The organism is Streptomyces sp. NPDC002669 (assembly GCF_042889165.1).
Taxonomy (GTDB): domain Bacteria; phylum Actinomycetota; class Actinomycetes; order Streptomycetales; family Streptomycetaceae; genus Streptomyces.
In genome coordinates this window covers 284,485-374,446 of record NZ_JBIAQQ010000006.1, presented here as the reverse complement: position 1 = coordinate 374,446, position 89,962 = coordinate 284,485, and the positions used below count along the sequence as shown (strand labels likewise).

The following is an 89,962-nucleotide window of genomic DNA, read 5'->3' as shown; positions in this document are numbered from 1 at the left end:
CCCCCCCCCCCCCCCCCCCCCCCCCCCCCCCCCCCCCCCCCCCCCCCCCCCCCCCCCCCCCCCCCCCCCCCCCCCCCCCCCCCCCCCCCCCCGACTGCTTGCGCCGTATCGTTGTCCCGGTACGCCGCATCCCCCGACCACGGTCCGATGCAGTCCGACGCAGAGAGGCGCCGCGCAATGGTGCAGATCAAGACCCCCGAGCAGATCGCGAAGATGCGCGAGGCAGGGCTGGTGGTCGCTGCCATTCACGCGGCCACCCGTGAGGCGGCGGTGCCCGGCGCCACCACGCGCGACCTGGACCAGGTCGCCCGCAAGGTGATCGCCGACCACGGCGCCAAGTCGAACTTCCTCGGATACGGCGGTTTCCCCGCGACGATCTGCACCTCGGTCAACGAGGTCGTCGTCCACGGCATCCCGGACGACAAGACCGTCCTCAAGGACGGCGACATCATCTCCATCGACGCCGGAGCCATCGTCGACGGCTGGCACGGCGACGCCGCGTACACCGCCTTCGTCGGCACCGGTCACGCCCCGGAACTGGTCGAGCTGTCCCGGGTCACCGAGGAATCGATGTGGGCCGGCATCGCCGCGATGAAGGTGAACAACCGGCTCGTGGACATCTCCAGGGCGATCGAGACCTACATCCACCGCCAGCCCCGCCCCGCCACCGGCAAGTACGGGATCATCGAGGACTACGGCGGCCACGGCATCGGCACCGAGATGCACATGGACCCGCACCTGCTGAACTACGTCGCCCGCAAGCGCGGCAAGGGCATCAAGCTGGTCCCCGGCGTCTGCCTGGCCATCGAGCCGATGGTCTCGCTGGGCACGGCGCGGACCGAGGTGCTTCAGGACGACTGGACCGTCATCACGACGGACGGCACCTGGTCCTCCCACTGGGAGCACTCGATCGCCCTCACCGAGCAGGGCCCCCTGGTCCTGACCGCCCCCGACTGCGGCCGGGCGAAGCTGGCGCAGTACGGCATCGAGGCGGCCCCGGACCCGCTCGGCTGAGCCGCGGCCCGGTCCGGTACCGGTACCGGCGGTGGGGCCCGCGGGGAACGTGTGGGCCGAGGGGCCGACGGGGGCCGCGGGGTGGATTTGACCCGCTTGCGAAGGTCTAAGGATCTCCTCGGCTGGGCAAACTTGACGGATTCGTCTTTTGAGGTCCGCTGACGTAGACTGACTCGTCGGCTCTCGTGCATCAGTGTGTCCACATTCCACATGCGATGACGGAAGTCGATCAAGGTAGCCGATTCGAAAGGCGAAGCGTGGCCAAGAAGCAAGGTGCCATCGAAATTGAGGGCACCGTGATCGAGTCCCTCCCGAACGCCATGTTCAAGGTGGAACTCCAGAACGGTCACAAGGTCCTCGCGCACATCAGCGGCAAGATGCGGATGCACTACATCCGAATCCTTCCGGATGACCGGGTCGTCGTGGAGCTCTCCCCGTACGACCTGACGCGTGGCCGGATCGTCTACCGCTACAAGTAGATCTTGCCTGCACCCGCCTCGGCGCGGTGATGGCACTGACCCGGAGAACCTGACATCCCATGAAGGTCAAGCCGAGCGTCAAGAAGATCTGCGACAAGTGCAAGGTGATCCGCCGTCACGGCCGGGTCATGGTCATCTGCGACAACCTGCGCCACAAGCAGCGCCAGGGCTGACGCACGACCCCCTGCATCTCGCAGCACTTCGCGCGACGCACGTAACACCGTACATACGCAGAGTCCGTCCAAGCTTCGGCTGACGACACCTCCGGCGGGGGCCGGGGACCCGGACGTACCACCTCTCCCAGGAGGGGTCGGCGGCCGGGAGCGGCACTGCGGAAGACCCCCGAAATGACAACTGGAGCCATTGCATGGCACGCGTTTCAGGTGTTGACATCCCGCGCGAAAAGCGTGTGGAAGTCGCCCTCACCTACGTCTTCGGCATCGGGCGCACCCGGTCCAAGGAGATCCTCGCCGCCACCGACGTGAACCCGAACACCCGCGTTCGCGACCTGGCCGAAGAGGACCTGGTCAAGATCCGCGAGTACGTGGACGCCAACCTCCGCACCGAGGGTGACCTCCGCCGCGAGATCCAGGCCGACATCCGCCGCAAGGTCGAGATCGGCTGCTACCAGGGTCTGCGTCACCGCCGTGGCCTGCCGGTCCACGGTCAGCGCACCAGCACGAACGCTCGTACCCGCAAGGGCCCGCGTCGCGCGATCGCCGGTAAGAAGAAGCCGGGCAAGAAGTAGTCCTCAGCGGACGCACTGCGGACGTCCGGACCACCGGAACCCGCAGCAACCAGCGGTCTTCGCTGTAGGACCGATCACCTCCCCTCTCCATCTGGAGTCAAGACATGCCCCCCAAGGGTCGTCAGGGCGCTACCAAGAAGGTGCGTCGCAAGGAAAAGAAGAACGTCGCTCACGGCCACGCGCACATCAAGAGCACGTTCAACAACACCATCGTCTCGATCACGGACCCCTCGGGCAACGTGATCTCCTGGGCCTCCGCCGGCCACGTCGGCTTCAAGGGCTCGCGCAAGTCCACCCCCTTCGCCGCGCAGATGGCCGCCGAGTCGGCCGCCCGCCGCGCGCAGGAGCACGGCATGCGCAAGGTTGACGTCTTCGTGAAGGGTCCGGGCTCCGGCCGCGAGACCGCGATCCGTTCGCTCCAGGCCACCGGCCTGGAGGTCGGCTCGATCCAGGACGTCACCCCGACGCCGCACAACGGCTGCCGTCCGCCGAAGCGTCGTCGCGTCTGATCCGTCACGGTCGGTGACGACCGTGCGTCAGTGACGCGGATCCGGGCGGTATGTCCCTTCCGGGGGCATGCCGCCCGTATCCTTGTTTCATCTGTCGGGCATCAAATAGTGGGTGCCCACGACTGAAGGATCTCCACATGCTTATCGCTCAGCGTCCGTCGCTGACCGAAGAGGTCGTCGACGAGTTCCGCTCCCGGTTCGTCATCGAGCCGCTGGAGCCGGGCTTCGGCTACACCCTCGGCAACTCGCTCCGCCGCACGCTCCTCTCCTCGATCCCCGGTGCCGCCGTCACCAGCATCCGGATCGACGGTGTCCTGCACGAGTTCACCACCGTGCCGGGCGTCAAGGAGGACGTCACCGACCTCATCCTCAACATCAAGCAGCTGGTCGTCTCCTCGGAGCACGACGAGCCGGTCGTGATGTACCTGCGCAAGCAGGGCCCCGGCCTGGTCACCGCTGCCGACATCGCCCCGCCGGCCGGTGTCGAGGTCCACAACCCGGACCTGGTCCTGGCCACGCTCAACGGCAAGGGCAAGCTGGAGATGGAGCTGACCGTCGAGCGCGGTCGCGGCTACGTCTCCGCCGTCCAGAACAAGCAGGTGGGCCAGGAGATCGGCCGCATTCCGGTCGACTCCATCTACTCGCCGGTGCTCAAGGTCACCTACAAGGTCGAGGCGACCCGTGTCGAGCAGCGCACCGACTTCGACAAGCTGATCGTCGACGTCGAGACCAAGCAGGCCATGCGTCCGCGCGACGCCATGGCCTCGGCCGGCAAGACCCTGGTCGAGCTGTTCGGCCTGGCGCGCGAGCTCAACATCGACGCCGAGGGCATCGACATGGGCCCGTCCCCGACGGACGCCGCGCTCGCCGCCGACCTGGCGCTGCCGATCGAGGAGCTGGAGCTCACGGTCCGCTCCTACAACTGCCTCAAGCGCGAGGGCATCCACTCCGTGGGTGAGCTCGTCGCCCGCTCCGAGGCCGACCTGCTCGACATCCGCAACTTCGGTGCGAAGTCGATCGACGAGGTCAAGGCGAAGCTGGCCGGCATGGGCCTGGCGCTCAAGGACAGCCCGCCCGGATTCGACCCGACCGCCGCCGCCGACGCCTTCGGCGCCGACGACGACGCGGACGCCGGTTTCGTCGAGACCGAGCAGTACTGATTCGCCTCCGGCCGGGGTGCCCTTCCTGGTGAGGGGCGCCCCGGACCGGAGTGAGGCTCTGTCCTCGACCGCCGGACGGGCTCGATCTTCCGCTGATGACGGATTTCGAGTGCGACCGGCGGACTTCTGATCTTCCGGGTGGCGACCGCCGTCCGGGAACTGACACCGGTACCTGATACGGCCGGTGCAGCACACAAGGAGAAACACCATGCCGAAGCCCGCCAAGGGTGCTCGTCTGGGCGGCAGCGCCGCGCACGAGAAGCTTCTTCTCAACAACCTCGCGAAGTCGCTGTTCGAGCACGGCCGCATCACCACGACCGAGGCCAAGGCCCGCCGCCTGCGTCCGGTCGCCGAGCGCTTCATCACCAAGGCGAAGAAGGGCGACATCCACAACCGTCGCCTGGTGCTGCAGTCGATCACGGACAAGGGCGTCGTCCACACGCTCTTCACCGAGATCGCCCCGCGGTACGAGAACCGCCCCGGTGGTTACACCCGCATCACCAAGATCGGCAACCGTCGTGGCGACAACGCCCCGATGGCCGTCATCGAGCTGGTCGAGGCGCTGACCGTGGCGCAGCAGGCCACCGGTGAGGCCGAGGCCGCCACCAAGCGTGCGGTCAAGGAGGACGCCCTCAAGAAGGACGCCGCCGAGACCGAGGCCGTCGAGGACGCCAAGCCGGCCGACGCCGACGCCGAGTCCAAGGACGCCTGAGCGTTCTGAGACCGCAGGACGGGCCCGCATCACCCTTCGGGGCGGTGCGGGCCCGTTCCGTATGCACCTGATGTACCTGCACGCACCGGTAGTAAAGGACCCTGGGGTGAGTGACGAAGTGGAGCCCGGCTCCGTGCGGCTGCGGCTGGACCTGGCGTACGACGGCAAGGACTTCTCGGGCTGGGCCAAGCAGACCGGGCGGCGGACCGTCCAGGGGGAGATCGAGGACGCGCTGCGGACCGTGACCCGGTCGGGGCGGACGTACGACCTGACGGTCGCCGGGCGTACCGACGCCGGGGTGCACGCCCGGGGGCAGGTCGCCCACGTCGACCTGCCGGCCGAGGTGTGGGAGGAGCACGGGGACAAGCTGCTGCGGCGGATGGCCGGGCGGATGGCGCCCGATGTGCGGATCTGGCGGATCGCTCCGGCGGCCGACGGGTTCAACGCCCGTTTCTCGGCGCTGTGGCGGCGGTACGCGTACCGGGTCTGCGACCGCCCCGGCGGGGTGGACCCCCTGCTGCGGGGGCATGTGCTGTGGCACGACCGGCCGTTGGACGTCGACGCGATGAACGCGGCCGCCGCCCGGATGACGGGGGAGCACGACTTCGCCGCGTACTGCAAGAAGCGCGAGGGTGCGACGACCATCCGCACGCTGCAGAAGCTGAGTTGGGTGCGGGACGGGGCGAGCGGCATCCTGACGGCGACGGTCCAGGCCGACGCGTTCTGCCACAACATGGTCCGGGCGCTGATCGGCGCGGCGCTCTTCGTCGGTGACGGGCGCCGCCCGGCCGAGTGGCCCGCGCAGGTCCTCGCGGCCGGGGTGCGGGACCCCGGGGTGCACGTGGTGCGCCCGCACGGGCTGACGCTGGAGGAAGTCGCCTACCCCGCCGACGAGTTGCTGGCCGAACGGGCCGTGCAGGCGCGCAATGTGCGCACCCTGCCCGGGGCGGGCTGCTGCTGAGCGGGGGTCAGGTCCGTTGCGGTCCGGGTGGGTTCACCGGGGCCGGGGGCTCGTCCGGGGCAACGGCGGCCGCGCCGCGGGTCCTTCGCCACCGCCAGGCCCGTACCAGCCGGACCGCCAGGTAGAGGGCCACCAGGGCGGCCGCCGTACCGCGGACCGGGCGGACCTCCGGGGGTGACCAGCCGAGCACGGCGGCGGCGGTGAACAGCAGCAGGCCCAGCACGCGCAGCAGCCACCAGCCCGCCCCGCGCGGTTCCCGGGAGCCGGGGGGTGCCGGATGGGCGCCGTCCGGCGTGATCAGCGTGGAGCGCACCCCGGCCAGCAGGCCGCGGCGGGCGAGGACCCGGGCGCCGGGGAGGGTGCCGAGGACCTCGGGGCGGTCGCCGAAGCCCGGCGGGAGCGGGGGCAGGGACAGCGCGGCCAGCAGGTCCGCCTGGTGGCGGGGCGGGTCGCCGGTGGAGCGCAGTACGTGCGCCAGCGGGCGGGGGTCGTCGAGGGCGAAGGCGTGGGAGAGGGCCTCGGCCGTGGCGGTGACCGCGGTGTGGTCGGGGGCCGGGGCGGCGGCGTCCCACTCGTGGGCGGCCAGGGGGCGGCCCTTGAGGAACAGGGTGAATCCGCAGCGCTCGGGCGTGCGGCGCAGCACCAGCGTGGGCCACTTCTCGCCGGTGGTGAAGTTGTCGGCCGCCGTGGTCAGCGGGTCCTCGGTTGACAGCAGCGAGCGCTTGGCGGGCCGGGCGTCGGCGACGGCCTCGACGTAGGTGTGGGTGTCGGTGGCCGGCGCGGTGCGCAGCGAGACGCCGCAGACCAGCGCCGCCTGGGCCACGTCCGCCGGGCGGGCCGCGGCGATCGCGACCGCGCAGGGCGCCCCCGGTGCCCACTCGGGGGCGGGGCCGGGGGCGGCGGCGGAGGGGGCGGGGCGGCCGAAGAACGGGGTCCGCGCCGCCAGGTGCACCCGGACGCCGGAGCGGGTGTCCAGGAACTCCTGGCGCGGGTCGTCGCCCAGGTACGCCCAGGGGTACCTGGTCGCGCGGGCGCCGATGGAGCGGAAGGCTTCGAGCGCCTCCTCCCAGCGCTCCGCGCGCAGCAGCATCAGGACGAGGCAGTTGCGGAAACCGGCCGCCTCCGGGCTGCCCGGCCCGTACGCGGCGGAGAGGTCCAGGGCGCGGGCGACCGCGGCGTCGACGCGGTGCGCGTGCGGGTCGGGTCCTTCGTCCGGCGCCCCGGACGACAGGACCGCGTACTCCAGCGCCGCGAACAGCGGCAGCGCGTGCAGCTTCGAGCCGGGCGGGGCGGTGTCGGCGGCGCCCTCGGCGAAGCCGAACATCTCCTCGTGCGAGCCGTGCCACTTCGCGCACAGGTACTGCAGGGCCGCGGCGTGGCACCCGTAGTGGTGCGGGTCGCGGGCCATGACCTGGGCCCAGTAGTCGTCGAAGACCGGGCGGGGGGCCTGGCTGCCCACCGCGTGGGTCAGGGCGATGCGCCACGGCACGGGGTCGGCGGGGTTGAGCTCCGCGGCCCGGCCGATCACCGGGACGGCGTCCTCCAGGAGCGCGAAGAAGGCCCGGAACTGATCGCGCGAGACCTGGTCGGCGCGGTCCGCGGTGCGGATCTCCCACGCCCGGTCGATCCGCAGGGCCGCGTCGACCAGGGCCGCGTCCGGGTCGTCGGGGAGTTCGGCCTGCCAGGCGTCCAGCCAGCCGGGGTTGTGCAGGGCGGCCGAGGAGAGGCGGGAGACGTAGCCGTCCCTCAGCTCCCACTGGGCGTGCTCCCGGGTCGCGGCGAGCAGGGTGCGGGCGGGGCCGTGGTCGCCCCGGGCGGCCGAGGTCAGGGCGGCGCGCAGCGCGGGGTCCGGGGCGTCGACGACGACCGCCTCGTCCGGCGGCAGGTCGGCGCCGACGGCGGCGCTGTGGCGCAGTACGCGGGGGAGGGTGAGGAGGAACGGAAGGCGCACGTGGGTTCCCGGTCGCGTCAGCCGGTGGCCGCGGTCGCCGCCGCCGACGCCTGGAGCTCGCCGCGGTGGTGGATCTGGCGGAACGTGAAGTTCGTCAGGTCGTTGCCGGTGGTGTAGACGTTCTTGTCGGCGGTGGTGACGCTCTTGCCGTTGGTGAACCCGCTGATGGCGAAGTAGGCGTAACGGCCGTAGGAGTTGGCGGTGCGGCGGCAGACGGAGCCGGCCGGGCAGAAGGCGGGCACTCCCGCGCCGCTCAGGGTGGCGATGCTGCCGGACGCCTGCCGGGCCGCCTTCTTGGCCCGTGCCTCCGTCTCGAAGACCGCGATCCCGATGGTGGCGGCGACGCCGTCCTTGCTGTACGTCGCCCGGATCACCTGCTGGCAGCCGTTGTTCACGAGGATCGAGCCGAGTGCGCCCTTGGTGGTGGCGGCGCAGTTCTTGGTCTGCTGGGTCGCGCCCTTGACGTAGCCGCGGTCGCCCATCGTCAGTTTCTTGCCGGGGAAGAAGGAGTCGGCGGTGATCGGCGCCCGGTCCTTCTTCCCGCTGGATATGTAGTCCTTCGGGTTCGGCGGGGGCGGTGGCGCCACCGAGGAGAAGGACGGTTCGGGTTCGGCGGTCTCGGTCGGCAGGTCGGACGGCGCGGGCAGTTCGCTCGCGTGCTTGCCGGACCCGGCGGAGCGGTTGTTCTCGTCGGTCGAGATCACCGCCGTGGCCACGATCGCGCCGACCGCCGCGGTGGCGAGGACCCCGCCGCCGATCAGCAGCCACTTCTTGCGTCGGTTGCGTGCGGCCGAGGCGTCGGCCAGTGCTGCCCAGTCAGGGGTCTGTGCGTCCCCGGGCCCCCAGGAGGGCCCCCCATGCCCAAAGCTCATGCGGCGAATCCTAATGTGCCCCCCGGTCACGGCGGCGAACGGAGCGTAAACCGGTTGGGCACGGCTTCGCGGGCCGTGACAATGCTCTGCATGGGACATCTCGAAGCAGGCCACCTTGAGTACTACCTACCGGATGGGCGGGTACTGCTCGGTGATGCCTCGTTCAGGGTGGCGGACGGGGCGGTGGTCGCCCTCGTGGGGGCCAACGGCGCCGGGAAGACGACCCTGCTGCGGCTGCTCTCCGGGGAGATCCAGCCGCACGGCGGCACCGTCTCGGTGAGCGGCGGGCTCGGGGTGATGCCGCAGTTCGTGGGCTCGGTGCGGGACGAGCGCACGGTCCGGGACCTGCTGGTCTCCGTCTCCCAGCCCCGCATCCGGGAGGCGGCCCTGGCGGTCGACCGGGCCGAGGAGCTGATCCTCACGGTCGACGACGAGGCCGCGCAGATGAAGTACGCGCAGGCCCTGAGCGACTGGGCGGAGGCCCGCGGGTACGAGGCCGAGACCGTCTGGGACATGTGCACCACGGCCGCGCTCGGCGTCCCGTACGAGAAGGCGCAGTGGCGCGAGGTGCGCACCCTGTCCGGCGGTGAGCAGAAGCGGCTGGTGCTGGAGGCGCTGCTGCGCGGGCCCGACGAGGTGCTGCTGCTCGACGAGCCGGACAACTACCTCGACGTGCCCGGCAAGCGGTGGCTGGAGGAGCGGCTGAAGGAGACCCGCAAGACGGTCCTGTTCGTCTCCCACGACCGCGAGCTGCTGGCCCGCGCCGCCGAGAAGATCGTCAGCGTGGAGCCCAGTCCGGCGGGCAGCGACGTATGGGTGCACGGTGGCGGCTTCGACACGTACCACCAGGCGCGCAAGGACCGGTTCGCCCGGTTCGAGGAGCTGCTGCGGCGCTGGGAGGAGGAGCACGCCCGGCTGAAGGCGCTGGTCCTCCGGCTCCGGCAGCAGGCGGCGAACAGCCCCGACATGGCGTCCCGCTACCGGGCGATGCAGACCCGCTTCAAGAAGTTCGAGGACGCGGGCCCGCCGCCGGAGCCGCCGCGCGAGCAGGACATCAGGATGCGGCTGCGCGGCGGCCGGACCGGGGTGCGGGCGGTGACCTGCGAGAACCTTGAGCTGACCGGGCTGATGAAGCCGTTCGACCTGGAGGTCTTCTACGGGGAACGGGTCGCCGTCCTCGGTTCGAACGGCTCCGGAAAGTCGCACTTCCTGCGTCTCCTGGCGGGCGAGCCGGTGGCGCACACGGGGCGGTGGAAGCTCGGGGCGCGGGTCGTGCCGGGACACTTCGCGCAGACCCACGCCCACCCGGAGCTGCTGGGGCACACGCTCGTCGAGATCCTGTGGACCGAGCATGCCAGGGACCGCGGCGCCGCGATGTCCGTGCTGCGCCGCTACGAGCTGGAGCGGCAGGGCGACCAGCCCTTCGAGAAGCTGTCCGGCGGTCAGCAGGCCCGTTTCCAGATCCTGCTCCTGGAGCTGGCCGGCACGACCGCGCTGCTGCTCGACGAGCCCACGGACAACCTCGACCTGGAGTCGGCCGAGGCGCTCCAGGACGGGCTGGAGGCGTACGAGGGGACGGTGCTGGCCGTCACGCACGACCGCTGGTTCGCGAAGTCCTTCGACCGCTATCTGGTCTTCGGCTCCGACGGGGTCGTGCGCGAGACGCGGGAGCCGGTGTGGGACGAGCGCCGGGTGGAGCGGGCGCGGTAGGGCTCCCGGGAGCGGCGGGGCCGGGGCGGGCGGCGGAGGCGGCCGGCCCCGGCCCCGCGTTTTGACCCGCCCGGGGCGGGGCGGGTAATGTCGACTGCTGTTATGCATATGGGCTACGTGTTCTCACACCGGGAGCCCTTGCGTAAGTTCTCTGGAGCAGTTACCAGTGGCTCGCATACGGGCAGCGTCCCGGCACTGTGAGCCCCAGCTGCATGATCGCTTCAGAGGTGTCGTGTGTATGGACCCCATCCACTGAAGAAGCGAAGGCTACGAAGTGCGTACGTACAGCCCCAAGCCCGGCGATGTCACTCGCCAGTGGCACATCATCGACGCTCAGGACATCGTCCTGGGTCGTCTGGCCACCACGGCTGCGAACCTTCTCCGCGGTAAGCACAAGGCGATCTACGCCCCCCACATGGACATGGGCGACTTCGTCATCATCATCAACGCCGACAAGGTTCACCTGTCCGGCAACAAGAAGACCCAGAAGATGGCGTACCGCCACTCCGGGTTCCCGGGTGGTCTGCGCTCCGTCCGTTACGACGAGCTGCTCGCCAAGAGCCCCGAGAAGGCCGTCGAGAAGGCCATCAAGGGCATGATCCCCAAGAACAGCCTGGGCCGCCAGATGCTCTCGAAGCTCAAGGTCTACGCGGGCGACCAGCACCCGCACGCTGCTCAGCAGCCGGTCCCGTTCGAGATCACCCAGGTCGCGCAGTAGTTCCGGCCTCCCCCTAAGACCAAAAGAAAGATCTGAGGAGAATCGTGGCCGAGACCACTGTTGAGAACCCCGTCGAGGGCACCGAGGGCGAAGAGGTCTTCGCCGAGGTCACCACCTTCGAGTCCGAGGTTCCCGTCGAGGGCGAGTACACCAGCGAGTCGCTGGCGTCCCGCTTCGGCGACCCGCAGCCCGCCGCCGGCCTTGGCCGTCGGAAGAACGCCATCGCCCGCGTCCGGATCGTTCCGGGCACCGGCAAGTGGAAGATCAACGGTCGCACCCTTGAGGACTACTTCCCCAACAAGGTGCACCAGCAGGAAGTCAACGAGCCCTTCAAGGTGCTCGAGCTCGACAACCGCTACGACGTCATCGCCCGCATCTCGGGTGGCGGCGTCTCGGGTCAGGCCGGTGCCCTGCGCCTCGGCGTGGCCCGTGCGCTGAACGAGGCCGACGTGGACAACAACCGTCCCACGCTGAAGAAGGCCGGCTTCCTCTCCCGCGACGACCGTGCGGTCGAGCGCAAGAAGGCCGGTCTCAAGAAGGCCCGTAAGGCCCCGCAGTACAGCAAGCGCTAAACCGCCTGCTCATCTGCTTTACGCGCACGCCCCGGCGGCACACCTCGTGCTGCCGGGGCGTTCGTTTATCGACACCTCCGGGCGTATAACGGCATAAGACGTTCATAGTCTTGTTTGCGTGACGTTGTGTTGCTCGGCGTTCGATGCGCGGTGTTGTGCGCATTGTGTCGTTGTGTTGCATTGCTTTGGTCGGTTTGGTTTGCGGTTTCGGAGCATCTTCGGAGGACACCAGTGGGACGACTCTTCGGCACGGACGGCGTGCGCGGTGTCGCCAATGCGGATCTGACGGCGGAGCTGGCGCTCGGCCTCTCGGTGGCCGCGGCGCACGTGCTCACCGAGGGGAGCGCCGCCGACGGCGCCCGGCCGACGGCCGTGGTGGGCCGTGACCCACGGGCCTCCGGGGAATTCCTGGAGGCCGCGATCGTGGCCGGCCTCGCCAGCGCGGGCGTGGACGTCCTGCGGGTCGGTGTGCTGCCCACCCCCGCGGTGGCGTACCTCACCGGCGCGCTGGGGGCCGACCTCGGCGTGATGCTCTCGGCGAGCCACAACTCCATGCCGGACAACGGTGTCAAGTTCATCGCCCGCGGCGGTCACAAGCTCTCCGACGAGCTGGAGGACCGGATCGAGTCGCTCTACGAGCAGCACCGCACCGGTGAGCCGTGGGAGCGCCCGACCGGTGCCGGTGTGGGGCGCGTCACCGAGTACACGGAGGGCTTCGACCGTTACGTGGCCCACCTCGTCGCGGTCCTGCCGAACCGGCTCGACGGGCTGAAGGTGGTGCTCGACGAGGCGCACGGGGCCGCCGCCCGCGTCTCGCCGGAGGCATTCGCCCGGGCCGGCGCCGAGGTGATCACGATCGGGGCCGACCCGACCGGCCTGAACATCAACGACGGCTGCGGTTCCACCCATCTGGAGCCGCTGAAGGCCGCCGTCGTCGAGCACGGCGCCGACTTCGGCATCGCGCACGACGGCGACGCCGACCGCTGCCTGGCGGTGGACGCCTCCGGTGAGGAGGTCGACGGCGACCAGATCCTCTCCGTCCTGGCCCTCGCCATGCGCGAGGCCGGGCAGCTGCGCAAGGACACCGTGGTCGGCACGGTCATGTCCAACCTCGGCTTCAAGATCGCGATGGAGCGGGAGGGCATCCGGCTCGTCCAGACCGCCGTCGGCGACCGCTACGTGCTGGAGTCGATGAAGGCCGAGGGCTACGCGCTGGGCGGCGAGCAGTCCGGCCACGTCATCGTCCTGGACCACGCCACGACCGGCGACGGCACGCTGACCGGCCTGCTGCTGGCGGCCCGGGTCGCCGCCACCGGCCGTACGCTCGCCGACCTGGCCGGGGTCATGCAGCGGCTGCCGCAGCTGCTGATCAACGTCCCCGACGTGGACAAGTCCCGGGTCGGGACCTCCCCGGAGATCGCCGAGGCCGTCGCCGAGGCCGAGCGCGAGCTGGGCTCCACCGGGCGCGTGCTGCTGCGCCAGTCGGGCACCGAGCCGCTGGTGCGGGTCATGGTCGAGGCGGCCGACATCGAGCAGGCGCGGGCCGTCGCCGAGCGGCTCGCCGACGTGGTGAAGTGCGCGCTCGGCTGACCGCCGCCGCACGGACCGGGGCCGTCCCGCGATTCCCGACCGCCGGGGGATCGCGGGACGGCCTTTTCCGTTCGCGGCCTTCCGCCCCGGCGGTCTTCCGCCCCCGGCGGCCGGTTCCTCAGGGGCGGTCGCCGGTCCTCTTCCGGTCCCGGTCGCCGGACGGGCCCGTCCGGCGGTGGCGGGCCGCCCACAGGGTCCGCTGGACCAGCAGCGTCAGGGTGCCCGCGACCACGATCCCGCCGAGGTTGGCCATCAGCTGGGCCGAGGAGCCCCACATCTGGCCGTAGTCGCTGTAGCTGAACGCCACCGCCGCGTTGGCCGCCGCCGGCACGGTCGTCACCGAGATGGCGACCCCGATCAGCGCCCCGGACTTCGCCGAGGTGAGCGAGAGCGTCCCGGCGATCCCGGCCAGGAACGCCACCACGAACGACATCGCGTCCGGCTTCCAGATGAACGCCGTGTTGGGACGCTCCCCCTCGATCATCGAGCGGGCGAACAGCCCGAAGGAGTCCATCAGCCAGGCGAACCCGGCCGTCAGCACCATCGCGACGGCGAAGCCGCCGACCAGCGCGTACAGGGACCGCAGCGCCGGCCGGGGCGCGCGTTGCACCAGGGCGGTGGAGATCCCGGCCAGCGGGCCGAACTCCGGGCCGACCGCCATCGCGCCCACGATCAGGATCGCGTTGTCGAGCATCACACCGCAGGCGGCGAGCATCGTCGCGACCGCGAGGAACGCCACGTACGTGACGCTGAACGTCGACTCCTCGTGGGTCGCCTCCGTCAGCTCCTCCCACAGCACCGCGTCCGCGCCCTCGCCCGGGGCGGCCTCCTCGGCCCGGTCGGCGTGCGCGGAGAGCGTCAGGTCCATGTTCTCGACGGTGATCGAACCGGACTCGTCGATGCCCAGCCCGCGCAGCGCGGAGATCAGCCCGTCGCCCGCCTCACGGGCCACGTCGCACAGGACCAGGTCGCCGACGGGGTCGCGGGCGGCCCCCGTCATCACCACGAGGTGCGTCGTGCCGACGGTGTTCTCCACCAGGCGGAGCACCTCGTCCGTGCGGCCGGAGGGGACGATCAGACGCAGATGCAGCACGCGGGCGCTCCCGGGGGCGAGGACGGCGGGAAGAGAGCGGGGGAAGGGGCTCAGAGCTTGCGCAGGGACAGCCGCTGGACCTTGTGGTCCGGGCCCTTGCGCAGCACCAGGGTGGCACGGCCCCGGGTGGGTGCGACGTTCTCCACCAGGTTCGGCTTGTTGATGGTCCGCCACATCGTCGCCGCGTACTCCATGGCCTCCTCCTCGGAGACCTGGGTGTACTTGCGGAAGTACGAGGACGGGTCCTGGAACGCGGTGTCGCGCAGCTTGCGGAAGCGGTTGAGGTACCAGGTCTCGATGTCCTCGGTGCGCGCGTCCACGTACACGCTGAAGTCGAAGTAGTCGGCGAGCCCGACCCTGGTCCGGCCGTCCTTGCCGGGCAGCGCGGGCTGGAGGACGTTGAGCCCCTCGACGATCAGGATGTCGGGGCGGCGCACGCTGAGCCGCTCGTCCGGGACGATGTCGTAGATCAGGTGCGAGTAGACGGGCGCCGTCACCTCGTCCTTGCCGGCCTTGATGTCGGCGACGAAACGGGTCAGGGCCCGCCGGTCGTACGACTCGGGGAAGCCCTTGCGGGACATCAGGCCGCGGGCCCGCAGCTCCTTCATCGACAGCAGGAAGCCGTCGGTGGTCACCAGCTCGACGCGCGGGTGCTCGGGCCAGCGGGCCAGCAGTGCCTGGAGGATGCGCGCGGTGGTGGACTTGCCGACCGCGACGCTGCCCGCGACGCCTATGACGAACGGGGTGCCGCGCTGCTCGCCGTGGCCGTTCCCGGCGTCCCCGAGGAAGGTGTTCAGCGCGCCGCGCAGGCCCGAGGTGGCCTGGACGTAGAGGTTGAGGAGACGGGAGAGCGGCAGGTAGACGTCCCGTACCTCGTCGAGGTCGATGACGTCCCCGAGGCCGCGCAGCCGCTCGACCTCGTCGGCGCTCAGCGGCAGCGGGGTCTTGTCGCGCAGGGCGCTCCATTCGGCGCGGGACAGATCGACGTACGGCGTCGCCGCGGGCTCGGCGCGTCGGTGGGTGCTCCGTGGCGGCGAAGTGATCACGGGTTCATTCTCGCGGGAGTTCGAACGGAGTGGGGGGTGGGTTCGGTCACGTGGGGTACGGGCCGGCCCTACGGCCGGTCCACCTTTTCGAGCACGCAGAGGACCCCGCTGTCGGGGTCGCCGACGTAGCTCCACAGGACGGGGGAGTCGCGGGTGCCCCTGGCCTCCAGGAAGCCGCTGACGTCCTGGCCGGCGTACCCGGGGACGAAGTCGAGGGTGACCTCGGTCGCGCCGTCCCCGTACGAGCCGTCGTCGGAGTCCCACGCCCCGGTGCCGCTCATCCTGGACGGGAGGTCGAAGCCGGAACCGATGTCTCCGTCGAAGTCCGAGTAGTCGCCGCAGACCTCCGTGGTGCTGAAGGTGCCGTCCGCGGCGAGGACGAGGACCCCGCCGCGGTCGTCCTGCCAGGTGCCCGTCAGCTCGCTCGCGGTCAGTGCGAGCGGGGACCCGTCCGGCGGCGGGACCGCGGTCGTGACGCGCAGGACGAGGAGCAGGGTGACCAGGACCAGAGGGGCGAGGAGCACGAGAAGCCCCCCGATGGACAGTCCCAGCAGGATGCCGCCCCAGACCGGCATCCGGAGTCGCGGAGGGGGCGGTACGGGCCAGGGGCCCTGCGGCGGACGTCCCGACGGTGCCGCCGGTTCTCCGGTGCCGGACATGTGCTCCACCCCCGATGCTCGGCCGGCGGGCGTCCGTGACGGCCGTCGGCGACGCAATGATGCACCCGGGGGCACCGGCCGCCGACGGCGGGGTGGGCGTCGCGTCCCGTCCCCTCGCGACGGGCCGGAGTCCGCGCCCCGCGGCGGAATTCCCGGATTCGTCGACGATCTCCCCAGGAGCCCGTCGGCGGCAAATGCCGGGGCGGCCGGGGACAAGAGCGAGAATTCGCCGAATGCGCGAGATGCCCCGAGGCGTCCGGATGCCGGTGGGAGGCGTGCGGCCGGACCACGTCCTCCGGGGCGGCGTGACCATTGCGCGGGATGGGGAAGGAACTCCTTCCCAGGGCGGGCGGGGCGTGTTTCCGGTGTCCGGAGGGGGTGAGGCACGGCCGCTCCCAGTTGTCCGGAAACAGGCTCCCCGCGCGATGGTGCCGCAGTGAAGGGTGTGAAGGCGAGCGTCGAACGGACGCCCTGGTAAGCCAATCATTTGTTCGCTTCGATGACCCTCTGGGGGACATATGCGCACCGAAATGATTCTCACCAACGATGCCACCGACCTGGACCTGGACCTGGACCTCCGCATCGCCGAGGCCCCCGACCAGACCCAGCAGATCGGCGGCGGCACCTACACCTCTCCGAGCAGCTACGCGATCGGCACCCGCTGTCCCATCTGCTGCATCTGACGCGGCGGCCGGGCATCCGGTCGGCATGACCCGGTCAGGGGTCTCCCGTCCGGGCCGGGTCCGGCACGATCCGAGCGAGAGGCCCTGAGCGGAACGGGGGGGGGGGGGGGGGGGGGCCCCCCCCCCCCCCCCCCCCCCCCCCCCCCCCCACGCCCCGGATCACGTCCTGGGCGGCAACGCCCTGAGGGCCAGCGCCCAGCCCAGCCGGGCCTCGCCCGACTCCGCGGAACGGCCGGTGAGTTCGGCGATCCGGCCGATGCGGTTGAGGACGGTGTTGCGGTGGCAGTAGAGCTGCTCGGCGGCCCGCGCCGCCGAGCAGCCGCTGTCGAGCCAGACCCGGAGCGTGCCGAGCAGCGTGTCGCGTTCGGCCGCCGTGTCCAGGACGGCGCCCAGGTACGTGGTGACGATGCGCCCGGCGATCTCCGGGCGGTCGACGAGGAGGATCTCCGCCAGCCGGTCGTCGAACGCCGCCGCCCCGCCGCTCCCGGCAGGAAGGGTGCGCAGGGCCTGTTCGGCCAGGCGCAGGGCCCGGCCCGCGCGGGCGAGCCGGGCGAACTCCGGCGACACTCCCGCGGTGGCGCCGGTGTGCTCGCGCAGCAGGTCGAGCAGTACGTCGTACTCCTCCGCGGCCAGCCGCACGATCCCCTCGTACCGGCCCGATCTCGGCCGCCAGAAGGACCAGATGCCGTGGCTCTCCAGGGCGGCCCCGGGGTTGGGCGCCGCCGCCGGGTCCTGGGCCGCCGCGACGACCACGTACCGGTCCCGGACCGGCACCCCGAGCGCGGCGGAGGCCGCCGAGGCGACCGCCGGGTCGTCCCCGCGCCCGTCGAGCAGGGCCTCGAAGAGGGCGGCGCGGCGGGTGTCCTGACGGCCCTGCATCTCCAGCCGGGTCAGCCGGTACGACTCCGCCATCGCCAGCGAGTAGCGGTCGATGGTCTCCCACAGGGCGCCCGCCACGTCCAGCTCGGTGTCCCGGCCGGCCGCCGCCGCGGCGGCCACGACGCCCCCGGCCCCCTCGGCGTCCTCCGGCCGTCCGGCCCGCGCCGCCCGCAGGTGCTCGGCCATCACCTGCCACATCACCCGGCCCCCGCGCCGGTACGCCTGGAGCACGGTGTCCAGCGGCACGTCCTGCTCCGCGCGCCGCCGCCCCGTCTCGCGCGCCGCGTGTTCGAAGTCCTCCCGGCCGGGAGGCAGTCCGCCGAAGTCCTCCAGGGCCCGTCGCAGGTTGTCGCGGCAGATCTCCCACAGGTCGTCCCGGCTGACGGGCGTGCCCGACGCGTAGGTGCCGCTGTGTGCGTGGATGTCGGCGACGACCCGCCGGGTCAGGTCGTCGATCCCCGGCAGCAGCGCGGCGGCCAGGGCGCGGCGCAGCTCGTCGTCGGCGCCGTACCGGCCGTCGGCGCGGGGGTCGCGGGCTCCGGTTTCGTCCAGCATGCGGGAAGGCTAGCGCCGTCCCCGTCAGGGTGCTGTTAGGCGGTTGCCTTGCCGTGCGCGCCCCCGGGGGGCCACTGCCCAGGTGGACCGGGCACACGGTGGGCACCTGCACATTGTGCCGGGCGGGGCGGCGGCCGATTCTGAGATCAGCAACCGTGCAGCCCCCGTGTTCCCGCCACCTGGAGCTCCTCATGTCCCTCAGCGTCGCCGCCGTACTCGGCGCATCGGTCCACCGGCACCCCGACCGCGTCGCCGTGGTCGATTCCGGCACCCGGGTCACCTACCGGGAGCTGTGGGCCGGGGTGCTGGAGCGCGCGGGCGCGCTGCGGGCGGCCGGGGTGCGGCCCGGGGACCGGGTGGCGGTGCTGCTGCCCAACACGGCGGACTTCCTGTACGCGTACTACGGGGCGCTCGCCGCCGGGGCCGCGGTCGTACCGGTGCACGGGCTGCTGGTGGCCGAGGAGGTGGCGTACGTGCTGCGGCACAGCGGCTGCGTCCTGCTGATCGGCGGCGGCGCGCTGTGGCCGGTGGCCGAGGAGGGGGCGCGGGCCGCGGGGGTGCGGGCCGTGCGCGGCGTCCCGGAAGGCGGTGCCCCGCTGGCCGAACCGGAGCCCGCCGCGCCGCGGGACGTCGCCGTGATCCTCTACACGAGCGGCACGACCGGGCGGCCGAAGGGGGCCCTGCTCACCCACCGCAACATCGTGACGAACGCGTCGGTGGTCGCCGACGACCTGCTGGAACTGAACCCCGACGACGTGGTCCTGGGCTGTCTGCCGCTGTTCCACAGCTACGGGCAGACCTGTGCGATGAACGCGACGCTGCGGGCGGGGGCCGCGCTCGTGCTCATGCCGCGCTTCACCGGCGCGGGCGCCCTGGAGCTGCTGGCCACCGAGGGCGTGAGCGTCTTCATGGGCGTGCCGACGATGTACCACGCGCTCGTCGAGGCCGCCGCGGGGCGGGCCGGCGCGGCGCCCCGGCCCGTCCTGCGCGCGGCCGTCTCGGGCGGCGCCGCGCTCCCCGTGGCCGTGCTCGAACGCTTCGAGGAGACCTTCGCGACCCAGGTCCTGGAGGGCTACGGGCTGACCGAGACCTCCCCCGTCGCCACCTTCAACCAGCCCCGGACCGGCCGGCGCCCCGGCACGGTGGGGCATCCGGTCCGGGGCGTGGAGGTCGGTGTCGCGGACGCGGCGGCGGAGGACACCGTGGTGCTGCTGCCGGACGGGGAGGTCGGCGAGGTGGTGGTGCGCGGCCACAACGTCTTCGCGGGGTACCTCGACGACCCGGTGGCGACGGCCGCCGCGGTGGTCGACGGCTGGTTCCGCACCGGGGACCTGGGGGTGCGGGACGAGGACGGTTTCCTGAGCATCGTCGACCGGAAGAAGGACCTGATCATCCGGGGCGGCTTCAACGTCTACCCGCGCGAGGTCGAGGAGGTGCTCGTGCGCCATCCGGCGGTCCTGGAGGTCGCCGTGATCGGGGTGCCGGACGAGGCCCGCGGCGAGGAGATCTGCGCGGTCGTCGTGGTGCGCCCGGACGCGGGCGGGGTGACGGAGCAGGAGGTGATCGCCTGGTCCCGGGAGCGGCTCGGACGGCACAAGTACCCGCGGATCGTGCGGTTCGCCGAGGCGTTGCCGCTCGGCCCGACCGGGAAGGTGCTCAAGAGGGCGCTGACAGCCGCCGTCTCCTCCTGATCCCCGCACCACGCCACCCCGCACCGCACCGCAGAAGGGCCGAAGCCATCCATGACCGCCGCACCCCCTCCCGATCACGAGTCGTCGCCGCAGGTGGAAACGGTCCACGGAACCGTGCGCGGAACGCTGGAGCAGGGCGTCCACGTCTTCCGCGGCATCCCGTACGCGGCCGCGCCGGTCGGCGCCCGCCGTTTCCGGGCGCCGGAGCCGCCCGAGCCCTGGGAGGGCGTGCGGGAGGCGGTGGCGTTCGGGCCGACCGCGCCCAAACGGCCGTACTCCCCGCCGCTGGACCGGCTGCTGCCCGATCCCGAGGTGCCGGGCGACGGCTGCCTCAACCTCAACGTCTGGACCCCGGCCCCGGACCGCACCGGGCTGCCCGTCCTCGTCTGGATCCACGGCGGTTCGCTGCTGCACGGCTCGTCGGCCGTGTCGCTGTACGACGGGGCGGCGTTCGCCCGTGACGGCGTGGTCCTCGTGTCGGTCAACTACCGGCTGGGGGTCGAGGGGTTCGGGGTGTTCCCGGACGCGCCCGCCAACCGGGGGCTGCTCGACCAGCTCGCGGCGCTGGCCTGGGTGCGGGACAACATCGCGGCGTTCGGCGGCGATCCGGACCTCGTCACGGTGTGCGGCGAGTCGGCGGGGGCCGTCGGCATCGCCGCCCTGCTGGCCGCCCCGCGGGCGAGGGGCCTGTTCCGGCGTGGGGTGCTGCAGAGCGGGGCGCCGAACGCCCTGCGGCCGGAGGACGCCCGCCGCACGACGGAGCTGGTCGCGAAGCGGCTCGGGGTCCCTGCGACGGCCGCGGCGCTGGCCGCGGTGGACCCGGTCGGGCTGCTCGACGCCCAGAGCGCGGTGACGGCCGGCGGTTCCCCGCTGACCGGCGGGAACTCGTTCCAGATCGTGGTGGACGGCGATCTGCTGCCCCGCGACCCGATGGAGGCGCTGCTGGACGGCGCGGCGGACGACGTCGATCTGCTGATGGGCTCGAACAGCGAGGAGTACCGGCTCTGGTTCGTGCCGAGCGGTCTCACGGAGCGGCTGTCCCGGATCGGGCTGCGGATGGCCCTGCTGAAGTTCGGGGTGCCGCGTGCCACGGAGCGGGCCTACCGCGCGAACCGGCCCGGTGCCACCCCGGGCGAGCTGCTGGGCGCGCTGGCCACCGACCTGCTGCTGCGGGTCCCGCTGAACCGGCTGGCCGACGCCCGGACCGGCGCCCCGGGGAGCACCCACCTCTACGAGTTCGGCTGGCCGTCGCCGGTGCTGCGGCTCGGCGCCTGTCACGCGCTGGAGATCGGCTTCGTCTTCGACACCCTGGACCGGCCCGACGCGGTCGCCCTGGCCGGGGCGGACGCCCCGCAGGAGCTGGCGGACGCGATGCACGCGGCGTGGGTGCGGTTCGCGGCCTGCGGCGATCCCGGCTGGCCGGGCTGGGACGCCACCCGCCCGGTGATGGGGTTCGGCCCCGGCGCGCCCGCCGTGGTGCACGCCCCGCGCGACGAGGAGCTGCGCGGCTGGGCGCCGTACCGGCAGGGGGCCTGACGGACGGCGCGGGCGGCCCCCGGCCCGTGGTCCTTCCGGGCCCGTGGGCCGGGGGTCCTCCGGGCCGTCAGCCCTTGTTCTGCGCCGCCCAGAACTCGTCGAACGTGAGCAGCCCGTCGCCGTTGGCGTCGTGCGAGTTGATGACGGCCTGGGCCACCGTCTCGGTGACGTAGGGGTCGCCGAGCTGAGCCATCACGCTCTTGTACTCGGCGGCCGAGATCAGCCCGTCGTTGTTCAGATCGAACCGCTGGAATGCCGTGCGCGCCGACTCGATGTCCGCCACAGTTCCGCCCCTTCGTAATGCCTGGTCATTGCCCGACCCATTGCCTGACTGACGGAGGTCAGATTAACGGGCGCGGCGCCCGGCGGTCGCGTCCGGCCCGGTATCCGGCCCCGCCGCCCGGTCCGGGCGCGGCGGTCCGGTCCGGGCTGCGCTGCCGGCGAAGGGGCCCGGCCGTCAGCGGAAGACGCCGGTGTGGCCGAGGGAGTAGCGTCCGGGCTGCGGGTAGACGGCCAGTCCGTGCGGGCCGCTGCCGACCGGGATGCGGGCGAGCTGCTTGCCGGTGGCGGTGTCGATCGCGTACACCTCGGCGTCGTAGCGTCCGCTCAGCCAGAGGACCTTGCCGTCCGCCGAGACCCCGCCCATGTCGGGGCTGCCGCCGCCGGGCAGGCGCCACTTCTTCGACAGCTCGCGCCGCCCGAAGTCGAAGACGGAGATGGTGCCCTCGCCGCGGTTGGAGATGTACATCTCCTTGGAGTCGCGGCTGACGTAGAGCCCGTGGGTGCCCCGGCCGGTGCGCAGCAGCTTCGGGGTGGTGAAGTTCTTCCCGTCCAGCACCCAGATCCCGTCGGCGATCATGTCCGCGATGTAGAAGGTCCCGCCGTCGGGCGACAGCTTCACGTCCTGCGGCATCGCGCCCTCCAGCGGCAGCTTCTGCTGTTCGACGACCTTCATCGCCGCGGTGTCGACCTTGAGGAGTTCGCCGGAGAACTCGCAGGAGACGATGAAGTACCGGCCGTCGGTGGAGAAGTCGGCGTGGTTGACGCCCGCGCAGTCGACCGGGACGGTCTTGACGGTCTTCATGGTGTGGGCGTCGCGGAAGACCAGTTCGCGGTCCATCGAGGCCATCACCACGGCGTACTTGCCGTCCGGGGTGAAGTAGAGGTTGTACGGGTCGGAGACGGGCACCGTGGGGCCGGTCTTCCCGGTGGCCGGGTCGATGGCGGTGAGGCTGTCGCCGATGTCGTTGTTGACCCAGAGGGTCTTCAGGTCCCAGGACGGGACGACGTGCTGCGGCTGGCGGCCGACCTCGATCGTCTTGATCACCTTGTACGTCGCCGGGTCGATCACGGACACGGTGTCGGAGTTGGTGTTGGGGACGTACACCCGGGACGGGAAGTCCTTGACGACGGGCGAGAGCCGGCCCGGCCGGTCGGCCGCGTAGACGTCCTTGGCGTCGAGCACCGGGGGCATCCCGGCGAGCCCCGGCGCCACGGGCGGGACGGCGCTCCTCGACGCGGTGGGCGGGGCGGCGGCCTCGCTGCCGACGGCCTGGACGTTCGACTTTCCGGCCGGTGCGCCGCAGCCGGAGAGTACGGCCAGCAGGACGCCCCCGAGCAGGGCCGTGGTGTGCTTGGTGGAGGGAAGCATCAGGTCAACAGCTCCGTGGTCGTCACCGCGCGCAGTCGGCGGCGGTCGATTTCGGTGAGGAGGAGGGGCAGCGCGGCGACCGTGTCCGCGTAGCCGAAGTGCAGGCTCACCACCGATCCGTTGCGGATCTCCCCGGCCACCTTGCGGGTCACGGCCGCGGCGCCGGGAGAGGTGAAGTCGAGGGAGTCCACGTCGTACGAGAGCACGTGCGGATAGCCCGCCCGGGCGGCCAGCCGCCGGACGAGCGGGGTGGCGTCCCGGGCGCGCGAGGGCCGGAACCAGGTGCCGATGGAACCGGTGAGCCGGCGCAGCCGCCGGGCGCATTCGTCGATCTCCGCGTACGCCTCGGCCTCGCCCATCGAGGAGATGTCGGTGTGGTGCTGGGTGTGGTTGCCGAGTTCGTGGCCGCCGTCGAGGATGCGGCGGGCCAGGTCGGGGTGCTCGTCCAGCCAGCTGCCGACGGCGAGGACGGTGACCCGGGCACGGGCCCGTTCGGCCTGGGCGAGCAGGGTGCGGGCGATGGCGGGGTCGCCCTGGCCGTGGAAGGTGAGGGCGACGCGGGCACGGTCGCGGGGGCCGTGGTCGATCTGCGCCGGCTGCCCGGGGAAGCGGCGCGGGCCCGGCGCGGGGCCCGGGGAGGCGGGGCGGGCGGCGGTGCGCGGGTTCTTCGGGCTCGTCCCGTCGGTGACGGCTCGGGCCGGGGTGCCGGCGGGGAGGGTTCCGGCGGGGGTGCCGGCGCCGCCGCGGCCCGAGCATCCGGTGGCGAGGGCGCCGGCGAGGACGGTCCCCGCTCCCGCGCGCAGGGCGCCGCGGCGGTGCACCGGGATGTCGGAGGCGTTCATGGACAGACACACTAGGCACCAAATGCGACAAATATAACAATAAAGGCATAGGGATGCGGCGAATGAATCATTCGCCAGATCCCATAGGTATTCACGCTTTTGTAGGCAAGTGACCCATCACACCTGCGATTCAACCGAAAGATGCCCCACTAAGCGGCGACATGCCCTTTTTGCACTTTTGGCGGAGAGGTCGCCCGTCTGCCATAGTCGGTGACACGACCTCACCGACCCGAGCCAGGTCGTCACAAGCGGCCGTGAACACACCCCCCATTTCACGGCCCCCACACAGAAGCCCCCGAAGCGCCCCACCACGGCGGACCGGGGGCTTCTGCGTGCCCGGGGCCCTCCGCACGTCCGAGCCGCCCCGGGAGGGGTCAGCGGTCGGAGATCCGCATCTCGAACCAGGTGGTCTTGCCGCGCGGCAGCAGGTCCACACCCCAGCGGTCGGAGAGCTTGTCGACGAGGAAGAGGCCCCGCCCGCTGATGTCCATCTCCTGGACCGGCATCAGACAGGGCAGCCCGCGCGAGGGGTCGCGCACCTCGACCCTGATCCAGCCGCGACGGCGCAGCATCCGCAGCCCGAAGACCCGGGCGCCGGTGTGCCGCACGGCGTTGCCCACGAGCTCCGAGACGAGCAGTACGGCGTACTCGGCGATCTGCGGGGAGAGCATCCACTGGCGCAGCACCACGCACGAGGTGAGCCGGCGCGCGGTGGCCGCGGACTCCGGGCGCGAGGGGAGCCGGACCTCTCCCTCCGTCGGATTCCCGAACAACTCCAGTGCCTTGAACGCCTGTTCGTCCTCGATCGTCGGCATCCACCGTGCCGCCGTCGAACCGCTGTGCGGTCGCGGCTGTTCCACACCCTCCAGGCCCGCCATGGACACCATCATGACCTCAACGCGGGCGCCCCGGGGCCGTTCCGGAGGAATCCGCGCCCCCGGTTGCAACGTTCCACATGGCTCGAACGTCATATGCCAGGGGCATGAAACACCCGGCTGCACCCATGCTGACCTGCACGGATACCGGGCCCGGACGGGGGTGGCGGGTCTTGCGAAAAGCCGGGCCCCGAGGTGTCACCGGAACCCGGCCGATCCGCCCGCACGGATGAACCCGCGTTGTTCTGTACCCAACTGGCGTTCGGTCAGAGGAACTTGGCCTTGCCCGGGCCCTCTTCCACGAAGCTGCGCATTCCGCGCTCGCGGTCCTCGGTGGCGAACAGTCCGGCGAACCAGTTCCGCTCGATCGTGAGCCCGGTGTCGATGTCCGTCTCCAGCCCGGCGTCGACGGACTCCTTGGCGGCGCGCAGCGCGAGCGCCGGGCCCTTCGCCAGCTTGGCGGCCCAGGCGTACGCCTGCTCGTACACCTCGGCGGCGGGCACCACGCGGTCCACCAGACCGATCGTCAGCGCCTCCTCGGCCTTGACGTGACGGCCGGTGAAGATCAGGTCCTTGGCCCTGGAGGGGCCGATCAGCCGGGCGAGGCGCTGGGTACCGCCCGCGCCGGGGATGAGGCCGAGCAGGATCTCCGGCTGGCCCAGCTTGGCGTTGTCGGCGGCGATCCGGAAGTCGGCGCAGAGGGCCAGCTCGCAGCCGCCGCCCAGGGCGTAACCGGTGACGGCGGCGACGACGGGCTTGGGGATGCGGGCCACGGCGGTGAAGGAGTCCTGGAGCGCCTTGGACCGCACGACCATCGCCGTGTGGTCCATCGCCTGCATCTCCTTGATGTCCGCGCCGGCCGCGAACACCTTCTCGCCGCCGTAGATGACCACGGCGCGCACGTCGTCGCGGCGGGTCGCCTCCTCGGCGAGTTCGCGCAGCCGGTCCTGGGTGGCCACGTCCAGGGCGTTCATGGGCGGACGGTCCAGGCGGATCGTGCCGACGCCGTCGAGTACTTCGAGATTCGCTGTCATGGGAGGCAGATTAGACGGACCGGGAACGGCCGAGCGGGCCCGGTGGCGTGGATCACGGCACCGGGCCCGCTCGGCCTCGCGTACGGGAGGGGGACTACTTGGTCCACTCCGCCCAGCTCATGTTCCAGCCGTTGAGACCGTTCTCCGGCTGGATCGTCTTGTCCTTCGAGTTCTTCACGATCACGACGTCGCCGATGAGCGAGTTGTCGAAGAACCAGGCGGCCGGGGTCTTCTTGCTCCAGGCGCCGCGCACGTCCTGCAGACCGACGCAGCCGTGGCTGGTGTTGGTCGAGCCGAAGATGCTGGGGTCGCCCCAGTAGTTGCCGTGCAGGAAGGTGCCCGAGTTGGACAGGCGCATCGCGTGCGGCACGTCCTTGATGTCGTACTCGCCGCCGAAGCCGACGGTGTCACCGTTCATCCGGGTCACCTTGAGCTTCTCGCTGATGACCATCTGGCCGTTGTACGTGGTGGTGGCCGGGGCGCCCGCGGAGATCGGGATGTCCTTGATCTCGCTGTCGTCGCGGACGACCTTCATCCGGTGCGTGCTCGCGTCGACGGTGCTGATCTGCTTGCGGCCGATGGTGAAGGAGATCGTCTTGGCCTGCTTGCCGTACACGCCCGGCCGGCCCTCGACGCCGTCGAGGTTGAGCTTCACGGTCACCTTGGTGCCCGAGGCCCAGTAGTTCTCGGGACGGAAGTCGAGGCGGTCGTTGCCGAACCAGTGGCCCTCGATGTCCACGGACGGCTCGGCCGTCACCTTGATGGCCTTCTCGACGGCCTCGGGGTCGGTGATGCCCCGGGTGAAGTGGATCGAGACGGGCATCCCGACGCCGACCGTGGAGCCGTCCTCCGGGGTGTACTGCCCGATGAAGGTGTTCTGCGGGACCAGCGTGGTGAAGCTGGTGTCCTTCGCCGACTCACGGCCCTTGGAGTCCTCGGCGATGGCGTGGACCTTGTACTTGGTCGCCGCGGCCAGGTGCTGGTCGGGCGTCCAGCTCGCGCCGTCGGCCGCGATCTTGCCCTCGACCTCGGCACCCTTGGGGTCGGAGACCTTGACCGTGGTCAGCTTCCCCTGCTCGGCCGAGACCTTCAGCACCCCGCTGGTCGCGACGGAGTCGGCGCCGTCCTTGGGCGCGACGCTCACCACGGCCTGCGAGGCCGAGGTGTCCTCGGCCTTCCCCCCGCCCTTGCCACCCTTGCCGGCGTCGTCTCCCCCGCCGCACGCCGTCACCATCATCAGCATCGCGCCCAGCACCAGAGCCAGCGGTCCGGTGGCTCCTCGCCTGCCCCGTCTGCCGTTCGCCCCGGCCGATGTCCCCGATATCGGCTGCCCGTTCAATGTGGTCGTCTCCCCTCACACGGCCTGGCCCCGCCATGGCCCCGGGAGCCCTGAGGCTCCCTCCCCCGCGCGCTGCATATGCACGCTCAGCGAAAGATAATCACACCGGACATGTGGAAATGACCCCCTGGATGTCACCATTCAGTCCCAAGTTCACCAGGGGGCGGAAAAGGGGGCCGAGCAGGGGCGGAGCCGGGCGGGGGACGGAAGCCGGCAGGGGCTCCCGGGACGGGCCGGGGAGAGGCCGGGGACGGGGCCGGGGCGTGCGGGGGGCTCCCGGGACGGGGACGGTCTTCAGCGCAGGGCGGAGCCCGCCCTCCAGTGGGCCCAGTCCAGGTTCCAGCCGCCGAGGCCGTTGTCCGGCGCGACCTGTTTGTCCGCGGAGTTGACGACCTCGACCACGTCGCCGATGAGGGTCCGGTCGAAGAACCGGCCGGCCGGGGTGTCGTCGCCGCCGCCCTTCACGTCGAGCAGCCCCACACAGCCGTGGCTGACGTTGTCCGAGCCGAACACGTCCTCGTCCGACCAGTAGTTGCCGTGCAGGAAGGTGCCGGAATCGGTGAGCCGGAGGGCGTGCGGGACGTCCGCGATGTCGTACTCGCCGCCGAAGCCGACCGTGCGGCCGTCCATCCGGGTCACCTCGTTCATCTCGCTGACCACCATCTTCCCGTTGTACGTGGCCGTCCCGGGCGAACCCGCCGTGATCGGGAAGGTGGTGACGGTCCGGCCGTCGCGGCGCACCTCCATGGTGTGCGCGGCCGCGTCGACCACGGACGTCTGGGAGCGGCCCACCTCGAAGGCGATCGTCTTGTCCTGGGAGCCGTACACGTGCGGCGCGCCCTCCACGTCGCGCAGCCCCACCACGACGGTGACCTCGGTGCCCGGCTTCCAGTACTCCTGGGGGCGGAAGTCGAGGCGGTCGGCGCCGAACCAGTGCCCCACCACCTCGACCGGCGGGTCGGACGTCACCCGGATCGCCCGCTGCACGGCCGCGCGGTCGGTGATCGGGCGGTTGAAGTCGAACGAGACGATCATGCCGGTGCCGACCGTGGCGCGGTTCTCCGGCTTGAAGTAGCCGATGAAGCGGTGTGCGGGCACCGCCGTGGTGAAGGTGGTGTGGCGGGCCGTGCGGTTGCCCGAGTCGTCCACCGCCACCGCGTCGACGCTGTACTTGGCGGCGAGCCCGAGCCGGGCCGCCCCCTTCCCCGGTTTCCAGGACCGGCCGTCGTCCGCGATCCGGCCCGGGACCTCCCGGCGCTGCGCGTCCTCGATCCGGGTGACCCGGACGCTCTGCAGCCGCCCGTCCGGAACCCTCACCTCCACCCGGTCGTCCGGGCCGACGTCCTTCGCCCGGTCCTCCGGGGTGATCAGGATCGCCTCCTGCGGCGGGCGGGCCTTCCCGCTGAAGATCGATCCGACCCCGGAACAGCCGGTCAGCACGGCCAGTACGGCCAGTACGGCGAGCAGTCCCGCCCGGGCCGGTCCGGTGGCCGAGCCCGCCACCGTCCTCTTCGCTCTCTTCGCTACGTGTTTCACGTCCCCCCAAACGACCGGGACCGGCCGGGGAAACGTGGGGTACGGCCTCCCGGGTGCACGGGCGGCGGGACACGCCGTGCCGGAAGCCGGGCCGGGGTCAGCCGAGGATGCCCCGGTCGTAGCCGACCGCGACGGCGGCGGCCCGGTCCTTGGCGCCCAGCTTGGCGAAGATGTGCGTGAGGTGGGTCTTCACGGTGGCCTCGCTGATGAACAGTTCGGCGGCGATCTCCCGGTTCGAGGTGCCCCGGGCGACCAGTTCGAGCACCTCGCGCTCGCGGCCGGAGAGCGATTCGCCGCCCGGGGGCGCCGGGGTGCGAACCCGTGAGACGAGCCGGGTCGCGACGGCGGGCGAGAGCACGGTACGGCCGTCGGCGGCGGCGCGGACGGCGGTGAACAGCTCGTCGCGGGGCGCGTCCTTGAGGAGGTAGCCGGTGGCTCCGGCCTCGATCGCGGGCAGGGTGTCGGTGTCGGTGTCGTACGTGGTGAGGACGAGCACCCGGGACCGGGCGCCGCGGGCGGTCAGCTCGGTGATGGCGGCGACCCCGCCGCCGCCCGGCATCCGCAGGTCCATCAGGACGACGTCGGGATCGAGCCGGGCCACCAGCTCGACCCCCTCCACCCCGTTCGACGCCTCCCCCAGCACCTCGAAGCCCGGGGCCGAGTCGAACATGCCGCGCAGACCGTCCCGTACGACGGGATGGTCATCGACGACGACGAGCGTGATCACGTGTGCGGTCTCCTCCGGCATGGCAGGCCAACCGTACTGGTCATCGGTGGCCCGGGACCAGGGCCTTCGTCCGGTCCGGGCCGGTCCGGGCGGTTCTAGAGGGGAACCCGGACGCTGACCGCGGTGCCGTGCCCCGGTTCGCTCTCCACCTCGACGGTGCCCGCGACGCGTTCGGCGCGGGCCCGCATGCCGCCGAGGCCGAATCCGCCCGCGCCCCGGTACGGCGGCAGGGAGTCCGGGACGAAGCCGCGGCCGTCGTCCCGGACGTCCAGGGTGAGTTCGTCGCCCATGAAGGACAGCGTGACGCCGACCCGGGACGCCCCGGCGTGGCGGCCGGTGTTGGCGAGGGCCTCCTGCGCGATCCGGAGCAGGGTGGCGGCCATCTCGTCGTGGACCGGCTCGACGGTGCCGGTGACGGTGAACCCGGCCCGTACGGCGTGGTGTTCCGCCCAGTCGGTGACGGTCTTCTCCAGGGCGCCGGCCAGGTCGTCGTGTTCCAGTGCGACGGGGACCAGGTTATGGACGGAGCGGCGGGCCTCGCCGAGGCTGTGCCGGGCGAGGTCGGCGGCGCGGTCGAGGTGCTGCCGGGCCAGTGCCGGGTCGCTGTCGCCGACCGAGGTCACCACCTGGAGCTGGGCGATGATGCCGATCAGCCCCTGGGCGAGGGTGTCGTGGATCTCGGCGGCGAGCCGGCGGCGCTCGTCGGCGACGCCCGCCTCGCGTGCCTGGAGCAGGAGTTGGGCGTGCAGCCCGGCGTTCTCCGCCAGGGCCTGTTCGAGGCGGGCGTTGGCCGACTCCAGTTCGGCGATGGTGTCGGTCTGGGCGCGGGCGTGGTCGGCCTCGTGGTCGCCGATCTTGGCGAAGACCATGGTGAGGGTTCCGTGCAGGGCGAACAGGACGCCGAAGGCGACCCAGTTCATGAGGGAGGCCGGCGGCAGTTCGCCGCCGCTCTGCGAGCCCGCCATGATCGCGGCGACGGCCAGCAGCCCGGGGCGGAAGGCACGTGGCGGAAGCAGCCGGCCCGCGTCGAAGTAGCCGAGGACGGCGTACATCGAGAAGAACGGGTTGCACCAGGTCAGCCCGAGGGCGAGCAGGGTGCGGACGACGAAGTAGCACTGGGCCGCCCGCGATCTCGGGGGGCGGGACCGGCGGGCCCTCCCCCACCAGAGCTGGAGGACGAGCGCGCACGGGACCAGTGCCGCGGCGGCGTACACCTTCGGGCGGGACATGATGAGTTCGGCGGTGACGACGGAGACGGCGCTGCCCAGGCCGAGCAGGCCGTACGGCCCGTAGGCGAAGAACCGTTCCCACCACTGCTCGGCGGTCGTCGTGCCGCCCCCGGCCGCCCCCTTCCCGCCCGTCCGGCCCGTCGCGTCCCCCACCGTGTCCCCTGTGTTCATGGCGGCAGTGTCCCCGAGCGGGCCCCTTCCGGTCAGCCCCGCGGCGGTCTCACTCCCACCGGAACAGACGGGTCGCGAGCAGCGTCACCAGGCCCGTCCACAGCACCATCGCGCCGAGGGACGTCCAGTCGGGCCAGCCGCCGGCCATCGCCCGGTCCAGCGCCTGGGAGGCCGCCCCGAGCGGGGTGAGCTGGACGATGTGCCGGAGGGTGTCGGGCATGGACTGCACCGGGATCCAGACCCCGGCGGTGAACATCATCGCGAGGTAGACGATCGAGCTGATCGCGGTGGACGCCTTGACGGTCCGGGTGAGGGCGCAGAGCAGCGAGCCGAGGGCGAGGACGCTCGCCGTCGCCAGCAGCAGCGCCAGGACGTAGCCGAGGGGCTGTCCGGGCAGGCGTACGCCGAAGGCGATCCGGCCGACGCCCATGGCCAGTGCGGCGGAGCCGAGCGACGCGGCGCCGTGCAGGGCGATCTGCGCGGTGAGCAGCGCGGACGGGCGTACCGGCGTGGTGGACATCCGGCGCAGGATGCCGCGTTCGCGGTAGCCGGTGAGGACCGGCGGCATCGCCTGGAGCCCGGCCATGATCATGCCGAGCAGCACCGCCACCGGTACGTACAGGTCGATGACCCGGCGTCCGCCGAGCGCTTCGTCGGGGTCCCGGAAGGACGGGATCAGGCCGAGGATCGTCAGCAGGACGGTCGGGAAGACGAGGATCCAGAACAGGTTGCCGGGTTCGCGGAGGAAGAGCCGCGTCTCGGCCCCGAGGACCGCCCTGCGCGCGGAGGCGGGTGCGGGCATCGGGGCGGATGCCGGTGCGGGCGTGGTTCCGGCCGGGTTCGCCGTGGTCATCTCAGGCCGCCTGTTCTGTGAGGTCGAGGAAGGCGTCGTCCAGCGTGGCCTCGGAGACGCGGAGCTGGTGTGCGGTGATGCCGCGGCGGGCCAGCAGCGAGATCACCGCGTTGACCGTCTCGTCGGTGCCGTCGATGGTGACCCGCCCGTCCTTCCGCGTCACGCGGACCGCGCCGGGCAGCGGGGTCAGTTCGGCGTCGGCGAGCGGCCGGGAGGGGGTGAAGGCGATGACGGTGGCACCGGCCGCCCGGCGGATCAGGCCGGACGGGGTGTCGAGGGCGGCGACCCGGCCCTTGTCGATCACGGCGATCCGGTCGCAGAGCCGGTTGGCCTCCTCCATGAAGTGCGTGACCAGGAGGACGGTGACACCGCTGTCGCGCACGTCCTCGATCAGCTTCCAGGTGTCCCGGCGGGCCCGCGGGTCCAGGCCGGTGGTCAGTTCGTCCAGGACCACCACCCGGGGGTTGCCGATCAGGGCGAGCGCGATGGACAGCCGCTGCTTCTGGCCGCCGGACAGCGCGGCGAACCGGGTGCCGTACGTGGTGTGCAGCCCGAGCCGCTCGGCGAGTTCGTGCCGGTCGGCGGGGTCCGGGTGGAAGGCGCTGTACAGCTCCAGCGCCTCGGCCACGGTGATCTTGGGCTGCAGCTCGCTCTCCTGGAGCTGGGCGCCGAGCAGCCGGGTGACCCGGTCGTGGTCGGCGACGGGGTCGAGCCCGGCCACCCGGACCGTTCCCCCGTCGGGGACCCGCAGTCCCTCGACGCATTCGACGGTGGTGGTCTTGCCGGCTCCGTTGGGCCCGAGGATGCCGAAGATCTCGCCCTCCTCGACGGTGAAGCTCACCCCGTCGACCACCCGGCGCCCGCCGTACGCCTTGTGCACCCCGTCCACTTCGATGATTGCCATGCCCCCGAGAATCGCGGCGCGGGGACCGGCGCACCATCGGCCATCACGCTCGAAGCGGCATCAGCCGATCGGTTGATACGGGGTACGACCAGGGAGGTTCCGGAGCCCCGGCGTTTTCGGCGGCCGGAAAACCACATGAGCGATGTCAGGGGCGAACCGTAGGCTCGCCTGTGATGCCCGAGAAAAACGTAGAGCCCGAGAAGCGGTCCGCCACCCGTACCCTGCTGCGGCTGTGGCCGTACGTGAAGCCGGTGCGCGTCCGCCTGTTCAGCGCCGCCGTGGTGGCGATCGTCGCTTCCTGCATCGGCCTGGTGATCCCGCTCGTACTGAAGTGGATCGTCGACGGCCCGGTGGCGGACCGCGATCCCGGGGGCGTCTGGCTCGGCGCGCTGTACCTGCTGTTGCTGGGCCTCGCGGAGGCCGGGCTCTTCGGGGTGCGCCGGTGGCTGGTGGCCCGTCCGCTGGCCGGGGTGGAGGCGACCATGCGCGCCGATCTGTACCGGCGTCTGCAACGGCTGCCGATCGCCTTCCACGACCGCTGGGCGTCGGGGCAGTTGCTCTCGCGCGGTACGACGGACCTGATGCTGCTGCGCCTGTTCCTGGCGTTCCCGCTGACCTTCCTCCTGGTCAACGGGACGACGATCCTGGTCGGTTTCGTCATCCTGCTGAGCCAGCAGTGGACGCTGGGGCTGGTGCTGCTCGTCCCGGTGGTGCCGCTGGTGTTCCTCTGCTCGCTCTTCCAGACGAAGTACGGGGCCGTGGCGCGCAGGGCGCAGGACCAGGTCGGTGATCTGACGACGGTGGTCGAGGAGAGCGTGCTCGGCATCCGCATCATCAAGGGCTTCGGCCGGCACCGCAGCCAGGCGCTCGCCTTCCGCACCCTGTCGGAGCGGCTGCGCGCCACGGAGCTGGGCAAGGCCCGTCTCCTGGCGGGCATCTGGGCCAGCATGACCATGATTCCCGAGCTGGCCATCGGCGCGGCGCTGGTCCTCGGCACGGTCCAGGTCGCGGACGGCGGGCTCTCCGCGGGCACCCTGGTCGCCTTCCTCTCCACGGCGCTCGCCCTGCGCTGGCCGATCGAGTCGATCGGCTTCCTGCTGGCGATGAGTCAGGAGTCGGCGACGGCGACCGAGCGGTACTTCGAGGTGATGGACGCGACCGAGGAGGACGGGACGGGCACGCCGGACGCCTCCTCCCGGCCGGACGTCCCGGACCGGGGCGAAACGGTCGGCGAACTGGTCTTCGAAGGGGTGGAGTTCCGCTATCCCGACGCGGATGCCGATGCCGCGCCCGTGCTGGCCCGGATCGATCTGCGGGTCCGGCCCGGCGAGACGATGGCGCTGGTGGGGGCCACGGGTTCGGGCAAGACGACCCTGACCGCCCTGGTGCCCCGGCTGCACGAGGTCACGGCGGGCCGCATCCTGCTGGACGGTACGGACATCACCGCCCTGCCCCGCGAACGGCTGCGCGAGCTGGTGTCGGTGGCCTTCGAGGAGCCGACGCTCTTCTCGGCGAGCGTCGGGGAGAACGTCCTGATGGGCGCCGAGGGTGCCGGGGAGGACGAGTTGCACCGGGCCCTGTCGGTGGCCCAGGCCGATTTCGTCCACGACCTGCCCGAGGGCACCGACACCCAGGTCGGCGAGCAGGGGCTCAGCCTCTCCGGCGGGCAGCGCCAGCGGCTCGCGCTGGCCCGTGCCGTGGTCGGCCGGCCGCGGTTCCTGGTGCTCGACGACCCGCTCTCCGCGCTGGACGTGCACACGGAGGCGCTGGTGGAGGCCGCCCTGCGCCGGGTGCTGGCCCGGACCACGGCGATCGTGGTGGCGCACCGGCCCTCCACGGTGATGCTCGCGGACCGGGTGGCGCTGCTGTCGCGGGGCCGGATCGCCGCCGTCGGCACGCATCAGGAACTGCTGCGCGACAACGCGGAGTACGCCTGGCTGATGTCGGGCGCCGACACCGCACCGGGAACCGGCGCCCCCGCACCCGAAGCCCCCACTCCCGCCTCCACCGCCGTCGAGAAGGGCAGCACCCGATGACCACCACGACGACGGGGCGCACCGACCGGCCCGTGCCCGACGAGCCCGAGGAACTGTCCCCCACGGACGACGGGGACCTGTTCGACCGGGATGACCTGCCCACCCCGCCGGGGGCGACCCGGGCCCTGCTGGGGTCGCTGCTGCGGCCGTTCAGGGCGCGGGTGGCGGTGGCCGCGCTGTTGCTGCTGGTCCAGCAGGCCGCGATCCAGGCGGGTCCGCTGCTCGTGGCGTACGCCATCGACCGGGGCGTGCCCGCCTTCCGGAACGAGGAGTACGGGCCGCTGATCGCGGTGGCCGTCGGGTACGCGCTGTGCTCGGTGACGGCCGGGGCCATGGAGTACACGTTCATCCGGACCTCCGCCCGGGTCAACCAGGACGTGCTGCTCGATCTGCGCGGGCGCATCTTCCGCCACTCGCAGGCGCTGAGCGTGGACTTCCACGAGCGCTACACCTCTGGCCGGCTGATCTCCCGTTCCACGACGGACGTGGAATCGCTGCGCGAGCTGCTCGACGAGGGGCTCCAGGAGCTCGTCATGATCGTCCTGTCCTTCGTCTCGATCTCGCTGACGCTGCTCTGGCTGGACCTCGGTCTCGGCGCGGTCGCGGTGCTGTCCTTCGTGCCCCTGTACCTGCTGGTGCGGATCTTCCAGCGGCGGGCCGGGAAGCTGTACACGGAGCGGTCGACGGCTGTCGCCGCGGTCATCGTGAAGTTCGCGGAGACGATGAACGGCATCCGCCCCGTCCGGGCGTTCCGCCGCGAGAGCGCCAACGACGCGCACTTCGAGAAGCTCAACGAGACGCACCAGTGGGCCAACGGCAGCGCGATGCTGGAGATGGCGCGCTACGTCGTCGGCTCCCGGCTGGTCGCCAACACGGCGGTCGCCGGGATCGTGCTGTGGGGCGCGTACCGGGTGGCGTCGGGCACCCTGGCGCTCGGTGTGCTGGCCGCGGCCGTGCTCTATCTGCGCCGGCTGTACGACCCGATCGACCGGCTCGGGATGTTCCTCAACTCCTACCAGTCGGCCGCGGCCTCGCTGGAGAAGATCGCGGGTCTGCTGGCCCAGACCCCGTCCGTCCCCGAGGCCGCCGAGCCGCGCGAGCTGCCCGCCCTCCCGGGCGAGCACCCGGGCCGCGAGGTCGTCTTCGACGGGGTGAGCTTCGCCTACCGCACGGGCGGCGAGGTGCTGCCCCGCTTCGACCTGAAGATCCCGGCCGGTCAGACGGTGGCCGTGGTCGGTTCGACGGGGGCGGGCAAGTCGACGCTCGCCAAGCTGCTGGCCCGTTTCTACGACCCGACCGAGGGCCGGGTGCTGCTGGACGGGACGGACCTGCGGGACCTGGCCGTGCCCGAGCTGCGCCGGGGCGTGGTGATGGTGACGCAGGAGGCGTTCCTGTTCTCCGGGACGGTCGCCGAGAACATCGCGATCGGCAGCCCGGACGCGACCCGCGAGGAGATCGAGCGGGCCGCCAGGGCGATCGGCGCGCACGACTTCATCGCGGGACTGCCCGAGGGGTACGACACGGACGTGCGCAAGAGGGGCGGCCGGATCTCGGCCGGTCAGCGCCAGCTGGTCGCGTTCGCCCGCGCCCTGCTCGCGAACCCGGCCGTGCTGATCCTCGACGAGGCGACGAGTTCCCTGGACGTCCCCGGCGAACGCGCGGTGCAACGGGCCATGGACACGGTGCTGCACGGCCGTACCGCGGTGGTGATCGCCCACCGCCTGTCGACCGTGGAGATCGCGGACCGGGTCCTGGTGATGGAGCACGGCCGCATCGTGGAGGACGGCACTCCCGCCGCCCTCGTCGCCGGCACCGGCCGCTTCGCGGGACTGCACCGGGCGTGGCGGGAGAGCCTGAGCTGAGCGCGGGCCGCGCCACACGGCATCCGGCGGTGGTGGCAGGGTACGGGCGGCCCGTAGGGTCGCCCGTATGACAAAACCAGTGATCCGCGCGGTCGAGGCGGACGACACCGCCTGGGACGACCCGTCCGAGGAGAAACTGCACGACCTGCTGGCCGACATGAGCCTCGGCTGCCGGTTCGTCATCGTGGACCGGCTCGACCTGGAGCCCGAGGGCCAGCACTACATACAGGTGTACCTGGAGGACGACCTGAGCTATCAGGTGGAGTACCGCGAGGGAGGGCCGGAGCGGCACTTCCAGGCGTGGATGCCCCGGGACCGGGGGGACTTCTCGGTGGAGCCGGTGGCCAAGGTGGTTCAGGACTGGGCCGCCGGACGGCCCGGCTGGCGTGAGGCCCTCCACTGGCTCCCGTGATCGCCCGAGCAGTCGTCCGCCCGCGACCACCCCCTCGCGCCCCCGCAGCCGTAGGCTGAATTCCGTGCGCGAGGGACAGGGGGCCGCGGTGGCCGGGACGACGTTGGCCGAGGTGATGGCCGAGCTGGCCGGGCTGGAGGACCCGAAGGTCCGTGCGGTGAACGAGAGGCACGGGGACGACCACGGGGTGAACCTCGGCAGGCTGCGTGCGCTCGCGAAGCGGCTGAGGACGCAGCAGGAGCTCGCCCGGCAGCTCTGGGCGACGGACGACACCGCGGCCGGGCTGCTGGCGGTCCTGGTCTGCCGCCCGAAGGAGTTCGGGCGGGACGAGCTGGACGCCATGGTGCGCGAGGCACGTGCCCCCAAGGTGCACGACTGGTTCGTGAACTACGTGGTGAAGAAGAGCCCGTACGCCGAGGAGCTGCGCCTGTCCTGGTCCGCCGATCCGGATCCGGTGGTCGCGAGTGCCGGGTGGGCGCTGACCACCGAGCGCGTGGCGAAGAAGCCCGAGGGCCTCGACCTGGGCGGGCTGCTCGACACCGTCGAGGCGGAGATGAAGGACGCCCCGGACCGCCTGCAGTGGGCGATGAACCACTGCCTGGCGCGGATCGGGATCGACCACGCCGAGTACCGCGCCCGCGCGATCGACATCGGTGAGCGGCTGGAAGTGCTCAAGGACTACCCGACTCCCCCGGGCTGCACGTCCCCGTTCGCACCCGTCTGGATCGCCGAGCTGGTGCGCCGGAAGCAGGGCTGAGGCGGAGCGGGAACGGGGCGGGAGCGGAGCCGCGGCAGAGCGCGGGAGCAGCACCGGTCCGGTGGACGGCCGGACGCCGCCCACCGGACCGTCTCCCGCGGACGGCCGCCCCCCGGCGGTCGTCCACGAGGCGGGAGCGCCCGGCCCGTCCGCCGGGGGGCCTCATCGGTCACGCGTCCCAGGCGACCGGGAGGCTCTTCACCCCGTAGATGTCCGCGGCCTCCGGACGCAGCGGGACCTCCTCCGGCGGTACGGCCAGGCGCAGCGTGGGGAAGCGGTCGAGCAGGGCGGGGAACGCGACCCGCAGTTCGACGCGGGCCAGTTGCTGTCCCAGGCACTGGTGGATGCCGTGGCCGAAGGCGAGGTGTCCGCCGTCCTGCCTGCCCAGGTCGAGCACGTGGGGGTCGGCGAAGCGCCCGGGGTCGCGGTTGGCGGTGTTGTACGACAGGATCACCGGCGAACCGGCCTCGATGAGCTGCCCGCCCACCTCGACGTCCTCCAGCGCCGTCCTCATGAACGTCTTGGCGACGGCGAGGTACCGCAGCAGCTCCTCCACGGCCCGGTCGGTGAGTCCGGGATCGGCGCGCAGCGCGGCCAGTTGCCCGGGGTGGCGCAGCAGCGCGAAGGTGCCGAGGGCCAGCATGTTCGCGGTGGTGTCGAGCCCGGCCGCCAGCAGGATCAGGGCCATCCCGCGCAGTTCCTCATCGGTGAGGTCGCTGTCGGTGAGGTCGCTGAGCACGTCGTCGGTGGGGTTCGCGCGCTTGGCCGCCACCAGTTCCGCGAGGTAGTGCTGGGTCGAGGTGTAGGCCGCGATCATCTCCTCGTCGCTCGTCTCCCCGTCCATGAACGAGCGGACCTGCTCCTGGAAGGAGTCCCGGTCCTCGTACGGCACCCCCAGCAGTTCGCAGATCACGACGGCGGGGATGGGGTTGGCGAACGCCGTCACCAGGTCCGTCGGCGGCCCGGCCTCCGCCATGGCGTCCAGGTGCTCGGCGGTGATCTGCTCGATGCGTTCGGTCAGCAGCCGCATCCGCCGCACGGTGAACTTGCCCATCAGCGGCTTGCGGTAGCGGCTGTGCCGGGGTTCGTCCATGAGGAGGAACTCGCCGGGCGGCGCCGGGGGCGCCTCGATGTCCCCGTAGTCGATGGTCGGGTGGACCATCAGCTCCTTGCGCGAGCTGAACCGCTGGTCGGCAAGGACCGCCCTGACCTGGTCGTACCCGGTCACCAGCCAGCCGGGCCGCCCGCCGGGGAAGGTGTAGCGGCTGATCGGACCGTGCCCCTGGGCCTCGATCAGCTCCGTCGGCGGGTCGAAGGGGCAGCCGGGCCGACGCGCCGCCGGCATCGTCGCGACGGTGTGCAGTGACTCGCTCATGACCGTTCCCCCATCTCGCGATATTACGCGTTTTACGATGCCTGAAAGCTACGGCGCACCCAGAAGGGCTGTCAATTACGAGAAACAAATTTTCGCAGGTCAGCAGCTAGAAATTGATGCAATGACGCTGACCCCAAACGCAATATCGCGTTGCAATGAATGACGGCAAAGGCAATACTGACGGCATGCCAGGAGGACGGTTGACCCAGCAGGACCGCCAGCGCATCGCGGCCGGAATCGCCGATGGACTCTCCTACGCCGAGATCGCGAGACGGCTCGACCGGCCGACCTCGACGATCAGCCGGGAGATCGGACGCAACGGCGGCCCCCACGACTACCGGCCCCAGCAGGCGCAGCGGGCGACGGCCCGCCGGGCCCGGCGCGGCACCCCGAAGCCCCCGCGCGCGGACGGGCCGCCGGAGGGCGGCGGGGCGGAAGAGGAGATCGTCGAGATGGCGGTCCGGGCGGGGCTGCCGAGGATCACGGCGCGCGTGCACCTGGACCTGTTGCGGTCCGAGGACGGCAGACGCACCGCGGCCGAGCTGACCCGCAGGCTGAAGGTCAGCCCCGCCTCCGTCTCCGTGGCCGTGAACTACCTCGTCCGGCACGGCTACGTCCGGCGCGAGCGCGATCCGCAGCGGCGCCGCGACGTCTATGTGATCGACGACGATGCCTGGTACCGCTCCGTCGTGCTCAGCGCACGGCAGACGCTGGAGACGGCGCGGGCCGCACTGGCCTCGGCGGAGGAGGCCGGACCCGACGACCTCGTGGGGCGGCGGACGGCCCGGACGGGGGCGTTCCTGGAGCGGATCGGCCTGGACCTGCTGGAGTCGGCCGACCGCTGGCGCACCCTTCTGACCCGAGGAGCCCCGACGGACCGATTCGATTCACGGTGACGGCTTCCGAATCTCCACCGGGTCCGGTTCCGGTGCCGGCCCGGCGGGATGTTCCGCCGCGCGGCGGGGCAGCAGCAGTGGGGTCGCCAGCAGGAGCACCCCGGCCAGGCCGATGGCCGTACGCGGGCCGAGCAGGCCGCCCAGCACGCCCCAGAGGGCCGTCAGGAGCGCGGTCGAGCCCTTGGTCGTCACCGCCCAGGCGGTCAGGGTGCGGGTGACCCGGTCGGTCGCGGTGCGCCGGAGGCGGCAGGTGGACTGGACGGGGTTGAAGACCCCGCAGCAGAGGATGAGCCCGAACTCGACGCCGATGACCAGCAGCAGCCCCCCGGTGCCCGGTCCCAGGAGAACCAGGCCGACGGGCCAGATCGCGCGCAGCGCCCCGCTCCCGACCAGGACCCGGTGCTGCCCGAACCGGGTGACGAGCGGCCGGGCCAGTTGCGATCCGAGCAGTCCGCCGAGTGCGGGCGCGGCGAAGGCGAGGCCGTACTGCCACGGCGCGAACCCGAGCCGACCGAGCATCAGGACGGCCAGCAGCGGCTGAGTGGCCATCACCAGGCCGTTGAACAGGGCGGTGTTGAAGAACAACGGGCGCAGCGTCGCGTCGGCGAGGATGTACCGCCACCCGTCGAGCAGGTCCCCGGCCCGCATCCGCGCGGCCTGCCGGTGTTCGGGCCGCGGCTCGTCCCCGCCCGCCGCGCGGATGCCCAGGGCCGAGAGCAGGTGGCTGACCGCGTCGGCCACCACCGTCACCACCGGCCCCAGGAGCCCGATCGCCGCGCCGCCGAGCGGCGGCCCGATGATCGTGGGCGTCCAGGACGTGGCCTCGAAGCGGGCGTTCGCGACGAGCAGGTCCTCGGCCGGCAGCAGGGTCTTCAGGTACGCGCCGGAGGCGGCGCGGAAGGTGATGTCGGCCGCCGCGACGACGACCGAGACCAGCAGGAGCTGGAGGAAGGTGAGCACGCCGAGCGCGAACGCGGCGGGAATCGTCAGCAGCGCCGCGAACCGCACCAGGTCCGTCGCGATCAGCACCTGCCGCTTGCGGCGGAACTCCACCCACGGGCCGAGCGGCACCGCCACGGCCGCCCCCACCGCCGCCCCCGCGGAGGAGAGCGCGGCGACCTCCGCCGGTCCGGCGTGCAGCACCTGGACGGCGATCAGCGGGAACGCGCCGAAGGCGAGCCACGTGCCGAGCGCGCTGGTCCCGTACGCTCCCCAGAGCCATCCGAACCGCCGCCCCAGCCGGTGTCCGCTCCCCATGCCCGATGCCCCTCGCTGCTCGCCCGTACAACCGGTCCGCGACCGGAAGCATCAAAGCGAGGGCCCCGGTCCGGGATCAAACAACTGAAAGGCCGCCGGGCCACAACCAATGGTTGCGTCATTAGGGTGTCGGCATGGACATCGAAGCCGTCCGGACCTTCGTCGCCGCCGCCGAGGCGGGGCAGTTCCAGGAGGCCGCCGCCGAGCTGGCCATCACCCAGCAGGCCGTCTCCAAGCGCATCGCCGCGCTGGAGCGCGATCTCGGGGTGCGGCTGTTCACCCGCACCCCGCGCGGCTCCGGGCTCACCATCGACGGGCAGGCGTTCCTGCCCCACGCGCGCGAGCTGCTGCGCACCGCCGAACGCGCGGTCGCGTCCGTGGGCACCGGCCGCCGTCCGCTGCGCGTCGACGTGATCAATTCACGCGGCGCGGCGACGGGCCTGATGCGCGACTTCCACCGCGCCCGGCCCGAGATCGAGCTCGACGTGGTGATGCTGTTCGACATCGGGACGGCCGTCGCCGCCGTCCGCTCCGGCACGATCGACGCGTCCTTCCGCGCCGTCGCCGCGCCCGGCCGGCCCCTGCCCGAGGACATCGAGTCGGTCCGGGTGCTCGACGAGCCGCTCCAGCTCCTCACCGGCCCGGACCACGCGCTGGCGGGCGCCCGGTCGGTGACCGTCGAGCAGCTCGCCGGGCACCGGATCTGGATGCCCGGCATCGTCCCCGGCACCGAGTGGGGCGCCTACTACGACGACCTCGTCGCCGAGTTCGGCCTCACCATCGAGGCGACCGGCCCCAACTTCGGTTCCGACGCGCTCCTCGACACCATCGCCGACACCCCGGCCCTGGCCACCTTCATGGGCGGGAACACCCGCCTCGTCTGGCCCACCGGCCACGGCCTGCGCCTCATCCCGGTCACCGACCCGATGCCGGTCTACCCGCACTCGCTCCTCTGGCACCGCGACAACCCCCACCCGGCGCTCGCCGCCCTCCGCGCCCACCTGGCCGCCACGACGGCGACCGGCCGCGACGCCGCCGGGACCTGGACGCCGGACTGGGTGACGCCGCGCTGAACGGGGCCGGCCCGGCGGCGGCTTCCCCGGCCCGCGCGGCCTCACAAGGCCGACGGGGCGGCCGGATGCCAGGGTGCGTCGGCCCGGGTGGACAGCGCATCGGCGGCCAGCCGGAGCGCGTACACGGGCTGCTCGACGCCGGGGACGGGACCGAGGTAGTCGTGGCCGGTCATGTGGCACCAGGCGGGCAGGTCGAGCGGGGCGGCCGGGTCGGTGGCGATGACGTGGACGACGGTGCCCGGCTCCGCGCCGTCGATCTGCTTGCGCAGCCGCAGCAGGAGGGTGACGCAGAGCAGGCCGGTGCCGTCGACGGTGAGATCCGGCGCGGGGGTCTCGGGAATCTCGGGGTTCATGGGACTCATCGGCGGTGGGCGAAAAGGGCGGGGGACGGATGCCACCGGCGGAGCGGGACCGCACGACCGGTGATGCCTCCCATGATGCCGAAGACCCACAACCTTCCGTGGCCCCACCCCTCCCCGACGTCCCGGTCCCCCACCATCTGACAGGTCGTCACTGGACCTCGACCAACTGGAGGGCCCTACGGTCGCGGCCATGGCATCACCCGGCATCACGAAAACCACCGCTTCCCCTTCCGCGCGCACCGCTCTCCCCCGGCCGTACCTGTACTGGCTCGCGGGGACCCGGGTCTCCCTGGTCGGTGACGCGGCCCTCCACTTCGCGCTCGGCTGGGCGGCCAGTGCTCACGGCGGCCGGACGGCCGCCCTGGTGCTGACCGCGATCACGCTGCCGCGGACCCTGTTCCTGCTGCTGGGCGGGGCGGTGGGCGACCGCTTCGGCGCCCGGCGCATGATGATCACCGGCGATGTGGCGATGCTCGCGACCGTACTCGCCCTGGCCGTGGCGGCCCGGCTCTGGGGGACGCCGCCCTGGATGCTGGTCGGGTTCGCCGTCGTGGTCGGGACCGTCGACGCGTTCTACCTCCCCGCGACGGGCTCCATGCCGCGCCGCCTGGTGAGCGGGGAACAACTCCCCCGGGCCATGGCCCTGCAACAGGCCGGTGGCCAGGTGGCCGCCCTGCTCGGGGCCCCGCTGGGGGCGGTGCTGGTGGCGATGGCGGGCCTGAGCGGGACGGCCCTGGTCGACGCGGTCAGCTTCGCCGCCGTCCTGGCCGTCATGGTGTGGGTGCGGCCGGTGGCCGGGGCCGGCAGGTCCCCCCGCGCCGGGGGTCTGCTCGCGGGGATCGCCGACGGGGTGCGGACCGCCGCGACGGACTCCGTCCTTCGAGCCGCGCTGCTGCTGACGGCGGCGGCCGCGGCGGGGCTGCTGCCGGCGATTGCCCTGCTCGGCCCGCTGCTGGCCCGTTCCGACGGCTGGGGGCCGGGCTCGGCGGGCCTGGTCGCCGCGGGCCAGGGTGCCGGAATGCTGCTGACCGCGTTGGTGGCCGCCCGGCTGGGGCCCATGCGCCGGATCGGCGTGGGCGCGAGCCTGGGCCTGGCGCTCGCCGCGGCGGGGCTGGCCGGACTCGCGGCGGCCCCGGTCCCCGCCGCGGCCGTCGCCTCGGCGGGGGTCGTCGGTGCGGGGTCGGGCATGTTCGCGTGCCACATGGGCCCGCTGGTCCTGGCCAGCGCCCCGGACACCCACCTGTCCCGGATCCAGTCGCTGCTGACGCTCGTGCAGAGCCTGGCACTGGTGGTGGCGAACAACGCGCTGGGCTGGTTCGCGCACGCGGCCGGGGCCAGGAGCGCGATCGCGTTGTGCGCCGTCATCGGCTGCGCGGCCGGGATCACCGGTATGGCCTCGCCCGCGCTGCGGGGTCTGCGCCGGGCCCCGGAGGTGGACCGGACCGAATCCCCCGTGGCGCCGTGACGGGCCGCCGGTGTTCCCGCGCCCGGCCGGTCAGACCGGCTGGACCCGGTCGAACAGGGCGAGGGCTTCGGCGGGGTCCGGGCTCACGAGGCGTTCCAGACCGGCCGTCGTGATCTTCGCCCACCGGGCGGCCCGCGCCCACATCCGTTCCTCGAAGGCGCGCACCGCCTCGTCCAGGTCTCCGGGGCCGGCGGCGACGGCCTCGGCGAGTTCGGCGCCTTCCAGCATCGCGAGGTTCGCGCCCGCCCCCAGCGGGGGCATCAGATGGGCGGCGTCGCCCAGCAGCGTCACCCCGGGGACGTGGGTCCAGGTGTGGGACACGGGCAGGACGTGAAGGGGGCGGTGGACGAAGGCGGTGCCGTGGCGGAGGAGTTCGAGGACGGGAGCGGCCCAGCCGTCGAACAGCGCCAGCAGGCTCGACCGCACGGCTTCGACGTCGGCCGGGTCCAGGTCCGCGGGCCGGTCCAGCGGGGCGCGGAACTGGGCGTACACCTTGACGTGGCCGCCGCTGTTGCGCTGGGCGACGAGCGCCCGGTTCACCCCGTACACGGCCATGGAGCCGTCGCCGATCAGCCGGGCGAGGCCGGGGTGGCGGGTGTCGACGTCGTCGAGGGAGGTTTCGACGTAGGTGACGCCGGTGTAGTGCGGCGTCACCGGGGAGACCGCCGGGCGGGTCCGGGACCGGGCGCCGTCCGCGCCGACCACGAGGTCGAACGTCTCCTGCCGCCCGTCCGCGAAATGGACCGCCGTGCCCTCCCCGGCCCCCGGCACCACCTTCGTCACGCTCCGCCCCCACTGGACGTCGAGAGGGCCGAGCAGCAGGTCGCGGAGTTGCCCGCGGTCGATCTCGGGATTGGCCCGGTCGTCCGGACGGGGCCGCCAGTCGCGCAGCACGGTGCCGTCCGTGTCCAGGATGCGCATGGCCTGCCCCTCGGGGCGGGACAGCGCCCGGAACTCCGTCAGCAGCCCCGCCTTCTCCAGCGCGAGCTGGCCCAGCCCCTCGTGCAGGTCCAGCGCACCGCCCGGGGGACGGGCGTCGGGGCCGGGCTCGCGTTCGAGGACGGTGACGGGGTGGCCGTGGCGGTGCAGGACACGGGCGAGGGCAAGACCTCCGGGGCCGCCCCCGATGACAGCGATACGACGTCTCATGGCGATACACTGTATTCCTCCAATACGATGTATCGCAGCAGGACGGTGTGAATCATGAGTGTGTGGGACCGGCCGGAGCCGCCGACCCGCCCCGTGCCGCTCGACCGGGAGCGGATCGTCGAGGCGGCCATCGCGCTGGCCGACGGGGGCGGACTGGACGAGGTGTCGTTCCGCAAGGTCGCCGCCCGGCTGAGCGCGGGCCCGATGCGGCTGTACGGGTACGTCTCCACCAAGCAGGAGCTGTTCGACCTCATGCTGGACGAGGTCTACGCCGAGATCCTCCCCCCTCGGCGGCCCGCCGACTGGCGCGAGGCGCTGCGCACCCTCGCCCACCGCACCAGGGACGCCGCCCTCCGCCACCCGTGGCTGGCCGATCTGCTCGGCGGCCGCCCGGCCCTGGGCCCGAACGCCCTCGCCGTGGGCGAGGCCGCGCTGTCCGCCCTGGACGGCCTCACCGACATCGACACCGCCATGCGCGCGGTGGAAACCGTCAACTCCTACTCCACCGGCGCGATCCGGCGCGAGATCGCGAACCTGCGGGCCGAGCGCGCCACGGGCCTGTCGAAGCACGACTGGCAGCGCGCCGCCGGCCCGCAGCTGACGAGGATGCTGGCCACCGGCCGTTTCCCGGCGCTGACCAGGGCCGTGCACGACGGCGCGGACGTGGACGCCGGGACGGCCTTCGCGACCGGTCTGGACTGGGTCCTCGACGCCGTGGCCGCCAAGACCGCCCCACCGCCGGCCTGACGCCCCGGCCCGGGCCCGGGGGCGGGCGGGCGCGGCTCCCGGGGCGGAGCCGCGCCCGCTCCCGTCACGTCACCGGCGCCCCTCCTCGGCTGGCCCCGCCACGTCCTCGCGGGCCAGGGCGCTGGGCCACCAGGCCCGGGCGCCGATGTCGAGCACCAGCGCCGGGACGAGGAGCGACCGGACCACGAGGGTGTCGAGCAGGACGCCGAAGGCCACGATGAAGGCGATCTGCACCAGGAAGGCCAGCGGGATCACCATCAGGGCCGCGAAGGTGGCGGCGAGCACCACCCCGGCCGAGGTGATCACTCCCCCGGTCGTGGTCAGCCCGCGCAGCACCCCCTGCCGGTTGCCGTGCGCCAGCGCCTCCTCCCGCACCCGGGACATGAGGAAGATGTTGTAGTCCACGCCGAGTGCCACCAGGAACACGAACCCGTACAAGGGCACGGAGGCGTCCGTTCCGCCGAAGCCGAGAAGGTGCTCGAAGACGAGTGTCGAAACCCCCAGCGTCGCCAGGAAGTTGAGCGCGACGGTCGCCACGAGCAGGACCGGGACGAGCAGGGAGCGCAGCAGCAGGACCAGGATGAGCAGGATGACGCCGAGCACGACGGGCACGATGAGCATGCGGTCGCGGGCGGCCGTCTGCTGGGTGTCGTACTGCTGCGCCGTGTACCCGCCGACCAACGCGTCGGCCCCCGCCACCGCGTGCGTGTTCGCGCGCAGCCGGGCCACGGTCTCCTTGGCCGCGTCGCTGTCCGCCGCGGCGTCGAGGGTGGCGTCGATGCGGACCCGCCCCTCGACGACCAGGGGTTCGCCGGCCCCCGGGCGTCCGGACGCGGAGACCGCACCGGCCGACGCCACGCCCTCGGTGTCCCTCGCCGCCGCCAGCACCCGGGTGGCGTGGTCGGCGTCGGCGATGATGACGGCGGGGTTGCCGGAGCCGCCGGGGAAATGCTCCCCGAGCGTCTTCTGGGCGGAGACCGAGGGCGCCTCGTTCACGAAGATCTCGTCGAGGGGAACGCCCTTCGCCGACAGGGAGGGCGCGAAGGCCGCGAAGACGCCGAGCACGATCGCGGTCGTCACCCAGATGCGGCGGGGCCGGGCGTCGACGACGGCCGCCACCCGACGCCACACCCCCTGCCCCTTGCCCGACGGGTCCGAAGTCTCCGGCGAACCGGGGGAGTTCGCCGCCTTCGGCCGGGAGGGCCAGTACGCGGCCCCGCCCAGCAGCGCCAGCGCGGCGGGCAGGAAGGTCAGGCTGGAGAGGACCGCGCACACGATCCCGACGGCGCCGACCGGCCCGAGCGCACGGTTGTTGGTGAGGTCGCTCGCGAGCAGGGCCAGCAGGGCGAGGGCCACGGTGGCCGCGCTCGCGGTGATCGCGCCGAACGACCGGCGCACGGCGGCCAGCGCGGCCGATGCCCGGTCCTCCCGCAGGACGAGTTCCTCGCGGAACCGCGCGGCCAGCAGCAGCGCGTAGTCCGTCGCGGCGCCGATAACGAGGATGGAGAGGATCCCCTGCACCTGGCCGTCCACCCGGACCACGTCGTGGTCGGCCAGGACGTAGACGATCCCGCACGCGAGGCCCAGCGCGAAGACCGACCCGAGGATGATCAGCAACGGCAGCAGGACGCTCCGGTAGACCAGCAGCAGGATCAGCAGCACGGCGGCCAGCGCCACGCCCAGCAGCAGGCCGTCGATGCCCGAGAAGGCGTCCGACAGATCGGCCTGGCTCGCCGCCGGTCCCGCGATCCGCGCCGTGGCGCCCTGAACGCTCCGGGCGGCCCCGTCCACCTCGCCCAGGACGTCCGGCAACGCGTCGCCGAGGCCGGGTTCCAGCTGGACGACGGCCTGCAACGCCCGCCCGTCCTCGGAGGGCAGGGCGGGCGACGGCGTGCCGACGACCCCCGGCCGCCCCACGAGACCGCCGATCGCACGGGTGGCCGCGGACCGCTGAGCGTCGGTGATCCGGCCGCCGTCCGCCGTCCACACGACGATCGCGGGAAGGGTCTCCGCCTGGTCGAACGCCTCGCGGGCCTTGAGCACCTTGGTCGACTCCGCGCTCTGCGGCAGGAACGCGGCCTGGTCGTTGGTCGCGACCTCGCCGAGCTTGCCCGCGTACGGCCCGAGCGCGCCGCCGACCCCCAGCCATACGACGAGCAGGACGAGCGGAACGAGCCACCGGACCCGGCGCGGTGTGGTTCTCATGACAACCCCAAGCTTCACGATCGAGAAGTCGATGCAAAAAAGTCGGCCAAGAAAGGTCGATCACAAAGTATCTCAATGATTGAGAGATTCTATACTTGGGTCATGCACGGGACCAGCGACCCCACACTGCCCACACCGCCCGGGAACGACCCGACGGGGTTGCAGTCCTTCGCCGTCCTCCTGCGGCGGATGAACAGCGAGTTCAACCGGATCTCCCATGAGTTCGCCCAGTCCCAGGGACTGCACCTCACCGACATGCAGGCCCTCGTCGCGCTGCTCGACGCCGACCCCGACGAGGGGCCCATGACTCCCGGGCGGCTGCGCCGGCAGCTCGACCTCACCTCCGGCGCGGTGACCGCGTGCCTCGACCGGCTGGAGAAGGCGGGGCACATCCGGCGCGTTCGGGCCGAGGACGACCGCCGCGTCGTGCATCTGCACTACGAGGAGGCGGCGAAGAGCATCGCCCGGGACTACTTCCGGCCCCTGGCCCGCGGCACCGAGGCCGCCCGCGCGGGGTTCGGTCCCGACGAGTTGCTGGTGGTCGCGCGGTTCCTCACCGAGCTGAACGGCGAACTGGCGTCGCTGCGCAGCGACTCCCCGCGCCGGTGAAGGCGCGGGCCGAGTTCCATCGGGACGTCGGCCCCGCGGTCACGGGCCGAAAGTCGGTGGTTTCCTGCTCCCCCGGCGACGAGACTTCCGGCGTGACGCTTCACGAGAACGAGATCCCGGCCGACGAAACACTGGTCCGGTCGTTGCTGGAGGCACAGCGCCCGGAATGGGCCGGCCTGCCGTTGTCGCCCGCGGGCGCGGGCACGGACAACACCATGTACCGGCTGGGCGACCACCTGCTCGTACGGCTTCCGCGGACCGGCGACACCAGCCGGTCCGTGCGGAAGGAACAGAAGTGGCTTCCCCGCCTGGCGCCCTTCCTCTCCTGCCCGATCCCCGAACCCGTCCACGCCGGGACGCCCACCGACGCCTTCCCGCTGGTCTGGTCGGTCCACCGCTGGATCGACGGTGACGACGTCGGTCCGGACACCGTCCGGGACTGGGCCGGCCTCGGGAGCGACCTGGCAGCGTTCGTGCAGGAGCTCCACCGCGTCGACCTCATGGGGGCGACCCGTGCGGACGGACTCGACTGGTACCGCGGAGGCAGCCTCCGGCCGTGCGACCCGTGGGTCACCAAAAGTCTCGACGCCTGCCGGACCGCGGCGGATTCCGGACTCGACGTCGACGCCCTGGAACGGTTGTGGCGGGCCGCGCTCGCACTGCCCGAGCCCTCGGGGCCCCAGGTGTGGCTGCACGGCGACCTCAAACCGACCAACCTCCTGGCCAAGGAGGGCAGGCTCCACGCGGTCATCGACTTCGGAGGGCTCTCGATCGGCTTCCCCGACGCCGAGCACGCCCCGGTCTGGGACCTGCCGCCACAGGCCCGGCACGCCTACTGGGACGCCATGGACCTCGACGGGGCGACCTGGACCCGCGCCCGCGCCTGGGCCGTCGCGGTGGGCGTCAGCGGAATCTCCTACTACCGGGACACCTTCCCCGCCTTCGTCGCCGAATGCCGGGCACGGCTCCGGGCGATCCTCACCGACTCCGACGCGCGGTGAAACGGAAACGCCCGCTCGACCGAAGCGCGACAGGTGCCGCCCACGGCACCGGCCGGCCTGCGGCTTCGACCGGGCGGAGCACGACACGGGCGCCCCGACCGGTCACAGACCGGTGACCTCCCCGGCCCTCCTGAGTACGGAGTCGAGCGCGCCCACCACACCGTCGCGCTGCCTCGCGCGCGCCGCCCGGTCAGCGGGCACCAGCCGCGCGGCGGCCTGCACGGCGTAGGCGTCCGGGTCGCCGAAGGCGGTCCGCGGGTCCTCCCCCGTATCCGCGCAGTGGGTCGTGACATCCTTGACCGCCTTGAGCACGACTGCCCGGTCCACGCCCGGCTGCATGGCCAGCCGCACCTGGAAACGCGCCATCCACTTCTCGCGGTCCTTCTTCGTCACGTGCTCTCCCCGGTGATCGGCAGCCGTCCGTCATGGGGTTGGACGCCGGATCATCGAAGCGGGTTGCCGGATCACACGATCCGAACCCGACAGGTCAGACGGCGCCGAACTCTCCGGCCTTGACGCCCGCCACGAACAAGGCGAACGAGGCAGCGGGAACGGCCAGCACCGGGCCGTGCGGAACCTTCGAATCACGGACGGGGACCATGCCGGTGACGGACGCGTGCGCCGGGGCCCACTCGACACAGGAACCACCACCACCGCTGTAGGAGGACTTGACCCAGAGGAAGGATTCAGTCGTGGTCATCACGGTCTCCCTTTCATGACTGGTTGCCTCACGGCCCTGGAGGCCGCGTCGCGTGCCAGGTGCCCTCCGGCCCGGCGCGACAAACCGACAACGGCCCCCTACGACCTGAACTCGACAGTGCAGGCCCGTAGTTGTGGCCCGTCACGGAAAACGGCAACGCCCCACCATGTACCAGTGGGGCGTTGCCGGATCGCATGCTCTGAACCCGACAGGTCAGACGGCGCCGAACTCTCCGGCCTTGACGCCCGCCACGAACAAGGCGAACGAGGCAGCGGGAACGGCCAGCACCGGGCCGTGCGGGTCCTTCGAGTCTCGGACGGGGACTATGCCGGTGACGGACGCGTGGGTCGGGGCCCACTCGACACAGGTCCCGCCATTGCCACTGTAGGAAGACTTGACCCAGAGGAAGGTGGGGGAATCGGTCATCAGGGGGTGCCCTTTCGTACCTCGTTGATCATGGCCACGGATTCCGCCTGGGAGAGCGCCGCGGCCTGTAGCTGATGGTAGGCCCTCACCAGCGGCAGTACGGAAGTCAATTCCCTGTCCAGGTGCCCGTTGCTCTGGGACTCCACGTAGGACATCACGGAGCGATCGGGCATGGTCAGCAGATTCACCTGCCGACTGAACGGGCACCGCTCGCCGATGGAATAGGGAGCCAACTGGAGCACGGTGTTCGGCTGTTCGGCGAAATCGATCAGATGGGCCAGCTGTCGCTCCATGACCTCGCGCCCTCCGATCAGGCGGCGGATGCAGCTCTCGTCCAGGACCACGATCAGCATGGGCGGAGTGCGTCGCACCAGGGCCGCCTGCCGCTCCACCAGGGCCTCGACCCGCTCCGCCGCCTGCTCGGGGGTGAGCGTCCCCCGCTTCACGTTGCCTTCTTCCATCGCCGCCGCATACTCCGGCGTCTGAAGCAGACCAGGAATCACTCCCAGGTCGAACAGCCGGATCTCCGCCGCGTGGCTCTCCTGACCCAGATACTCCGGGAAGCCTTCCAGCAGGCTGCCGTGCCGGAGCTCTCCCCAGGCACGTTCGAACGATTCCGTGGTCGCAGTGAACCCGAAGACGGTGTCAAGACTGCGCGAGAAACGGAGCGTTGGCGGTTTACGACCAGTTTCGACGGCTGAGATGTGCCTGCCCGAGTAGCCCACCAGGTCCGCGAGTTCGTCCTGCTTCCAGCAGCGCGCCTCGCGTGAGCTGCGTAAGCGTGCACCGAAGGCCGCTTGCGGACTTGCCTCGGGGTTCAGCGCCTTGATGTTTACCAACGTGCCCTCCGTTTATGGAACGTTGAAGACGACTCGACCCTAGGCCACGCTGAGTCCCCTTGGTAGCGGAACCGTTACGGAGAGGAGTCGTCCGTGCCCGAAGAGAATACCGCCGCACATCGGCAAGAACCCCCACAAGTCCCGCCCCCCGGAACACTCTTGGTGGATACCGGCCACCGGAACCGGGTGGGTGAGTTCCAGGGTGTGGCCGGTCCGTACTGGTCGTTACGGCCGGTGTGCGGCGGGACGGAGTGGGAGGCCGAGCCGGCGAACGTCCGGGTTCCGGAGCCCATGGAGCGGTTGCGGGCCGAGATCGCGCGGTGCAATGCCCGCAGCGCGGGGCGGATTCTGTGAGCGTGCGCAGGTTCCGGTTCGTGAAGTGGGTGCTGCGGCCCGACACCGAGCCCGACGCACCGCCGGTCACCCACCGGTTCCGGTGCGTCGCGCTGGATGATTTCGACGACGAGTGCGGGGCGCATTCCGCCGCGTTCACCGACCCCTCGCGGGCGCAGGAGTGGGCGTTCGGGCACTGGCGGGCCAATCCCGATCACACCGGTTTCGCCGAGACGGTCGAGCGGCCGTGGGTGATGTGGATGGACGGCCCCGCATGAACACCGAGATCAACGGGCCTGTGCAGCCGGGGAGTTATTGGTGCGAGGCCGTGGCGGAGGGGCCGGTGTACGGGGTCGGGCGCACGGCCCGGTACGTGCTGGGGACCTTCCGGACCATCTCGCCCGTGCTCGCGGTGCGGTGGCTGGGCGGGCAGGCGCTGTGGATCGTGGACCGGCTCGACCCCGACCCCCACCGCTCCGCCTGGGTCCAGCCCTCCATGCGCCTCCCCCACACTCCCGGCCCCGACCACAGCGCCGAGCTCCGCGCCTGGTACCGGGACCAGCAGGGCCAGCGCGCCGCCCACGCCCACCTCAAGAACGGCCACCCGCTCCTCGTCGTCGTCCCCGACGCCGACTGCACCTACACCCTCTCCGTACGGCCCGATCCGGAGCGGGGCACCGCCGGGCTCCGGCGGCGCCCGTCGCCCTGACACCTGCCGGAGCCATCCGGCGTACAGGCCATCCGGCGCACAAGAGGGTGGTGTTCAGGCGGTCTTCACCGATCCGCCGTCGATGATGTGGTCGGCGCCGGTGGTCGCGGCGGCGAGCGGCGAGGCGAGGTAGGTGACGAGTGTCGCGACCTCCTCGGGTTCGACGAGCCGGTCGATGAGCATGCCCATCGCCGCCGGGAGCCCGGCCAGGAGGTCGGCGTGCGGGATGCCCATGGACTCGGCCAGCTCCGCGCCGTAGCCGGTGGGGCTCTCCCACATGGCGGTGCGGACCGGTCCGGGCGAGACGGTGTTGACCCGGACGCCCTGTGGACCGAACTCCTGGGAGAGGGCCTTGCCGAACGCGGTGAGCGCCGCCTTGGCCGTCGTGTAGGGGATCGGGCCGCCGTGGGGAACCCGGGCGCCGATGGACGACACATTGACGATCGCGCCACGGGTGGCCAGCAGGGCGGGCAGGGCGGCGCGGGTGACACGGACGGCGGCGAGGAAGTTCAGGTCCACCACCTCCGCCCACTGGGCGTCCGTCACGTCGAGGAAGCCGCCGCTCAGTCCGCCGTCGCCGCCGCCGACGTTGTTGACCAGGATGTCGATGCCGCCCCGTTCGGCCGTGGCGCGGGCGACGACGTGCCCGGCCCCGGCGGGGTCGGAGAGGTCCACCACCACCGGTGTCGCACCGGTCGCCGCCAACTCCGGGGTCACCGTGCGGGCGGCGGCGACGACGTGCGCGCCCTCGGCGGTCAGAGCGCGGACGACGGCCAGCCCGATGCCCCGGCCGGCGCCCGTGACCACAGCGGTCTTGCCGTTCAGGTTCATGTCCATGAAGCATCCCCATCCGTAAACGCGTCACTTTCGATGCGGAAAACCTAGAACATGCGACACTTCTGTCGCAAGTTGCTGTCGAGGTGACACAGCCGCGTACCATCGTTCGGGAACCCAGCCGCACGGAAGGACCCGCACCCGATGGCACTGCCCGCCTCCCCGAAACCGCTGCGCGCCGATGCCGAGCGGACGGTGCGCGCGATCCTGGAAGCCGCCGAGCGCGTGCTGTCCGAGAACCCGGCGGCACCGATGGAACGGATCGCGGAGGCCGCCGGGGTCGCCCGGACGACCGTGCACCGGCGGTTCGCCTCGCGGGAGGCCCTGATCACGGCGCTGGCCACCTGGGCGACCCAGCAGTTCCACGAAGCCGTCGAGGCCGCCCGGCCGGACACCGCGCCGCCCGCCGTCGCGCTCTACCAGGCCACCGCGAACGTGCTTCGCGTGAAGGTGAGTTGGGGATTCGCGATGGGTGCCTTCCCCACCGACGCACCCGAAGTCGCGCGCGTGCACGCCGAGGTGACGGCCCGGTGCGCGCAGTTGTTCACCCGGCTCCGCGAGGACGGACTGCTGCGGCCCGACACCGATCCGGACTGGGCGCGGCGCGTCTACTACGCCCTCATCCACGAGGCGGCGGCCGAGGCCCCGGACACCGACGCGGACGTGGACGCCCTCGCCACCCGCGTCGTCGACACCCTGCTGCACGGCCTCGGTACGCGCCCCGCCCCGTGACCCGGCTCCGGGGGAAACCGGGTCCGGAGGGCGGCGGTGCCCACGATTATGCTGATCACCTGTTCGAATAACGGGGGGACGCATGATCGACGTCAATGGGTATCTGGCCGTGCTGGGGGTGGCCCGGCCGACGGCCCCGACCGCCGACGCGCTGCGGGCACTGCACCGGGCGCAGGTGGAGCAGGTCGCCTACGAGAACCTCGACATCCATCTGGGGCGGCCGACGGGCATCGGCGCCGCGGAGTCCACGGCCCGGATCGCGCGCGGGCGCGGCGGCTACTGCTTCCACCTCAACGGAGCCTTCGCCGCACTGCTGACGGCCCTCGGCTACGACGTCACCCTGCACCGGGCCGGTGTGCAGACCACCCCGGCCGCGCCCGCGGGCGCGGCCGGCAACCACCTCGCGCTCACCGTGCGGCTCGACGGCGAACGGTGGCTGGTCGACACCGGGCTCGGCGACGGACTGCACGACCCGCTGCCACTGCGCGAAGGCAGCTACGTCCAGGGGCCGTTCACCTACGCGCTGACCCCCTCGGTGGCGGAGCCCGGCGGCTGGCGGTTCGTCCACGACCCCCGCGGCTCGTTCACGGCGATGGACTTCGCGCCGGACCCCGTGGAACTGTCCTCGTTCGCCGCGGAGCACGTCCGGCTGTCCACCGCGCCCGACTCCGACTTCGTCCGGGTCCTCACCGCCCAGCGCCGCGACGCCGGGGGCGTGGACGTGCTGCGCGGCCGGGTGCTGCGGCGGATCCACGCCGGGGGCACGGACGAGCGGACCATCGACTCGGCCGACGAGTGGTACGCCGTACTGACCGGCCTCTTCCGGCTGGACCTGACCGACGTCGACGCCGCCGGGCGGGCGGAGTTGTGGCACCGCGTCCACCTCGCGCACCGGGCGTGGGAGGCCGCGCGGCAGGGCTGAGGGACACGCCCGGCCCCGTCGGCGAACCGGCCCGCGGGGCGGGCGACTTCGCCGACGGACCGGCCGGGCGCCCGGCGCGGGCGGGTCACCGGCCGATGGAGCCGTCGATCTGCTCGCGGAGGATGTCGGCGTGGCCCGCGTGCCGGGCGGTCTCCTCGATCATGTGCACCAGGACCCAGCGCATCGACGGCGGAGGGGTCTCCCGGAGCGAGCGGGCGCCCGGCCGGTCCAGGTCGTCGCAGGCGGCGATGATCCCGTTGCACCGTTCGACCGCCCGGCGGTAGGCGGCGAGCAGGCTCTCGGCCGTCTCGTCGTCGGCGGGCGGGGCGTCGTCGTCCCCGAACTCGATGTCGTCGCCCGCGTAGGCCCAGGCGAACCAGCCGAGTTCGACCGCGGTCAGGTGCTTGACGAGGCCGAGGACGCTGGTGCCCGACGGCACCCCGGCGGTGCGGGCCTCCTCCTCGGAGAGGCCGTACGCCTTGGCGGCGACCGCCTCCCTCAGGTAGTCGAGGAAGGCCGACAGCGTCGTCTTCTCGTCGGCATCGAGGGTGGGCGGGCGCAGGTCGCTCCGCGGTTCGGCATTCGTCACGCCGCAACCCTACGCATCACCCGCACCGGCCGACGAGGGGTGCGGCGGGCCCGCTCCGCCCACGCCCGGAGCGCCCGGTCCGGCCGCCGGCCGGGCTTGAAGTCGTCGCCCGCCGCTCCGGACGGTGTACGTGAACGGACGCGGGAACGCCCGTTGAAGCGGAGGCAACGGGTCCGGGCCGCATCCCCCGGTTCCAATGGAAAGAAATCAGCCACATTCCTATGCCATCTCGGCCAGTCGGGAACGACCCCCCGCCCGCCCTCCGTTCGAACACGAGGGGCCCGGTCCCGACTTCACCCCTCTCCTTGAATTCCGCGGGTGACGGACGCCCTACGGCATCCCGGTGATGACTCGTGAAACGTCCGCTTAACGAACATGACCTTTCCGGCAACGAACGAATTCCGGCCAAGTTGTTGACGCGCTCCTGACAGGACCGCCCTCCGGCTGACAACCTTCACCCCGTTCTGCGCACTTCTCGCTCTCCATACGGACGGCTCACCGGCCGCCGTTACCCCCCTCGCAGAAGGAGTCCGCGTGAGATCCACGCCTCGCCGCCGCGCCACCTCGACCGGCGCCCTGATAGCCGCAGCAGCTCTCATCGCCGTCGGCGTCCAGGCCGGTACGGCCACTGCCACCCCCGGCAGCGACAACTCGGCGGTACCGGCGTACGCCGGTGTCGACCAGGGTTCCCTGGCCAAGCAGCTCTCCCCGTCCCAGCGCGCCGAGTTGATCCGCGAGGCCGATGCGACCAAGGCTGCCACGGCCAAGGACCTCGGTCTCGGCTCCCAGGAGAAGCTCGTCGTCCGGGACGTCATCCAGGACAACGACGGGACCACGCACACGCGTTACGAGCGCACCTTCGCCGGCCTCCCGGTGCTCGGTGGTGACCTGATCGTCAAGGAGTCCAAGGCCGGGACGACCCAGGCCGTCACCAAGGCCTCCAAGGTGACCAGCGGTCAGCTGAAGGCCGTGGACCTGAAGGCGGACGTCGCGCCCGCCAAGGCCGAGCAGCAGGCCCTCGGCCTCGCCAAGGCCGACGGTTCGAAGAAGACCGAGGCCGACCGGGCGCCCCGCAAGGTGGTCTGGATGGCGCAGGGCAAGCCGCAGCTCGCCTACGAGACCGTCGTCGGCGGCCTCCAGCACGACGGCACGCCCAACGAGCTGCACGTCATCACGGACGCGGCCACCGGCGCGAAGCTGTACGAGTGGCAGGGTGTCGAGAACGGCACCGGCAACACCCAGTACAACGGCCAGGTCACCCTGGGCACCGCCCCGTCGTACACGCTGACCGACACGGGCCGCGGCAACCACAAGACCTACAACCTGAACCACGGGTCGTCGGGCACCGGGACGCTGTTCACCAACTCCACCGACGTGTGGGGCAACGGCAACCCGTCGAACGCCGAGACGGCCGGCGCGGACGCCCACTACGGTGCGGCCGAGACCTGGGACTACTACAAGAACGTGCACGGCCGCACCGGCATCCGCGGTGACGGTGTCGGCGCGTACTCCCGCGTCCACTACGGCAACGCCTACGTCAACGCGTTCTGGCAGGACAGCTGCTTCTGCATGACGTACGGCGACGGCGAGGGCAACGTCAAGCCGCTCACCTCGCTCGACGTGGCCGCGCACGAGATGTCGCACGGCGTCACCGCCGCCACGGCCAACCTGGTCTACAGCGGTGAGTCCGGCGGTCTGAACGAGGCCACCTCCGACATCTTCGCCGCGGGCGTGGAGTTCTACTCCAACACCACCCAGGACCCGGGCGACTACCTCGTCGGCGAGAAGATCGACATCAACGGCGACGGCACCCCGCTGCGCTACATGGACAAGCCGAGCAAGGACGGCGCGTCCAAGGACGCGTGGTACTCGGGCATCGGCAACATCGACGTCCACTACTCCTCGGGCCCGGCGAACCACTTCTTCTACCTGCTCTCCGAGGGCAGCGGCGCCAAGGTCATCAACGGGGTCTCCTACGACTCCCCGACCTCCGACGGCCTGCCGGTGACCGGCATCGGCCGTGCCAAGGCCGAGCAGATCTGGTTCAAGGCGCTCACCACCAAGTTCACCTCCACCACGAACTACGCGGCGGCCCGCACCGGCACCCTCGCCGTGGCCGGTGAGCTGTACGGCACGACCAGCGCCGAGTACAAGGCCGTCGGAGACGCCTGGGCGGCCATCAACGTCGGCACCCGTGACGGCGGCAACCCCGACCCGGGCGGCAAGGTCTTCGAGAACAAGACCACGGTCAACATCCCGGACGCCGGCGCGGCCGTCACCAGCTCGGTCAACGTCACCGGTGTCACCGGCAAGGCGCCCAGCACCCTCAAGGTCGGCGTGGACATCACCCACACCTACCGCGGTGACCTGGTCATCGACCTCGTCGCCCCGGACGGCTCGACGTACCGTCTGAAGAACTCGGGCTTCGACTCCGCGGACGACGTCAAGGAGACCTACACGGTCAACGCCTCGTCCGAGACGGCCAACGGCACCTGGAAGCTCAAGGTCCAGGACGTCTACTCGGGCGACACGGGCAAGATCAACAGCTTCAAGCTGACCTTCTGAGCCCTTCGCACCACCTGAACCATCAGCACCCCTCACCGGGTCCTCCCCGGTGACCACTGCCCGGCAGGGAGTTCATTCCCCTGCCGGGCAGTTCCACGTCCGCCCGCGCCCGTCAGCGCATCAGCACGCCCGCGCCGTCCCCCGCCGCCTCCGCGGGCAGCGCCACCAGGCCGAGTTCCGCGCCGGTCGCCAGCAGCGGGTGGGTGGGCAGCACCCGCACCGTGTAGCCGTACGGACCGGTGCGGTCGAGGGCGAGCGGGCCCTCGTAGATCCAGCGGCCCTCCAGGTCCTGACCACCGACCGGCTTCAGCGGGAAGGTCCGGGCGTCCGAGATCCCGTCGGCGACGTCCACCCGGCCGGCCACCGCCTGCACCTCGACGTCGGACGGTTCCAGCACGCCGAGGGCCACCCTGACCCGCAGCGTCAGCGACGAACCCAGCTCGGCCGAACCGTCCGCGGCGGTGGGCGCCGCCGCCTCCACGTGATCGACGGCGACCCGCGGCCAGGCCGCCCGGATCCGGGCCTTCCAGTCGGCGAGCCGGCGCGCCGTCCCGGGCTCGTCCAGCGCCCGCCGGGCGCACGCGGCCGGCGCGTACAGCCGCTCCACGTACTCGCCCACCATCCGGTCCGCCAGCACCTTGGGGCCCAGCGTGCCCAGGGTGCGGCGGACCATCTCGATCCAGCGCCCCGGGAGCCCGGCGCCGTCCCGGTCGTAGAAGCGCGGCGCGATCCGGTCCTCGATCAGCCCGTAGAGGGCGCCCGCCTCCAGGTCGTCGCGGCGGTCCTCGTCCGGGGCCGCCCCGTCGGCCGTCGGGATCGCCCAGCCGAAGTCCGGCTCGTACCACTCGTCCCACCAGCCGTCGAGGACCGAGAGGTTGAGACAGCCGTTGAGCGCGGCCTTCATGCCACTGGTGCCGCACGCCTCCAGCGGGCGCAGCGGATTGTTCAGCCAGACGTCGCAGCCCGGGTAGAGCTTCTGCGCCATGGCCATCCCGTAGTCCGGCAGGAACACGATGCGGTGGCGCACCCGGGGGTCGTCGGAGAACCGCACCAGCTCCTGCACCAGCCGCTTCCCGCCGTCGTCGGCGGGGTGGGCCTTGCCCGCGACGACGATCTGGACCGGACGGGTCGGATGGAGCAGCAGCTCCCGCAGCCGGTCGCGGTCGCGCAGCATCAGCGTCAGCCGCTTGTACGAGGGGACCCGGCGGGCGAAGCCGATCGTCAGCACGTCCGGGTCCAGCACGTCGTCGGTCCAGCCGAGTTCGGCCGGCTCCGCGCCCCGGCTCAGCCACGAGGCGCGCAGCCGCTCGCGGACCTCGGTGACCAGCCGGGCGCGCAGGGTCCGCCGCAGTTCCCAGAGTTCGCGGTCCGGGACGCCGGTGGCCGGGTCGCGGTGTCCGGGCGCGCCGCCGCCGGGGTCGCACAGCCGGAGGATCTCCGGTGCGACCCAGGTGGGGGCGTGGACGCCGTTGGTCACCGAGGTGATGGGCACCTCGGCCGGGTCGAAGCCCGGCCACAGTCCGGAGAACATCTCCCGGCTGACCGCGCCGTGCAGGGTGGAGACGCCGTTGGCCCGCTGGGCGAGCCGCAGCCCCATCACCGCCATGTTGAAGAGTCCGGGCTCGCCGCCCGGGTAGGTCTCCGTGCCCAGTTGCAGGACGCGTTCGACGGCCACGCCCGGCAGTTCGCCGTCGTCGCCGAAGTGCCGGGCGACGAGTTCGCGGTCGAAGCGGTCGATCCCGGCGGGCACCGGGGTGTGGGTGGTGAAGACCGTGCCCGCCCGTACGGACTCCACCGCGGAGTCGAAGTCCAGTCCGGTGCCGGAGAGTTCACGGATGCGTTCGAGTCCGAGGAAGCCGGCGTGCCCCTCGTTGGTGTGGAACACCTCGGGCTCCGGGTGGCCGGTGAGGCGGCAGTACGTGCGCACCGCCCGCACGCCGCCGATGCCCAGGAGCATCTCCTGGAGCAGCCGGTGCTCGCTGCCGCCGCCGTAGAGCCGGTCGGTCACCTCGCGTTCGCCCGGCGCGTTCTCCTCCACGTCGGAGTCGAGCATCAGCAGCGGTACGCGGCCCACCAGGGCCTGCCAGATGTGGGCGTGCAGAGAGCGGCCGCCGGGCAGGGCCAGCACCACCCGGCTGGGGGTGCCGTCGGCCTCGCGCACCAGGCTGACCGGCAGCTCGTTGGGGTCGAGCACCGGGTAGTGCTCCTGCTGCCAGCCGTCGCGCGACAGGCTCTGGCGGAAGTAGCCGTGCCGGTAGAGCAGGCCGACGCCGACGAGGGGGACGCCGAGGTCGCTGGCGGCCTTGAGGTGGTCGCCGGCCAGGATGCCGAGGCCGCCGGAGTACTGGGGCAGGGCCGCGGTGACTCCGAACTCGGGCGAGAAGTAGGCGACGGCGGACGGGAGCCGGGCTCCCTCCTCCAGCCGCTCCTGGTACCACCTGGGGCCCTCCAGGTAGGCGCGGAGGTCCTCGGACGCCTCCGTCAGCCGGTGCAGGAACTGTTCGTCGCGGGCCAGCTCGGCGAGCCGTCCGGCGGACACGGCACCGAGCATCCGCACGGGGTCGCACTCCGCCGTCCGCCGGGTCTCCGGGTCGACGGCCTGGAAGAGTTCGCGGGTCTCGGCGTGCCAGGACCAGCGCAGGTTGCGGGCGAGATCGCTGAGCGGTCGAAGGGGGTCGGGGAGGACGGGGCGCACGGTGAAACGACGGATGGCCTTCACGTGTCCCACCTTTACAGGGCACATGCGGATACCGGTGGACGCACCACGGTGTGCGGCGTTCCGTCACTCCCGGCGGCCGTGGCGGCCGGGCGGCCCCGCGGCGCCGGGGCGCGCCCGGCGCATTCAGGTCGTCACACATACGCCCGAGCCGTTCACGAATCACCGGATCGGCCCATCGGGCGCGGCGGGAGGACGCCTCGGGAGCGCCTCCCGGGCACGTCCGGGACGCTTGGTGGACACGTGCCGAACAACGCCCGAATGCAGCACAAATGCAGTGGGGGCACGGCGGGGCCCGGCGAAAACGCATCGGGAATTCCCGGCGCCCGTGATTCCGGCGCCCGTCCGGTCCCCCGTCGTGGCGCACATTCGCTCCCCCCGTCTTTCGAGTGCCATTCGAGTGAATGCGGGCGGGGGCGGCCACGCCCACGCACCGTCAGCCGTCCGCGGAACGGTTAGAAAGGACGGAAACCATCGGTCGCGGTGCGCACATTCCGCCCTCCGCCACTGTGTCGCGCCCCCGTTCGGTCCGAACCCCCAGGTGATTCCATTGATCGGTCGCATTCCCGTCCTCGACGTCGGCCCTCTCGTCGATTGCGGCAGAAGGCCCGCCAAGGCCGTCGCAGGTGAGACCTTCCGGGTCACCGCGACCGTCTTCCGCGAGGGCCATGACGCCGTGGCCGCCAATGTGGTGCTGCTGGACCCGAACGGCCGCCCGGGGCCGTGGACGCCGATGCGCGAACTGGCGCCCGGCACGGACCGCTGGGGCGCCGACGTCACCCCCGGGTCCGAGGGCCGCTGGACGTACGCGGTCGAGGCGTGGAGCGATCCGGTCACCACCTGGCGGCAGCTGGCCGGGATCAAGATCCCGGCGGGGATCGACACCGCGCTCGTCCTCGCGGAGGGCGCCGAACTGTACGAGCGGGCCGCCTCCGGCGTGCCCAAGCGGGACGGGCGCGAGGCGGTGCTGGCCGCCGTCGACGCGCTGCGCGACACCTCCCGCCCGGCCGCCGCCCGGCTGGCCGCGGCGCTCGCCCCCGAGGCGCGGGCCGCGCTCGACCGCCACCCGCTGCGCGAACTGGTCAGCACGTCGCCCGCGCTCCCGCTGCTGGTCGAGCGCAGGCGGGCCCTGTTCGGCTCCTGGTACGAGCTGTTCCCCCGTTCGGAAGGCGCCAGGATCGAACCGGCCGCGGCGACGGAGGACGGGAGAGCGGAGGACGGGGCCGGGGCGCCGCGGGAGCGGATCGTCAGCGGCACCTTCCGCACCGCCGCCGAACGGCTGCCCGCGGTCGCCGCGATGGGCTTCGACGTGGTCTATCTCCCGCCCGTCCACCCCATCGGCACCACCCACCGCAAGGGCCCCAACAACTCGCTCTCGGCCGCCCCCCACGACGTGGGCGTGCCGTGGGCCATCGGCTCGGCCGAGGGCGGCCACGACGCCGTCCACCCCGATCTGGGCACGCTCGACGACTTCGACCATTTCGTCGCGACCGCCCGCCGGCTGCGCATGGAGATCGCACTCGATTTCGCGCTGCAGTGTTCTCCCGACCACCCCTGGGTGGAGAAACACCCGGAATGGTTCCACCATCGCGCGGACGGCTCGATCGCCTATGCCGAGAACCCTCCGAAGAAATACCAGGACATCTACCCGATCGCCTTCGACAAGGACCTGGGCGGACTGGTCCGGGAGACCGTGCGCATCCTCCGTTTCTGGATGGCTCACGGAATCCGGATCTTCCGCGTCGACAATCCGCACACCAAACCGGTGGTCTTCTGGGAGAAGGTCATCGCCGAGATCAACGGGGCCGACCCGGACGTCATCTTCCTGGCCGAGGCGTTCACCCGCCCCGCGATGATGAAGACGCTCGCCGCCGTCGGATTCCAGCAGTCGTACACGTATTTCACCTGGCGCACCACCAAGCAGGAAATCACCGACTACGTAACGGAGTTGTCGGGGGAAACCGCCGCCTACATGCGGCCCAACTTCTTCGTGAACACCCCGGACATCCTGCCGGGCCACCTCCAGGACGGGGGCCGTCCGGCCTTCGAGGCGCGCGCCGTCCTCGCGGCGACGCTCTCCCCGTCCTGGGGGATGTACGCGGGGTACGAGCTGTGCGAGAACGCCCCGCTGCACCCCGGCGGCGAGGAGTACCTGGACTCGGAGAAGTACCAGATCCGGATCAGGGACTGGGAGTCGGCGGAGCGCGAGGGCCGTTCGCTGGCCCCGCTGATCACCTCGCTCAACCGCATCAGGCGCCGCAATCCGGCGTTGCAGCAGCTGCGCGACGTGCACTTCCACTCCACCGACAACGACGCGTTGATCGCGTACAGCAAGCGTTCCGGTTCGAACACCGTTCTGGTGGTCGTCAACCTCGACCCGCACCACACCCACGAGGCCACGGTCTCGTTGGACATGCCGCGACTCGGCCTCGACCGGCACGAGCGCGTGCCGGTGCGCGACGAGCTCACCGGCGACACCTATCACTGGGGCAGGACCTTCTACGTGCGTCTGGAGCCCGGCGTCACGCCCGCGCACGTCGTCGTCCTGCGACCGTCCCCGCCGACCGGAGGGTCACCCACACCATGATCGTCAACGAGCCCGTTCCCGATAAGTTCGAGGACACCCCGGCCAAGGACCGCGATCCCGACTGGTTCAAGCGCGCCGTTTTCTACGAGGTTCTCGTCCGGTCCTTCCAGGACTCCAACGGCGACGGCATCGGCGACCTCAAGGGCATCACCGCCAAGCTGGACTACCTGCAATGGCTGGGTGTCGACTGTCTCTGGCTGCCGCCGTTCTTCAAGTCTCCGCTGCGCGACGGCGGTTACGACGTGTCCGACTACACGGCCGTGCTGCCGGAGTTCGGCGACCTGGCCGACTTCGTCGAGTTCGTCGACGCCGCGCACCAGCGCGGGATGCGCGTGATCATCGACTTCGTCATGAACCACACGAGCGACCAGCACGAGTGGTTCCAGCAGTCCCGCACCGACCCGGACGGTCCGTACGGCGACTACTACGTCTGGGCCGACGACGACAAGCAGTTCCCGGACGCCCGGATCATCTTCGTGGACACCGAGACGTCCAACTGGACCTTCGACCCGGTGCGCAAGCAGTACTACTGGCACCGGTTCTTCTCCCACCAGCCCGACCTCAACTACGAGAACCCGGCGGTGCAGGAGGAGATCCTGGCCGCGCTGCGCTTCTGGCTGGACCTCGGCATCGACGGCTTCCGGGTGGACGCCGTGCCGTACCTGTACCAGCGGGAGGGCACCAACTGCGAGAACCTCCCGGAGACGCACTCCTTCCTCAAGCGGGTCCGCAAGGAGATCGACGCGCACTACCCGGACACCGTGCTGCTGGCCGAGGCCAACCAGTGGCCGGAGGACGTCGTCGACTACTTCGGCGACTTCCGCTCCGGGGGCGACGAGTGCCACATGGCGTTCCACTTCCCCGTGATGCCGCGGATCTTCATGGCCGTGCGGCGCGAGAGCCGTTACCCGGTCTCCGAGATCCTGGCGAAGACCCCGGAGATCCCGCAGAACTGCCAGTGGGGCATCTTCCTGCGCAACCACGACGAGCTGACCCTCGAAATGGTCACGGACGAAGAGCGCGACTACATGTACGCGGAGTACGCCAAGGACCCGCGGATGCGGGCCAACATCGGCATCCGCCGCCGGCTCGCCCCCCTGCTGGACAACGACCGCAACCAGATCGAACTGTTCACCGCGCTGCTGCTGTCGCTGCCCGGCTCCCCGATCCTCTACTACGGGGACGAGATCGGGATGGGCGACAACATCTGGCTGGGCGACCGCGACGCCGTGCGCACCCCGATGCAGTGGACGCCCGACCGCAACGCCGGTTTCTCCTCCAGCGATCCGGGGCGGCTCTACCTCCCCACGATCATGGATCCGGTCTACGGCTACCAGGTCACCAACGTCGAGGCGTCGATGGCGTCGCCGTCGTCGCTGCTGCACTGGACACGGCGGATGATCGAGATCCGCAAGCAGAACCCCGCCTTCGGCCTCGGTTCGTACAACGAGCTGCCGTCGTCGAACCCGGCCGTGCTCGCCTTCACCCGTGAGCACGGGGACGACCTGGTGCTGTGCGTGCACAACTTCTCGCGGTTCGCGCAGCCGACGGAGCTCGACCTGCGGTCGTTCGACGGGCGTCATCCGGTGGAGCTGATCGGTGGGGTGCGCTTCCCCGCGGTCGGACAGCTGCCCTATCTGCTGACGCTCGCGGGACACGGCTTCTACTGGTTCCGGCTGCGCAAGGACGCGCCGCCGAGCTGATCCGGCGCCACGTCGCAGCACCGCGACCGCGGGGCGGTTCCCGCCGCCCCGCACCGGGCACTCCCCGTGCCGAAGCCCCCCGCCGGACCCTGCCGGGGCCCGTCCGCTTCGCTCCCCGAGTCGAGTCCGTACGGACCATCCTGACCCGACACGTCCCGCGCAGCCGGACAGCAAATGCCGCAATCCGGGACACTCTGCGCATTCCAGTGGTGTGCCCGGGGAAAGGACGCGACACCATGTCGGAGGCTGTATCCACCCGGGTCGCCCCGGCCCACAGCACGGGCCTCCTCCCGTCACTCGCCCCCCTGCTGCACGAATGGCTGCCCCGGCAGCGCTGGTTCGCGGGCAAGGGGGAGCCGGTCACCGGCTTCTCACTGGTGTCGGCGACCGAGATGCTGCCGGTGGACGGCACCGGCACCGGGCTGCTCCACCTGCTGGTCCGGGCCCATCAGCCGACCATGTCCGCGCAGCCGCCGGACGACTGCTACCAACTGCTGCTCGGGGTACGGTCCGTGCTGCCGCCCCGGCTGGCGCCCGCGCTCGTCGGGCACGTGACGACCGGCCCGCTCGCCGGCCGCACCGTGTACGAGGGACTGCGCGACCCGCGCCTGGCCGAACTCCTGCTGGAACGGTTCCGTACCCCCGGCACCCTCGGCGCCCTGCGCTTCGACCGGGGCGACTCCCCCATCGCCGCCGGGCTGACGCCACGGGTCCTGGACACCGAGCAGTCCAACACCTCGCTCGTCTACGGCGACGCCTTCATCCTCAAGATCTTCCGCCGGGTCTTCCCCGGCACCAACCCCGACCTGGAACTGCCGCTCGCGCTCGCGCGCCAGGGCTGCGGGCGGGTGCCCGCCCCCGTCGCCTGGTTCGAGGCCGCGGGCCCCGAGCCGCTCACCCTCGGCGTGCTCCAGCCGTTCCTGAGCGGCGCGCGGGACGGCTGGCAGCTCGCCCTGCGGTCCCTCGCCGAGGGCCGGGACTTCACCGACGAGGCCCGTGCCCTGGGCCGGGCCACCGCCGAGGTGCACACCGCGCTCGCCGCCGCCCTGCCGACGCCCGCCCCGCAACGCTCCCTGAGCGAGCACCTGGCCGCCGCGATGGTGCGGCGCCTGGAGGCCGCGGCCCGGTCGGTACCGGCGCTCGTGCCGTACGTCCCGGGGCTGCGCGGCGCCTTCGACGCGGTGGCCGCGCCGGGGGACCGGGGGCGCGAGCGGGCCTTCCAGCGGGTGCACGGCGACCTCCACCTCGGCCAGACCCTGTGCGCCGCCGACGGCTTCTGGTCGCTGATCGACTTCGAGGGCGAACCGGCCAGGCCGCTGCCCGAGCGCCGCCGCCCCCAGCTCCCGGTGCGCGACGTCGCCGGCATGCTCCGCTCCTTCGACTACGCGGCCCGCTCGCACCGCCCGTGGAACGACGCGTGGGCGGCCCGCTGCCGGACCGCCTACTGCGAGGGGTACGCGGACGCCTCGGGCACCGACCCGCGCGGCGAACCGGAACTGCTGCGCGCCCACGAGACCGACAAGGCGGTGTACGAGGTGCTGTACGAGGCGCACCACCGGCCCGACTGGCTGCCGGTCCCGATGGCCGCGATCCACCGGCTGGCCTCCGGCGCCGACTGAGCCCCGGCGGCCCCTCCCGCCCCTTCCGTTCCGCAGCACCCCCCACCCATCGAGCCGCACCCACCGAGGAGGCCGTCCCCGTGACCGCCCGCAAGCCGTCCCGCAAGACGCCCGCCCCCACCGACGCCGCCCCGCCCCCACCGCTGCCACCGGCCGGGACCGCGCCGCCCAGGGCACCGGCCGGGACGGCTCCCCCGGGCTCCCCGACGGCGGAACCGGCCGCCCGGCCCCGGCGGAAGAAGCCGGCCGCCGCGCACGCCGGCGCCGAGCCGCCGCACCCCCGCCAGGAGCCCGGCACCCACGGGGTGCGGCCGGCGCTCCCCCTCGACCCCGACGACCGGGCCCGGCTGCTGGCCGGCGCGCACCACGCCCCGCACGATCTGCTCGGCGCCCACCCGGTCCGGGGCGGGGTGGTCCTGCGGGTGCTGCGTCCGTACGCGCGCGGCGTGACGGTGCTCGGCAAGGGGCTGCGGGCGCGGTTGCACGACGACGGGGACGGGTTCTTCTCCGGGCTGCTGCCGATGCCCGCGCTGCCCGAGTACCGGCTCCTGGTCGGCTACGAGGACACCGAGACCGAGACGCAGGACCCGTACCGCTTCCTGCCCGCGCTCGGCGAGTTCGATCTGCACCTGATCGGCGAGGGGCGGCACGAGGAGCTGTGGACCGCCCTGGGCGCCCGGCCCATGGAGCACCAGGGGGTGGCGGGCACCCGGTTCACCGTCTGGGCGCCCGACGCCCGCGGGGTGCGGGTCGCCGGGGACTTCAACTACTGGGACGGCACCGGTTTCCCGATGCGTTCGCTGGGTTCCTCCGGGGTGTGGGAGCTGTTCCTGCCCGGGATCGGCGAGGGCGCGCTCTACAAGTTCGACATCTGCCGCCCGGACGGTTCGCACACGGTGCGCGCCGATCCCATGGCCCGGCGGGCCGAGGTGCCGCCCTCCACCGCGTCGATCGTGACGGACCGGCACCACGTGTGGCAGGACGGGGAGTGGATGGCGCACCGCGGGGACGTACCGGTGCACGAGGCGCCGTTCTCCGTGTACGAGGTGCACCTGCCGTCCTGGCGACCTGGCCTGACGTATCGTCAACTCGCTTCCCAGCTGCCCGCGTACGTGAAGGAGCTGGGGTTCACGCACGTGGAGCTGATGCCGGTCGCCGAGCATCCCTTCGGCGGTTCCTGGGGCTACCAGGTCACCGGTTTCTACGCCCCGACCTCCCGGCTGGGCTCCCCCGACGACTTCCGCTTCCTGGTCGACTCGCTGCACCGGGCGGGCATCGGCGTCCTCATGGACTGGGTGCCCGCGCACTTCCCGCGCGACGACTGGGCGCTGGCGGAGTTCGACGGCCGGCCGCTGTACGAGCACCCGGACCCGGCCCGCGCGGCGCACCCCGACTGGGGCACGCTGGAGTTCGACTACGGGCGCAAGGAGGTGCGCAACTTCCTCGTCTCCAACGCCACTTACTGGTGCGAGGAGTTCCACGTCGACGGGCTGCGGGTGGACGCGGTCGCCTCGATGCTCTACCTCGACTACTCGCGCGAGGACGGGCAGTGGACGCCGAACGAGCACGGCGGCCGGGAGAACCCGGACGCGGTGGCCTTCCTCCAGGAGATGAACGCCACCGTCTACCGGCGCAACCCCGGCGTCGTCACCATCGCCGAGGAGTCCACCGCCTGGGACGGCGTCACCCGGCCCACCGACAGCGGCGGGCTGGGCTTCGGGCTGAAGTGGAACATGGGCTGGATGCACGACTCCCTGCAGTACATGACGAAGGAGCCGGTGCACCGCAAGTACCACCACCACGAGATGACCTTCTCGATGGTGTACGCGTACAGCGAGAACTACGTGCTGCCGATCTCGCACGACGAGGTGGTGCACGGCAAGCAGGCGCTGGTCTCCAAGATGCCGGGCGACTGGTGGCAGCAGCGCGCCAACCACCGGGCCTACCTCGGCTTCATGTGGGCCCACCCGGGCAAACAACTCCTCTTCATGGGGCAGGAGTTCGCCCAGGGCGCGGAGTGGTCGGAGGGGCACGGCCCGGACTGGTGGCTGCTCGACCCCTCGTACGGGGCGGAGGCCGATCACCGGGGCGTGCGCACCCTGGTGGGCGACCTGAACGCGGTGTACGCCGCCACGCCCGCGCTGTGGCAGCGCGACACGGTCCCGGAGGGTTTCGACTGGGTGGACGGCGGAGCGGCCGAGGACAACGTCCTCGCGTTCCTGCGCTTCGACGCGCAGGGCTCGCCGCTGCTGGCCGTCAGCAACTTCTCCCCGGTGGTGCGGCACGCCTACCGCCTCGGGGTCCCGACGGTGCCCGGCGACCGGGTCGTGTGGGCGGAGGTCCTCAACACCGACGCGGCACGGTACGGCGGCGGCGACGTGTGCCATCCCGGCCCGCTGGAACCGGAGGCGGTCCCGGCCCACGGCAGGAACGCCAGCCTGTCGCTGACGCTCCCGCCGCTGGCGACGGTGTGGCTGCGGCCCGTGTGAGCACGGCCTGCACGAAGCCGGGCACTTCAGGCATAGACAGGAACGACCTCTGCCTTGGCCCCCATGCCCTGCAGCGCCAACGCGGTCTGCAACAGGGTGACCTGGGAAAAGGCGAACAGCGAGTCCGCCGTGATCGGAACGCCGTACTTCAGGCGGATGGCAAGAACGACGGTCGGCGTGGCCAGGATGTCCTCGGGCGAACTGTTCGGGCGCAGCTCGGCCACCCGCCCGAGGAACTTCTCCCGCACCTCGACGTCGTAACGCAGCGCCTCGACGGCCGTCCGCACCTGGGCGCACAGGTGGCTCAGGCTGGAGCTCCCCTTGTCGGCCTTCTTGACCATGATGAGCTGGCCCTCGGGTCCGAGGACATCGCAGATTTCGAGGCCGCCGCCGCGGAAGGTCCCCGTATGTACGTTCTTCTTGTCGAAGAGGTCGTAGCCGGGCTGCTTGGCTGCTTCCTTGTTGAACCAGTCTTCGTCGGTCGTCCTGCCCACAGGCCAGGCCGGAAGCACAACACCGGACGGACGGTTCAGCAGCTCAGTGACATCGTCCCGCAGCGCCTGGACAAATTCGGCACCGATCTCGTACCAGCTGCCCTGCCAGTAGAAGTGGTGCGCGGCTCCGCTCCGCACTTCAGCGGTGATCCAGCGGTGTCCCGGAATTGCGGGACTGAGGGGCTCCCTGCACTCCTCGTCGGCGAAGAGCTGGACGCGGACGTCCTTCAGCGTGGACAACCGACGTCCGTCGGGGCGGTCGCGGACGAACTGCCGGATGTCGCCGATGTCGACATCGTCGACGGCGATCACGCGCGATCCCCGCATGATGCGAACGGCGCGCGTCTCCGTCACATGTGCGGCGCACTCGCCCGGGTAGTTGAGGGCGAGACCCGTGGCATGCGGATCGCCGAGGTACAGGTCGAGCTGTTCGTTGAGCCGCTTCACGACAGCGGTCCTGCCCCTGCGGCTCAGTGAGCGGACCCTGGCCAGAGACTCCAGGCCCGGCAGCGGTGTGGGCTGGGTGCAGGCGTCCTCGATGACCCGCAGATCGTTCAGGAACTGCTGCGGGGAGCGTCCCAGCGGAAGGCTGATGGAGCTGTCGGTGCAGCTGACACCAAGGCTCCGCCGGCTTGCGGACGTATGCGTGAACGGCAGATCGATCGCCGTCCCAGTGATCTTGCTGACGATGGAACCGATCCATTCGGTACCGAGGTCGCGCAGGCTTCCGCCCCGAGCGGCCGAGTTCTCGTCAGTGCGGCCGCGGGTGTCCATGAGGTGGCGCCGTACCAGATTGATGCCGTCCTGATCCAGGGAGCGGAGTGCGAACTGGAGACCGAAGCCGAGATCGAGGCGAGCCGGATCGATCATGTGGTGGCCCATGCCGTATGTGACGGCGTAGACGGCCTGCTCCGTACTTACGAGCAGCAGGCCGGAGGAGGTACGTCCCGCTACCTGGACGTCGGCGCCCGTGAGCTCCGAGAGGGCATCGCACCATTCGGCGCGCTCGCGCTCGATGGAACCAGTCACGAGCAGCCCGACCACGCCCGCGTGGTCGACGGGTGAGGCGGTGAAGCCTTCCCTGTCCCTGTACCGCTTTTCCACCAGCGCATGGAGGTCGAGCCCGGGGCCCGCGGGGGCATTGAGCCGGTACAGGGAGGTCTTGCGAGTCGAGGCCTGCTTCTTGGGCGACACGGTTGCTCCTTGACTTCGACAGGGCGCCGGACGGGCTGGGCGAGGCGGACGCGTGAGTATCCGGGCGCACCGGGGCACCTCTCGCTTTCGTGAAATGCCCGACCACCAGAGCGGCATAGGCTCACAGCGAAACCATAAGGAGAGTGGCAGACTTTCGTTAGCACTGTCAACGCGCTCACACTTTCACCAGCTGCCTCGGTACGTGTACCCTCGGCGTCATGGAGGACGAGGAACCCGTTTCAACACCTGTCGTCACGGCGGCCCAGATCGCACGACTCGCCGGCGTAACCCGGGCCGCAGTCGCCAACTGGCGTCGGCGCCATGACAACTTCCCGGCGCCCGTCGGCGGAACAGCGGCCGGCCCGCTCTTCGCCCTTGAGGAGATCGAGATCTGGCTGGCCGACCAGCGCAAGGGGCGGGGCGTCTCGCCCGAGGTCGCCCTGTGGCAGGCGCTGCGTGCCTCATACGGCGACGACATGACTACTGCCCTTGCCGATGTCGGCGGGCACCTGCTCCGCGAGGAAAGCGCCACGCTCCCCGACAGCCTGCGCGGAGCCGTCGACCAACTGGCCGCCGAAAGAACCGCACGTCAGCTCTTCGAGGATCTGATCAGCCGCTACATCACCTCGGTCGGGCGCAGTGGAGCGCAGGCCCTGTCGTCCCCGCGGCTCATCCGCGCTTTCGCTCACTTCGCAGGCCCGGTCACAGGGCTCGTACACGACCCTGCATGTGGTATCGGATCGCTTCTGTTCGCGGTCGCCGGAGCCGAGGCTTCCTCCCGGACAGGGCAGGAAATCAGCACCGGTCTGCTGCATCTGGCCCAGCTGAGAGCACGCCTCGCCGGTGGCAACGAGGCCCGGCTCGAAGCGGGCGACTCCCTCCGCGAGGACCGGTACTCCGGACTGCGTGCGCAGCTCGTCGTCTGCGAACCACCTCTGGGCCAGACGGACTGGGGCCGAGAGGAACTACTGATCGACCCCCGCTGGGAGCTCGGCGCCCCACCCCGTGCCGAGGGTGACCTCGCCTGGCTTCAGCACTGCTATTCCCACACAGCGCCGGGGGGCCGTACCCTCATCGCCCTCGCACCGTCCGCCGCGTACCGCAGGAGCGGGCGCCGGATCCGTACGGAACTCGTACGCCGGGGCGCTCTCGCCTCGATCGTGGCCCTGCCTGCGGGGATGGCGACCAGCCACAACCAGCCGCTCCTGCTGTGGGAGCTCCGCCGCCCCTCCTCGGCGGAGGAGGCGGCCCCGTCCGTACGCATGATCGACCTCACGGCGAACGATCCGGACGGCCCTCTGGAGCCGACTGCCGGACAGGTCGCGCACGTGCCGTTGATCGACCTCCTGCGCGAGGAAGTGGACCTCAGCCCGTCCGCGTACGTGACTGCGGCCCGGCCCGAGTATCCGGCCGAGTATCTGGCGCTGCGCGCAGAGCTTGAGCAACAGCTGCGCGAACTGGCCGAGCTGCTTCCGAGCCTGCCCCCAGGGCCGGGAGTCGGCTCGCTAGACGATTTCGCGGCAGTGGAGGTCGGGGATCTCGTGCAGGCCGGGTTGGTGAGCACGGAGGAGAACGAGGCCGTCTCCACGAGCGATCAGCTCGACACGGACTACCTGCGCGGGTTCCTTCGCAGCGCGAGCAACACCCGCCGCAACACCTCGACAACGGGTACCCACCGAGTGGATCTCCGAGGTGCCCAGCTCCCGCAGATGGAGATAGAACAGCAACGCTGCTACGGGACCGCGTTCCGGGACCTGGGCGAGTTCGAGCGAAGACTCAAGGAAGTTGCCAAGATGGGCGACCGGGCCGCCCGCCTGGCCTACGACGGACTGACCAACGGCGCCCTGGCGCCGGACATATCGCGAGAAGGTACCGAGTGAGCAACACCAATCAGGAACGTGCCGACTTCATCTGGTCGGTGGCCGATCTGCTGCGCGGCGACTACAAGCGCTCGGAGTACGCCAAGGTCATTCTGCCGCTCACGGTGCTGCGCCGCTTCGACTGCGTGATGGAGGAGAAGGGAACCCGTCAGGCAGTACGGGACCGGAACGCCTCGTACACCGGAGACCGCAAGGACGCGGTCCTTCTCGTCACTTCCGGCCTGCCCTTCTATAACACGTCGAAGCAGAGCCTCAAGACCGTCGGCAGCGACGACAAAAGGGTCTACGAGAACCTCAAGGACTACATCAGCGGCTTCTCTCCTGCCATCACCGAGATCATCGACCGGTACGACTTCCACATCCAGCAGGACCGGCTTCAGGAAGCCGGACTGCTGTACCAGGTGATCCAGAAGTTCGCGGGCATCGACCTGAGCCCGAAGAGGGTCACCAACCACGACATGGGGTACATCTTCGAGGAACTGATCCGCAAGTTCGCGGACGCCTCGAACGAGACGGCCGGTGAGCACTTCACCCCGCGTGAAGTGGTCAAGCTGATGGTCGAGCTGCTGCTGGGACCCGACGATGCGCTGATCCGGCGCCCCGGCCAGGTCATCGACATCCTGGACCCGGCATGCGGCACGGGCGGCATGCTCGCGGCGGCCGAGGAACACATCAAGGAAATCAAGCCGGGTGCCCGGGTCAATCTCTACGGGCAGGAGATCAACGCCGAGTCGTACGCGATCTGCCGCTCCGACATGCTCCTCAAGGGACACACCCCTGACAACATCCGGCTCGGCAACACCTTCGTACGCGACTGGCACGAGGACCGTCACTTCAACTACATGCTGGCCAACCCGCCCTTCGGCGTGGAGTGGAAGAAGGCGGAGAAGGCCGTCAAGGACGAGTACGAGCTCGGCTTCAACGGAAGGTTCGGGGCGGGGCTGCCCCGCATCAACGACGGCTCCTTCCTCTTCCTCCAGCACATGCTCCACAAGATGGCCCCGCTGAAGAAGGACGAGAACGGGCAGGAGATCGGCGGGTCACGCATCGCCATCGTCTTCAACGGCTCGCCCCTCTTCACCGGAGGCGCCGGTTCCGGCGAGTCGGAGATCCGCCGATGGATCCTGGAGCGCGACTATCTGGAGGCCATCGTCGGCCTGCCGGACCAGCTCTTCTACAACACAGGCATCTCCACGTACTTCTGGATCCTGAGCAACCGCAAGCCCAAGCACCGCGAAGGCAAGGTCGTGATGATCGACGCACGCGGTGAGTGGGTGAAGCGGCGGAAGTCCCTCGGCGAGAAGCGCAAGGAGATCTCCGACGAGCAGATCGGCGGCATCAGCGCGATGTACCGCGACGCCGAGCAGATCGCCGCGGACCCTGCACACCCGGACCACGCCAAGGTGAAGATCCTCCGCAACGAGGAGTACGGATACCGCCGCATCACGGTGGACCGCCCTCTGAAACTCCGCTTCGAGATCTCGGAGGACACACTGGCCGAGCTTGCCGCGTCCGCATCGCTCCAGAAGGTGCTGGGCGACAAGTCGACGGATGCGGAGGAAGTGGCTCGCCGGCAGGCGGAGTTCGTGGCTGCGCTCAAACCGCTGATCGGACAGGTGTGGTCGAAGAAGGCCGACGCCAGGGACGCCCTGCATGCGGCCGTCGCGTCGGCCGGCCTGATCTGGCCGTCGAGTGCGGCATTCCAGAAGGCGCTGTGGGGCGCGGTGGGCGTGCGGGACCCGGAAGGCGAGGTCCAGTACACGAAGGGCAAGCAGCCCGAGCATGACCCGGACCTGCGCGACGCGGAGAACGTGCCGATGGGCCAGGACATCGACGAGTACATGGCGGAGGAAGTCACGCGGCACGTCGAGGACGCATGGGTTGCAGAATTGAAGAACCCGAAGACGAAGCTGACCGAGCGGTACAAGGTGGGCTACGAGATTCCGTTCACGCGGCACTTCTACGTGTACGAGCCGCCGCGGCCGTTGGCGGAGATCGATGCGGAGCTGAAGTCACTTGAGGCGGAGATTCAGGCGCTGCTGGGAGAGGTAACCAAATGAATGAATACGTTTCCCTGAAGCGGATCGCGCAGATCCGATACGGATTGGGGCAACCTCCCCCCCTCTCCGAACATGGCATTCCGATTTTGCGAGCAACGAATATCACCCGAGGGAAGATTACCGAACGCGGCCTCCTCCACGCCAAACTCGAAGATCTTCCACTCGACAGAGCACCTCTGCTCGACGAGGGAGAGATCCTCGTTGTACGGAGTGGGGCCTACACAGGTGATTCAGCCCGAATTACCAGCAAGTGGGCGGGAAGCGCCCCAGGATACGACCTTCGCGTAACACCTCGGTCCGTTGATTCCCAATACCTGGCGCATGCTTTCTTGAGCACTGGATTCCAAGACCAGATCAATCTGGCGAGCTCTCGCGCAGCCCAGCCTCACCTCAACGCCGAGGAACTGGGTGAGGTGGAGTTGTGGGTTCCGCCACTGCAAGAGCAGCTCCGCATCACTGCCTTCCTCGACGCCGAAACTGCCCGCATCGATCAGCTCAACTCGTTGCACAGGCAAGTGCTTGCCAAACTCGCCGAGCGCCGCCAGTCCCTCATCACCGCCGCCGTAACCGGCCAGATCGACGTGAGCACCGCCAGCGGTCGAGGTATCGATCCCACATGACAGACACTGCGCCCCCCGCCACCCCCTTCATCACCCGCGTCCGCATCGAGAACTACAAGTCCATCGCCCACTGCGACGTGCAGCTCGGCCCCTTCACCGTTCTGCTCGGGCTGAACGCCGCAGGCAAGTCGAACTTCCTCGACGCCCTGCGGTTCGTCCGCGACGCCGTGAGCCGGGGTCTTCCCGAGGCGGTCGGTGAGCGTGGCGGGCTGGTGGATGTCCTGCGGCGGGTTCCGGAGGCTGCCGAGGCGTGCACCATCGCCCTGGAGTTCCACGTTCCGGAACACTCCACCGAAACCGTCCTGACCGGACGCTACGAGATCACCTTCGGGTACGCCCCCGACTCGGAGGAGAGCTACGTCGAAGCATGGGTCCAGCGCGAGTGCTGCGAGATCGGCCCGGCCGACAGCCCCCTCGCCCGGTTCCAGGTGGAGAACAGGGACGTCTTCCAGATGGAGAACGGGGACATCGAGAAGCCCACGGCAGGGCGTACGGGCAGGGTGCGGCCGGGCGAGTTGTATCTGCCGCTCGTGAGTGCCAGCGGCGAGACCTACGGGCGCCTGCGTGACGCCCTCTCCGGCATGTTCTTCTACGAGCCCGAGCTCTGCGCGCTCCGCGACGCCAGACCTGCTGTCCGGTCGGGCGTGCTCGCTGAGGACGGTGGCCACCTCGGCGGCGTGCTGGGGCTGCTCGACCCCGTAGTGCGTGAGCGTGTCTCCGCGTACTCGGGGGCGATCGTGCCGCAGCTGACGCAGGTCAGCCCGTCCACCGAGGACGGCGACTACATCGCGGCCAAGATGACGTTGTCCGTCGGCCCCCGTGCCCGGCCCATGGAATTCCGGGCGGAATCCATGTCCGAGGGAACCATCCGGGCCATCGGCCTCCTGGCGGCGCTCTTCCAGCCTGCGGCTCGCGACGGGCGGCTGCCGCTCGTGGCCGTGGAGGAGCCGGAGCTCGCCCTCCATCCCAGCGCTGCGGGAGCTCTGTTCGATGCACTGACCGAGGCGAGCCTGCATACCCAGATCCTCGCGACGAGCCAGAGTTCCGAACTCTTCGACCGCAAGGAAGCAGACCTCGACGCCATTCGCGTGGTCGTCGTACAGGACGGTGTCACGGCCGTGGGCCCCGTGGATGACGTCAGCCGACGGATCGTCCGCGATGGTCTGGCCACGGTCGGCGACCTGTTGCGCTCCGATCAGATGGTTCCGCAGCCGCCACGAACGGAGAACTGAGTATGGGGCGGATGACCATCGCCTCCATCGTGGAGGGTGAGGGAGAGCTTTCGGCGCTACCGACCCTCCTGCGACGGCTGGCGCACGAAGCCGGGGTATGGGATGCGAACATTCCCAAGCCCTACCGGGTGGGACGCGGCCGCCTGATCAAACAGGGCGGGCCCGAAGCATCGGTCGATGCTCTGGCCGACCGCGTCCCGGCGGACGGCGCGGGCGGCGTCCTCGTCGTGCTGGACGCGGACGACGACTGCCCGACGGCCCTGGGACCGTCACTGCTGGAGCGGGCGACCGCTGCCCGCCCCGATCGGCGTACGGCCGTGGTTCTGGCCCAGCGCGAGTTCGAGGCGTGGTTCATCGCTGCCGCACCCACGCTGGGCGGCTGCCGGGGCCTGCCGCACGGACTCGAAGTGCCCGAGGACTGCGAAGCCCCTCGCGATTGCAAGGGGTGGCTCACCCACCATCGTGTGGATGGTCGGCCGTACAAACCAGTCGTCGACCAGGCCGCACTCGCCGAGGTCTTCGACATCGCGATGGCGCGTGCCAATTCATCCTCGTTCGACAAGTTCTGCCGTGACGTCCACTACCTCATGACCGGGAAGCGAGGGGTCTGACCTCCATGGTGCGCAACGACACCGAGGAAGCCTTCGAGAACGCAGTGGAGGCCGGGCTTCTGGCTCACGGCTGGCGCAAAAGCCCGGCCAAGGGGTACAAGCGCGATATCGGCATCGACACCGACGAACTCGCCGGCTTCCTCCGCGCCTCGCAGAAGGACGCCTGGCTGCGGTTGCAGGCCGAGTACGGAGAGAACGAGGCCGCAGCCACCCAGCGGTTCGCCAAGCGTGTGGCGGAGCAGATCGACAAGCGTGGCGCACTGGACGTGCTCCGGCGCGGTGTGAACGACCGCAACGTGAAAATTCGGCTCGTCTTCTTCCGGCCCGCTCACACCCTCGCAGCCGGGGCACTGGACCAGTACGACGCCAACCGTCTCACCGTTGTCCGACAGTTCCACTACTCCGCGAAGACGCCGGACAAATCCGTGGATCTCGCGCTCTTCGTCAACGGCATTCCCATCGCTTCCATCGAGCTGAAGAACCACTTCACCGGGCCCAACGTCGAGCACGCCATCCGGCAGTACCGTAAAGACCGCGACCCGAAGGAGATTTTCTTCGCCAAGCGGACCCTCGTCCACTTCGCGGTCGATCCGCAGCTGGCGTTTCTGACCACTCGCCTGGCCGGTTCGAAGACCCGTTTCCTGCCCTTCAACACCGGCACCGGCGGCCCTGGCACAACCGGTGGTGCGGGCAACCCGCCGACGGCGGTGGACGGGGCGTACCCCGTCTCGTACCTCTGGGAGCAGATCTGGCAGCGCGACAACTGGCTGGAGCTCCTTGAGCGCTACCTGCATATCGAGGACGAACAGGCGAAGGCCGGCAAGTCACCGTCCCACCGCCCCGGCAGCGCGCACACCCAGCCCTTGATCTTCCCGCGGTTCCATCAGTGGCACGCCGTGCGGGAGCTCACCGCGCACGCGGTGCTGAACGGCGCCGGGGAGAACTATCTCGTCCAGCATTCAGCCGGCTCCGGGAAGTCCAACACCATCGCCTGGCTCGCACATCGTCTCTCCTCCCTGCACACCCCGGAGGACCCGTCCCGGATCGGAACGGTCGCACGGGAGAAGGGAATGGAGACGAACCAGCCAGTCTTCGACAAGGTCGTCGTAATCACCGACCGTCGGGTACTGGACAAACAACTCCAGGACACCATCTATCAGTTCACGCATACCCCTGGCGTCGTCGTGCGGGTCGACGAGGACTCCGCGCAGCTCGCCGAGGCGCTGACCGGCACCACCGCGCGCATCGTCATCACCACCCTGCAGAAGTTCCCGTTCGTCCTGAAAAAAGTCGGCGGGCTCGGCGAGCTCCGGTATGCGGTGATCATCGACGAGGCGCACTCGTCCCAAGGCGGCGACGGTTCGGCCGCGCTCAAGAAGGCGCTCGGCGCCAACACGGTCGACGCGGACGGCGATCCCCTGACCGCTGAAGCTCTCGCCCGTGGCAAGCAGCCGAACATGTCCTTCTTCGCGTTCACCGCCACACCCAAGTCCAAGACTCTGCAACTCTTCGGAACGCCGGACCCGGCCACCGGTCAGCCCGGCCCATTCCATGTGTACTCCATGCGCCAGGCCATCGACGAGGGCTTCATCCTCGATGTACTGGGCACCTACACGACCTGGGGCACCTACTTCAAGCTGCACAACGACGCGGCCGAACAAGTCGAACAGCAGGTGGACCCGCGCAAGGCTCGTTCCAAACTCGTTCGTACGGCGCTGCTGTCCGAAGCCTCGATGGCCCAACGGGCAAAAATCATGGTGGACCACTTCCGCTCGCACAGCGCCGACAAGCTGGGCGGGCGGGCAAAGGCCATGGTCGTCACACCCAGCCGCGAACACGCGGTCCGGCTCTACCAGGAGATCCGCAAATACGTGGACGAGCGCCGGGCCACGGACTGCTCGGCACTGGTCGCGTTCTCCGGAGCACTCACGCGCGACGGCGTCGAGTACACCGAGTCGAAGCTCAACGGCTTCCCAGAGAAGGAACTGCCGGGCCGCTTCGGGTACGTACGCGTCGACGACCCGAACCCGCCGTCCGTCCCCAGGCCCGAGTACCGCATCCTCGTTGTCGCGGAGAAGTACCAGACAGGCTTCGACCAGCCGCTCCTGACGACCATGTACGTCGACAAGCCGCTCGCCAACGTGGCTGCCGTGCAGACACTCTCGCGCATCAACCGCACGCATCCGGAGAAGTCCCAGGAGGATCTGTTCGTACTGGACTTCGCCAACAAGCCCGAAGTGATCCTCGATGCGTTCCAGAAGTACTACGAGACGTCGCTGACCGAAGAGATCGACCCCAACCTGCTGTTCGACCGGCAGGACGAGGTCATGGCGTACCAGTTGCTGGTGGAAGCCGACATGGAAGCGCTCGTCAAGGCGTACTTCGGCGCATTCGACGAGGGCAGGGCCTCCGAGGACCGTGTGAAGAAGGCCCACGCCCGGCTCTACCAGTACACCGACCGGTCAGTTGATCGCTTCAACAAGCTCGCGGCGAACGAGCCGGACAAGGCTGAGGAGTTCCGGCGCGCCCTGCAGTCGTATGTCAAGGCATACGGCTGGCTTTCACACATCATCGGCTTCGAGAACCGTGAACTCGAACGGCTCTTCCAGTACGGCCGCTTCCTGCTGCGGCGGCTGCCGCGTCCGGACGGAACCGCAGCCGCCGACATAGGCGAGACCGTGCCAAGCCATATGCGAGTCAAGCAGACCGGCTCACCCGAGCTGAGGCTGGATGTCGTCGGCGCCCAGGTGCTGCCGGGACTTCCGGAGGCGGCGGGCGCGGCAGTCGAGGTTGCGGAGAAGTCTCTCGCCGAGGTCATCCAGTCCATCAATGACGAGTTGGGAGCGGAGCTGTCCACCACGGACCAGATCCTTCTCGGTCAGCTGGTGGTCTCGATCGCCGAGAACCCGGACATGCAGGAGATCGGTCTCCACCAGGACGAGGAGACGTACGGGCGCGAACTGGCCAAGGAGATGGATGACTTCGTCATCAAGCAGGCCCAGTCGAACGACGCTCTGATGGTGCGCTACTTCGACGAGGACCCGGTGAACCGCTTGTTCAGGCAGGTCGCGACCGCTCAGTCCTACAACCTGATCCGCCGACCGGCTCGACGTGAGGCAGACCGGTTGGCCACTGCCGAACGGGCGGCGGAGCTGAAGAAGAGCGGAACTCGACGGGCGGAACCCTTCACCCCGTAATCTGCACGGAGGGTCAGCACATCACCACGAGGGAGAGGCGTGCCACATGGGGGCTCGGGACCGGAGCAGGGCGCAGCAGAACAAGGCAGGGCGCTCGCGGGACGGTACCGCCTGCACGCCCCCATCGGGTCCGGAGGCATGGGCGAGGTGTGGCATGCCTATGACGAGAGTCTTGACCGTCGCGTCGCGGTCAAGATGATGCTGGCCGAGCAGCCGTCCCCGTACGTCGCCGCCGTCCAGAACGCGGCCCACCACGAAGCGTTGGAGACCCGGCGGCGGCGCTTCCTCCGTGAGGTGCGTACGACCGCCGGGCTGCACGAGCATCCGGGCCTTCCGGCGGTCTATGACACCGGGCTCGACGAGGCAACCGGGCGACTCTATGTGGTGATGCAACTGTTGAAGGGGCGTGAGGTACAGACCCTCATCGATGAGACGGACTACGACTACGAGCCCCTGCCCGTGGCTTGGGCTGCGGCCATCGGGGCGCAGATCGCCTCTGCCCTGCACGAGGTCCACCGCCACGACGTGGTGCACCGCGACATCAAGCCGGCGAATCTCATGCTCACGCCGGGCGGGGTGGTGAAGGTCCTCGACTTCGGTGTCGCGGCACTCCTCGGTTCCGGGGCGAATCCCCATCTGACGCAGGAGGGCATGACCGTAGGAACGCCGGCTTTCATGTCTCCCGAACAGAGCCTGGCGAATGCGGTCGGTCCGGCTGCGGACGTCTACGCGCTCGCCTGTGTGCTGTACCAACTACTCACCGGCCGCACTCCGTTCACTGCATCCGCCGATCAGTCCCTCGCTTGGCACCATGTGCACACGCAGCCCCCGCCGATCAGGGGAGCTCGGTCCGATGTGCCGACGGACATCGAACAACTTCTGCTCCGTATGCTGCACAAGGACTCCGAGCAACGTGTGTCCGCTGCGGCTGTCTACGAGGCGTTGCTGCCCCTGGCAAGCCAGGGGGCCCCTCTCGGGACCCCGCGCCTGCTGACGGCTGATGGTCTGGAACTCGATCCATGCACGCCTTTTACCCAGCCGTTCGGAGGGTCGGTACGTCATGGTTCCGGCGGGTTCCTGGGCTACGTGCCGACGGTGCTCGATGTTCCTGTGGAGGCGGTCCCCTCTCTCCCGCCGCTGACCGACGCAGAGGCCGAGCAGGCAACGGAGCGTGCGGAGGAGCTGGCTCTGCAGAAGCAGTTCACGCAGGCCGCGGATGTCCTGGTCGCCGCCTCCGCCAGAGCCGAGGACGACAGGTTGGTGGGATACCTGAACCTGTCCCTCGCGCACGTGAAATTCCTCGCTGGAGCACACCGGGAAGCTCTCGGTCTCTTCGAAGAGGCTGCGAACGAAATCGGCCGACGATTCGGCGCTGACGACGCAGAAGCACAGCAGTGCCGCTTCTTCGCAGCCCAGTGCCGTATGGAGCTCGGAGAAGCCTCCGCCGCCGTAGCCGCTTTCGACGCCTACGTGCAGCAGGCCCCTGACGAGCACGACAAGATGGCCGTCGACCGCTACCTGGAAGCGCTCGCACACATCATGCGTCTGGAGGCCGGGGCGGAGCGCTTCCCCCAGGCACGCACCGCTGCGATCAGGCTGCGGGAAGCGACCAGCCGGTATCGCGGACCGGACGCACTCGGACTCATCGAGATCGACGGCTTCATCGAGCGCCTGAAACGGTTCGAGTAGGCAAGGGCCATAACGGGCGCCCGAGAACGGCCGCTACGGCCGCACTCCGCCCATCGCGATTCGAGCAGACGCCGCCTCACGCCGCCTCGAAGACCTCCTCCAGTTCCTGGAGCAGCTTGCGCTTCGGGCGGGCGCCCACCATCGACTTCACGGGTTCGCCGTCGCGGAAGACCATCAGGGTCGGCATCGACAGCACCGCGTACCGGCTCGCGGTCCCCGGGTTGTGGTCGGCGTCGATCTGGACGATCTTGAGGCGCCCGGCCTGCTCGGCGGCGACGGCGGCCAGCACGGGGGCGAGTTGGCGGCACGGGCCGCACCAGTCGGCGGTGAACTCGACCAGGACGGGGAGACCGGCCCCGAGCACCTCCTCGTCGAAGGTGGTGTCGGTGATCTCGGCGACACCCTCTGCCGTGTGGATCATCTGTCATCCTCCCAGTTCACAACGTGGTTCCGGACCGCCGGGCAGCGCCGCCCCGGCCTCCAGCTCGGCTCTGGCGAGCTGTGCGCCCACCTGGGCGCGGACCGTCCGGAGCTGCTCGATGAGCGCGTCGAGCTCGTCGAGCTTGCGCCGGTAGACGGCGAGCGAGGCGGGGCAGGCGTCACCGGCCGGGTGACCGGCGCGCAGGCACTCGACGAACGGCCGGGTCTCCTCCAGCTCGAACCCGAAGTCCTGGAGGGTCCGGATCTGCTGGACCATGCGCAGGTCGTCCTCGTCGTACGCGCGGTAGCCGTTGTCGGCCCGCCGCGCGGGCAGCAGGCCGCGGGACTCGTAGTAGCGCAGCGTCCGCGTGGTCGTTCCGGCCCGTTCGGCCAGTTCCCCGATTCGCATGTCCTCGACCGTAGACCTTGACGCGGACGTCAAGGCAAAGGGCTGGAGAGTGAGTACGAGGGGCCGTCGCGGGTGTGTCCGCGACGGCCCCTCGCCGTTGTGTTCCGGGCTGTGTTCCGGTGCGCCGGCGCCCGTGTCCCCCGTGTGCCCCTGTGCCTACGCCTTCGTCACGGCGAGTTCCTCGTCGCCGGCGCGCTGCTCCGGGACGTCCGCCGCCTCGCCGTCCTGGTTGAGCATCCGCTCGTCCCAGGGGAGCGCGCCGGACAGGACCCGGTCGACCCGCTCCTTGTCGATCTCCTTGGTCCAGGTGCCGACCAGGACGGTGGCCACGGCGTTGCCCGCGAAGTTCGTCAGGGCGCGGGCCTCGCTCATGAAGCGGTCGATGCCGACGATCAGGCCGACGCCGTCGACCAGGCCGGGGCGGTGCGACTGGAGGCCGCCCGCGAGGGTGGCCAGGCCCGCGCCGGTGACCCCGGCCGCGCCCTTGGAGGCGACGATCATGAAGAGCAGCAGGGAGATCTGCTCACCGGCGCTCAGCGGGTCGCCCATCGCGTTGGCGATGAAGAGCGAGGACATCGTGAGGTAGATCGCGGTGCCGTCGAGGTTGAAGGAGTAGCCGGTCGGCACGGTGATGCCGACGACCGGCCGGCTGACGCCCAGGTGCTCCATCTTCGCGATGAGCCGCGGCAGGGCGGACTCCGAGGAGGAGGTGGAGAGGATCAGCAGGAACTCACGGCCCAGGTACTTCAGCAGGGCGAGCAGGTTGACCCCGGCGACCAGGCGCAGGATCGTGCCGAGCACCACGAAGACGAAGATCGCGCAGGTGATGTAGAAGCCGACCATGATGATCGCGAGCGACTTCAGTGCGTCGATGCCGGTCTCGCCGACCACCGCGGCCATCGCGCCGAACGCGCCGACCGGGGCCGCCCACATGATCATGGCGAGGATGCGGAAGACCAGGCGCTGGATGTGGCCGATGCCGCGCAGCACCGGTTCGCCCGCCGCGCCCATGGCCTGGAGCGCGAAGCCCGCGAGCAGTGCGATCAGCAGGGTCTGGAGCACCTCGCCCTCGGTGAAGGCGGAGACCATCGTGGTCGGGATGATGCCGAGCAGGAAGTCCACGGTGGACTCACTGGCGCCCGCCGCCTGCTTCTCCCCTGCGGCCCGTGCCGCCTCGGTGAGGTGCAGGCCCTGGCCGGGCTCCAGGAGGTTGCCGACGAGCAGGCCGATGGCGAGCGCGACGGTCGACATCACCAGGAAGTAGCCGAGGGCGAGACCGCCGACCGCGCCGACCTTGGCCGCCTTGCGCACCGAGCCGACGCCCAGCACGATCGTGCAGAAGATGATGGGCGAGATCATCATCTTGATCAGGTTCACGAAGCCGGTGCCGATCGGCTTGAGCTCGACGGCGACACCCGGGGCGACGAAGCCCACGAGGATGCCGAGCCCGACCGCCGCGATCACGGCGAGATACAGATAGTGCGTGCGGTCCCGCCTGGCGGCTGCCACTCCCACGGGGGTTCTCCTCGGCTCGTCCGGGTCACTCCCCCGTCCCTGGGGGCGCAAGGGCCTGCCCGGCGCGTCCGGCCGGAAAAACCCTTGGTGAATATCTCGCTCCCTGTGACCCCGGTCACCGTTGCGTGCATTTCGTTCACGTGTTTCCGGCCGGGCACACTGGTGGTCATGCGTCTGCCCCGTACCCGTCCCCGCAGCCTGGCCGGCCAGCTCTTCGCCATGCAGGTGGTGCTGGTGGCCGCCGTGGTGGCGGGGTGCGCGTTCTTCGCCTACGTCTCCGGCAGCGAGCAGGCGGAGGAGACCGCGGCCCGGCAGGTGCGGGCGGCCGCGCTGGCGATCGCCGGTTCGCCGTCCGTGCGGGAGGCGATCGCCGGCCCCGATCCGTCGGCCGTGCTCCAGCCGTACGCGGAGCGGGTGCGCAAGGACACCGGGATCGCCTTCGTCACGATCATGTCCCCGGACCGGGTCCGCTGGACGCATCCGGACACCGAGCGGATCGGGGAGGAGTTCCTCGGGCACACCGCGCGGGCGCTGCGCGGCGAGACGTTCTCGGAGACGTACACCGGCACGCTCGGCCCCTCGATCCGGGTCGTCACGCCGGTCCGCGACGGCGGCCGGATCGTCGGTCTGGTCAGTGCGGGCATCACGGTCGAGCGGGTCTCCTCGCAGGTGCGGGAGCAGCTCGGGGCGCTGGGGCTGGCGGCGGGCGGGGCGCTGGCGCTCGGCGGCATCGGCACCTATGTGATCAACGCCCGGCTGCGGCGGCACACGCACGGCATGAACGCCGCCGAGCTGAGCCGCCTGCACGACTACCACCAGGCCACGCTGCACGCGGTGCGCGAGGGGCTGCTGATGCTCGACGGGCGGCGCAGGATCGCGCTCATCAACGACGCGGGCCGGGAGCTGCTGGGGCTGGAGCCGGGCGCGGTCGGGCGCCGGGTCGACGAGCTGGAGCTGCCGGCGCCGCTGACCGGTGCGCTGCTCGCCTCCGAGGAGCGGGTCGACGAGCTGCATCTGACGGCGGACCGGGTGATCGTGGTCAACACCCGCCCGGTGGTGGGCGGCGAGCAGCGCGGCACCGTCGTGACCCTGCGCGACCACACGGAACTCCAGGCGCTCTCGGGCGAGCTGGACTCGGAGCGGGGCTTCACCCAGGCGTTGCGCTCGCAGGCGCACGAGGCGGCGAACCGGCTGCACACCGTCGTCTCGCTGATCGAGCTGGGCCGGGCCGACGAGGCGGTGGGCTTCGCCACCGCCGAGCTGGAGCTGGCCCAGGCGCTCACCGACCGGGTGGTGGGCGCGGTCGCCGAACCGGTGCTGGCCGCGCTGCTGCTCGGCAAGGCGGCGCAGGCCAACGAACGGGGCGTGGAACTGGTGCTCGCGGAGGACAGCCTGATCGACGACGGTTCCCTGCCCCCGGCCCTGGCGCACCGGGACCTGGTGACGATCCTCGGCAATCTGATCGACAACGCGGTGGACGCGGCCTCGGAGGCGGCGGCCGGTGCGCCGGGGTCCGGGCCCGGCCGGCGGGAAGCGGCCGGACGGCCGGGCGGCCGGGCCCGGGTCACCGTCACCGCGCTCGCCGGGGAGGACGGGCTGCTGCTGCGGGTCGCCGACACCGGGGCCGGGATCGACCCGGACGCCGCCGCGGAGGTGTTCGCCCGCGGCTGGTCGACGCACGGCGCGGGCCGGGGCATCGGGCTCGCCCTCGTCCGGCAGGCGGTGCACCGCAACGGCGGGTCGGTGACGCTGGACCGCGGGGCGGACGGCGGCGCGGAGTTCACGGTACGACTGCCCCCGGCCGCCGCACCCGTCCGGGCTTCGGCTTCGGGGCCCGTACCCGCCCCGGCACCGGCGCCCGAGGCCGCGCCCGTCACCGGGAAGAGGGTCCTCTCGTGATCCGGGTGCTGGTCGTCGAGGACGATCCCGTCGCGGCCGACGCCCATCGGCTGTACGTGGACCGGGTGCCGGGGTTCGAGGTGGCGGCCGTCGCGCACTCGCGGGCCCAGGCGGCGCGGGCGCTGGAGCGCACCCCGGTCGATCTGCTGCTGCTGGACCTGTACCTGCCCGACGGCCACGGCCTGCAACTGCTGCGCTCGCTGCGCGCGGCCGGGCACTCGGCCGACGTCATCGCGGTGACGTCGGCGCGCGATCTGGCCGTCGTCCGGGAGGGGGTCTCGCTCGGTGTCGTCCAGTACGTGCTGAAGCCGTTCACCTTCGCCACCCTGCGCGACCGGCTCGTGCGCTACGCCGAGTTCCGGGCGGCGGCCGGGGAGGCGAGCGGCCAGGACGAGGTGGACCGGGCGCTCGGCGTCCTGCGCGCACCTCAGCCGGCCCGGCTGCCGAAGGGGTTGAGCGGTCCGACGCTGGAGGCCGTCACCCGCGCCCTGCGGTCCGCGCCGGACGGCGTGACGGCGGCGGCGGCCGGTGAGGCGCTGGGGATCTCACGGATCACCGCACGCCGTTATCTGGAACACCTGGTGACGGCGGGGCGGGCGGTGCGCAGTCCCCAGTACGGCCAGATCGGGCGCCCGGAGCTGCACTACCGCTGGGTGGCCGAGAACCGCTGACGGCGGTCACCGGCCGGCCGCGCGCCGGATCTCCGCGGTGCGGGCGTCGATCGCGTCGGCCCTCCGGTAGGCCGTGTTGGCCTTCTGGAACGTGGTGCCGATGGCGGCGCCCGCCTGCTTGTAGCGGGCGGCCCTCAGGTGGCCCAGGGCCGTGCGGCAGTCGAGGGTGGAGTTGGCCGCGTCGAGGACGAAGCGCTGCCAGAGGAGCTGTCCGCGCGCCTCCGGGAAGCCGAAGTACCTACTGGCATCGACGGCGGTGCGCCCGATGCTCTCGCAGACCGGGCGGAGCCGGAACAGGTAGGAGGGCGGTTCCTTGCGTCGGACGAAGGTCCGTCCGATCGCGAGGAGCCTGCCCCGGTCCCGGCGGAACCGGTCCAGGAGTTCCTTGCCGCCGATCTCGTTCCAGGCGTCGGCCTGCCGGGCCCTGGTCGACGGGGTGGCGGTCCCGGTGCCGACCCGGGGCGACACCTGCCGGAACTCGTCCTGGACGGCGCGGTAGTCGGTGACCTTTCCCGGCATCCGGTCCTGCCGGTACGCCGCCTCGGCCCCGGAGGCGGCCAGCGCCACGACGCACAGCGCCACGAGCGGACCCCGGCGGACGGCTGACGGGCCGTCGCGCCGCGGACCGGCGGCCCGGCGCGGTCGCCGCCGGAGCGCGGGAACGCGGCGCATCGCCGACACCGCCGCGGCCACCGCGACGGCGGCGACGGTGACGGTCATCAGCGCGAAGTCCAGGGTGATGTGCAGATCGAGCCAGAACGTCAGCCGGGCGGGCTGCCAGGCGCAGGAGGAGGGTTCCAGGAGGCGCAGCCCGCCGACGCAGCCGTCGGACAGGAGCAGCACCAGCACCCCGGCCACCCCCACCAGGGCCGCGGTGTGGGCCGCGATCAGCGTGACGAGCAGACGGTGGCGGCGGGCGCGTACGGAGACGATCGCGGCGGCCGTCACCGCCGCCGCAACCAGGGCGAGGTACGTCCACGCGAGGAAGAGCAGCGCCGGAAGGCTGCCTGCCCGGGTGGCCGCCCCCGACGCCCCCGTGCCGGGCAGCACCAGCACGGTCACCACTGCGGCGCAGGCGGCCAGGCCGCAGGACAGTCCGGTCAGCAGCGCGCCGCGCAGCCGGGGCGGGCGGTGCGCGGGCGGCTCCGTCGCGCCCTCGATGTCGGCGGCGGCGGTACGCGTCCACGGCGTGGCGGCGGGGGCCCGCCCCGGTATCCAGGCCGCCAGCGGCACGAGCCACAGCCCGGCGACGGCGACGGCGGAGAGCGGCAGCGCGTTGGTGTTGAGGACCAGGGGGAAGACGACGCCGATCCCGGAGAGCATCGTGGCATGATCGGCGGCCGGTCCGGGGTACAGCTGCTCCAGCCGCTGCCGCATCCCCTCGGCCTCGTACCACCAGCCGGTCGCGAGCGGCGCGCCGCTGCCGTACCACCACCCGAACCACTGGGCCAGCGCCAGTCCGCCCGCCACCAGGCTCACCACCAGGGCGACCCGGATCGTCCGTCCCCGCCAGGCCGTGACCCAGAGCCGGGCCACCTGCGCGGTCCACCAGGTGAAGGCGGGGCCGCCGAGCAGGAAGAGCAGGAGCAGCGCGTTCCGGCTGGGGAAGAACTGCTCGATCGTGCCCTGTCCGCAGAGCAGGGTGCCCACCGCCATCCCGGCCCCCAGCCACAGCCCGGCCCGGAGCCCGGAGGGCGGGCGGCGGCCGGTCAGCACCGCGTGGATCACCGCTCGCCACAGCGTGACGCCGACCACCCCGGCGACCAGGCCCGCCGCGGCCAGGGCCACCGCCTGCGCGGTCGGCGCGGCGGACAGCTCCAGGTACGGCCGCAGGGCCAGCGACAGCTGGGAGTTGATCAGGACGGTGGCGGCCCCGGTGAGGAACATGGGCAGCGCCGGGACCGCGTACACCGGCCCGGAGTCGGTCAGCGCGCCCCGGCGGAGTTCCCACCGCGGGTGGGTGCGCCACAGCGCGGCGAAGGAGGCGAGCCGGCGGCGCGGCCCGCCCCCGGGGGCGGGCACCTCGGTGACGTGCCAGCCGCCGGAGTCCGCGCCCCAGCGCACCGCGGCGCGGTCGGCGTGGATCTCCCGGCTGCGCAGGACGTCCGAGCGCGCCAGGTACATCAGCGCCACCAGGGCGAGGAACTGGATGACGCTGCGCACCGGCACCGCCCACAGGGAGTCGCCCGAGCGGGTCTGGTGGTACAGGTACATGCCGATGCCCACCAGGTAGGGCGGCGCGACCAGGAACAGGAAGACCCGCCACAGCGCGACCGTCGCGTAGGTGAGGGTCACGTCCCCGTTGCGGATGTGGGCGAACTCGTGCAGCAGCACCGCCTTGAACGCCCCCGGGTCCCGGGCCCGGAGGGCGAGCAGCCCCCCGTACAGGCAGAGCACCGGACGGCGGTTGCGGCCGAAGACCACGGCGCCGACGGAGAGCACCGAGGGGTCGACCACGACGCGCGGCAGCCGCTCCAGCCCGGCCCGCGCGGCGACCTCCGCCAGGTCGTCGCGGACCGCGTGGCCCCCGTCGACCGCCGACAGCTCCACCACCCGCCCGCGCCGCGCCTTCCACACCGGCAGCCAGAGGAAGAGCGCGACGGCCACCAGGGCCAGGAGTCCCAGCCACAGCAGGGGGACCCACCACGACGGCGGCCGGGCGTGCGCGAGCTGGCAGTTCCGGTACGCGACCCACTGGCTGGAGCGCGTGATCAGCAGCTCCAGGTCGGACATGTGCTCGGCGTCCACGCCCGCCGCGAGGTCGCACTTGTACGACTCGGCCCCCGAGAACCACCAGAAGGCC

The 89,962-nt window shown here is 71.3% G+C and carries 78 protein-coding genes (1 of these 78 cut by a window edge); 44 read left to right on the top strand and 34 right to left on the bottom strand.

Going from position 1 to position 89,962, the window contains the following annotated elements; genetic code table 11:
• Window positions 1-177 precede the first annotated feature (177 nt).
• The 8 genes from map to truA all read left to right on the top strand — a co-directional run bounded on the left by map (window position 178) and on the right by truA (window position 5,583).
• Window positions 178-1,014 carry a type I methionyl aminopeptidase gene (map, locus tag ACFYW1_RS12690; protein ID WP_388990760.1) on the top strand — a complete coding sequence of 279 codons (837 nt, stop codon included), beginning with the start codon at window positions 178-180 and terminating at the stop codon, window positions 1,012-1,014.
• 257 nt (window positions 1,015-1,271) lie between these two features.
• Window positions 1,272-1,493 (top strand): translation initiation factor IF-1, encoded by a 222-nt coding sequence (gene infA, locus ACFYW1_RS12685; protein ID WP_003956442.1) that lies wholly within the window; start codon window positions 1,272-1,274, stop codon window positions 1,491-1,493.
• 59 nt (window positions 1,494-1,552) lie between these two features.
• Window positions 1,553-1,666: a 50S ribosomal protein L36 gene (gene rpmJ, locus ACFYW1_RS12680; RefSeq protein ID WP_003956441.1), complete on the top strand. Its 114-nt coding sequence runs from the start codon at window positions 1,553-1,555 to the stop codon at window positions 1,664-1,666.
• A 194-nt stretch (window positions 1,667-1,860) separates the two neighbouring features.
• Window positions 1,861-2,241 carry a 30S ribosomal protein S13 gene (rpsM, locus tag ACFYW1_RS12675; RefSeq protein ID WP_148838713.1) on the top strand — a complete coding sequence of 127 codons (381 nt, stop codon included), beginning with the start codon at window positions 1,861-1,863 and terminating at the stop codon, window positions 2,239-2,241.
• 104 nt (window positions 2,242-2,345) lie between these two features.
• On the top strand, window positions 2,346-2,750 hold the full coding sequence (gene rpsK / locus ACFYW1_RS12670; RefSeq protein WP_125496499.1) for a 30S ribosomal protein S11: 405 nt from the start codon (window positions 2,346-2,348) through the stop codon (window positions 2,748-2,750).
• 137 nt (window positions 2,751-2,887) lie between these two features.
• Window positions 2,888-3,910, top strand: coding sequence for a DNA-directed RNA polymerase subunit alpha (locus ACFYW1_RS12665; protein ID WP_003966937.1), 1,023 nt, complete (start codon window positions 2,888-2,890; stop codon window positions 3,908-3,910).
• Between the two features lie 208 nt (window positions 3,911-4,118).
• Window positions 4,119-4,622, top strand: a complete 504-nt coding sequence (gene rplQ / locus ACFYW1_RS12660) for a 50S ribosomal protein L17 (protein WP_388990755.1) — start codon at window positions 4,119-4,121, stop codon at window positions 4,620-4,622.
• Window positions 4,623-4,728: 106 nt separating this feature from the next.
• On the top strand, window positions 4,729-5,583 hold the full coding sequence (gene truA, locus ACFYW1_RS12655; RefSeq protein WP_388990752.1) for a tRNA pseudouridine(38-40) synthase TruA: 855 nt from the start codon (window positions 4,729-4,731) through the stop codon (window positions 5,581-5,583).
• 7 nt (window positions 5,584-5,590) lie between these two features.
• On the opposite strand, the gene ACFYW1_RS12650 is transcribed toward truA, so the two are convergent.
• Both ACFYW1_RS12650 and ACFYW1_RS12645 read right to left on the bottom strand, forming a co-directional pair.
• Window positions 5,591-7,534, bottom strand: a complete 1,944-nt coding sequence (locus ACFYW1_RS12650) for a hypothetical protein (RefSeq protein ID WP_388990750.1) — start codon at window positions 7,532-7,534, stop codon at window positions 5,591-5,593.
• Window positions 7,535-7,551: 17 nt separating this feature from the next.
• Entirely contained in the window at window positions 7,552-8,406 is an 855-nt protein-coding gene (locus ACFYW1_RS12645) for a hypothetical protein (protein WP_388990748.1), read from the bottom strand.
• Between the two features lie 81 nt (window positions 8,407-8,487).
• On the opposite strand from ACFYW1_RS12645, the gene ACFYW1_RS12640 reads away from it, so the two are divergent.
• From ACFYW1_RS12640 to glmM, 4 genes are all read left to right on the top strand, one after another.
• Window positions 8,488-10,116: an ABC-F family ATP-binding cassette domain-containing protein gene (locus tag ACFYW1_RS12640; protein ID WP_388990799.1), complete on the top strand. Its 1,629-nt coding sequence runs from the start codon at window positions 8,488-8,490 to the stop codon at window positions 10,114-10,116.
• Between the two features lie 274 nt (window positions 10,117-10,390).
• Window positions 10,391-10,834 carry a 50S ribosomal protein L13 gene (gene rplM, locus ACFYW1_RS12635; RefSeq protein WP_148838718.1) on the top strand — a complete coding sequence of 148 codons (444 nt, stop codon included), beginning with the start codon at window positions 10,391-10,393 and terminating at the stop codon, window positions 10,832-10,834.
• Window positions 10,835-10,878: 44 nt separating this feature from the next.
• Window positions 10,879-11,406 (top strand): 30S ribosomal protein S9, encoded by a 528-nt coding sequence (gene rpsI / locus ACFYW1_RS12630; RefSeq protein WP_072486701.1) that lies wholly within the window; start codon window positions 10,879-10,881, stop codon window positions 11,404-11,406.
• Window positions 11,407-11,637: 231 nt separating this feature from the next.
• On the top strand, window positions 11,638-12,996 hold the full coding sequence (glmM, locus tag ACFYW1_RS12625) for a phosphoglucosamine mutase (protein WP_388990745.1): 1,359 nt from the start codon (window positions 11,638-11,640) through the stop codon (window positions 12,994-12,996).
• Between the two features lie 118 nt (window positions 12,997-13,114).
• Here the strand turns inward: glmM and ACFYW1_RS12620 are convergent, their stop codons facing one another.
• The 3 genes from ACFYW1_RS12620 to ACFYW1_RS12610 all read right to left on the bottom strand — a co-directional run bounded on the left by ACFYW1_RS12620 (window position 13,115) and on the right by ACFYW1_RS12610 (window position 15,794).
• Window positions 13,115-14,089 carry a DUF389 domain-containing protein gene (locus ACFYW1_RS12620; RefSeq protein WP_388990743.1) on the bottom strand — a complete coding sequence of 325 codons (975 nt, stop codon included), beginning with the start codon at window positions 14,087-14,089 and terminating at the stop codon, window positions 13,115-13,117.
• A 50-nt stretch (window positions 14,090-14,139) separates the two neighbouring features.
• A complete protein-coding gene (gene coaA, locus ACFYW1_RS12615; RefSeq protein ID WP_388990741.1) occupies window positions 14,140-15,135 on the bottom strand; it encodes a type I pantothenate kinase in 996 nt (331 codons plus the stop codon).
• Window positions 15,136-15,203: 68 nt separating this feature from the next.
• Entirely contained in the window at window positions 15,204-15,794 is a 591-nt protein-coding gene (locus ACFYW1_RS12610) for a hypothetical protein (protein ID WP_388990739.1), read from the bottom strand.
• Between the two features lie 530 nt (window positions 15,795-16,324).
• Here ACFYW1_RS12610 and lanA point away from each other — a divergent pair.
• On the top strand, window positions 16,325-16,477 hold the full coding sequence (gene lanA, locus ACFYW1_RS12605) for an SCO0268 family class II lanthipeptide (protein WP_388990737.1): 153 nt from the start codon (window positions 16,325-16,327) through the stop codon (window positions 16,475-16,477).
• 159 nt (window positions 16,478-16,636) lie between these two features.
• Here the strand turns inward: lanA and ACFYW1_RS12600 are convergent, their stop codons facing one another.
• Window positions 16,637-17,911: a PucR family transcriptional regulator gene (locus ACFYW1_RS12600; protein WP_388990735.1), complete on the bottom strand. Its 1,275-nt coding sequence runs from the start codon at window positions 17,909-17,911 to the stop codon at window positions 16,637-16,639.
• 191 nt (window positions 17,912-18,102) lie between these two features.
• On the opposite strand from ACFYW1_RS12600, the gene ACFYW1_RS12595 reads away from it, so the two are divergent.
• Complete coding sequence (locus tag ACFYW1_RS12595; protein ID WP_388990733.1) at window positions 18,103-19,602, top strand: long-chain fatty acid--CoA ligase; 1,500 nt, start codon at window positions 18,103-18,105, stop codon at window positions 19,600-19,602.
• Window positions 19,603-19,653: 51 nt separating this feature from the next.
• Window positions 19,654-21,138 carry a carboxylesterase/lipase family protein gene (locus tag ACFYW1_RS12590; RefSeq protein WP_388990731.1) on the top strand — a complete coding sequence of 495 codons (1,485 nt, stop codon included), beginning with the start codon at window positions 19,654-19,656 and terminating at the stop codon, window positions 21,136-21,138.
• A gap of 67 nt (window positions 21,139-21,205) precedes the next feature.
• Here the strand turns inward: ACFYW1_RS12590 and ACFYW1_RS12585 are convergent, their stop codons facing one another.
• The 11 genes from ACFYW1_RS12585 to ACFYW1_RS12535 form a co-directional block, all read right to left on the bottom strand.
• Window positions 21,206-21,421 carry an EF-hand domain-containing protein gene (locus tag ACFYW1_RS12585; RefSeq protein WP_283854128.1) on the bottom strand — a complete coding sequence of 72 codons (216 nt, stop codon included), beginning with the start codon at window positions 21,419-21,421 and terminating at the stop codon, window positions 21,206-21,208.
• A 174-nt stretch (window positions 21,422-21,595) separates the two neighbouring features.
• Window positions 21,596-22,789, bottom strand: a complete 1,194-nt coding sequence (locus ACFYW1_RS12580; protein ID WP_388990729.1) for a hypothetical protein — start codon at window positions 22,787-22,789, stop codon at window positions 21,596-21,598.
• Window positions 22,789-23,631 (bottom strand): polysaccharide deacetylase family protein, encoded by an 843-nt coding sequence (locus ACFYW1_RS12575; RefSeq protein WP_388990727.1) that lies wholly within the window; start codon window positions 23,629-23,631, stop codon window positions 22,789-22,791. Before ACFYW1_RS12575 ends, ACFYW1_RS12580 begins: the two co-directional genes overlap by 1 nt.
• Window positions 23,632-24,005: 374 nt before the next feature.
• The gene (locus tag ACFYW1_RS12570; protein WP_388990725.1) at window positions 24,006-24,521 is read right to left on the bottom strand and encodes an ATP-binding protein; all 516 of its coding nucleotides are present in this window, start codon (window positions 24,519-24,521) and stop codon (window positions 24,006-24,008) included.
• Between the two features lie 251 nt (window positions 24,522-24,772).
• Window positions 24,773-25,540: an enoyl-CoA hydratase/isomerase family protein gene (locus ACFYW1_RS12565; RefSeq protein WP_148839325.1), complete on the bottom strand. Its 768-nt coding sequence runs from the start codon at window positions 25,538-25,540 to the stop codon at window positions 24,773-24,775.
• Between the two features lie 94 nt (window positions 25,541-25,634).
• On the bottom strand, window positions 25,635-26,879 hold the full coding sequence (locus tag ACFYW1_RS12560) for an Ig-like domain-containing protein (RefSeq protein ID WP_388990723.1): 1,245 nt from the start codon (window positions 26,877-26,879) through the stop codon (window positions 25,635-25,637).
• A gap of 294 nt (window positions 26,880-27,173) precedes the next feature.
• Entirely contained in the window at window positions 27,174-28,415 is a 1,242-nt protein-coding gene (locus tag ACFYW1_RS12555; RefSeq protein WP_388990721.1) for an Ig-like domain-containing protein, read from the bottom strand.
• 97 nt (window positions 28,416-28,512) lie between these two features.
• The gene (locus ACFYW1_RS12550) at window positions 28,513-29,163 is read right to left on the bottom strand and encodes a response regulator (protein WP_388990719.1); all 651 of its coding nucleotides are present in this window, start codon (window positions 29,161-29,163) and stop codon (window positions 28,513-28,515) included.
• Window positions 29,164-29,237: 74 nt separating this feature from the next.
• Window positions 29,238-30,542: a sensor histidine kinase gene (locus ACFYW1_RS12545; protein ID WP_388990717.1), complete on the bottom strand. Its 1,305-nt coding sequence runs from the start codon at window positions 30,540-30,542 to the stop codon at window positions 29,238-29,240.
• A 49-nt stretch (window positions 30,543-30,591) separates the two neighbouring features.
• The gene (locus ACFYW1_RS12540; protein WP_388990715.1) at window positions 30,592-31,395 is read right to left on the bottom strand and encodes an ABC transporter permease; all 804 of its coding nucleotides are present in this window, start codon (window positions 31,393-31,395) and stop codon (window positions 30,592-30,594) included.
• A 1-nt stretch (window position 31,396) separates the two neighbouring features.
• Window positions 31,397-32,299, bottom strand: a complete 903-nt coding sequence (locus ACFYW1_RS12535) for an ATP-binding cassette domain-containing protein (RefSeq protein WP_388990713.1) — start codon at window positions 32,297-32,299, stop codon at window positions 31,397-31,399.
• Window positions 32,300-32,472: 173 nt separating this feature from the next.
• Between ACFYW1_RS12535 and ACFYW1_RS12530 the strand changes: the two genes are divergently transcribed.
• The 4 genes from ACFYW1_RS12530 (at window position 32,473) to ACFYW1_RS12515 (ending at window position 37,366) form a co-directional block, all read left to right on the top strand.
• Window positions 32,473-34,335 (top strand): ABC transporter ATP-binding protein, encoded by a 1,863-nt coding sequence (locus ACFYW1_RS12530; RefSeq protein ID WP_388990710.1) that lies wholly within the window; start codon window positions 32,473-32,475, stop codon window positions 34,333-34,335.
• The gene (locus ACFYW1_RS12525) at window positions 34,332-36,197 is read left to right on the top strand and encodes an ABC transporter ATP-binding protein (RefSeq protein ID WP_388990707.1); all 1,866 of its coding nucleotides are present in this window, start codon (window positions 34,332-34,334) and stop codon (window positions 36,195-36,197) included. The genes ACFYW1_RS12530 and ACFYW1_RS12525 overlap by 4 nt, the downstream gene beginning before the upstream one ends.
• 67 nt (window positions 36,198-36,264) lie before the next feature.
• Window positions 36,265-36,609 (top strand): hypothetical protein, encoded by a 345-nt coding sequence (locus ACFYW1_RS12520; RefSeq protein WP_388990705.1) that lies wholly within the window; start codon window positions 36,265-36,267, stop codon window positions 36,607-36,609.
• Between the two features lie 115 nt (window positions 36,610-36,724).
• Window positions 36,725-37,366 carry a DNA alkylation repair protein gene (locus ACFYW1_RS12515; RefSeq protein WP_388990797.1) on the top strand — a complete coding sequence of 214 codons (642 nt, stop codon included), beginning with the start codon at window positions 36,725-36,727 and terminating at the stop codon, window positions 37,364-37,366.
• 169 nt (window positions 37,367-37,535) lie between these two features.
• On the opposite strand, the gene ACFYW1_RS12510 is transcribed toward ACFYW1_RS12515, so the two are convergent.
• The gene (locus tag ACFYW1_RS12510; RefSeq protein WP_388990703.1) at window positions 37,536-38,741 is read right to left on the bottom strand and encodes a cytochrome P450; all 1,206 of its coding nucleotides are present in this window, start codon (window positions 38,739-38,741) and stop codon (window positions 37,536-37,538) included.
• A 200-nt stretch (window positions 38,742-38,941) separates the two neighbouring features.
• Here ACFYW1_RS12510 and ACFYW1_RS12505 point away from each other — a divergent pair, with 200 nt between their 5' ends.
• Window positions 38,942-39,637 carry a helix-turn-helix domain-containing protein gene (locus ACFYW1_RS12505; RefSeq protein WP_388990701.1) on the top strand — a complete coding sequence of 232 codons (696 nt, stop codon included), beginning with the start codon at window positions 38,942-38,944 and terminating at the stop codon, window positions 39,635-39,637.
• Here the strand turns inward: ACFYW1_RS12505 and ACFYW1_RS12500 are convergent.
• The gene (locus ACFYW1_RS12500; RefSeq protein WP_388990699.1) at window positions 39,629-40,894 is read right to left on the bottom strand and encodes an MFS transporter; all 1,266 of its coding nucleotides are present in this window, start codon (window positions 40,892-40,894) and stop codon (window positions 39,629-39,631) included. The genes ACFYW1_RS12505 and ACFYW1_RS12500 overlap by 9 nt on opposite strands.
• Before the next feature lie 134 nt (window positions 40,895-41,028).
• Between ACFYW1_RS12500 and ACFYW1_RS12495 the strand changes: the two genes are divergently transcribed.
• Entirely contained in the window at window positions 41,029-41,967 is a 939-nt protein-coding gene (locus tag ACFYW1_RS12495) for a LysR family transcriptional regulator (RefSeq protein ID WP_388990697.1), read from the top strand.
• 41 nt (window positions 41,968-42,008) lie between these two features.
• On the opposite strand, the gene ACFYW1_RS12490 is transcribed toward ACFYW1_RS12495, so the two are convergent.
• Window positions 42,009-42,320, bottom strand: coding sequence for a sulfurtransferase TusA family protein (locus ACFYW1_RS12490; protein ID WP_388990695.1), 312 nt, complete (start codon window positions 42,318-42,320; stop codon window positions 42,009-42,011).
• A gap of 199 nt (window positions 42,321-42,519) precedes the next feature.
• On the opposite strand from ACFYW1_RS12490, the gene ACFYW1_RS12485 reads away from it, so the two are divergent.
• A complete protein-coding gene (locus ACFYW1_RS12485) occupies window positions 42,520-43,794 on the top strand; it encodes an MFS transporter (RefSeq protein ID WP_388990693.1) in 1,275 nt (424 codons plus the stop codon).
• A 30-nt stretch (window positions 43,795-43,824) separates the two neighbouring features.
• On the opposite strand, the gene ACFYW1_RS12480 is transcribed toward ACFYW1_RS12485, so the two are convergent.
• The gene (locus ACFYW1_RS12480) at window positions 43,825-44,943 is read right to left on the bottom strand and encodes an FAD-dependent oxidoreductase (protein WP_388990691.1); all 1,119 of its coding nucleotides are present in this window, start codon (window positions 44,941-44,943) and stop codon (window positions 43,825-43,827) included.
• A 54-nt stretch (window positions 44,944-44,997) separates the two neighbouring features.
• On the opposite strand from ACFYW1_RS12480, the gene ACFYW1_RS12475 reads away from it, so the two are divergent.
• A complete protein-coding gene (locus ACFYW1_RS12475; RefSeq protein WP_388990689.1) occupies window positions 44,998-45,690 on the top strand; it encodes a TetR/AcrR family transcriptional regulator in 693 nt (230 codons plus the stop codon).
• A gap of 69 nt (window positions 45,691-45,759) precedes the next feature.
• On the opposite strand, the gene ACFYW1_RS12470 is transcribed toward ACFYW1_RS12475, so the two are convergent.
• Entirely contained in the window at window positions 45,760-47,895 is a 2,136-nt protein-coding gene (locus ACFYW1_RS12470; RefSeq protein ID WP_388990687.1) for an MMPL family transporter, read from the bottom strand.
• Between the two features lie 102 nt (window positions 47,896-47,997).
• Here ACFYW1_RS12470 and ACFYW1_RS12465 point away from each other — a divergent pair, with 102 nt between their 5' ends.
• Both ACFYW1_RS12465 and ACFYW1_RS12460 read left to right on the top strand, forming a co-directional pair.
• Window positions 47,998-48,504, top strand: a complete 507-nt coding sequence (locus ACFYW1_RS12465; protein WP_388990685.1) for a MarR family winged helix-turn-helix transcriptional regulator — start codon at window positions 47,998-48,000, stop codon at window positions 48,502-48,504.
• 92 nt (window positions 48,505-48,596) lie between these two features.
• Window positions 48,597-49,505, top strand: a complete 909-nt coding sequence (locus ACFYW1_RS12460; RefSeq protein ID WP_388990683.1) for an aminoglycoside phosphotransferase family protein — start codon at window positions 48,597-48,599, stop codon at window positions 49,503-49,505.
• A 102-nt stretch (window positions 49,506-49,607) separates the two neighbouring features.
• Here ACFYW1_RS12460 and ACFYW1_RS12455 read toward each other — a convergent pair whose 3' ends face one another.
• The 4 genes from ACFYW1_RS12455 to ACFYW1_RS12440 form a co-directional block, all read right to left on the bottom strand.
• Window positions 49,608-49,871, bottom strand: a complete 264-nt coding sequence (locus tag ACFYW1_RS12455) for a hypothetical protein (protein ID WP_388990795.1) — start codon at window positions 49,869-49,871, stop codon at window positions 49,608-49,610.
• 121 nt (window positions 49,872-49,992) lie between these two features.
• Entirely contained in the window at window positions 49,993-50,205 is a 213-nt protein-coding gene (locus ACFYW1_RS12450) for a DUF397 domain-containing protein (RefSeq protein ID WP_388990681.1), read from the bottom strand.
• A 213-nt stretch (window positions 50,206-50,418) separates the two neighbouring features.
• Window positions 50,419-50,631 carry a DUF397 domain-containing protein gene (locus ACFYW1_RS12445; RefSeq protein WP_388990679.1) on the bottom strand — a complete coding sequence of 71 codons (213 nt, stop codon included), beginning with the start codon at window positions 50,629-50,631 and terminating at the stop codon, window positions 50,419-50,421.
• Window positions 50,631-51,470 (bottom strand): helix-turn-helix domain-containing protein, encoded by an 840-nt coding sequence (locus tag ACFYW1_RS12440; RefSeq protein ID WP_388990677.1) that lies wholly within the window; start codon window positions 51,468-51,470, stop codon window positions 50,631-50,633. Before ACFYW1_RS12440 ends, ACFYW1_RS12445 begins: the two co-directional genes overlap by 1 nt.
• Before the next feature lie 93 nt (window positions 51,471-51,563).
• Between ACFYW1_RS12440 and ACFYW1_RS12435 the strand changes: the two genes are divergently transcribed.
• The 3 genes from ACFYW1_RS12435 to ACFYW1_RS12425 are packed head-to-tail and all read left to right on the top strand — an operon-like array spanning window position 51,564 to window position 52,512.
• The gene (locus ACFYW1_RS12435; protein WP_388990675.1) at window positions 51,564-51,824 is read left to right on the top strand and encodes a hypothetical protein; all 261 of its coding nucleotides are present in this window, start codon (window positions 51,564-51,566) and stop codon (window positions 51,822-51,824) included.
• 2 nt (window positions 51,825-51,826) lie between these two features.
• Window positions 51,827-52,081, top strand: coding sequence for a hypothetical protein (locus tag ACFYW1_RS12430; protein WP_388990673.1), 255 nt, complete (start codon window positions 51,827-51,829; stop codon window positions 52,079-52,081).
• Window positions 52,078-52,512 carry a hypothetical protein gene (locus tag ACFYW1_RS12425; RefSeq protein WP_388990671.1) on the top strand — a complete coding sequence of 145 codons (435 nt, stop codon included), beginning with the start codon at window positions 52,078-52,080 and terminating at the stop codon, window positions 52,510-52,512. The genes ACFYW1_RS12430 and ACFYW1_RS12425 overlap by 4 nt, the downstream gene beginning before the upstream one ends.
• Window positions 52,513-52,566: 54 nt before the next feature.
• Here ACFYW1_RS12425 and ACFYW1_RS12420 read toward each other — a convergent pair whose 3' ends face one another.
• Window positions 52,567-53,349 (bottom strand): SDR family oxidoreductase, encoded by a 783-nt coding sequence (locus tag ACFYW1_RS12420; RefSeq protein ID WP_388990669.1) that lies wholly within the window; start codon window positions 53,347-53,349, stop codon window positions 52,567-52,569.
• A gap of 141 nt (window positions 53,350-53,490) precedes the next feature.
• Here ACFYW1_RS12420 and ACFYW1_RS12415 point away from each other — a divergent pair, with 141 nt between their 5' ends.
• Together ACFYW1_RS12415 and ACFYW1_RS12410 are read left to right on the top strand one after the other, a co-directional pair.
• Window positions 53,491-54,078: a TetR/AcrR family transcriptional regulator gene (locus ACFYW1_RS12415; RefSeq protein ID WP_388990667.1), complete on the top strand. Its 588-nt coding sequence runs from the start codon at window positions 53,491-53,493 to the stop codon at window positions 54,076-54,078.
• An 82-nt stretch (window positions 54,079-54,160) separates the two neighbouring features.
• Window positions 54,161-55,000 (top strand): arylamine N-acetyltransferase, encoded by an 840-nt coding sequence (locus ACFYW1_RS12410; RefSeq protein WP_388990665.1) that lies wholly within the window; start codon window positions 54,161-54,163, stop codon window positions 54,998-55,000.
• An 85-nt stretch (window positions 55,001-55,085) separates the two neighbouring features.
• Here ACFYW1_RS12410 and ACFYW1_RS12405 read toward each other — a convergent pair whose 3' ends face one another.
• A complete protein-coding gene (locus tag ACFYW1_RS12405) occupies window positions 55,086-55,589 on the bottom strand; it encodes a DinB family protein (RefSeq protein ID WP_388990663.1) in 504 nt (167 codons plus the stop codon).
• A 534-nt stretch (window positions 55,590-56,123) separates the two neighbouring features.
• On the opposite strand from ACFYW1_RS12405, the gene ACFYW1_RS12400 reads away from it, so the two are divergent.
• A complete protein-coding gene (locus ACFYW1_RS12400) occupies window positions 56,124-58,154 on the top strand; it encodes a M4 family metallopeptidase (protein WP_388990661.1) in 2,031 nt (676 codons plus the stop codon).
• 112 nt (window positions 58,155-58,266) lie between these two features.
• Here ACFYW1_RS12400 and glgP read toward each other — a convergent pair whose 3' ends face one another.
• Window positions 58,267-60,873 (bottom strand): alpha-glucan family phosphorylase, encoded by a 2,607-nt coding sequence (gene glgP, locus ACFYW1_RS12395; protein WP_388990659.1) that lies wholly within the window; start codon window positions 60,871-60,873, stop codon window positions 58,267-58,269.
• A gap of 547 nt (window positions 60,874-61,420) precedes the next feature.
• On the opposite strand from glgP, the gene ACFYW1_RS12390 reads away from it, so the two are divergent.
• The 4 genes from ACFYW1_RS12390 to glgB all read left to right on the top strand — a co-directional run bounded on the left by ACFYW1_RS12390 (window position 61,421) and on the right by glgB (window position 69,268).
• Window positions 61,421-63,457: an alpha-1,4-glucan--maltose-1-phosphate maltosyltransferase gene (locus tag ACFYW1_RS12390; protein ID WP_388990657.1), complete on the top strand. Its 2,037-nt coding sequence runs from the start codon at window positions 61,421-61,423 to the stop codon at window positions 63,455-63,457.
• Window positions 63,454-65,160 (top strand): maltose alpha-D-glucosyltransferase, encoded by a 1,707-nt coding sequence (treS, locus tag ACFYW1_RS12385; protein WP_388990654.1) that lies wholly within the window; start codon window positions 63,454-63,456, stop codon window positions 65,158-65,160. The genes ACFYW1_RS12390 and treS overlap by 4 nt, the downstream gene beginning before the upstream one ends.
• A gap of 236 nt (window positions 65,161-65,396) precedes the next feature.
• Window positions 65,397-66,779: a phosphotransferase gene (locus ACFYW1_RS12380; protein WP_388990652.1), complete on the top strand. Its 1,383-nt coding sequence runs from the start codon at window positions 65,397-65,399 to the stop codon at window positions 66,777-66,779.
• 80 nt (window positions 66,780-66,859) lie between these two features.
• Complete coding sequence (gene glgB, locus ACFYW1_RS12375; RefSeq protein WP_388990650.1) at window positions 66,860-69,268, top strand: 1,4-alpha-glucan branching enzyme; 2,409 nt, start codon at window positions 66,860-66,862, stop codon at window positions 69,266-69,268.
• 26 nt (window positions 69,269-69,294) lie between these two features.
• Here the strand turns inward: glgB and ACFYW1_RS12370 are convergent, their stop codons facing one another.
• Window positions 69,295-70,956 carry a DUF6119 family protein gene (locus ACFYW1_RS12370; protein ID WP_388990648.1) on the bottom strand — a complete coding sequence of 554 codons (1,662 nt, stop codon included), beginning with the start codon at window positions 70,954-70,956 and terminating at the stop codon, window positions 69,295-69,297.
• A 218-nt stretch (window positions 70,957-71,174) separates the two neighbouring features.
• On the opposite strand from ACFYW1_RS12370, the gene ACFYW1_RS12365 reads away from it, so the two are divergent.
• From ACFYW1_RS12365 to ACFYW1_RS12335, 7 genes are read left to right on the top strand one after another with little or no spacing between them, the layout of a single operon-like run.
• A complete protein-coding gene (locus ACFYW1_RS12365; RefSeq protein ID WP_388990646.1) occupies window positions 71,175-72,836 on the top strand; it encodes an N-6 DNA methylase in 1,662 nt (553 codons plus the stop codon).
• On the top strand, window positions 72,833-74,896 hold the full coding sequence (locus ACFYW1_RS12360) for an N-6 DNA methylase (protein ID WP_388990644.1): 2,064 nt from the start codon (window positions 72,833-72,835) through the stop codon (window positions 74,894-74,896). Before ACFYW1_RS12365 ends, ACFYW1_RS12360 begins: the two co-directional genes overlap by 4 nt.
• Window positions 74,893-75,516 carry a restriction endonuclease subunit S gene (locus tag ACFYW1_RS12355; protein WP_388990642.1) on the top strand — a complete coding sequence of 208 codons (624 nt, stop codon included), beginning with the start codon at window positions 74,893-74,895 and terminating at the stop codon, window positions 75,514-75,516. The genes ACFYW1_RS12360 and ACFYW1_RS12355 overlap by 4 nt, the downstream gene beginning before the upstream one ends.
• Window positions 75,513-76,748 (top strand): AAA family ATPase, encoded by a 1,236-nt coding sequence (locus ACFYW1_RS12350; RefSeq protein ID WP_388990640.1) that lies wholly within the window; start codon window positions 75,513-75,515, stop codon window positions 76,746-76,748. The genes ACFYW1_RS12355 and ACFYW1_RS12350 overlap by 4 nt, the downstream gene beginning before the upstream one ends.
• An 11-nt stretch (window positions 76,749-76,759) precedes the next feature.
• Complete coding sequence (locus ACFYW1_RS12345; RefSeq protein WP_388990638.1) at window positions 76,760-77,359, top strand: DUF4276 family protein; 600 nt, start codon at window positions 76,760-76,762, stop codon at window positions 77,357-77,359.
• Between the two features lie 5 nt (window positions 77,360-77,364).
• Complete coding sequence (locus tag ACFYW1_RS12340) at window positions 77,365-80,556, top strand: type I restriction endonuclease subunit R (RefSeq protein ID WP_388990636.1); 3,192 nt, start codon at window positions 77,365-77,367, stop codon at window positions 80,554-80,556.
• A 39-nt stretch (window positions 80,557-80,595) separates the two neighbouring features.
• Complete coding sequence (locus ACFYW1_RS12335) at window positions 80,596-82,245, top strand: serine/threonine-protein kinase (RefSeq protein WP_388990634.1); 1,650 nt, start codon at window positions 80,596-80,598, stop codon at window positions 82,243-82,245.
• 76 nt (window positions 82,246-82,321) lie between these two features.
• Here ACFYW1_RS12335 and trxA read toward each other — a convergent pair whose 3' ends face one another.
• The 3 genes from trxA to ACFYW1_RS12320 form a co-directional block, all read right to left on the bottom strand.
• Window positions 82,322-82,666 (bottom strand): thioredoxin, encoded by a 345-nt coding sequence (gene trxA, locus ACFYW1_RS12330; protein ID WP_388990632.1) that lies wholly within the window; start codon window positions 82,664-82,666, stop codon window positions 82,322-82,324.
• Between the two features lie 3 nt (window positions 82,667-82,669).
• On the bottom strand, window positions 82,670-83,074 hold the full coding sequence (locus ACFYW1_RS12325) for a MerR family transcriptional regulator (protein WP_388990630.1): 405 nt from the start codon (window positions 83,072-83,074) through the stop codon (window positions 82,670-82,672).
• A 156-nt stretch (window positions 83,075-83,230) separates the two neighbouring features.
• Window positions 83,231-84,589 carry a cation:dicarboxylate symporter family transporter gene (locus ACFYW1_RS12320; RefSeq protein WP_388990628.1) on the bottom strand — a complete coding sequence of 453 codons (1,359 nt, stop codon included), beginning with the start codon at window positions 84,587-84,589 and terminating at the stop codon, window positions 83,231-83,233.
• A 168-nt stretch (window positions 84,590-84,757) separates the two neighbouring features.
• Between ACFYW1_RS12320 and ACFYW1_RS12315 the strand changes: the two genes are divergently transcribed.
• Both ACFYW1_RS12315 and ACFYW1_RS12310 read left to right on the top strand, forming a co-directional pair.
• Complete coding sequence (locus tag ACFYW1_RS12315; protein WP_388990626.1) at window positions 84,758-86,488, top strand: ATP-binding protein; 1,731 nt, start codon at window positions 84,758-84,760, stop codon at window positions 86,486-86,488.
• Complete coding sequence (locus ACFYW1_RS12310) at window positions 86,485-87,159, top strand: response regulator (RefSeq protein ID WP_388990623.1); 675 nt, start codon at window positions 86,485-86,487, stop codon at window positions 87,157-87,159. The genes ACFYW1_RS12315 and ACFYW1_RS12310 overlap by 4 nt, the downstream gene beginning before the upstream one ends.
• A 6-nt stretch (window positions 87,160-87,165) precedes the next feature.
• Here ACFYW1_RS12310 and ACFYW1_RS12305 read toward each other — a convergent pair whose 3' ends face one another.
• A protein-coding gene (locus tag ACFYW1_RS12305; protein WP_388990621.1) for a M48 family metallopeptidase crosses the window boundary here: on the bottom strand, window positions 87,166-89,962 show its 3' portion. The gene runs 116 nt beyond the window's last position; the window shows 2,797 of its 2,913 coding nt (coding positions 117-2,913); its start codon lies off the right edge, out of view; its stop codon occupies window positions 87,166-87,168.

What these genes read in the sequence shown, in the direction of transcription:
- ACFYW1_RS12590 (WP_388990731.1), top strand. Translation starts at nt 19,654, where the DNA reads ATGACCGCCGCACCCCCTCCCGATCACGAGTCGTCGCCGCAGGTGGAA.
- map (WP_388990760.1), top strand. Translation starts at nt 178, where the DNA reads ATGGTGCAGATCAAGACCCCCGAGCAGATCGCGAAGATGCGCGAGGCA.
- ACFYW1_RS12465 (WP_388990685.1), top strand. Translation starts at nt 47,998, where the DNA reads ATGCACGGGACCAGCGACCCCACACTGCCCACACCGCCCGGGAACGAC.
- rpmJ (WP_003956441.1), top strand. Translation starts at nt 1,553, where the DNA reads ATGAAGGTCAAGCCGAGCGTCAAGAAGATCTGCGACAAGTGCAAGGTG.
- ACFYW1_RS12490 (WP_388990695.1), bottom strand. Translation starts at nt 42,320, where the DNA reads ATGAACCCCGAGATTCCCGAGACCCCCGCGCCGGATCTCACCGTCGAC.
- ACFYW1_RS12515 (WP_388990797.1), top strand. Translation starts at nt 36,725, where the DNA reads ATGGCCGAGCTGGCCGGGCTGGAGGACCCGAAGGTCCGTGCGGTGAAC.
- ACFYW1_RS12420 (WP_388990669.1), bottom strand. Translation starts at nt 53,349, where the DNA reads ATGGACATGAACCTGAACGGCAAGACCGCTGTGGTCACGGGCGCCGGC.
- ACFYW1_RS12540 (WP_388990715.1), bottom strand. Translation starts at nt 31,395, where the DNA reads ATGACCACGGCGAACCCGGCCGGAACCACGCCCGCACCGGCATCCGCC.
- ACFYW1_RS12410 (WP_388990665.1), top strand. Translation starts at nt 54,161, where the DNA reads ATGATCGACGTCAATGGGTATCTGGCCGTGCTGGGGGTGGCCCGGCCG.
- ACFYW1_RS12610 (WP_388990739.1), bottom strand. Translation starts at nt 15,794, where the DNA reads ATGTCCGGCACCGGAGAACCGGCGGCACCGTCGGGACGTCCGCCGCAG.
- ACFYW1_RS12475 (WP_388990689.1), top strand. Translation starts at nt 44,998, where the DNA reads ATGAGTGTGTGGGACCGGCCGGAGCCGCCGACCCGCCCCGTGCCGCTC.
- ACFYW1_RS12485 (WP_388990693.1), top strand. Translation starts at nt 42,520, where the DNA reads ATGGCATCACCCGGCATCACGAAAACCACCGCTTCCCCTTCCGCGCGC.
- ACFYW1_RS12550 (WP_388990719.1), bottom strand. Translation starts at nt 29,163, where the DNA reads ATGCCGGAGGAGACCGCACACGTGATCACGCTCGTCGTCGTCGATGAC.
- rpsM (WP_148838713.1), top strand. Translation starts at nt 1,861, where the DNA reads ATGGCACGCGTTTCAGGTGTTGACATCCCGCGCGAAAAGCGTGTGGAA.
- ACFYW1_RS12575 (WP_388990727.1), bottom strand. Translation starts at nt 23,631, where the DNA reads ATGAACGCCTCCGACATCCCGGTGCACCGCCGCGGCGCCCTGCGCGCG.
- ACFYW1_RS12580 (WP_388990729.1), bottom strand. Translation starts at nt 22,789, where the DNA reads ATGCTTCCCTCCACCAAGCACACCACGGCCCTGCTCGGGGGCGTCCTG.
- ACFYW1_RS12340 (WP_388990636.1), top strand. Translation starts at nt 77,365, where the DNA reads ATGGTGCGCAACGACACCGAGGAAGCCTTCGAGAACGCAGTGGAGGCC.
- rplQ (WP_388990755.1), top strand. Translation starts at nt 4,119, where the DNA reads ATGCCGAAGCCCGCCAAGGGTGCTCGTCTGGGCGGCAGCGCCGCGCAC.
- ACFYW1_RS12345 (WP_388990638.1), top strand. Translation starts at nt 76,760, where the DNA reads ATGACCATCGCCTCCATCGTGGAGGGTGAGGGAGAGCTTTCGGCGCTA.
- ACFYW1_RS12525 (WP_388990707.1), top strand. Translation starts at nt 34,332, where the DNA reads ATGACCACCACGACGACGGGGCGCACCGACCGGCCCGTGCCCGACGAG.
- ACFYW1_RS12445 (WP_388990679.1), bottom strand. Translation starts at nt 50,631, where the DNA reads ATGACCGATTCCCCCACCTTCCTCTGGGTCAAGTCTTCCTACAGTGGC.
- ACFYW1_RS12480 (WP_388990691.1), bottom strand. Translation starts at nt 44,943, where the DNA reads ATGAGACGTCGTATCGCTGTCATCGGGGGCGGCCCCGGAGGTCTTGCC.
- ACFYW1_RS12495 (WP_388990697.1), top strand. Translation starts at nt 41,029, where the DNA reads ATGGACATCGAAGCCGTCCGGACCTTCGTCGCCGCCGCCGAGGCGGGG.
- ACFYW1_RS12665 (WP_003966937.1), top strand. Translation starts at nt 2,888, where the DNA reads ATGCTTATCGCTCAGCGTCCGTCGCTGACCGAAGAGGTCGTCGACGAG.
- ACFYW1_RS12350 (WP_388990640.1), top strand. Translation starts at nt 75,513, where the DNA reads ATGACAGACACTGCGCCCCCCGCCACCCCCTTCATCACCCGCGTCCGC.
- ACFYW1_RS12595 (WP_388990733.1), top strand. Translation starts at nt 18,103, where the DNA reads ATGTCCCTCAGCGTCGCCGCCGTACTCGGCGCATCGGTCCACCGGCAC.
- ACFYW1_RS12315 (WP_388990626.1), top strand. Translation starts at nt 84,758, where the DNA reads ATGCGTCTGCCCCGTACCCGTCCCCGCAGCCTGGCCGGCCAGCTCTTC.
- ACFYW1_RS12510 (WP_388990703.1), bottom strand. Translation starts at nt 38,741, where the DNA reads ATGAGCGAGTCACTGCACACCGTCGCGACGATGCCGGCGGCGCGTCGG.
- lanA (WP_388990737.1), top strand. Translation starts at nt 16,325, where the DNA reads ATGATTCTCACCAACGATGCCACCGACCTGGACCTGGACCTGGACCTC.
- rpsK (WP_125496499.1), top strand. Translation starts at nt 2,346, where the DNA reads ATGCCCCCCAAGGGTCGTCAGGGCGCTACCAAGAAGGTGCGTCGCAAG.
- ACFYW1_RS12425 (WP_388990671.1), top strand. Translation starts at nt 52,078, where the DNA reads ATGAACACCGAGATCAACGGGCCTGTGCAGCCGGGGAGTTATTGGTGC.
- ACFYW1_RS12565 (WP_148839325.1), bottom strand. Translation starts at nt 25,540, where the DNA reads ATGACAGCGAATCTCGAAGTACTCGACGGCGTCGGCACGATCCGCCTG.
- ACFYW1_RS12530 (WP_388990710.1), top strand. Translation starts at nt 32,473, where the DNA reads ATGCCCGAGAAAAACGTAGAGCCCGAGAAGCGGTCCGCCACCCGTACC.
- ACFYW1_RS12415 (WP_388990667.1), top strand. Translation starts at nt 53,491, where the DNA reads ATGGCACTGCCCGCCTCCCCGAAACCGCTGCGCGCCGATGCCGAGCGG.
- ACFYW1_RS12355 (WP_388990642.1), top strand. Translation starts at nt 74,893, where the DNA reads ATGAATGAATACGTTTCCCTGAAGCGGATCGCGCAGATCCGATACGGA.
- ACFYW1_RS12325 (WP_388990630.1), bottom strand. Translation starts at nt 83,074, where the DNA reads ATGCGAATCGGGGAACTGGCCGAACGGGCCGGAACGACCACGCGGACG.
- ACFYW1_RS12520 (WP_388990705.1), top strand. Translation starts at nt 36,265, where the DNA reads ATGACAAAACCAGTGATCCGCGCGGTCGAGGCGGACGACACCGCCTGG.
- ACFYW1_RS12365 (WP_388990646.1), top strand. Translation starts at nt 71,175, where the DNA reads ATGGAGGACGAGGAACCCGTTTCAACACCTGTCGTCACGGCGGCCCAG.
- ACFYW1_RS12500 (WP_388990699.1), bottom strand. Translation starts at nt 40,894, where the DNA reads ATGGGGAGCGGACACCGGCTGGGGCGGCGGTTCGGATGGCTCTGGGGA.
- ACFYW1_RS12455 (WP_388990795.1), bottom strand. Translation starts at nt 49,871, where the DNA reads ATGGCGCGTTTCCAGGTGCGGCTGGCCATGCAGCCGGGCGTGGACCGG.
- ACFYW1_RS12380 (WP_388990652.1), top strand. Translation starts at nt 65,397, where the DNA reads ATGTCGGAGGCTGTATCCACCCGGGTCGCCCCGGCCCACAGCACGGGC.
- ACFYW1_RS12450 (WP_388990681.1), bottom strand. Translation starts at nt 50,205, where the DNA reads ATGACCACGACTGAATCCTTCCTCTGGGTCAAGTCCTCCTACAGCGGT.
- treS (WP_388990654.1), top strand. Translation starts at nt 63,454, where the DNA reads ATGATCGTCAACGAGCCCGTTCCCGATAAGTTCGAGGACACCCCGGCC.
- ACFYW1_RS12600 (WP_388990735.1), bottom strand. Translation starts at nt 17,911, where the DNA reads ATGCTGGACGAAACCGGAGCCCGCGACCCCCGCGCCGACGGCCGGTAC.
- ACFYW1_RS12545 (WP_388990717.1), bottom strand. Translation starts at nt 30,542, where the DNA reads ATGAACACAGGGGACACGGTGGGGGACGCGACGGGCCGGACGGGCGGG.
- trxA (WP_388990632.1), bottom strand. Translation starts at nt 82,666, where the DNA reads ATGATCCACACGGCAGAGGGTGTCGCCGAGATCACCGACACCACCTTC.
- ACFYW1_RS12645 (WP_388990748.1), bottom strand. Translation starts at nt 8,406, where the DNA reads ATGAGCTTTGGGCATGGGGGGCCCTCCTGGGGGCCCGGGGACGCACAG.
- ACFYW1_RS12640 (WP_388990799.1), top strand. Translation starts at nt 8,488, where the DNA reads ATGCTCTGCATGGGACATCTCGAAGCAGGCCACCTTGAGTACTACCTA.
- ACFYW1_RS12470 (WP_388990687.1), bottom strand. Translation starts at nt 47,895, where the DNA reads ATGAGAACCACACCGCGCCGGGTCCGGTGGCTCGTTCCGCTCGTCCTG.
- ACFYW1_RS12570 (WP_388990725.1), bottom strand. Translation starts at nt 24,521, where the DNA reads ATGATGGTGTCCATGGCGGGCCTGGAGGGTGTGGAACAGCCGCGACCG.
- ACFYW1_RS12535 (WP_388990713.1), bottom strand. Translation starts at nt 32,299, where the DNA reads ATGGCAATCATCGAAGTGGACGGGGTGCACAAGGCGTACGGCGGGCGC.